This is a genomic window from Haloferax gibbonsii ATCC 33959 (assembly GCF_000336775.1).
GTDB lineage: Archaea > Halobacteriota > Halobacteria > Halobacteriales > Haloferacaceae > Haloferax > Haloferax gibbonsii.
The window spans coordinates 114,506-229,848 of record NZ_AOLJ01000018.1; the positions used below are offsets into that span (position 1 = coordinate 114,506).

Genomic DNA, 115,343 nt, shown 5'->3' on the forward strand with positions numbered 1-115,343 from the left:
CGCGTGGTGATGCGGGGGTTTGGGTGCATGGATACTCGTTCGGTGGGAGACGCCTGTATTCGGCACGGTGTCACTCGGTGCGAGGTGTGGGGGTCAGTCGGCCTATAGTAGCGTTTGCAACTGGTTACACATCCAATCGCGCGACAGCGTGCGATTGAGTGTGCATTGACTTGCAAACGCTACTATAGACAGTATGCGTGAGCTCGTCGACGCTGGTGCTGATTTTGTTGGTGCGGTGCTGCAGACAGGCCGCGGCTTGGTCCAGACGATAGAAAAGTTCACAGTCAGTAGACATGATCGGAGACTATGAACCGTCGCGCCTTCCTTGGAACTGCTTCTGCAGTCGGGATATCATCTCTTTCCGGGTGTGGCACCCTCGAAACGGTCGAAGAACCGTTCGTCACATACCAACTCGACGGGATCTTCACAGACAACGCGGTCGACGAAGCAATCGAGTTCACAGTGGAGATACTGGATGGAACGGACCCGATATACGACACCACCGTTTCACTCAGTACACTCGGCGCTGACGACGGCGACTCCTCCACGGTGATCGAAGCGCCGTGGATGGATGAGAACGCACGGTACGGGATTCGAGTTATTCCTCCCGAAGGTACGCAGACGCCTCGTGGCGACCTGCGCGTAACAGGAGGACGCCGAGCGCGACGAACCAAACGATCTGGGTGAGACCGAAGATGCCACCGCCGATCTCACCGAGCGCTGGAATCGCCGAGAGGATGCCTGCAGCCCCGACTACGAGTCCGAAATAGTTCACCAGACGGTGGAGCGCTCGTGTCCGGAGCGCGACCACACTCACGAGCAGCGTCCAGAGGCCGCCCACGATCTCGTTGCCACCGCCCAGCCCATCGATGACCGGGCTGAGTGCCAGCCAGACCGTCGTCGCCTGCGTCGGGTCGGTACTGTAGAGGTTGACGACGACGCCCGTCGCGAGGGTGGCGACCATCCCGCTGGCGATGACGAGCCCGGCCCAGATGAGTCCGAACGCGGTCGTCGCTCGCATCAACATCGGTGCACCGGCCGCGAGGCGCTCGTGGAGCGCCAGAACGAGTGCCACCAGCACGATGCCGAAGACCACGTAGATGAGCAGGTACATCGCGGACAGACTCGTCTCGTTCGCGACGAACAGTTCGACCTGTTGGAGCGCACCGGTGACGCTCGCGAAATCAAGGATGACGAGGAAGTACGCGATTCCGGCCACGTAGATGGCCGCCTCGATCAGCGCAGCGAGGCCGCCGACCGTCAGATAGTTCCAGCGGCCCACCGTAGGCGACTGCTCGATACCCTCTACTGCTTGACCCGTCGTTGCTACCATACGTTATCTGCCGCAGGGACATTACCGCCAGAGGAGATAGCCGTATCGAGTACGACTCTCTCCACCAGCCAGACGCCCCCGAGGTAGTGCGGAGGTACCCGTCGTCGTCGACCGTGGGTGAGCGCACGCGTCACCAGCGATGGCCTTCGATTGGGCAGCGGACTACCTGAGTGGATTTCGACCGAGCATCGTGGCGATGCCGGCGAGCAAACGCAGGAGTGGTCGCTGAACCAGCCACGGGACGCCCGCGAGACGCACGTCCGAACGGTAATGAGAAAGGACTGCCGCCACCGCGAACACATCCGGTTTCCCTCCCGCCACGGCCTCGTAGAGCGCCCGAATTGCGGCTTCGAACTCGCCTGGTGGGCGGAGCGTCGTCCGAACGACGAGGGTGTCGACGCCGCCGTTTCGGATACTGTGGGGCTCGCCGGGTGCGATGGTCAGCGATTCGCCGGGAAGCAGGACGTGAGGTTCACCGCGAGTCGTCACCTCTGCCTGACCCGCGATTACGGAAAGTCAAGGAGAAAGCCCCGTGCTTCAGCGCGGGGATGAATCCGACACCCCTTCCACATACGGTGTTCGACGTGTTGAACGGATGTTTTTAAGTAGTCCGTCAGGGTACTAACATCTATCCGAGGCGGCACGCCCGCCCTACTAATCGGACAATATCGGGATTCCCCGATTCCAAGCAGAAAGCACCCCTTTCTGTGCCGGAACACGGGGTGCAGAAAGCAAGTATCTCTGAATCCCTCACGGGATAGGAGTAACGGCTGATTGGCACAGCCAGTAGTTGTCCACACCGGGGGGCTACGAATCTTAAACATCCCAACCCAGCGGTGCGGTGCCGTGGGAATCCACGCCCTTCAGGGCGGGGAGGATGTCAAGGACACTTTAGAGCACCGTTATGCTGGTTCGACACCTCTAGAGGCGAATGGCTGGAGCAGCTGTTACCCCAGATCAGGAGCGGAGCGTCGAGTATCAGCGACCGTCCACAACCGAGACATCTGTCGGGCGAGCGAGCGTGATTGCTGGACTCGCACTCTTGCTGATGACTGTCCTCGCCGTCTTCGCGAACTTCGTCGTGTTAGACGGGCTCGTTACACGGGGGGACGCTACCGGAACGGCGACCGCTATCCTGGGTGCCGAAGGGACATTCCGACTCGGTATCGCGGCGCTCTTCGCGGTCGCCGTACTCGATTTGACCGTTGCGTGGGCGTTGTACACCGTATTCAAGCCGGTACACGCTGGCGTCGCGCTCCTCTCGGGATGGTTTAGAGCTGTCTTCGCTGGCATCTTCGTCGTTGCAATCAGTCAACTCATGAGCGTCCCGCAGCTACTGGGTGCAACCGGGACTGGATTCACCACGGAGCAACAGGCCACTCAGGCACTGCTGAGCATCGAGGCGTTCTACAACATCTGGGACGGCGCACTGATTCTGGTCGGCCTCCATCTGGTGTTGGTCGGTTATCTGCTGTACAAGTCTGCGGCTGTCCAGTTCTACACCTCGGGCTACGTGCCGAAGGTGTTAGGAATGCTCCTCATTCTCGCTGGCATCGGCTACGTGGTGGATAGTTTCGGACGGGTGCTGTTCGCTGGCTACACCTTCGAGGTTGCTGCGTTCACCTTCGTCGGTGAAGTGTTGCTGATTCTCTGGTTGCTCATCTATGGGCGCCGGATCAGGCTGGACGAGGATAGTGTGGACGACGAGCCGATATCCGTGACGACCTGAGACCGGGACTTACGGCGATTCGAGGAGAACGCCCACGACTGCGGTCGTGTAGAGGCCCTCACACCGTCGAGCGTTCGAGGATATCGAAGACGTCGACTGCTTTGTACTCCTGGTTGCGCTGTTTTCCGGTTGCTTCGACGATGAGACCGTCTGCTTCCAGCTCCTCGATTGCATTGTACGCCGTCTGTCGGCTGACGTCAAAGCGTGATTCGACCTCGTTCGCGGTGAAGTGTGACACCCTCCCCGGCGTAAACGCCGGGGCTTCCCACGCATGGGGAATGCCAGTTAGTCGTCGTCGATGCTCGACCCTGCCCGGTTCGGCGAACTCGCTGGCTCGGCACCCGTCGAGTCGCTCGTGCCGGAGAGGAGTGGCTCAACCTGATGGAATTCCCGGAGCATGCCAGCGATGGCGATGACAGAAATGAGTGCAAATGGGAATCCAGTGATGATTGCCGACGAGCGGAGCGCGTCGATACCGCCACCGACGATGAGGAGCGACGCGAGCCCTCCCATGAGGGCACCCCAGATGACGCGGTTGACAGTCGAGGGGTGCTGCTTCCCACCTGTCGTGAGCATCCCGAGGGCGAGTGTCGAAGAGTCTGCAGACGTGATGAAGAAGGTGACAACGAGGAACAGAAACACGGCCGAAAGCACGCCACCAAATGGCAACGAGCCGAACAACGGGAAGCCGGAGACGGCAACGCCGTGTTCAGCAACCATCTCGAGCATCGGTGCGATGTTCTGCCGTTCGAAGAAAATAGCACTCCCACCCATCGTGAGGAACCACGGCGTGGTCGCAACGGTTGAGCCCACGAGTGCTGTGGCGACGACTTGCCTGATCGTCCGCCCACGTGAGATCCGGGCCACGAAAAGCCCACCAAATGGTGCCCACGAGAATACCCATGCCCAGTAAAAGACAGTCCAGTTGCCGACCCACTCGCCAGATCCCGTCGCGTTGGTGTACAACGACATCTCGAGGAATCCAACGAAGTAGCGTCCCATCGCCTGGAGCCCAGTATTCATGATGTAGTTGGTTGGCCCCAAAAGGAACGTCATGGCCGTCAGGACGGCGAAGACGCCCATATTGAATCGTGAAATTCGGGCAATACCCTTCTTGACGCCGAGTGCAACCGAGGCGGTGAACGCAACCGTCAGCCCCGTAATTACCAGTACGGTCCCGGTATCACCGATCGAGACGCCGAAGTTGTACGTCAGCCCAGTGAGGAACTGCTCCCCGACGAATCCAAGCGTGGTTGCGATCCCACCAATCGTCGCGAACACCGCCAGTATATCGATTCCCTTCGCTAGAACGCCGTCAAGCTTGTCGACGCCGACGAATGGCGCGATAAGCGTCGACACTCGCATCGGAGCATCCTTCCGGAACGCGTAGTACGCAATCGGGAGTGCGACGATGAGGTACGGAACCCAGTACGAGATCCCCCAATGAAAGAGGGTGTACTGAATTGCCCCGACCGCCGCGGTCGCCGATTGGGATTCGCCCCCGATGAGTGGCGGCACCGTCTGGTAGTGACTCAACGCCTCTGCAGGGCCCCAGAAAACGATCCCTGCTGCAATGCCTGCCGAGAACATCATCGAAAAGTACGACAGCAACCCAAACTCGGGGTCTTCGTCTGGTTTGCCGAGTTTGATTCGTCCCCACGGACCAACCATCAGCCAGAGGCTGAACATGACCATCAGGAACATCGTTCCGATGTAAACCCACATATACTCCGTCCAGAGGAACGTATTGATCTGCCCCATGGCGTTTGCAGATGCAGTCGGGTTGGTGAAGAACACGACAATCGCGAGCAGCGATACCGAGAATCCAATCCCGAAGATGGTGAAGTCAAGTTCGTCGATGAACCGTTTTATTGGTGTGTTATTTTCTACCATTTGTCACGATGTCTTCCGTCATGGCGTCTCAAATTTCGGGTTGAATATGACTCCTGTTTAAGTCAACGCCGGTTCTCGACTGTGCCGGTCTTCCAACGATTCGAGGATATTGACTACGAATTTACAGTAACTCGCCGGAAGGCGTGTCAATCAGAGAATAAGATGGGAGTCTCGGCTGTCTATCACTCGGTGCGAGGTGTGGGGGTCAATTGGGTCATCCTGTCGGCGTCCGCTGTTCAATGGCAACGAGTGAGTCGTCGAGTGCTTCGAGAACGTCGCGAGTGCTTGGTTCGCTCCCCCAGGAGTACCGAGAGGTCGTGGTAGTGAGGCCGACTTTTGCACCGACGACGAGTGATGAGGGTGGTTCGCTCTCGCTGTATCCCTGCGTGTTGAACACGTCGTTGAACGCGTCGCTCCGGGCCCACGACAGCCACGTTGTTTCAGCGTTCTCCCCGAGGAGTGCCAGCACTCGGTCGTCGATCAGCCACTCGACCGCCTGCGTGGCGTTCGTGTTCGTGTCGTCGGGGAGGACGAGTAAGTCGGCGTTGTGGGGTGCGCTCACCGTCTCGATGTCTGGGGGCATCGAGAGGTCGACTTCTTCGGCGACGTACACCGGCGTCACGTCGAGACGCTCGTAGGTTGGCTTCTCAGTGTCTGAATCGTCCGTTTGGAGGGCCAAACACCCAGCGAGTGAACTGAGAGCCGCGATGCCGCACGCACGGAGGGCGGTCCGGCGGGTGCAGTAGGGCATAGCAGTGAGTTAGTCGAGGGGACTGAAAATGTGTTGGAGAGCTAACTATATTCGGTTGGTTCTCGCAGGTGACCGTAGTCGTCTCTCGTCTGGTGGACGAATCGTTCCGTGAGTTCAACAGCACGCCCTCGACTGACTCACACCAGATTGACGATAGGTTCTTGTCACTTGGCGAGAGCCACCACGTATGGACGGCAAACGAGTTCTCGTTACTGGCGGGGCCGGCTTCATCGGCTCGAATCTCGCAAATCATCTTGCGGAGGATAACGACGTCATTGCAATCGACGACCTCTATCTCGGGACGCCCGAGAATCTGGATGATGACGTCGAGTTCCACGACATGACGGTCCTCGACGACGACCTCCCGACCGAGGGCGTCGACGTGGTGTTCCATCTGGCGGCGCTGTCGTCGTACAAGATGCACGAGGAGAACCCGACGAAGGGTGCCCGTGTCAACATCGAAGGCTTCGTCAACACGGTCGAGCAGGCGCGAAAGGACGGCTGTGACACGGTCGTGTACGCGACCACGTCGTCGATCTATGGCTCGCGGACGGAACCGTCGCCCGAGGATATGCCGGTCGAATCGCGGACCGGGTACGAAGCGTCGAAGTTAGGCCGTGAGCGCTACGCGGAGTACTTCCACCATCACTACGACATGCAGCTCGCGGGCATGCGTTTCTTCTCGGTGTACCAGGGCTTCGGCGGTGCAGAAGAACACAAAGGCGAGTTCGCGAATACGGTCGCGCAGTTCACCGACAAAATCGCGAACGGCGAGTCGCCGGAGCTGTTCGGTGATGGGTCCCAAACGCGTGACTTCACGCACGTCGATGATATCGTTCGGGGGATCGAACTCGCGGCTGACGAGCGGCTCCAGGGCATCTACAACCTCGGGACTGCCGAGAGCTACTCGTTCAACGAGATGGTCGAGATGATTAATGAGGTCCTCGGGACGGATGTCGAGCCTGAGTATGTGGAGAACCCCTTCGAGGTGTACGTCCACGACACGAAAGCAGACTACTCGAAGATCCACGAGGCGACCGGGTGGGAACCCCAGGTGTCGTTCGAAGAGGGTGTCGAGCGGGTTTGTCAGCCGTATCTCGACGACTAACAGAGACTTTCGCGGGAGTGTGTTTTAGCGACGCAGTTCCACCAGCGCTTCGTCACACTGTGGGCAAATGAGTCGCTCGACGGTCACGGACGCACAACACGTCTCGTGAGTCACCTGCTCGTATTCGGTCGGTTCGTCACACCGAAGGCAGCGGTCAACCGTTGCGCGGACGCTCCGAAGGAGGGCGGCGATTTCGTCCGGCGGGCGTTCGCTCCACCCGGTATACCGTTCCGAGAGGACCGCTTTCGCCCGAAGGTCTGCGTCAAGCGCAAGCGGTGACGGCCACGCTGCGATAGGGTCGCTGTCATCGGAAAGCGTGTAGCGACCCTGCTGGCTGGTGAACGAACCGTCGGTCGACGGGAGTTCGAGGACGTCGCGTGCGAGCGAAGCCGATGGCGACTGCGGCGGGTCAACCGCGGCCAGCGACGCTTTGAACTCCGGGTCGAGAGCGAAGTCTCCATCCGAGGACTCGCGTAAAAGCCCCTGCGAGAGGAGCCACGCGTCGGTACTCTCGTCGCGTGACGTCAACAGCGGCTGCTTGCCGAACCACGCGAGGAGCCGTGACGGCAGGTAACGCTTTGTTAGTGCCGGCGTGCCCGGAACGAGGTACCCTCGAAAGTACACCGTCGCGAGCGCCCCAGTCAACGCCACAAGGGCCGCGACACCGGACAGCGGTATCAAGGCGACCGCGACGAGTACCGAGAGACCAACGTTCACTACCGTACAGGCCCAACATCGGTTCGATCCAGTGTACTCGTCTCGACGCAGTCGGTCACCGAGGCCGTGCGTGATGTGGGATAGAGACACGGATGTCACCGCTCCTACTCAGCACCAGTTTGTCCGGTCAACACAGACCTCTTCGGCGACGGCTTCACCGCATCCGGAGAGGGCGTCGGCCACGTCGCAGATGATACCGACGAAGCCGACACAGGTCAGACCAGCGATGGGGACTGCGATCCCGGTTAGCCCGCAGATGAACGCACCGGTTGCCGCACAGCCGACGCTACAGGTGAGACCGACGGCGAACCCACAAGCGTAACAGCCGTCGATGTCGACGTCGTCGTCGAGGAGGTCCCACGCGAGGTTCGTCAGGTCACTCCCCGTGGTGAAGCCGTCGTAAATCTCGTCGATAACGGCGTTCGTGTCGACGTTGTTGACGGCCCGCCGAGTCGCATCGGCATCGAGGTTAAGCTCGGTAGACGCCAAGCCATCAGTGTTGTTTGCGGCGGACACCGTCTGTTCACCAGCGCCGGCGTCGAATCGCTCGATACGAGTGGTGAATCCGTCTTTCGTCTTGTGCGTGTAATCAAGAACACTCAGAATGAGCGAATCTGACGTGGCGTCTTCGGCGAGTACGACGGCAGCTTCGGCATTAGGATTCGGGTGCTTGACCGGGTACTCGACGACGTACCGGTGAATCTTCTTGCCGTCCGGCGCATCGTCGGCGGCGATCTCGACTTCGCCGACGGTGACCGACTTGCCGCGAGACACCGTCCCGTCGCGGGACTTCGCCTTCGCTTCGAGGCGGTCGAACTCGGCGGTCTTCGCCAACCGGTTTGCCACTTTCCTCTCATCTTTGCCATCGAGAATGCTGATGTTCTCGGAAGCGACGACGTTCCCAGCGGCGACAGGGGACAACGCGAGCCCCGTTCCAACCGCGCCGGCGCGACGAACGAAACTGCGTCGGTTGAGTCCGCTTGTCTCCTGTTCGTTACTGTCGTGTTCGTTGTCGTTAGCGTGGGTCATCGTGTTACCCAATCGACACCATGGCCGGGGCACCCATTGCTTCATGGACCGTTGGAGAGTCGCATCCACTGCAGTAGCTGCGTACGGGGTGACACAGCGACACAGTAGTTGCACGAATACGTCACGCTCTGCGGAGACGGTGCAGTTCGGAACTGGTGACTGTAATCCAGATTTCAGTCAACAGAAATGTCATGTTCTGTAGGTCAAAACTCGTCGGTGATGCCGTCTCCAGCCACCGAAGAGATAATCGACCTCGTCACCCGCCGGTGGAACGTCTTAGAGTCGCTTTCGGATCGTGCATTATCCAAGCCGGAATTAGAGGCGACACTCGAGGTCTCTCGTTCGACGGTAGATCGGGCAATCGGTGAACTCGAAGCGGCGTCGATGGTCGTCCGCGACCCGTCGAGCGGCTACCAGTTGACGGAGTTCGGTCGGCCGGTGTATCGGCTGTGCAAACGGACTCGACGGTGCCTCGATGCCGTGACTGAAGCATACTCCCTCGGGTCGGCAGTTCCATCGGGCGCGAACGGCGAGCTACCGATGTACGACGGGGCGACACTCGTGTCCACGGAACCGCACGTTCCAGACAAGCCACTGCAGCACCTCCTGGACAGGATGCGCGAGGCGGAGTCACTGCGGGGGTACACCCCGGTCGTGTTACAGCAGTATGTCGAAGTATGCAACGAGCACGCCACGCGCCGAGAGGCCGACGTCGAACTAGTCGTGCCTCCACAGGCACATCAGTGCCTGCGGACGACGTATCCCGACGAGTACCAACGCGCGCTTCGGACCTCACGTGTTCGCCTCCACGAAACGGCGGCCTCGCTGCCGTTCGGACTGCTCGTTTTCGATGAGAGAGCGAATCGGACGTGCGCGCTTGTGTCGTACTCGAAGGCCGGAGCGACGGGCGTGCTGTTCAACGATACGACCTCGGCGATTGGTTGGGCGACGCAGACGTATCGCGAACTCAAGGCAGATTCGACCCCAGTCGACCAGCCGAAGGCGACGCACTGACATCCTCCCCGCACTAACCAACGGAGGGTTCTCCATACTTCTCCGTAACCGTGCGCTCATCCGTCAAACTCCGGTGAAAACAGCTCTTCGACGGAACAATCGAAATAGCGCGCGAGCTTGAACGCGAGTTTGAGCGACGGGTCGTACCGCGAGTGTTCGATGGCGTAGATGGTCTGTCGGCTGACGCCGACCGCAGTCGCCAGCTCCGCTTGAGTGATGCGTTCTTCCGCTCGCTTTACTCGGATGTCGTTTTCCATCGATGTCAGACGCGCTGTCGGAGTTCGGTCGCGCCGAGGACACAGAACACCGTCCCGAGACCTGCGACCGCGAGGAAGGTGACTGCGCTCGGGACCTGCTGGGTACTGAGAGCGTACGACGCGAACAGGCCGACTAGCGACGCGAGCATGACACCCCCGGTCGTACTGAGAGCACGGTCGATGTTTCGCACGTCGCGCTCGTCAACCACGTTGTCGGAGGGCGACTCACCTCGAACGACGTATCCGACGTTCGCGAAGACGGTGATGACCGCAGGAACGACCACTAACTCACCGACCGAGGGAGAAGTGTCCACACCGAAGAACGGCGGCACAACCGCCAGCAGGAGCGCCGGAACGACGAACAGCAAGAAACTGTACGTCGGCGGGAGCCACCGCGACATTTCACTGTCCCCCGCTTCCGAACTCGCTCGACAGGATTCCGGGCAGGTCGGTCAGCCAACTGATGACCGCACAGACGATCATCACGCCGACCGCGGCCATATAGCCCCACACCGTAACCGTGTCGAGCACGAAGTCGATTGCGACGAATCCCGAGAGGATGACAGCGCCGCTGATCGCCGCCGCAACGACGACGAGCAGCGCCGAATACGCACGCACCGGACTGTTTACCATACGAAAAAAGTGTATATTCAACAACATAAATGTAATGGCTACTTTCCATAATGACAAGAAGGTACGTCATCCAGTCGATGACGGTAGCGACCACAGCAGTGACTCTCACCGAGTTCGCAACCCCTGACAACGCAATGCGCGATTCGAACGGGCAGGAGCTGGGCGTCCCGATCGTTCGATTCGCTGTGGTGTCTTGACGTGTTGCTTCAGCTGCTCACCGCACCCCACGTCGGTCCGCAGAGTACGCGTACAGATAGGTACACACGAGAATCGCCGCGCCAAGGCCGACCATATTCTGGAGTAGGTCTGTGACCGTCACGACGAACATGAGCGAAAACACACCGTAACACCCGAGGCCGCCAAAGAGACACATGGTGAAGCGCTTTCGAACCCAGTACAGTTCGTGTTCGCGTTTCTGTGGGAGGCCATCGACCACCGGCCAGTACGACCCCGCGATGAAGCCGACCGCGATTGCACACACGAACAGCAACAACAGGAGATTTTCATTCCCAACCACTAGCTCACCCGGCGTCCAGTGGGTGACTGCACTCACGGCGAGGATCGACGCGCTCCCGACCGTTGGAGATGCGATGGAGGCAATCCCAGCACCCTGGCAGGCGGCCATGAATCGAGTCAGCGGGTCTGGACGAGTGGGACCGTACGATTCGACCGGCATCGTGAGCGAGTCCACTCGCGGCTCGTAGTTGGGTATTACGGCAGGATGGGCAACGTCGATTCTCATCACACTCGTTGTGATCTGTCTCAGTTGGGTCGGAGCCTCAAACTCGTTTCATTCACTCACACTACCCTTGTTCACAGGGAGGCTTTCTCGGGTGCTGCTGCTAGCTGTGGGGGCTGTCTCCGCGGTGGGTGTCGACAGCGTGGCGGCGTGCGGTCGACTATCGACCGTTGATCACACGCCCGTCAGCGCCACCCCATCACAACGTCCGTGATTGCAGTTCTCCCCGAGGAGGCCGTTGGTGTCGCCGCGAGTTCCGAGACCGCGTGTTCAGAGAAGATGACACGTTTGGTGCCGCGGCGTTTCACAATCTTCACACCCTCTTTACCGAGGTCGTCGAGAAAGTCCATGACGCGACTGACGGTTTGGGTGTGGGGCGTTCGGCCTTCCTTCGCGTGGAGGACGGTTCGGATGGTACTCGAGTCAAGTGCGAAGCCTGCGGGGACGCTCGTAGCGTACTCTCTGATGTCTTTGGCGATGAAGCGAGCGCGCTCTTGATTGGCGGTGAGGTTCGACAGCGCCTTCGAGGGAAGTCGGATGAGTTGTTGGAGTGGCGAGAGCTGTGTGTTGGGCTCGTCGTTGGGGGTGTCTTCGGATTCCACAGCGTAGAGTCGCTGTTGGAGATGCTTGCGGTGGTCCGTTGCGGCGTCGAGTTCGGCTTCGAGGGCTTCAACACGGGTTTCGTAGTGGGCGAGTTGGTCGCGTTGGGACGCGATTGTCTCAGCTTGGGCGTCGACAGTCGCTTCGAGTTGTTCGGTGTCAGCTTCGAGTTCGTCAACGCGGTCTTCGAGTTCGTCGATCCGGGCGGCGAGGTCTTCGATGGAGGGCTTGGTCATTCGTGGCCCTCCGTGCGGCGTGGCTGTGCGACGAGACCTTTTTGCGTGGGTGGTGTGTTCGGAGACATGCGGTTGAGTTCCCTTTGACCGCACCGGATCCGTGCTACAACACGGGTCCTTTCTGAGAGGACCAGTAATCCGGTGAGTCGTTAGATCACTCCACGCAATCGATCCACTTCAACCTGTTTACTAATAAGTAAACAAATGATATCTAATAGTGTATATTGTATTATACATCGGTTCGGTTAACACGATAGTGTTGATTGCTCCGGTATGCGCAAACGGGGGGAATGGATGAAGCCGACTGACGACCAGATTCTTGAGATTCTGGGTGATTCTGGTCTTGTACTCTCACCGAGCATAATCGCGTTCAATGCTGGATTTACTCGAACACACGTGAATAATCGGTTGTCAGAGTTCGCAGAAAAAGGGCTTGTGGACCGGGTTGAGAGAGGAAAATACGAGATTAGTGAAATCGGACGTGGCTATCTATCTGGTGATGTCGACGCATCCGAACTGTAGTACCTGAACGCTGCTCCTAGTCTTCTCGCGGATCACTCACGAATTCGAAGAGCCGAGTTGGTTCGTGGACCAATTTCACGTAGCCGCGAGCCTCGAGTACTTCGAGGCGATTATACACACTGTTTCGTGAGTACCCGGTCTCATCGACGAGATAGCCTTTCGTCGCAATTCCCCACGGACGATTGCCATCGCGTCCTCGTTTGAGCACGTCGAGAATCGCTTTGTCTGTCCCAGTAAGGTTTGAGGCGCTCATAGTCGCAACTAGACTGTGATATGGTATAAACCATGGCGTTGTAAATATGCAGTTTGACTGTGCATAATGCATAGTGTTAAGTGGCCCAAGAACAGAGTTGTAACTGAGAAGTACCGGGTTCGCCTTTCGCAGAAAGGCCACGTGCTAGAACACGTGACCGGGTGGCTTCTCAGTCCGAGTAAGCCAATGTCAACTACGAACACCGCGACACAAGAGCGTACCGTATCGCTAGCCGACCACCTAACTAACGCCCTCGCGCGCTCGTTCACCCTTGGTATCGACGCTGAGGGCTTTACACACCACTACTTCCGTCCTGCCGACGCCGTCGTCGTCTTTGAGGGCCGGACCCTCGATCACTACCAGCCACTCGATGGCCGGCCGCTTCGTGAGTGGAGGGCATTCGTCTCCCAGAAGCGTGGCTGGGCTTCGATGGGTCAGCTTGCACACCTCGGGCTCCAGGTGGATTCCGAGCGGAAGGAGACTCGCCGCGCATGAGTGCCCACGAAGAGCTGCAGATGCACCTTACCCAAGCGCTGACGCGGACGACTGAGCCAGAGGTGCAGGCGCACCTGCACGCCGCGTTAGAGTCCTGTCAGGAGTTACCGACGATGCTCGTGGCGTGTCCTGCGTGTGGAGTGGTGGGTCTCCCTGAGCGGATTGAGATACACGACTGTCGACGGGGGGGACTGAAGAATAGTGGGAAAGCCCACTATTTGGTTACCCAATGGAAGAGTGATGGGTGTAGCCGATGTTCCGCTGGTGGGACGTACTGGGCTGCCTCTACAACCCATGCTAGCATACCACATGGACGTACTTTGTTTTTACGGTCACGACGTCGCTCTTGACGTTCCTGGCTGAGTGATTGGTTTCGACACCCAGCTACTGCATTCCGGTACAGACAGGGCCAGCAATACCGAGACGGGAGCACTCGTGAGGAGATGGTATTCAGGGGGTACCGTTTCGAGTGTATCCACGGGCGAGTCGTCGGTTCAGGCGGTGACTTGGGGGTTTGCGGTGTTACCACCGACCGTCGATGGCACGCTTGGTCGGTTCGGTCGGCGGTATCTCTCCCGCGATGCTCGGGTTAACGGATCTGCGACTGAGTCAAGGGTGGTGAAGAAAGAGGTCGAGGTGTACTATGGAACTACCCAGTCATTCGTTCTTCACAGGAACCGGGAATTTGTAGTCGTACGCCATGAGCGTATTCGAACGCCGTAAGTCGTCGAGGAACGTCCGTGCATCGTAGTCACGAAGGCGAATGTACAAACCGGACCCATCCTCGATACCCTTCTGCCTGACCGCATAGTTGTCGTACCCCAGTCGGTCGACTTCTGACTGGAGGTGTTCGACGCACGACTCAGGAAAGCCGTGGGTCGCAAAGGAAACGCGCGGTGCGCCGCTGTCACGGATTGAGCAGTTCCCGTCTCCCCAGTACCAATGTAGGAGTGCTGTCTTGTCGAGGGGGAAGTCCTCCGGGACGATTTTTCGATTGTTCTTTTCGTCCCTGACTTCGTACCACTCCTCGTACATTCGTTGGAGACGTGGTTGCGGTCGTGACGTGACTATCCACGAAGTGTAGTCTTCGTCGGTAAACTGATTCAGCCGAGTGAACGAGTTCGGCTGGGACTCCGGGAAGAACCCATCGGGAAGCTTCTCAATCAGCCGACGTGCGTGTCCTTCCGTCGTCGTCGAGAGTTGGAAGAAACACGCACCATCGTATCGAGAGTGTAAGCACCCGTCACCGAGTAATTCTCCCTGGATAACCGACACCTGAGATGGACTCAGTCCGATATCAGTTGTTTTCGGGAGTGAGATGGGATCGGCACCCGCTTTTTCAAGGTGGAATCGGATTGTGACTGGGGAGGTGTCGTATCGGTCCGCAAGCGTCTGGAGGGAACTCCGACGCTCGTACGCTTCGACCAGCTCGTCCCTTCGGTTCGCCAACTGCGTGTACGCCGGACCACCATTTCGCATTGCGACATCGTGGTCCTGTAGACGGCGGTGAATCGTCGGTGCAGAGACATCGAAGACCTCCGCAATCTCACGGAGCGACTGTCCCGCTTCATAGCGCTCAATGAGTTCGTCAACTCGCTCGTCGAGCCACTCGTACCGCATCCGTCAGGCCCCCACCGAGGACGTTTGGCAGTCATAATTCTGTTCAACAGACTCTTGTCGATCTCTATCTGAGTTGCTCATGCTTCGTCTTGGGCGAAGCACGGGGCGGTGTCTCCAGCACCGTCCTCTCCTTTGAGGCGACCCGTGCTTCTCGAGAGATGCTACGGACGGTGGCTATTTAGAAGTTTTTCTTAGCAAAATGCTTGGCAAACAGTTGGGTTACATGCTTGGTAAATTGCTGAGTATTATGCGTACGGAGTCAGAACTGCGCGCCATACATGGTCAACGAACGCTACGAACCGAACGAACGGGAGGAAGTCGTCCTCGAGTTATTCAAGCAGGGTCGGCGTTCCGGTTCGCCGTGGGGTCGTGTTAATCCGCTGTATCTGCGTGAGCACTCGGATCTGGAGAAAGGTCAGGTCGAGTACGCACTTCGAAATCTGACGAATGCCGGCTGGATTACGCAATTGAATCGAGGCGGGCTGTATGAGTTGGTGGAAGATCCGCGAGAGTAAATCAAACAGACGGTTCTAATCTTCTACAAGAGGATACTCTTTTGACGACGACAGTTGACCCAATGGTATGACGCAACGGTCGAAAAGACGGATACTTCTCTGTTCAGATTATGTTCCACCAAGTGATGGTGGTGTCGAACAAGTAGTACAGAAGCTTGCAGTTCATCTCGTTGACGAAGGATTTGAGGTAGGGATATTCACGCTAGATGATGGTATCCGAGAATTTGATCTACAGAGTCGTCCTGAAATCTCGTTCTATACATCCTCAGCCATCGATTTGACGGATATCATTGGACTTCAAAGTATGTTCTCGGTTCCTGCATTGGCTAAGTTTAGACGTGTTATTCAGGAGTTTCAGCCAGATGTTGTGCATGCACACAATCGGTTCTTCTACACGTCAGTTCTAGCCGCTCTCCACTCACTATATTCAGACTACAAGTTAGTAACCACGCTCCACCTCGGTGATATTGGAATGATCTCTGGTGTTGGTGGCGCTGCAGCAAAAACCTTTGAGCAAACAATTAGTCGGTTCGTCATCTCGCAAAGCGACCAGGTAATCGGCGTTAGCGCTGCTGCAGAGTCAATTGCGCAGTCGTTGGGAGCAAAGCAGACAGCAGTCGTTCGTAATTCTGTTGATGTTGAGGACTTTTCGCCAACACCCACCAACGAAAAGTCTTTGTTGTATATTGGACGTCTGGTACGGAACAATGGTATTCAAGACTTGCTGACTGCTCTCCCAGGAATTCTTGATGCACACCCAGACGCTGTCGTGCATATAGTTGGTAGTGGCCCACTAGAGGAAGACGTTCGCGAATTTATTGAGTCGAATGGAATCTCTGATTCGGTTACCATCCACGGTTATGTCGAGGACATCTCTGAGATGTATAATCGTGCGAGCGTGTTCTGTAGACCTTCGTATTCCGAAGGTCTTCCATTGACTATGCTCGAGTCAATGGCATCTGGCGTACCTCCTGTTGTTACGGGAATTGCAGGAGTGCCAGAAGTTGTTGAAGACAACAAAACAGGTGTTCTCTTAAACCCAGGCGAACCGAAGGCTATTGAACAGAATATCAATGACTTATTTAACTGTCCAAAACGTCGAGAACGTCTCTCGAAAACTGCTCGTAAGTATGTTTCAGAGAACCTCACCTGGGAACAACGGACAAAAAGAGTGATGAATGTATACGATCTGGTATCTGGTAATGAATAGTCGAATATTGACTCCACGGTTACAATGTTCCATCTACTCAACGAGTGGTGTTAATGTATGAAAATCGCACATGTTTACGATGAACACTACCGTGTTAGTCCAGAGAAAGGGTCTGTCGCAAAAGTCATCTACAACTTAGCGACTACGCAGTCTCAGCTTGGTCATGACGTTACTGTAATTGAACGGAAGTGGTCGGGTCTTCCCAAGAATGAACAAAGAGAAGGAGTTAAATTTAAAAGGTTCTCTCTTTCCATTGGATCAGATACTGAGGGTGAAGAGATTCCATATAACCAAATAAAAAGCGCAATTGGCGTTTCAAAATTAGTGGCGGATCGGTTTGAACTTGCTCTAAAACTCAGAAGCCACTTTGGGAGAACAGATTATGATGTAATTCATTTCCACGTTCCATTCACAGCAAATATCCTTGTTCATATTTGTCCACAACTTCGAGATAAGATAGTTTATACAGCACACGTTGGTGAGGAAGATGTTAGATTCGGACTCTCTAAACAAGGACTCATTTCACGAGCTCTTGCAATGTTTTCGCCAGATCTTCATCTTATGAGACGAACCGCCGCCTCAAGTGTGTTAAATAAACGATTAGCAGCTCAGCTTCCTCTAGAGCAAATTGAAACGATCCCCAATGGCGTTGATATTTCAGAATACTCTCCAGAGAATTCTGACCTTGTTGATTTGAATGACCGATTTGGGATTGAATCACCATTTGCCCTCTTTGTTGGGACTCTTACACCTCGCAAAGGACCGGACGTTCTACTTGACGCTGTTTCAATCCTTGATCAGAAATATAACGTCAATCAGTTCAGCATTGTCATCGCTGGGAACCCAAATATCGAAGAGGACTTCTCAGCTCAGTTGAAGGAGCAAGCAGAAGCGCAAGATGTAACTGTTCACTTTCCAGGTTTCATTGAGTTAGAGGAATTAAAGGCGCTATACGCTAACTGCGAATTGTTTGCGTTACCCTCACATGAAGAGGGTTGGGGAATGGTGATCACAGAGGCCATGTCATCCGAGTCTCCTATTATCGCCACTAATGTCTCTGGAATACCTGAACAGGTAGTCGATGGGGAAAACGGCTTTCTTATTGAACCAGATAATAGCGAACAGCTCGCAGAGAAATTACAGGTGTTAATTGATGATCCAGACCTCCGAGAAGAAATGGGAAGTGTCAGCAGGTCATTCGCAGTAGAAAAATTCAGTTGGGAGTCTGTTTCAGAGAAGTACTTATCTATGTATAAATCAACCTCGCAATAATGAATTATAGTGTTCCACCAATTCTTCGCAAATAATGTCCCATGAAAGCTCTGATTCTACCTTTTCGTTGATTTTCCGCTCCATTTGTTGTTTTTTCTCTGGGTATTTAATCACATCTAGTATTGAACTTGCTAGTGCATCGGAATCATTTGGCGGAACCACATATCCTGTCTCACCGTTATCTACTACTTCTGGGAGCCCTCCTACATCTGTCACAACAACAGGAGTTCTGTACTCGTAAGCAATTGTTAAAACCCCACTCTGAGATCCACTCTTATAAGGCAAAACCACAACATCAGCTTGACGGAATAACTGTCCGACTTGGTTGTCTGGGATAAATTCGTCGTAGATTCTAACAGAGTCTAAAGAAACGACCTCATCTGAGAGGTATTTTTCAATGTCACCACCTCCAGCGATTGTTACGGTAGCTCGTGGACAATTCTCCATGATAGCTGGGATTGCTTCCCCAAAGACATCAATTCCCTTATAGTCTGCAATGAGTCCAAAGAACAAAATATTTAATTCATTTTTGTCTTTATCCTGTCTACTGTCAAATTGTCTATAATATCGGTATGTCCCATGGTCAAGAGCCTTGATTTTATCCTCAGGAATCTTTTTTGACATTAGTACAGACTTTAGATATTCACCGTGCACAATGATGGAGTCGGCCACTGATCGCATATGGTGTTTTGACCAAGTGTACAGCTGAGTGCGATCATAAAATGTAACATCGTTTGTTTCTTCTGGTTCATGGTCTGTGAAAACTAGTGAATAGGATGTCAAAAACGGAAGAACAGGATTTAGCCAAAAGAAACCCTGCGTGATGTGAATCACGTCGGGGTCAATAGTCTTAATTTCTTTTAATAATCTATAATACGTTAATGGACTCAGACTTCTTAATAATGTTTCTTTGTTAGAAGATATTCCTACAGTTGAGATACTAATATCCTCGTTAAAGTAGTTCTCGTCAACGTTTCGCTCAGCTACTAATGCATCAACTTCATTTCCCAATTTGAGTAGTGAATTTGCGATTTCAGCTGCATATAGCGGCGTACCAGATAGGTGTATCAACAACACATGCATACCTATTGCAGTCATTGTCTACTATAAAGAGGCTTCCGGACATTAGCCTCTATTTTGAAAACCGTTATACTGAGTGGGTTTAGTTACTCAAATATCGTTGATTATATTGCTGCCTGTTTCTTTATTAGGCTACTACAATGACTACAGACATGAACTCAAGGATAACTGCCCCTCATGTTGTCGCGGTGGTATTAAACTGGAATAACTATGAAGATACTCGCCGATGCTTAGAATCCTTGCTGGGACAGAATTATTCGAATCTAGATGTCATTCTCGTCGATAATTCATCAACGGATAACTCAGGAGAACGTCTAGAACGTGAGTTTGAGAATGTAACCATTAAATATTCTGACAGTAATCAGGGTTTTGCCGGGGGTATGAATTTCGGTATTCAAACTGCAATCAGTGATTCAGCCGACTATATATGGTTGCTGAATAATGACGTCCACCTCCCAAGAAATACACTAAAAAACCTAATACCATTACTTGAATCAGATTCAAATATTGGAATATTATCACCAACAATTCAAACAGACTCGGCAGATCTTTGGTTCTTACAGGGTGTAGTTGACTGGGACCTGTGTCGTGTTGACCATTCCCGACCTGATAGAGCAATTAATTCCTTACCGGACCTTCTTCCAAATCAATACATTCCAATGTGTGCTTCTTTGATCAGATCTGAAGTTTTTGAGGATGTTGGTCTTTTGCCAGAAGAATATTTCATGTACTTTGAGGATGTGGAATTCTGTACAGAGGTGAAAGAAGCAGGTTATGAATTATATACCTCAACAAACACCAAAATCACACATATTGGGTCTGCTAGTTCAGATGGAGATCTTAGTCCTCTACCAACGTACTACAACTTTCGAAATAGAATCCTCTTAGCTAGAAAATACTCTGATAAAGTGAGTTCCGCGTTTTGGCTTTATTATCTAGTCAGTATACTATATGGTATCACGCGAAGACTGTACAACAGGGAGTTTAAATCAGCCGCGCCATTGTTTCTCGGAGTAACGGATGGAGTTAAAAATTCAGAAGGTCGCGGACCGTATCCAAAATGAACTTATTACAACTCACACAAACAACGATCTACCCACCCGAACAAGGTGGTGAACACCGCTCACACGGCTTGACTCTCGCATTCCAGCAGGAAAACCATCAAACAATTCGATACTGCGTTGGTGGCCTATTGAGTAACCACTCAATGTCGGGGGTCACGCGAGAATTGGATATCAATAAGAGGTATACAGAGATACGCCCACTAAACCCGATATATGACTTGCCGAGTATCCCTGCAACTTTATTCGATGTTCCAGGAACATTGGCTAAACAGGTTCTTCTGTTTTATCAGGCTCCAGAATTAAAATCATTGATTAAATGGTCAGACATAATACTTGCCGAGGGGCCACATCTCTCATCAGCTATCAGCCATTTGACTAGCGACTCTCCTGTAATATATTCAAGCCACAATGTCGAGATAGATCGATGGAGAGACGTCTCAGATTCGTCTGTGGATGAATACTTCTTTGAGAGACTTGTGAAAAATGAGCGAGATGCGGTTGAAAATTGTGATGCAATTATTTGTGTGTCTGAAGCAGACAAGCAACGTTACAACGAACTTTTCTCACCTTCATCTCCAATCATCGTAATACCTAATGGAACATCAAGTGAAAATGTACATAGTGATTTTATTCAGAAGGGTACTGAGCGCTTTCGAGATTACTATGGAATTGACTCGGATGATCGTCTAGTAGTTTTTGTTGGAAGTGATTACGGACCGAATATTAGCGCGGTTGAATTCATAATTCAACTTTCGGAAAAGGCTAAAAATGAAAACGACCCTCTTCATTTTTTAGTTGCAGGAAATGTCTGTAGTCACTTTGATGAACAGCATTCGAATCTGACATTGGCTGGATTTGTTGAGGATATTGATGAACTGTATACGGCAGGGGATATAGCTTTGAACCCAATTACAGAGGGGGCAGGATCTAATATTAAGCTGATTGAATATCTATCAAACTCTGTACCAACCGTTACTACCCCATTTGGATCGAGAGGATTCGAATTGAGTGATGGTAATGAAGTATTCATTAGGAATCTTGACCAGTTTTATGAAACAATTCTTTCTCTTGAAGAGAAGCAGCTTCAGAAAATTAGTAAAAACGGTCGCAAAAAAGTCCGAGAGGTGTATACCTGGAAAAAATTATCTAGCTTACTACTTGAATCTCTGGATGATTTATAATGAGTCAGACTTTTTGTGAGTGTGTGGCAGGCGTGTCAATCCAAGTGGAATGTACAAATGTGGGAACCCCATTCATTTATATATACAGTGGGACAAATTGCTGACAACAATATTCGGATAATGATTCTATGAAACGAAACTGGACTAAAACAGTCGATGATTTCATATGGCGGAGAATCTGGAATCGACGTATAGGTATTTTTCTTTCATTTGTTTTTTTAATATTTGTTATTGGAACAATCAGTCTATACATTATTGGTCGCAGTTCACCAAACTTGGCAATCAATGGCTCATATACCGTTATCGGGTTATTGGTTGGACTCATATTCTCAATAGGCTATTCAATGCAAAGCCCGATATCTATTGACACCTTTGAAGAAAATAGCTCAAGTAGACTTCCAAAACTTACTGGCATACTCCTCTCAGGGATTGTTGTTGGAAGTACAGTTGGAGTTTCTCGCGACGTTCTTTTACTTACATTACTTCCACTCAGTTCCTTCCTTATTGTTCTCCAGATTAGAAATGGTAACTCTATCAGTTGGTCTCTCCTACAAATTGTATTCTTCTTTATCGTGAACCCCCTTTCACGATTCCTAAGCACAGGATACTTCTTCGGGAATGGAGATCTCCTGGTTCATACACCAAACATTCAGAGAGTCATGCAAACAGGAACAACAGGGCCTTATTTAGTGTTATATCAGCAGTATCCTGGTTACTTCTTCGAGATGGCATCTGTCGGTCATATTCTGGGCGTGACTGGATATTCAGCTCTTCAACTAACGGGTTCCACTATTTATGGTATTGGTGTTTTACTTGCATATGTATTAGAAACTAGATTATCTCAAAACCGACTATTTGGAATTTCAGTTGCGCTTGCGTTTTTATCTATCCGACAGTTCTATTGGTATGCAAACTATCACTTCCCCCAGGCATATGCTGTAATTTTAATACTACTATTCTTTACTGCTGCGAGAATCCAGAAAGAATTGGCTCTTCAGTCTAACTCCCAAATACAGTCTAAGCTATTTGGCTCTATGCTAGTAGCCATTTTGCTCTCTGTGATGTACATTCACCACCTTGGTGTTCTTGTTAGTCTCGTTCTTTTAGCGTTCCTCCTCATCACAGATCTGCTTACAGCTTGGTCAGCAGCTACCTACCGAAGTGCTACAGTTCTAGGATGGGGTTACGCAGCCTTGCTATTGATTATGGGGCTGTCAAGGTGGACAACTACCGGGTCAGGGTTTTTGTTTCCACTATCTGACTACGCTTTCCTACTACTCGGGATTGGCGGTGCGTCATTATTCTTTTCTGATGGTGGTTCCGCAGGTAGCGCCCTAACAGAAGTAGGTTCAGCAACACTCTCATCAGGTATTGTCGCAACAACGGTCTATCCTCCGTTTGTCTATTTTGTTGTACTCGTTAGCATATTAACACTATCGGGAGTTGTATTATTAATAAAATACAGGGATTTTTCCGATTCCCTCCCATATATACTGACTGGAATCATTATATCCCCATTTATCCTTCCAACACCTCTTTCACTCAAATCGATCGATCGATTAAGGCTGGTTCTCATACTTTCACTAATATTTTTTATAGGATGTGGCCTGTTCGGGCTTATTCAACTCAGCCGTTCGAAGAGTCGCTCGCTGCGCATTCCCGGCACACTACTGATTGTCTGTCTAATTGTGGCAGCACCACTGGCAAGTAGTACTGTTACCTTGATGGGACCAGTTCAATCACAGTCCCAATTTAGTGCTACAGAGTACAGCCAAATAGAGGCCACGACAGAATTTGTTGCTGACTCAAATGTTCATACTGATTGGCTCACTGGCGTTACAATGAACCACTTTCGTCAAGACGACTTTGACTATAGTGGAATAAATGTTAGTGAAAGCAATGTGTCATTTGCGTCAGGTTCGCTCGTATATCGAAACAGTTGGTCAGATTACCGTGTGTCGTACAGAGAATCAAACACAAAACTATTTAGCAGATTTGTCATTTCTCAAGAATATTTGGACAGTCTCAAACTAAAAAGTGACAAAATATACGCATCAGGAGGTGTGGGAGTACTACAGAACAGGTATAACAATTCGATATCAAATTGAATGAAAGGTTGAACCGGCACCTCTAGTTAAGGCATGAACAGGTCGAAGAGCTAGTTTCCTATGCTACTCTCAGACCGGCTCACAGAGAGTTTAGACACTGCGCTTGAATGGTGGCAGCGGGAGCGGGCGGCGACACCCGTTAGGGCGTTCACCGTCCGACTCCAATGCTGTCGGTCTTTCGCTCAGAGACAGAAGCGATTCTCCGGCTCCTCGGCGTAGAACGTTCGTTCCAGGCAATCTTTCAGTAGGTACACCGACTGGCTGACAGCGTCTCAGACCCGCCGAAGGCGCAGCCGAGGCGGGTCGCGGTCGACGAGATTGCTGTCAAATCAATTGCGAGCGGTCTTGGCTGTACGCTGCAATAGACCCCGACACAAAAGTGATTCTCGACGTCGTACTGTTCAAGTGTCATGGAACTAATCCGGCCGCTGCATCTCTCACGGAGTCTGTGAGAAACACGACTGTTCAGAGATAGTGTTTCTGGCAGATGCCTTCGGATATCGGACTGCTTTCTCTCGATTAAGGCTGAACGACCGAGTCGACTACACAGACCGAAACCTAATTGCGAAGTGGTTTCACACGTTCAAAACGAGAGTCGACCGTTTCCACAATTCATGGGTAGGCAGTCGGTTGAGCGTCCACCAATGACTTGCAGAGTTTGTTCAATATTATGATTTTTAATGACCGCATCAATCGCTCAACGGTCGAACGCCAGCTCAGGAGGTTAACTAGACAGTACCATCGAACCCAGATGGATATTATAACTGAAGGTCGTTAAAGAAATCTATTTTGAAAGTAACTGATTCTGTGTTAGTTTCAAACACAAATGCAGTAACCAATTGAGGAAACCATGCGATACTACTCAACGTACCCCAAATCTTGAAGACGTGACGTGACGCTATTATCTTGATTAAACCCTACCAAATGCTCACCAATTCTTTCTTGATCTATCGAATCGGACGAGATAAATGAATTTACGGCCGCGTCCAACTCCTCAATCAGATCTGAGTTAGATATATTAACGACCTCATCTGGATCCTCTTTGAGATCATATAACTCCGTTTCGTATTTACCATGAGAACCATACCGGCGGATGAACTTCCACCGTTCGTTTCTATATCCGACATATGTTTCACCTATCCGTGGAGCGTGATTAATAATAAACGGCTCATCGTCCTCAAACGAACCTCTCCACTGTGTTGGTGGTTCAGAATCGATTGCGTCCAAAAACATGATCGGAATATCTACATGTCGAATCAGCTTTTTCTGATCACTTCTAGTGGGTCCACGATACAGAAATGGAACCTTTACCACTTCATCATAGAGCTGAGCATGTCCCCAGACATCATGATCAAACCCTTCACCATGATCTCCCGTCATAATTGTATGCGCATCATTTGGAATAAAATCAAATAAACTTTCCAAAAAGTTGTCAAAGTAGTCAACACAGTGGTAATATAGATCTTTGTACGAATCTTGGTATTTTTCATCTGGTTTACGCGAATCAGACCACTCATGATTTAGCGTTTGTAAGCTTTTAATAGGTCCTGTTTGAAGGACACGCTTCAAACCTGGTAAGTATGGAGAATGAAGATCCATAAAATGCAACCACAAGAACCGTGGAGAGTCTGAATTTCTCCACCAAGTTCCCGCTCTGTTTAGGAGATCTGGAGCAGGGACCCGACTTTTCATGCTAAACAACCGAACTATATTCTCAACTATATTTCCGCTCTTAAACTCATCTGTAGGAGACAATCCATCATTCCAGAAGGTATCAAACTCATCTCTCCACTTCGAGAGGTAGGGATTAGATGCAACAAATCCTCCTGTATTATATCCTAGTTCACTTAGCACGGACGGGAGTGTGCGGCAACTGCCTTTAACTGCACCAGTCTCATCATACACTTCTGGATAGTATTGACTTGCAAAGATGGCAGGGAAAACACCATTAGTCGCTGCCCCCTGTGCAATCGCAAAGTCTTGAGATAATGTTGATGACTGTACTGAGTCCATCCGTGTTAATGTATCCGGGCGCCAGCAATCTACTGTAATAAGAACGATATCATCTCTAGTCATAGCCATGTAGTATTCTGCACGTCTAATAAATTCTGTCTATATTGATCTGTTGGAATCCGTCAACGATGGAGAGAGTACTCTCCGCATGGGTTTTTTGATAGATCTTTATATTGGTTCGGTCTAGTTAGTGTCCTCAACTGGTGTTTGTCCATCACGCGATTGATGTGGTCGGTAGATATAATAGTATTGCGCAAATTGTATGAGCTATTCGCAGATACTTCCGTGACTGCCCATCCACAAATCATGGAAGTGGTCGACCCCCATTTTGAGAGTATGAAACACCTTTCGATGAGATTTCGCTCAACGTAGTTAAGCCGGGCGCTCAAACCTAATGTTGTCCAAACAACTCGATATCGAGAATCAATTTTGTCTCAAAGCCCATTGCGGCGTACAACCAAGACCACTCGCCATGGTTTTGACAGCAGTCCATCGACCTGCAACCTGCTTCGGCTTCGCTTCAGGCAGGTTGCAGGCCGCTGTCAGCCCCGCCGTACCCAGTTCCAAACAGAGTTTGATGAGAGCATTCAACGCCGAGAAAGCGAAGAATCTGTTTTGTTTCTCTAAGTGAACAGCCGGTTGCGTGGGGCTGGACGGCGAACACCATGACGGGTGTCGCGTCCGCTCACACCGAGTTTCTAATAAATCCACCCCAAAGCACTCGCTGGGCAGGTCTGCGAGCGTCATTCCAATTAACTCAACGACCAGCTCGCTTCTCAAACCGGCGTAACTAGAGAGTCCCACTATTGGAATAGACCCATCATGGGGGTTGTATAGGTCAGGTCAGGTTTCTTTTTAGTGTTTGTTCGAACTCATCTGTCGCGTCCTCCCACGTGTAGCTCTTCACTTTTTTGTGCCCCTCTTGTTGTAGTCTTTTCCGTTGTTCCTCATTTTCTATTAACTCAGAGACTGCATTAATCAACGCACTACTGTCTCGAGGAGGGACTACAGATGCAGTTACTCCATCTTCAGCATAGTCTGGTACTCCACCGACGTTTGTAGCTACAACCGCACATTTACAAGCCATCGCTTCCAAAGGTGGCAGTTGACAACCCTCAACCCAACTTGGAATCACAAAGATATCCGAATTAGAGTATAGATGCCGCAACTCATCATCTGAAATGTTTGGATGCTGGTTAACATGCTCCGAATAGGATTCATTTTTCATTTTTTCACCATACGTGTGAATTTCAACGTCATACGAGTCCCCAATGGCCTGTATGAGTTCTTTTGCCTCCCTCTCGCCTTTCCAAGGAATATTTCTTGATGGGATTAGTATAGATGTTTTTGAGCTTTCGCCAGTACTATCTGGATAAAACAACGAATGATTCACGCTATTAGTAATAACTCCCGCTGTGTTCTGATCAAATTTTGTTTCTATTAGTTCTTCTAGCCAAGAGGATATCGTTATCTTCCTTAGCGGGAGTTGATAAGAACGATCTACTAACTCTTTTTGTTTTTTTGCCTTTGAATTTAGGGGCGTAACTTCGTACATCTCAATCGGATAAGATGATGCATCATCTGTCAACGAAGATACGACCTCCCACGTTTGGTCGCTATTCCAGGTATCCCATATCTCGTAATGCTGAATAAAATGCATTTTTGTGCCCTTACAATCATCAAAGGCAGCGACAGTATAGGCCGTTTGCCATGCCGTCGCGATCGTTATATCTGCATCTGGCACTCTATGTTGGAAAAATCTAATTATATCGGGGGATAATGTCGGAATTTGCCGTACATCAGCCTCAATATCGAACCAATCAACGCCATTGGGCGTTAACCACCGTCGAAGTGTTTTGGACGCCTGGTTTATTCGTGCACGTACTGACGTCCACGTTTCAGACATAGCTGACGGGACTGTGGGATATAATATCGTTACTGTGTGCCCGCGGCTGGTAAGTCTGTTTGCGTATTCGAAGACGACTCTATTGCCACCAGATAATCCTATCCCAGGTAATACAAAATTGATCTTCATCAATTCTCCCCAACGACATTATTATAATGTTTGAAAATTGACGATCGGAGTGACGGAGATAGTAGAATAGTCGCCATATAAAGAACTGTTCCAAGAGCAATAACCACCAGGAGTTCAATAATTGAATTCACAGTAACCAACCATCGGATTGGAACCAATAAAAATGTCATGCACAGTGCAGCGAGAACGCACCAAAGTAATTCCGCGTAGGGTATCTTTATCGAGATGATTTTTGACAAATACAGAAAGTGAAGTATTAGACCACTAAAAAGGGAGGCCACCATAGTTGCAATAGCAGCACCAGTAATTCCAAAGCTTGAAACTAATATTATATTTAGGATGAGGTTTAGAATCACACCAAATGCGGTCGCACGAGCTGCGAGGTCTGGTCTATCAAGCGCCTGGAGTGACCTCCCAAAGACAACTTGTGCGGCTTCCGTAACTTGGTCAAACATTAAGATAATGAGTGCGAGCCATGCTATCTCATATTCAACTCCGAAGACTAGACCTAGAATCTCCTTCGAGAACAACACAGTTCCAAAAAATGAAGGGATCACCAATATTAGTGATGGAGTGAGAACTTGTGGGATAACATCCTTAATTCGGTTCTTCGCACCTTCACCACTCCATTCACTAAACTGAGGGAAAACTGCAGTTGCGATCGAACGACTCAGAAGGATCACAACGGTTGTAATCCGCCATGCAACTTCATAAGCACCGACATGCGCTTGTGTGAGGAATAGCCCAATGATTGCTACATCCATCCAACTGTAAAAATACCCGCCTACTGACGAAATAGCATTGTATTTACCATAATTAAACAGCGAGCTAGCATGACCACGGGAGGGGTATTGAGGTATGACAGAGATTTTAAAACATCCCCAAGAAAATACTAAAAATAACCCCGCTAATAATCCATAAATTAATGCTCGCGCCCCGAGTCCTTGAGAGACTAGCATTCCACCGACACCCAACCAAGTTGCCTGACGTACTACTTCTAGAACCGCTGTTTCACCGACTCGAAGCTCACCTTTTAACACAACAATAGTAAGTTGTGATGCTTCCTGGAGGATAAGAGCGATTGCAAGGAGAGCAGCAACTTCAGCACCAAGATAATTGTTAATCCATGGTCGAAATACAAATATACCAGCTACAATGATCATAACTGGGGGTATCTTCAGAAGAATTGCGCTTGATAAATACCTACCTTGTGACTCACCTTCACTAATTCGTTTTTCAACTGCACCACGGAGACCAAAGTCAGCAGGAATCGCGACCATCCCGAGTAAAGCCTGAAAAAGAAAAAACACACCCATTGAAGACGGGCCTAGAACTCGAGCGAAATAAGCAATTCCAAGGAATTGTAGCGCTGACCCAGTAATACTTCCCGAGAATATCTTAAGACTTGAACGTAATAAATTCATATTTCTTCATCTCTTTCTGGATTTACCTTTCAACGTTATAAGCAAATTGATTAGGTGCCGGAATTTATTAGTGATGATCGAGATTTCCGTCACGCATAGAAGCTTTGCAGTCTCATGTGCCGAACATCAGCCGCCAGAGATAAGACTACAAGGGAAGATCTGAAAATAAATGGCTCACATCCACGACGTCGAAGTTCGCGACCTCCAAGTCAACGCCGACCAGCGCGGCCATTTGGTCGAAGTGTTCCGTAGCGACTGGGACGAATACGAAATCGACCCGGAGATGTCCTACTACTCGATGACGTACCCCGGAGTCGTGCGAGCTTGGCATCGCCATCTTGAGGGCCAGATCGACCACTTCGTCTGTCCGAAGGGTCGAATCACGGTGGGCATCTACGACGACCGCGAGGACTCGCCCACGCAGGGCGAACTCGACACGTTCGTCATCGGCGAACACAACCAGCAAGTCATCCGCATTCCCGGTGACTGCTGGCACGGATTCAAGGCCATCGGCGACGAGCCGTCGTTGCTCATCAACTACCCGACGAACCTCTACGACTACGAAGACCCTGACGAAGAGCGAATTCCTTATGACGACGACCGCATCCCATACGACTGGAACGCGGAAATCCACGGCTGACGCTACTCAGCGTATCCAAGATCAGACAACTGCTTTTGCACGTCGTCAGATAGCTCAACAGACGAACCGGTAGCGCGTTCTCGTGGGACGTAGTTCATCAGACGAGATTTAATCTCTGGGTCATCAATTTGCTCACCAGTTTCAAAGTCAATGAGAACCGAGCTATCTGTTGTTGGGACATAGATGAGATGCTCAGTCCCCTCAGTAACGCTAATTTGGTTTGGTCCGTAGGCGATCTCTTGAGAAAGTAACGCAGTCTCTCCAGTTGAAGATTCTTGCAACGGTTCTCCGTCAAACTCAACGTTTACCGTGGCATCCATCTCCGAGAGAATTGTCGGGACGATGTCTGTTGAACTCCGACGTGTCGTAGATCCAGAAATCGATTCAAGGTTGGTTATGATTGGAACTTCGAGAACTGGAGGGACAAGCGCATGACCATGACCTACACCGCTAATTCCACGAGAGTCCTCGAAATGTTCTTCTTCGAATGATTTGTATTCCCAGAACTCTTCGCCGTGGTCGCTTGTCACGACAAGAATTGTATCCTCAAGTTCAGCTAGTTCATCAAGAACACGCTCAACCTCTTCGTCGACGTAGCGAAGAAGCGTATCGTACAGTAGTCCTCTTGCTGAACGGTAGCGTTCGAATTCATCGTTCTGAATATCTCCAGAAGTGAAGCGCCAACGGTCGATCCCGTCAACCTCCGGTATCTCCTCGAAATACTCGGTTGGGGGGTCGTGTAAGGGCTCATGGAGATCTCCCAATTGTGCATAGCCAAACTTTGGGCCAGATGTGGTATTCCACCATTGCTGAATGTCTGAAAGAACATCTTCAGCATCTGCATCATGGCGTCGTTTTACAGATTTAAACCGACCCTCCATGGGGATTGCTGCGGTGCCGACCGCAGTAATAAATCGAGTTTCGTATCCCACCGAATCAAGCAACTCTGCAAGTGTAGGAACATCATCTTGAATACCGTTCGGTGGATTACTCAGGTCCTGGTTTCTGGAGGAGTCATCTGGGTATGCTGCACCATGGTTGTGTGGGTGAAGTCCTGTAAGAATAGAGGGAACAGAGCTGAATGTCCACGGTGCTGCAGCAATTGCTGGTGTGTAGGATGTTAGTGAGTCCAGAAATGGAGTTGTTTTGCGATGGTATCCAGACACTGAGAGTCTATCATCCCGAAGACAGTCAATCGTGATGACGAGGATGTTCTTTTTATCATCCACGTCAACCATCGAAGAACTGCCACCGCCTCGCAACTCGTACGCCATTCGACTTCGTAACTGTCGAACTTTTTCGAGACCAACGCTCCCAATCTCTTTAATCATTGAGAGCCCGTTTCTGGGGAAGATTTATAAGATTTTGCTACAGCTAATTTTACCAATTAGTTCGAGCAAGCGAACCATACTTGAGTCAGTATGATAACATCACAGACACAATCATGAAAGGCGTACTTCTCTCAGGAGGCACGGGCTCCCGTCTCCGACCCATTACCCACACCGGGCCGAAGCAACTTGTCCCGGTCGCGAATAAACCCGTCCTCGAATACGCGGTCGAGGACCTCAAAGAAGCGGGAATCACCGAAATCGGCGTCATTCTCGGCCACAAGGGCCGCGAAGAAATCCAGGACCTCCTTGGCGATGGTTCGGACTACGGCGTCGAAATTACCTACATCGTCCAGGGTAACCCCCTCGGCCTCGCCCACGCGGCGGGCTGTGCGAAGGACTTCGTCGGCGACGACGACTTCGTGATGTACCTCGGCGACAACATCCTCAAAGAGGGCGTCGTCGACCTCGTCGAGAGCTTCGAATCGGGCGACTTCGGTGCGGGCATCGCGCTCCAAGAAGTCGAGAACCCACAGCAGTTCGGGATTGCGGACGTCGACGACCAAGGCAACGTCACCCAACTCATCGAGAAGCCGGACGAGCCACCGACGAATCTCGCCCTCATCGGGATGTACGTCTTTTCGCCCGCGGTCTTCGACGCCATCGAGCAACTCGAACCCTCGTGGCGGGGCGAACTCGAAATCACGGACGCGATTCAGTCACTCCTTGAAGACGGCTACGCCATCGACTCGCACGTCGTCGAGGGCTGGTGGAAAGACACGGGTAAGCCCGAAGACATCCTCGAGGCGAACCAACTCGTCCTCGAAGACAAGTCGCTCAAAAAGCGGGGCACCGTCAGCGACGATGCAACCGTCGACGGCCGTATCGAACTCGCGGAGTCGGCGACCATCGAAGACGGCGCAGTCGTCCGTGGCCCGGTCTCCATCGCGGATGGCGCGGTCATCAAATCGGGCACCTACGTCGGCCCGTACACGTCCGTCGGTCCGAACTCGACGCTCGAAGGCGTCCACATCGAGAACTCGGTCGTCATCGGTGAGTCGAGCATCAACACCTCCGGCCGCATCGTCGACAGCCTCCTCGGCAAGGGCGCGAACATCGGCAGTGCGGACGACTTCCTCCCGGAGGGTCGTCGCCTCGTCGTTGGCGAGAACTCCCAACTGAAACTCTAACCATGCACATCATCACCCACGCCTGCACGCAGTGCGGAACCGTCGTCTCCGCGAACGAACTCGAATCGAACCGCGTGATGAAGTGCCCCGGACTGGGCTGTGAGAACGTCCTCCGCTTTACGGACCTCGACCAGGCCGACCAAGAGCACTTCCTCGACAACAAAGCCAGCTACGAACTGTAATCGCTGAACGCGGCTTCGAGCGCCGCGAGGTCGGCGTCCAACGTCGGCTGTGACCGCCCGAGTTCGCCTTCTACCTTCGACACATCGAGACACGAGCGTCGCGGCCTCGCCGCCGGGCGGTCGAGGTCGGCCATGACTGACGACTCGATGAGCGACGGATCGCCACCAATTACCTCACAGATTTCCGCACCGAAGTCGGAAGGCGTGACGGCCGACTGACTGGCGACGTGGTACGTCCCCGACACACCGGCATCGAGGAGTTCCAGCGTCGTCGTGGCGACGTTGCCGGCCCGACTGGGCGTCATCGTCTGGTCGGTGAACAGCGGGACCGTGTCACCGGCGGCGAGCGTCGAGGCGACCCACTGGGGGAAGCCGACGAGATCGCCCGTGTCACCACGTGCGCCGTAGACGAACGACAGACGGAGAACGAGCGCATCAGCAGTCACCTCACGGACAGCACGCTCGCCGGCGAGCTTCGAGCGGCCGTACTCCTGAATCGGCGCGGTCTCGGCATCCTCCTCGTAGAGCCCGTCTGTTTCGCCGTCGAAGACGTAGTCCGTCGAGTAGTGAACGAACGGAATCTCGCGGTCGTCACACACGGCGGCGAGGTCGCCCGGCGCGGTTCCGTTTACTGCAGCCGCCAACTCGGGATTCGATTCACAGCCGTCCACGTCAGTATAGGCGGCGCAGTTAATCACCAGATCAACGTCGTACTCATCAAGCAACTCTACAACCCGCTCAGTATCCGTGATATCGATTTGGTGGAGGGGACAGTCGAAGGCGGGTTCCTCGGAATGATAGCCGCCGACGACTGCGTGGTCCTGCTCGCGGAGCGTCCGGACGACGACACTCCCGAGCAAGCCGTTAGCGCCGGTGACGAATGCGTACATGTACTCGTTGTGTCGATGAAAATGTAAATATATGCTGCCTCTGTTGGTGGCATATGGACGTACTCGTTACTGGTGGTGCCGGATTCATCGGTTCGAATTTCGTGCGGTATCTGCTCGATACCGGCGACGATTCAGTCGTCACGCTCGACGCGCTCACCTACGCCGGGTCGCGTGACAACCTCGCCGGCTATCTCGACCACCCGAACCATCGGTTCGTCGAGGGTGACATCCGAGACCGCGAGCTTGTCGACGACCTCGTGGCCGATGCCGATGTCATCGTGAACTTTGCTGCGGAGTCGCACGTCGACCGCTCCATCGGTGGGGCCGAGCCGTTCGTCTCGACGAACGTCCAGGGGACTCAGACACTCCTCGATGCCGCCCTCGATGCGGATATCGACCGGTTCCTCCAGATTTCGACCGACGAGGTGTACGGCGAGATTCACGAAGGGAAGTTCACGGAAGACGACCCACTCGCGCCGCGAAATCCCTACTCGGCGACGAAAGCCGGTGCGGACCTGCTCGTTCAGAGCTACCGAGAAACCCACGACCTACCGACGCTCATCACGCGGACCTGCAACAACTTCGGTCCGCGACAGCACCCGGAAAAACTTATTCCGAAGTTCATCCAGCGCGCCGCGAACGGCGAGACGCTCCCGGTCTACGGCGACGGTTCGAACGTCCGCGAGTGGATCTACGTCGAAGACAACTGTGCAGCGCTCGATGTCGTCCTCCGAGAGGGCGATATCGGCGAGGTGTACAACATCGGCAGCGGCGTCGAACTGTCCAATCTCGAAACGACGGAGAAGATTATCGAAGCCGCCGGTGGGTCGGAAGACCAAATCGAGTTCGTCGAGGACCGCGCGGGCCACGACCAGCGCTACGCCATCGACGCGACGAAGACGAAGGCGCTCGGCTGGGAGCCCGAATGGAGCTTCGAAGACGGCCTCGAGGCCTGCGTCGACTACTACCTCGGCGACGACGAATAGATGGCCGACCAACGCACCCAGGCGGACGAGCAGGACACGTGGATTCCCGACGACGAGTGGGAAGCAATCGTCGCGAACGTCCCGCTGGTCTCCGTCGACCTCGTGATTCGCCACGAAGGCGGCGTCATCCTCGGCCTTCGTGAGAACGAGCCCGCACGCGGTGAGTGGTTCGTTCCCGGTGGGACGGTGCTGAAAAACGAGACACTGACGGATGCCGTCCACCGCGTCGCTGACGAAGAGTTAGGCGTCGATGTGACTATTGAGTCGCGACTGGGGACGTTCGAACACTTCTACGACACCTCGGAGGTCGAGGGCGTGGACTCGAAACACTACCTTGCGACTGCGTTCGAGGTAACACTCGACGACGACACCCTCGAGATGGACGCCCAACACAGCAGACTGGAGGTCTTCGAACCACCGTATGAAAACCTCCACCCGTACGTCGAGCGATACCTCCAGGCACTCGAGTAAGGACGGCAGAAGAAACGGGTCTTCAGTTTCAGTTCAGTTTCAGTGAACTACCCCACCCTACCGCTCGCCTGACGGCTCGCGCTTGAGGGTGGGGCTTCCTGTTTCAACGACGCGCTTTGCAGATACCGAGGTATCCACAGGGAGCGCAGTCTCCACAGGCGTTGATTCGGAGCGCCCCGCTCCTAACCGCTTCTTGACACCGCGAGAAAGAATGTTCCACGCCGCGTTCGCGTCTCTATCCGCCTCGAAACCGCACGCCGGACAGGAGTGTTCGCGCACCCACAGCGGCTTATCCGTCGAAACGCCACAAGACGCACACTCTTTGGTCGTTCCGCGCGGATTCACCGCGACGAAGTGCGTTCCTTCGCGTTCGCACTTGTATTCGAGCATCCGAAGGAACGTTCCCCACGCCGCACCTGCTCGGTTCCGTGAATTGCCCGGCAGTTCGACCAACCCCTTCGCGTCCAAGTCCTCAACGGCCACGAGGTCGTACTCCCGAGCATAGTACGCCGAGAGCTTGTGAAGGAAGTCACGGCGCTTGTTCTTCAACTCGGCGTGGCGTTCGGCCACGACCTTCCGCTGTTTCTCCCAATTCGCAGACCCGTGCTGTTTCCGCGAGAGGTCACGCTGTGCGCGTTCCAAGCGTTCGCGTTCGTCTGAGAGGTCGAGCGATTCGACGGCGGTGCCGTCGGTGTCGTGAGCGTACTTGAGAATCCCCACGTCGATGCCGACGCACCGCTCGGGATTCTTGGGTTTCGCAGGCGGGTCGTCAGGGGTTTCGACGCCGAGGATAGCGTACCACTCCCCGGTCGGTTCTTGCTTGACCGTGACGGTCTTGATTTCGGCGTCGTCGGGGAGGTCGCGGTGGAAGGTGAGCGGAATTTCTCCGAGTTTTGAGATCCACAGTTTTGTCTGACCGCTCGTGTTCTTGAGCTTGAAGCCGGATTGACTGTAGGTGAAACTGCGGTACTCATCCGGTGCCTTCCACTTGAGGGTGCCGACGCGGTAGCCGTTCTCTTTGCGACCGCGAAGCGTCGAGAGGTTGTCGTACAGCCGTTGTACGACCTTCTGTAGTACCTTCGAGTGAACTTGTTTCAGGTCGTTCCACCACTTTTTGAGACTCGGCAAGAGTTTCTGTTCGCTGTATGCCGAGGTGCCGTCGGTTCGGTTGAGACGGTGGAGAAAGTGGTTGTAGACCTGTCTACAGGTATCGACAGTCCACGCTAACTGTTGTTCGAGAGCGTCGGACGGTCGGAGTCGATACCTGTAGTTGTAGTTCATCTACGAGCGTTCTTCGATGAGTTCGTCAAGTTTCTCTTGGACGAACGATGAGAGGTTGAGGTGGTTCTCCTCGACCCACTCGGCTTGGTCGTCACGGATAGAGATGTTCTTGCGCGTTGCCATACCACACAATACACAAACTACACAAATATGAATTGCGATTGCGTGGGCCTGTGGGCCGAGCGCCGGACGTGTTTGAGAACCGTTCGGCGCTGTATCCCCTCTCTACTCACTCGCTTCACTCGTTCGTTGAGGAAGGGGCCTTAGCGCCTACTTTCAGGTAATCGAAGGGAACATCGCGAGAAAAGTGGTGCCGGGTTACTCCCCCAGCGACCCCAACAGGAACGACCCGAACACCATCTGCAACCCGATCACCACAGCCACGGTCGCCACAACGTCGGCAACCGCGATCGGCAGCGCACTGAACCCACTGGTCACCCACGTAACGGCCAGGTAGCCACCGTAGGCCAGCCCACCGAGGAACACGAGCGAGCCAATCGTCGCCCCTCGCTCGAGCGAAATCCGCTTCGTAAACCAGGTCGTAAACGGGTCAGAAGCCCCACGAACCGGGTCAGACGACACCGTCGAGAAGGCTCCGAACAGCATCAGTTGAAACCCAGCGAGCGTCAGCAGGCCACCACCAATCCCGGTGTGAATGCCGAACTGCGCACCACCGATCTCCAGACCACTCCACGCGAGCACCAGCGCCAACACACCAACCACAGACAGGCCGAACCCGGGTGCCGAAAACAGGTAGCCGGGCGCATTGACCAGCATAAACCGAACGTGTCGCCAGCCATCGGGGAAGCTCTCCAGATTGGCCTCACCCTCACGGGGATGGTACGTAATCGGCTTCTCTTCGATCTCGAGATCCTTCGCGCCGGCCTCCATAATCATCTCGCTGGCGAACTCCATGCCCGTCGACGAACACTCCATGGTCTCCCAGGCGTCTCGAGTAAAGACACGCATCCCACTATGCGCGTCACTCACGCCAGCGCCGTAAAACACGTTCAGGAATTTCGTCAACAATGGATTCCCGACGTGTTCGTGCAGCGGGGGCATCGAGCCGGGGAGAATCTCACCCTCCAGCCGCGAGCCCATGGCCATATCCGCATCACCGGACCGAACCATGTTCAACAGCTTGGGAAGCTCCTTGAAGTCGTAGGTACAGTCGGCGTCGCCCATGGCGATGTACTGGCCGCGGACGCGCTCGAAGGCGTACAGGTAGGCGTAGCCGTAGCCCTTGCCGTCGGGTTCGATGACGACCGCACCATTCTCTGCCGCAATCTCGGGCGTGCGGTCGTCCGAGCTGTCGGCGACGACGACCTCACCGTAAATCTGCATGTCCTCGAGGGCGGCTTTGACCCACTCGATACACTGGGCGATGCCGCCCTCTTCGTTGAGGGTGGGCATCACGACCGAGAGCGTGGGCGTGATCTCGCTGTCTGCGGACAGGAGCAACTCATCACCGCTGAGTTGGATATCCGATGCTGACGTACCGTGTTTGCCGTTACCCAGCTGTTTCGCATGCTGAGTGTCGTTGTGTGCGCTTGACGTTCCCATAGAGATTGACCACCTGTTTGTGAGCACCGCCGAATCACTGTGCAGTGTTCGGTGCACTCCACGAACGGTTTCTATTGTGTTGACTCGGAGAGGCTCGTAAAGAGTTTATCGTCTGAGCACTCTGTGTAGACAGAATATAATATTGATAATATATATGCGAAAACAATTTCGATGAATGAGTTTATGGGCGGGACGCGCCTGTATCGGCGTGTGTATCCCCTTGGCCACCTCGCATTCGGCTATCTCTCCGTCGTGGCCCTCGCTCGCGTGCGTGACTGGGAGTTCCGCTACCCCCACGGCCTGACGCTCGCCCTCCTCGCGATAGGGACGCAACTGCCGGACATTATCGACAAGCCGCTGGCCTACGCGGGCGTGCTCCCCAACGGCCGGTCGCTCGCGCATTCACTCCTCATCGTCGTCCCCGTCGTGTTCCTGGGCGTCCGGTATCTCTCGCGTCGAGGCTACGGAACTGAAGCGCGCGTGCTCGCGGTCGCAATCGGGTCGCACCTCCTCGGTGATTCGTATCTCCTTGTCGTCCGCCAGGAGTGGCGCGAACTCGGCTTTCTGTTGTGGCCCGTCGTCCCAGCCCTCCAGTACCCGAGCGACGACATCGCCCCGTGGGTGCGGATTCTCAACGCCGGCTTCGATAGCCCACACCTGCAGTTCCAGTATCTGCTCTTCGCGGGCGCAGTAGCCATCTGGCTCGTGAGCGTCTATCGACGACGCCAGCGGCGTCGACCGTCGACGTGACACCGTGGTAGTGTAACGTACATATGTTTGTTTTAACATCCGCAGAAAACGAAGACGGTGAACACACGTAACTTGAAGCAAGACGGCCCACTACAGCCACACGTACAGTCCGCAGCGAACAAGCCACGATTTCAAGCACTCTCAACCCTTCCATGACCGACGAGTCGACGACGATTGGCCGTTGTCCGGACTGCGAGATGGAACTCTACGAGTACCACGTGTTGATCGAGTTCGAGACGGAAGACGGCGGGACTGGCGTGTTCGCGGACTGTCCCGAGTGCGATGACGTCGTTCGACTGAATCGGTGACATCGCTCTGTCGGTGGGACTACTCGAACATCGACACGGCCGCAAAAAAGCTGAAGGTTGATCTAGCCGTTGTAGGTCCACTTCTGCAGGGTCGCAGAGTTAGACCCTGATTCGGAGGTCCAGACAACGCGGACAGTTTCGCCACCGGAGAGGGTATCTTTCACTTCGAGGGTTACTGGCGTACCCGCACTGACAGTAGTGGTCCAGGGAGTCGTGGTTTGAGTGCCGTTCAGCGCGTCACCAGCGACAGAGAGCCTTGCATTATCAATCGCGTCACCACTCTCGTGAGTGACGGTGAGATCGTACTGGCTGTTGTCGAAGTCGAAGCTGAAACTCGCCTGCGGGGCAGTGTCGCCGACTTGGTCACCGAGGCCGAGAACGAACGTCCCGATGACGGCCGCGAGGATGACGGTAATCGCGACCATCAGAATCACGCCAATAACCGGCGAAACAGCGGAGTCGTCTTTGAAGAGGTGTGTAAGTTGCATTGTGTATCTCCTGTACCCAAACAGACGGCGGTCGACGGTATCGATCGGCCGTGTCGCACGCAGCGAACAGATGAGGTATCTGTTGCGTACACGCGACCCCTGTGAGGGTGTACAACCAAACATATGTTGGGCATGCTAATAAAGATAGATTGAGTGACAGTCTCATAGCACGGAACAATCACAAACACAGACAATTCGAGAGGGAAACCCATCGAACCAACCCATCAGAACCGGTCCAACGAGCCACTATCGTTACGCTCATGCTGAATGTCCCGAATCGAGATAGTTATCTCTGAGCAACACGTTCGGGCTCTCATGCCGCTTGCGACGGAGCCAGCAGTCGCGCGGACGTACGTAACGCCGGTCGACGACGCGTGGGCGTACGTTCTGCAGTATCGCGAGACGATTGACTACGTCGCAGCCAACCCGGACAAGGGGTCGACCGCGGTCAGTACCACCCTCAATCTCCCACGGAGTCGCGTCCGCGAGTGGATGGACGGAAGCGTCCCGGACGTGGTCCGCGGGCTGAACACGGCCATCGAACGCGGCTGGGTCCCCGAGTCACTCCGCCAGCCGGCCGCCCGCGCGCTCAACCGACTCGTCGCCGCGGTGTTCGCAACGGGGAGCATCGCCCTCGAGAACTACCGACCGTCGTTCGTCGTCGACGACGCGACCCGCGACGCGGTCGCCGACGCGCTCACGACACTCGGTGCGGGCCACCGGACGATTCACACCAACGACGACCGACGCGCGACCGAACTCGTCCCGCGACGCGACGCCGCGGTGTTGGGTCGCGTGCTCGCCGCGGCCGGTGCGCCGGTCGGCCCGAAAGCCCAACTGGAGGCGCTTACGCTTCCCGGGTACCTCGATGACGCGCCGCTGTCGATACAAGTCGATTTCGTCGAACTCTATGTCGACAGTCGGGGGACCGAACTCGACGGGAAGGCGACGACGCCGCTGCTCGAACAGCGCAACGAGACGTTTCGGCGCGACCTCGCAGCGCTCGTCTCGCAAGTCACAGACGAACCCGTCTCGGTCGGCACCAACGGCGTGTATCTGTCGGCGACGGCCGCGCGTCGACTCGGCGTGCGGTGAGTCCGCTGGCCGAACACAGACTGTGGTGTCGACTGCTCAGATTGAAATCTATTCTTGTTGAGTGACTAAATTGACTCAGCTGAGGTCAGGTGAGTATCCAGAACTTCAGTAGCAGAATAAATTTCTCAGTAAATACGGAAGAGTGACAGACTATACCGCAACTAGTAGAAATATCCTCCAGTATTTGGAGGTGAGAAATCGACGATTCTCGATCAAAGATGTGTCGTGTGACGTATTATATCTAAATCATCACACAGACCATACATAGTTTAATTCGAACTGTCGACCCGGATGAGTGCGTCTGGATGACGCTCCCCTGGAGTTTCTATGCACACGATAATATTATCGGCTGCATACTGATCGACCGCGAACACGAACTGGACTGGGTGGCGTCCCAGTTCACGCGAGTGACCGCTATCGAGTCGATTCGTCTGGTGTGATGGCACTGTTCGAGACCGAACGGGAAGCGTCGCTGTCTCGGGTGGCGCATCGCTCGACGACTGGTATCGCAGGGAGTTGAGAACGGCGTCAATCGACGGTGCTAGTCCGACTGGTCGGTCACGCCGTCACACGCACAGAGTTGCAGCGCATTCCGAAGGTGGAAGTCCTTCTCGACGGGATCGTCTGTTTCGAGCGCTTTGTGCAGATGGACTTTCGTCTGCTCGACGAACGACGACGGTTCACTCATCGCCCCAAGTACGAAGTTCACCAGCAGGCGTTCGGAGGCCACGCACGGTCCGGTCCACGAGAGGTTCGGATTGTTGCAACATACCACTCATGTTGCCTAGCTAACTATATTTTCAAAAGTGTTTCTAGACGTTTTCTGTCCCTGTAGCCGTGTTTCAGTGGGTTTTCGATGCGAATATCGATAGCTAGGTCCACAAACAGTCAATCGACACCCCACTCACCACTCGGCGAGTCGGCCGTCGTCGTGGTGCCAGACGGGATTGTACCAGTTGACCTCGCCTTGGGAGCGCTCGCGGACGTACGCCTCGTCCACGTCGATACCCAGTCCCGGGTCGGTCGGCCGTTTGACGAAACCGTCGGCAAAGTCGAACTGGTGGGGGTCGTCGAGATACGCGAGACCGACGCTCTCGTCCGGGTCGTGGAGGCCGAGGTCCTGTTCCTGCATGACCGCGCTGTGAGAGGCGAAGCCAGCCTGGAGATTCGCGGCGAAGGCAACCGGGCTCAACGGACAGTGGGGGACGACAGACACGTCGAACGCCTCGGCCATCGTCATCACCTTCCGGAGTTCGGTGATGCCGCCAACGTGGGTGACGTCCGGTTGGAGCACCGACACCGACCCCTCGGTCAACAGCGGCTTGAAATCGTAGCGCGAGTAAAATCGCTCGCCGGTCGCAAGTGGCGTGGTTGTCTCCTCGGCGAGCGCGGCGAGCGCCTCGGAGTGTTCGGGGCCGACGGGCTGGTCGATGAACATCAGGCCGTAGGGTTCGAGCGCCTCGATCAACTGCGACGCCATCGACTTCGAGACGCGCCCGTGGAAGTCGACGCCGAGGTTGAGGTCGTCGCCGAGCGCCTCGCGGACGGCGGCGACGCGCTTACGGGCGGTTTCGACCGCGGCCGGCGGCTCCAGCGGGCCGAACTCGTTGGTCGCGTTCATCTTGAGCGCCGTGTACCCCTGGTCACGCCGCTGAATCGCCTCTTTCGCGACTTCCTCCGGCGTCTCGCCGCCGACCCACTGGTGGACAGGAATCCGGTCGCGGACGTGGCCGCCGAGGAGTTCGTACACCGGGGCGTCGTAGTGCTTGCCTTTGATGTCCCACAGCGCGTGGTCGATACCGGACAGCGCGCTCATGAGGACCGGCCCACCGCGATAGTACCCGCTTTGGTACAGCTTCCGCCAGTGGTACTCGGTGCGAAGCGGGTCTTCCCCCAGCAGGTACACCTCCACGAGTTCTTCGACCGCGGCACGGACCGTCCGGAGACGACCCTGCACGATGGGCTCACCCCAGCCGACGAGGCCGTCGCTCGTCTCCAGTTTGAGCAGCAACCACCGCGGGGGCACCGCGAACAGCTCGTAATCCGTGATGTGCATGGTCGCACAATCCGGAGTGGATACTTCAATGCGCGGGGGAACCACCGCGTGTTGACGACAGCGTCCGGGCCGTGAGCATGAGACTGGCGCTGTCGACGCGAGCGTGGTCAGTCGGCCCCGGCGGTCGCGTTTTCGAGCGGCTGCGAGAGCGCGTTCTCCGCGTCGTCGGTGAGTTCCCGCTGGTGAATTGTCTCGCCGGTCTGGGTGTCGAACAGGTGGACGTCAGTCGCCGGGGCGTGCGCGTGCAACTGCTCGCCTTCGCTGATGGGTTGTTGCCCGTCGACTTCGACGACGAACGTCTCGTCGTGAGACGCCGCGACCGACCGGACGTACACGTACGAGACGCTTCCCATCGGCTCGACGACGTCGACGACGACCTCGAAGCCGTTGTCTGTGGGCGCTTCGGAGAGCGTGTAGTCCTCCGGGCGCGCGCCGAGTGTCACTGCGGTCCGGTCGCCGACGTTCGCCCGCATGCGTTCCGAGAGATCGTATTCGAACCCGTCGGCGACGAGCGTGCCGTCGGCGACCTCGCCTTCAAAGAAGTTCATCGACGGCGACCCTATGAAGCCGGCGACGAACCGATTCGCGGGGCGGTAGAAACACGCCAGCGGCGTGCCGACCTGCTGGAGTTCGCCGTAGTTGAGGACGACGAGGCGGTCGCCCATCGTCATCGCCTCGGTCTGGTCGTGGGTGACGTACAGCGTCGTCACGCCGAGGTCGCTCTGGAGGCGGTTGATTTCGGTCCGCATCGTCGTCCGGAGTTTGGCGTCGAGGTTGGACAGCGGTTCGTCCATCAAGAACACGTTGGGGTCGCGGACGATGGCGCGGCCGAGCGCGACGCGCTGTTGCTGGCCGCCCGAGAGTTCGCCGGGCGTGTTGTCCAAAAGCGACTCGATGCCCATCATCTCGGCCGTCTCGGTCACCGTCGCTTCGATTTCGTCGGCCGAGAGTTCGGTCGACATCTTCAGCCCGAACGACATGTTCTCCTCGACGGTCATGTTCGGGTACAGCGCGTAGTTCTGGAACACCATCGCGATGTCGCGCGCGCGAGGGCCGAGCTGGTTGACGATTTGGTCGCCGATGTACACGTCGCCGTCGGTCTGCGTTTCGAGGCCGGCGACCATCCGCATCAGGGTGGACTTGCCGCTTCCCGACGGACCGACGAAGACGACGAACTCGCCGTCTTCGATGTCGAGCGATACGTCGTCGACGGCGACGACCGCGTCGCCGCCGTCTCCGAACTCCTTCGTTACGTCGTCTAGGGTGATACTGGCCATGTGTGTGTCTCCGTGTTCGTGATGCGGCTGTCTGCCCCCGCCGCGCGGGTATGGATGTTGGTGGTGGTGTGGGTATGGTTCGCGAGCGATGCGCGCTGTCGTGCCGACGGTCGTCGGCCGGGTGAGTGACTGGTCATTCCTTGATCACCACGCCAAAGCTCAGCCCGGCGGCGAGGTACTTGTTCACCGCGACGAGGAAGACGACGACCGGGAGAATCATCGCCATCGAGGCCGCGGCGAGCATCCCCCACTCGATGGACCGAGAGCCGATAAACGAGTAGACGAACAGCGTCACCGGGACCGCCTTGAAGTTCGTCAAGACGAGTCCGAACAGGAGCTCGATCCACGCGAAAATGAAGCTGATAATCGCGACCGAGAAGATGCCCGGTTTCGCCGCCGGAAGGACGACCTTGCGGAAGCCCTGGAACCGGGTCGCGCCGTCGACGCGGGCGGCCTCTTCGAGCGTCTCGGGGATGCCGTCGAAGAACGCCTTCATCACCCACACGACGAGCGAGAGGTTGATGCTGACGTACATGAACACCATCCCGATGCGGCTGTCGAAGAGGTTGAGTTCCCGGAAGATGACGAAAAACGGGATGACGACGGCGATGGGCGGGAGCATCCGCGAGGAGAGAATCCACACGAGCACGTCCCGCTCCATCGGGATGTCGTACCGCGAGAGGACGTACGCCGCGGGCACGCCGATGAGCAACACGAGCACGACCGACGCCGACACCATGACGACGCTGTTGGCGAACGCCGCGAGGAACGCGCCGTCCTGTGCGAGGCGGATGTAGTTGTACACCGTCGGCAGGAAGAGCCAGTCCGGCGGCAACGAATTCGCGCTCCCCGGCGGCTTCAGCGACATCGACGCCAGCCAGTACAGCGGGAACAACACGACGAACGACCACGCCAACAGGAGGCCGTGACGGGCGACTCCCACGAGCGTCTCTCGGGTGTCTTTGTCGAGTCGCTGCGACCCGGTGTCCACGGACGACTGGGACTGGTTCTCGGACGCCATCAGTCCCACACCCCCTCGAAGCCGACCTTGGCGATGACGATGTTCGCGATGGCGACCACGAAGACGAGGTAGACGACCGCGATTGCGGCCGCCACGCCCGGCGAGTTGTTGATGAACATCTGTTCGTAGATGTTGATGCTCACGAGTTGGGTGGCCGTCCCCGGGCCGCCCTGGGTCAGCCCGTAGACGACGCCGAACGTCCGAAAGAGGTCAATCATCCGGATGAGCGTGGCGACGAACACCACCGGCTTCATGTACGGGATGATGACGTGGAGGTACCGACGCCACAGCGGCGCGCCGTCGACCTTCGATGCCTCGATGAGCGTGTCGGGCACCGACGAGAGGCCGGCGTAGAAGATGATGAACATGAACGGCGTCCAGTTCCACGTGTCGAGGAGCACCACCGTCAACAGCGGAATCTCAGAGAGGAACGCCGGGGCCGCGAAGGGCGTCGTCGCCTCGATGAGATACGGGATGACCCCGATTTCGCTGTTCAGCATGATGCGGCCGATGGTTGCGAGCGAGACGGGCGCGACGGCCATCGGGACGATGAACAGCACCCGGTAGAACGATTGCAGTCGCTCGGACTCCACGCCGGCGACGAGCGCGGCCAGGCCGAACCCGAGGACGCTCTCGAGGGCGAGCGCGCTGACGACGACGGTCACCGTGATGATAAACGAGTGCAGCGCGCCGCCGCGGCCGAACGCCGTCGCGTAGTTACTCAGACCGACGAACTCGGCCGCGAAGACGTCGAACGTGGGTTCTTCGATGACGCTGAGGTAGAGGTCGTACGCGCCGGGGAAGAAGGTGATAAGCACCATCACCAGCACCATCGGCGCGACGAACCAGTACGGGAGGTAGTCGTTCCACAGCGCCCGGAGCCTCGCAAGACCCGTCTCGCTCGTCGTCGTCGTTTCGGTCTGCGTTTGCGTGCTCATGGCGTCACTCGCTGTAGATCTCCTCTGCGATTTCTGCGGCCGTCGTCATCGCCGCCTCGGCGGACTTCTGGCCCGCGAGCGCCCGCTGGAGTTCCTCGGAGTAGCGCTGTCCCCACTCGGGGTACTTCCGGTCGAACGGGTCCGGCGACGCCGACTGGAGCGATTCGAGGGTCACCTGCGCGAACTCCTCACCGACCTGCGAGCGGAACTCGTCGTTCTCCCAGACCGACTGGCGGACGGAGAAGGCGGCGTCGCTGTGGAGGTGCATCCACGTGTTGGTCGGTTCCGAGGTCGCCCAGAGCATGAACAGGAACGCCTGTTTCGAGTTCGCCGCGTTCTTCGACGTCGAAATCTGCCAGTTGTACGCGTTGGGTGCGAACTCGCCGTCGGCCGGCTTCGGGACCTTCGCGATGCCGACGGTGTCGGCGATCGACGACTCCGAGCCGGTCAGGCCGGGCCAAAACAGGTTCGCGTCGGCGACGATGTGACCCGCGCGACCCTCCTGCATCGTCGACAGCACGTCGGACCACGACTGCGTGGACGCGCCGTCGGGGCCGTAGTCCCGCAGGAGGTTCGTGTACCACGTCGCCGCGTCGATGACGCCCGACGAGTCGAGCCCGGAGTCGGTCGGGAACTCCGTCCAGAGCGAAGAGCCCATCTCGCGGAGGAGCATGTTCAGGATGAAGATGTTCATGCCGTAGCCCTTCTGTCCGCGGCCGACGGTACCGACGACGTCAGACTCGTTTTCGTGAATCGTCTGGGCGTTCTGTCGGAACCCTTCGAGCGTCTCTGCGACCTCAAGGTCGTGTTTCTCGTAGAGGTCGGTCCGGTAGAACTGGGTCTGGACTTCGACGGTGATGGGCAGGCCGGTCCAGTCGTCGCTGAAGCCGCCGCCGTGGGCTTGCCATCGCGACGCCTCGAAGAGGTCATCGGGCTGGTACCAGGCTTCGTCGTACAGGCTTTCGTCTTCGAAGTAGGGGTCGAGCGGCTGGAGCCAGCCTTCGTTTCGGTACTGGTTGACCACTTGGTCCATGAAGAAGACGTCAAACTGGCCAGCGCCGGTGCTGACGTCGGTCTGGCGCTTCGTCCGGAACTGGTTTTCGGGCAGGATGTTCCAGACGACGTCGATGCCGGTGAGTTCCTCGAACACGGGAATCGCCGGCTTGATGGCCGAGACCCACGGGTGCTGGACGGCACCGATGTTGATCTGCGAGCCCTCGAACTGCGCCCAGTCGATGTCGGCGTCGTACTCGCTGAGCGGGATGACGGGTTCGGACGACGACCCAGTCGAGGTGTCGCCGTCGGTGCCGCCCCCGATGTCAGTCGAGTCGCCGCCGTTCTGTGCCTGTTCGCCGCCGCGGGTACAGCCGGCGAGTCCGCCGAGGAGACCCGCGGCCGCCGCCGTCTTGATGAAACTTCGTCGGTTGTGGTCGTTCGTCATTGGTATCGGGTGTGTGGTGTGTGATGTGTGGTGTCTGGTTGGTCAGTCGCGCCGTGCCGCGTCACCGCGTGGGATAGATAATCTTCTTCAGCCCGCGGTTGTCCTCCATCTGGTCGAACGCCGTCTCGAGGCCGGCGAGACCGAACTCGTCGGTGACGAGCGTGTCCACGTCGATGCGGCCGTTCTGGAGCAGTCGCACCGCTCGCGCGAACGTGTCCGGCGTGAGCGAGTAGCTCGCAACGAGCTCGCGTTCCTCGAAAAACAGCTCGTACGGCGAGAGTTCGATCGTCGCGTCGGTCGGGGGGACGCCGAAGATGAGCGTCCGGCCACCCGGCCCGGTGAGCGACTGCGCCTGCGCGATGGTCTGGGGGAGGCCGACGGCCTCGACGGCGATGTCGACGTCGCCGACGAGGTTCGGAATCACCGTCGTCGGGTCCGTGACGGTCGGGTCGATGGTGTGGTCGGCACCGACCGCCTCGGCCACCGCTCGGCGTTCGTCGACCGGCTCGGAGACGACGATAGTCCCCGCGCCGCTCGCCCGGAGCGCCTGGACGAGAAGCAGGCCGATGAAGCCCGCGCCAACCACGACGACCGTCTCGCCGCTCGTCAGGTCGGCCTGGTCGACGCCGTTGATGACGCAGCCGAGGGGTTCGGCGAACGCGGCCGTCCGGTACTCGAGGTCGCCGATGGGTTCGACGTTGCCGACGGGGACGGCCGCATACTCCGCGAACGCGCCGTCAATGACGTGTTTCGCGGCACCGCCGAGTGAGGTGAGGTCGTGACAGAGGTTCTCCCGGCCGGCCTTGCAGGCGCGACATTCGTGGCACGGCACCGACGGGTTGATAGCAACCCGGTCGCCCACCTCGTAGGCATCAACGTCCGACCCGACAGCGACGACTTCGCCCGCGCTCTCGTGGCCGGGAACCATCGGGAGGTCAACGTCGAGGTTGCCGTGATACATGTGCAGGTCGGTTGTACAGACCCCACAGGCGTGTATCTCGACCAGCACCTCGTCGGCGTCGGGGCGCGGTCGCGCTGTGTCGGTGATCGCTACCGTGTGGGTATCCGTTAGTTGGGCAGATTTCATTGTTCGACCGTGACAATCCGTTCAAAAACTGATTGATAAAACCCCATGGCCGGAATCGAAACCGCTCGTTTAGAGAGCCATACTACCGAAAATCGGGCGATTCAAATTGTTCTGCAGAGCAAAACGAGGTAGCTATTGCCGGCCATTTGTTGTATAAGCTATAATAATTAACAATTGTGCGCGTGCTGGAGCGTGTGTGGTCTGGGTCGTCGTTCTGCTCTGAAAAACAAATTCTATATAGGTGTGATAGCTCGTAGCACTACAGAGATGACGGGGACAACGACGGTCGATGCGACGATGAACTCGTTTCGCATCCTCGAGCGACTGGTCGCGTCCGACGAGGCGCTCGGAGTCACCGAACTCGCGGCCGACGTCGGACTCTCGAAGGGCGTCGTACACACGCACCTCAACACGCTCTCGGAACTCGGCTACGTGACGAAGCGAGACCGCAAGTATCTCGCGTCGATGGGGCTGTTAGCCCTCGGAGAGGAGGTTCGGTCGCACCTCGGCGTGTTCGCCGCCGCGAGACAGCACGTCGATAACTTGGCGCGAGTCACCGGCGAGGTCTCGACGCTGTTCGTCGAGGAAGACGGCGTCGGCATCTGCGCGTACATGGCTCACGGGCCGAACGACTGGGAACCGGCGTACGCGTGTGGAACCCGCATCCCGCTCCACATCACGGCTCCCGGCAAGGCCATGCTCGCGTCGCTCGGTCGTGAGCGCGTCGACGATATCCTCGACGAACGTGGCCTCGATGCACAGACGGCTGAGACGATTACTGACCGAAACGTGCTTCGGGGCGAACTCCGAACGATTCGCGAGAACGGCATCTCGTTTTGCAGAGAAGAACAATCTGCGGGGGTTATTGGGGTAGGGACGTCGATTGCCCTGACTGAGCGCGCGCCAGCGGCGGCCATCGGCGTCTGCGGGCCGGCGAGTCGACTCACCGGTCGGTACCTCGAAGAGGACATCACCGGGCAGGTCATCAGCACCGCGAAATCGATTCAGGTCGAACTGACGCGGTGACTCGCGACGCTGTCGAGGGCGGCTTCGAAGCACTCGAGTGCCAGGTCGAGTTCCCGGTCGGTCACGTCGAGCGGCGGCAGGAATCGAAGCGACCGCTTACCGCAGCCGAGCGTGAGAAGCCCCTCGGATAGCGCGGCCTTGAGAACCGCGTCGCGACGGTCCTTGGTATCGAATTCGACGGCAGTCATCAGCCCGAGACCACGCACGTTGGTGAGACAGGGGGTCCGCTCGGCGAGCCGCGAGAGATCTGCACGGAGCTTCGTACCCTTCTCCGTGGCGTTCGCCATGAGGTCCTGTTCCTGAATGACGTCGAGCGTCAGCGTCCCCTGAATCGACGCGAGGATGTCGCCCGCACCCCACGTCGATGACAGTCGCGCTTCGGTGTCCGGGAACAGTTCTTCGTTCGCCACCGTCGCGCCGACGCGAAGCGCCTTCGCACTGGTGATGACGTCCGGTTCGAGGTCGTAGTGGTCCGAGGCCCACAGCTCGCCGGTCCGACCCACGCCGGACTGAATCTCGTCGGCGATGACGGGGATGTCGTGTTCGTCGCAGATGGCCTGCACCTCGCGCATGAATTCCTCGCTCGGGACGTGATAGCCACCTTCGCCCTGAACGGGTTCGAGGATGAGAAACGCGACCTGGTCGGCGGGGAGGTGACCGTGGGTGTCGTCGAGTTTGTCGCGCAGCGTCTCGAGACCCGCCATCGAGTACGGTACGTCGTGGATGCCGCTCACTTCGGGGAACGTGCGACGGTGGACGGACTTCGAGCGGTTGAGCGACAGCGCACCGAGCGTGCGGCCGTGGAACGCCCCGTCGAAGGTGATGCCGTACTTCGGAGTCTCACAGGCGTCGTAACAGATTTTGATGGCGTTTTCGACCGCCTCGGCCCCGGAGTTCGACAGGAACACCGTGTCGAGATCGTAGTGGTCGGTGAGGTCGGTCAGGCGGTCCATGAGGTGGGCCGGTCCGGGCAGCGACGCCGTCTCGGGCGACCCACCGGTGCTCACGTAGAAGTCCTGGCCCGCGATTTTCATCGGGTCGACGAGGTCGAGGTCGTCGAGGCGGGACTGCAGTTCGGGGTTGTTGTAGCCGAGCGGGGCGGCCGCGACGTGGCTCGTGAAGTCCAGCAACACGTTGCCGTCGGGGTCGGTACAGAACGGACCGACGGCGTCCTTGGTGATGTCCCACACGAACTCGTAGACGTACGTGCTCGTCGCGGCGGTTGAGTGGTGATACTCGACCCACTCTGAGGCCTTCGGTCCCGGGAGCGACGTGACGGTCGGCTCGACTGAGTCTCGATCCATACGAACACCCTGATGGACAATGTAACATAAATCTACCTAGAAAGATGAGTAACGACCTCAAAATCATCACTCAGCAACCAATCGTCTGATTCTCTGAGAGAGTAGTTTGGTAATAACGAACTATCTCGGCGCGTGCGAACGCGTCGCAGGTCGCGAATCGGCGGCGGTTCGCGCCGAGGGAGCCCCTCGTGAAGAAACTCGCCACGCGCCGGCGTCACAGGGCGTTTGGAATCGTCAAAGTCCGGGTCATCGGGACGGGTCGAACGTGGTCGTTTCGAGGTTCACCTCGATGATGTTCGCCGCCTGCATCACGAGTTCGGGGATTTCCGACCGAAAGCGGTCCCCGGAGAGTCGGCTCGTCGGCGCAGTAACGCTGACCGCCCCGCAGACGTCGCCGTCGACGCCGCGAATCGGCGCGCCGATAGAGCGCATGCCGCGAAGTTCCTCTTCGTCGTTGACCGCGTAGCCTCGCTCGCGAATCCGCTCGAGTTCGTCGAACAGCCGGTCGGTGTCGGAGATGGTGTTGTCGGTCTGCTCGACGAGTCCCTGGTCGTCGATGATGTCGCGGACGCGGTCGTCGTCGAAGTGACCGAGCATCGCTTTCCCGGTCGCCGTACAATGGAGGTACTGTGGGGCCTCGCGCATCCGCAGATGATAGTCCGTCGCGACCGCGTTGTCGCCGCGACTCTCGTAGATGGTCACCTCCTTGCCGCGGGAGACGACCGTCAGGTGGACGTACTCGTTGGTCGTGTCGGCGAGCTTGTCCACCTCGAGTTGGCCCGCGCGGTACAGCGGCGTCTCGTTGCGCACGGTTTCGCCCATCGTGACCAGTCGCAGGCCGAGGCGATAGCGGCCGTCGACCTTCGCCACGAATCCTTCTTCTTCGAGCGTCGCGAGGTAGGTGTGGACGGTCCCCTTCGAGGCGTCGAGTTCGTCGCAGACGTCGCTGAACGTCGGGTCGGGCCGTCGCTGTATCGCAGCCAGAATCTCGCTCGCCGTCTGTACGGATTTGATTCGACGCGGGCCGTCCGCGGGGCGACTGTCGTCCATACGAACCCGAACTCGGTGGGGTGCCATTAGTTCTGTTATATCAAACTGCGATTCGTCTGACAACGCCGTTTGTCTGCTATAGATGCAATCATGTTTGTCTTTCTCAAACATTACACGCCAAAATCTCCAAATAAAAATTTATATGGGACATTCATGATTGTTCGAGTGGTATGGATTGTCAACCATCTGGCCGCCGCCGGGACGCGCCCGCGGTGGGCCGGGTGCGAGCGCGCACGTATCGGCTTCCAACGACGGTCGGTGAACGCGGAACGACGGCACGCGCCGACCGCGCCGGCCCGGTCTCGGGCGGACACGTCGGCGGAACCCCGACGAGACGGTCGGGCGACAGACGGCGACCGACGGAGGTGCCACGATGGGCTTAGCGTTCGAGCCCCGCCTGTACGAGGAACTCGACGCCGACGAGCGACCCTCGCTGTTCGAAGCGTTGGTCCCCGTCTTCGGGATGCTCGTCTTCCTCGGCGTCGGCATCGTCGTCTACGGCCTCGACCCGCAGTTCCCGCTGTTTTGGGGCATCACCTTCACCGGACTGTTCAGTCGGTACTGGCTGGGCATCTCTTGGGCGGACCTCTACGACGGCATCACCGACAGCCTCCACATGGGGATTCAGGTCATCCTCATCATGTTCGTCGTCTACGCGCTCATCGCGACGTGGGTCGCCGCGGGGACGATTCCGAGCCTGATGTACTACGGCCTCGACCTGCTGACGCCGACGATATTCCTGCCCATCACGGCCGTGCTCGCGTCGATCGTCACGTTCGCAATCGGGTCGTCGTGGACGGCCGCCGGCACGCTCGGCGTCTCGTTTATCGGCATCGGTGCCGGATTGGGGATTCCAGCCCCGATGACCGCGGGGGCCATCCTCTCAGGAGCGTACATGGGTGACAAACAGTCGCCGCTTTCGGACACGACGAACCTCGCGGCCGCCGTCACGAACACCGACCTGTTCGACCACGTCAACGCCATGCGCGACAGTTCGCTCGTCGCGTTCGGCATCGCCGTCGTGTTGTACGCCGTCCTCGGCGTCCAGGCCTCCGGGAACATTCCGGTCGGGCGCATCGCCGAGATTCAGGGCGCGCTCACCGGGTCGTACGCGATATCGGTACTCACCTTCGCCCCGCTCATCATCACGTTCGGTCTCGCGCTCTACGGCGTTCCTGCGTTGCCGGCGCTCGGCGCGGGCGTGTTCGCGGGTGCAATTACCTCGGTCGTGATGCAGGGAACCGCGTTCGGAGCCGTGTGGTCCATCGCGCAGTCTGGAACCTCGCCGTCGACCGGGATGGAACTCGTCGACGGCCTGCTGGCAAGCGGGGGGATGATCGGCGGTGCGTGGGTGGTCACCATCGCCATCGCGGCGCTGTCGCTCGGCGGGATGCTCGAACGCGCCGGCATCCTCGCCGTGCTCGCACACCACCTCGGCCGACTGAGCCGCGGTGTCGCGAGCCTGACCGGCGTGACCGCCGTCTCCGCGGTGTCGATGAACGTCCTCGCCGCCGAGCAGTACATCAGCATCGTCGTCCCGGGCATCACGCTCCGGAACCTCTACGAAGAACAGGGACTCCAAAGCGAGAACCTCTCGCGGGCCATCGAATCGGCGGGGACGACCACGAGCGCGCTCATTCCGTGGAACAGTGGGGCGCTGTTCATGGCCGGTACGCTCGGCGTCGGGACCCTCGAGTACGCGCCGTACTACTTCTTCGGCCTGCTGTCGCCGCTCGTCTTGCTCCTCATGGGCGTGACCGGCTGGCAGATCACCTACCAGCCTGGCGCGGCCCCCGGCGACGCCGGCGACCGTCGCGGCTCGCCCTCGTCGACCGACGACTGACGAGGAAACGCGCCTACAGATTTTCGCCGGCGATGATCTCTTCGACCCGCTCGTGGTCGAACAGCTGTTCGTCGGCACCGAAGTCCGGATAGTCGTCGCCGTCCTCGTAGGTCGGCCAGTCGCCGAACTGGTCGGGGTAGAGCTGTTTGGCCGTCATCTCGGTCTGGAACAGGTTCATCAGCGGCCCCTGCCACCGGGTCCCCTGCGGGTAGACGCGGTCGTTCTGGACGGCGGCCAGTTCGCGGCCGACCGGGTCGTCCCGGAGGTTCTGCTTCAGCCCGTCGAAATCGACGGTTTCGGTGACCGTCCACAGCGTGAGAATCACGTCGGGGTCGGCCTCCAACAACGCCTCCATGTCGACTTCCTGGAACGGGCCCGTGAACTCCTCGTCGCCGAAGGCGTCGACCGCGCCGAGCGGCCGGGTATGAGCGTTCCAGTAGCCGGGCGCGTTCAGCCGAAGGAGGTAGATGCTCGACAGGTCCGTCGAAATCGAGAGGTACGCGGCGGTCGGGCGCTCGGACTCGGCCGGAAGCCCGTCTTCGACGGTTGTGAGCTGGTCGTCGCGGACAGACTGCAGCGCCTCGTAGCGCTCGCGCTCGCCGTACAGCGACGCGACGCGGTCGAACAGCTCCCAGAGGTCGTAGTACTCGTAGCCGTCGGCCCACTCCTCCGGGGGCGCGGCGTTGAAGTTGCTGTAGTAGTTGCCGAACCACGGGCCGATGTTGTCCGCGACCTCGTCGATGTCGGCTTGGTTCCAGTTGTCCTGCGTGGACACCCACGCGGGGTCGACGAGGTGGAGGTCGCTGTCGAGTTCGTACAGCCGCTCTTTCGTGAAGCCGTACTCGCCCGCGGCGTCAGCCCACTCGATTTCGAAGTCGTCGAAGCCGGCGGTGAAGTACTCCAGGCCCGCGACGGTGCCGTCCCACCAGAGGTTGTTGACGGTGTCGCCCTGCCCGAGCGCGCTCGCCATGTCCGGGAACCACGGGAAGTGGGTGAACACGTTCGTCGGCGGCTCGTCCAGCGTGACCGTCCCGACCGGCGACAGCTCGGCCGTGTAGCTCGATTCGGCCGCCTCGGTCGTCGTCTCGGCGGCGTCCGTCTCGGTTCCGGTCTCCGTGGCCGTCTCGGTCGCCGTCGTCGACGTCGTATCGCCCGACTGCCCGGCGCAGCCTGCGAGGAGGCCCCCACTGAGAAGTGCGCCACCGTACTTCACGTAGTCTCGCCGCGTCGGACCCGCGTTCTCGTCGGTCTCTTTCATACGGATTAGGCCCACCTAAACCGATATAGGTGCTTCGAAGTTTAGGCAGGACTAAAAATGAATGACACGACGGTCCGCGTTCGGGCCGTGGTGGTCACCTCACCGGCGGTCGGCGGCGAAGCCGCGCGTTAAGGTTCGGACACGCCGACGACCTGCTTGCCGATATTGTCGCCGGAGAACAGCCCGAGGAACGCGTCGGGCGCGTTCTCCAGCCCGTCGACGACGGTCTCGCGGTGTTCGAGGTCGCCCGAGGCGACCCACGAGCCGAGCTGTTCGCTCGCCTGGCCGAATCGCGTCGCGTAGTCGCCGACGAGCAGTCCCTGCACCTTCGCGCGCGGCGCGATGAGCTGTGGGAGCTTTCGCGGGCCGGTCGGGACGCCCTCGTCGTTGTAGTGGGCGATCTGCCCGCAGACGGCGACGCGGGCGTCGAGGTTCAGCTTCGTGAACACCGCGTCGGTGATGGGCCCGCCGACGTTATCGAAGTAGACGTCGACGCCGTCGGGCGCGGCGTCGTCGAGCGCCGCCCGGTAGTCGTCGACGTCCTTGTAGTTGATCGCGGCGTCGAAGCCGAGGTCGTCGGTGAGCCACGACACCTTCTCGTCGGAGCCGGCGAAGCCGACGACGCGACAGCCGTTGAACTTGGCAATCTGGCCGACGACGGAGCCGACTGCACCGGCCGCGCCGGACACGACGACCGTCTCGCCGGGCGAGGGGTCGCCCACTTCGAGGAGGCCGAAGTACGCCGTCCGGCCGGGCATCCCGAGCACGCCGAGATAGGCGGGGAGGTCCGCGACCGAGGGGTCGACGGGCGCGACCTCGCCGGCGTCGAGGACGGTGTAGTCGGCCCACGTGCCGTTTCCGGTCACGAGGTCGCCGGCGTCGTACGCGTCGCTCTCGCTTTCGACGACTTCGCCGACGACGCCGCCCTGCAACGGGTCGCCGACCGACCACGGCTCGGCGTACGACTCCGCGTCTCGCATCCGCCCGCGCATGTACGGGTCGACGGAGAGATATCGCACGCGAACGAGGAGTTCCCCGTGTCGCGGGTCCGGTATCTCGCCCTCGCGGAGTTCGAAACTGTCCATGTCCGGTTCGCCCTCGGGGCGCTCGGCAAACATCCACTCGCGGTTCGTCTCTCGCATACCCGAACACCGACCCGCGAGCGTTAGGACGGTGTTGTTTCCAGCAGCACCGTCCGGTTCGACGGGGGCACGTCAGGCGTCGGGGAGCTGTCTGTCGTTGTCTGCCCTCTCTCATCGTCGGACGACCCCGAATCACTCGCCTTGTTACTCCTGTAGAACCACCGACTCGATCGTGTTCAGGAGGGCAGAGATATCGACATCTTGGTACGGTGAAAAGCTGGCAGAATACAGATTCCGATCCGGGTCTTGAGCGATAAGTAGTGCTTCCGGATCGAAGAAGTAAATCTGTGCCCAGCACTCCTTATTTGGGATGTTCAGATCTAAGTTACCCCGCCGGAACACCAGTTCTCGGGCACCGTCTGTCAGTTCCTGTTCTGTGTACTCGGAGCGTGCGTCATCATCGGCGTACAAGAGCCTGGCTGAGGCACCGTCGTACATGCCGACGAACCGGAGTTTGTCTCCGAGGAGTTGGGTTACTGTTTCGACGAACCGGCAGCTTGTCTCACTCGTCGGGTCGGAGTCCTGCCACTCTACGTGTATGATGTCCGTACGGAGATGCTCCCACGCCGCTTCACCGAAGTCAGTCAGTCCGTAATACCGTCCAACAGTTCGCTCTTCTGGCGCGTGGAGTTTCACGATGTCCTCCTCGCGTAACTCCGAAATCGCCCTGGAGAGATGTGACCGTTGGAGCTCCGTGTTTTCGGCGAGCTCGGTCGGTGTCGCGAGGGTGGCCCTCGCCAACCCTTTCAACACGTGTTTTCGGTATTTGGAACTGAGGACGAACGAACGTGCCGCTTCGATCCTGTCTCGTTCCATTACCTCACACACAGAGAGCCGGCGTTATAGACCATTTGTTGAGGAACACACAGAAATGTACCATTCCGGTACCAGAACGAATATACTCTCGTACACGGACAGGAAAACAATGGACAGCATCAGTTCAGGTATCCCCGGGTTAGACACCGTTCTTCACGGAGGGTTTGCCAGGGGAAGAATGTATCTGGTGAGAGGCGAGCCAGGTGCCGGAAAATCTCTGCTTGGTGCACACTTCCTCGAAGCCGGTCTCGAAGCGGATGAGTCGGTTGTCTATATGCACGGTGAAGAATCGAAAGAGAACGTCTTGCTGAATGCGAAGCAAGTCGATATCGACATCTCTGGGGCGCATTTTCTCGACCTCGGTCCGGAAACTGAGTTTTTCACCGAAGACCAATCGTACGACCTCGTCGAGCCGGGTGATGTACAGTCCGAACGAATCACCGAAGACATCATGCAGGCGATCGAGGAGTACGATCCGTCACGCATACTCATCGATCCGATAACGCAGATCAAGTATATCGAGACAGACCAGTACCAGTACCGCAAACGTCTCCTGTCGCTCATGCGGTATCTCCGTGACCGAGAGACGACAGTCGTCGGGACGCTCACGACCAGAAGCGACGACAGCGGGAACTGGCCGGAGGACGCCGAGTCGCTGAGTGACGGACTCCTCGATCTCACAAATGGAACTGCTGGACGCCGATGCGAAGTGAAGAAACACCGTGGGCTCGGTCAGGAGGCAGGGACACACGGACTTGAGATCCGCGCGCAGGGTCTCGAAGTGTATCCGCGCGTCGTCCCTCAACAGCGGACGACGCCGTTCGATCCGAACGTCCTCACCTCGGGGAACGACAGTCTCGATGCACTGCTGGGGGGCGGTGTCCGAGAGGGCTCTGTGACGTTCATTAGCGGCCCGAGCGGCGTCGGGAAGACGACGACTGGAACACAGTTCTTACACGGCGTTGCCAGCCAAGGCAAAACCACCCTCGGATTCCTCTTCGAGGAGTCGACGGACCAGTTCAGCTACCGTGCTGAAAAACTCGGGACGCCTGTCAGAGACCTCGTCGATCGCGGACTGCTGGAGCTACACGATATCGAACCGCTCGTACGCTCGCCTGAAGAGTTCGCACAACTCGTGCTCGATGCCGTTGAACGACGGGATCCAGAGATCGTGCTGATCGATGGTATTGCGGGCTATAAGATGTCGATTCAGGGTGATGACATGCAACTCGTCCGGCGGCTTCACACACTCACGCGGACGTTGAAACAGCGAGATATTTCGGTCATCATCACAGACGAAGTTGGCAGAGTGACCGGGGTTGAGTCGCCGACGAGCGCAGGTGCCAGCTACCTAGCGGACAACGTCGTGTTTCTGTCGTACGTCGAGCAGGCAGGAGGGATGGAACGGATGATTGGCGTGCTGAAAAAGCGCCTCGGCGATTTCGATAACCAGTTTCACCGGTTCACGATCGAAGATGCACAGGGGTTGCAACTGCATGGGCCCTTCGAGACAGCCCCAGACATCACCCGCGGACTCTTCGACGAGTGAGTTGTCCCACGACTGTTTGGCGATCTTAACTGATGTTTGAGACGAGACACGACGAGACGACGGTTCAGTTGCTCGTGAGTGGTGAACAAGACCAATCAGCAATCCGTGACCTGCTGTTGTCGGAGTACGATGTCGTCGTCGACGACGAGATTCAACCCGCGTCGTGCTACCTGATTGAAGACCGTCTCCTCCCGAAGTACGGCTCTCAGCTATTAGCGCGAAAACAGGCCGAACATCCGACGTTTTGTCCAGTCGTTGTGATCAAGCGTCAGGATTCCTCGTTCAGCCTCGGGGGTACACAGCAGGTGTGGCAGCGGGAGCAAGCCGTCGTGGACGATATCGTCGCTGCACCGATCAACGAGCAGGTCCTCAACTATCGTCTCGAAAATCTCTGTATCCGACGTGTGCAATCTCGAAAGCTGACGAGCCAGTACGAACAAATCGAAGCGCGATACGAACGACTGTTCGAGTCCGCAGAGGAAGCCATCGTCGTCGTCGATGTCGAGTCGAACGAGATCGCCGAGTGCAACAGGGCCGCTTGCGAACTCTTCGGCTACTCCAAGTTCGAACTACAGCGACTCGACCCGTCGAGCGTCATCCAGTTCGAAGACGGCTGTGAGTTCACCGAGTTCACCGAACACCTCTCCCAACAGGATGCTGGCGTCACGAAAACACTCATCTGTACCACACAGTGGGGACAGAGCGTCCACGCCGAGGCCTCCGCAGCGGCGATCGAACACGCCGAACAACAGTCGGTACTGCTGTTGATTCGAGACATCTCCGAACGGGTCCGGCGACAAAAGCAGATCCGTGTACTCAATCGGGTATTGCGACACAACATCCGAAACAGCATAAACGTCGTCAACGGGTACGGCGAACTCATCTACGAATCGACGGCCGACGACGAAGTCAGTGCGTTCGCAGAGAAGGTCGTCGACCGCTCCAAAGAGTTGCTTGATCTCAGCGAGAAGTCCAGAACCGTCAGTAACGCGCTCCAGGCGGGAGATGAGTTACAGTCACTCGACGTCGTTGCGGTACTCGACCGAATTCGAGCAGCGCTCTCCGACGAGTATCCGTATGCCCGGATCGAGCTGACCGCCCCTGAGAGTGCGCAGGTCTTCGGAAACTCGTATCTGCAGACCGCGCTGTACGAACTCTGTGAGAACGCGATCGTCCACTCGACGCAGGACGCGCCGCTCGTCGACATCTCCGTAACTGAGGCACAACCAGCCGTAACGGTTCGGATCGAAGACCGTGGAACCGGTATCTCCGAACAGGAACTCGCGATGCTCGAAGGCGAAGAGACCGCGTTACGTCACGGGAGCGGGCTGGGTCTGTGGATGGTGAACTCCGTCGTCGACGGTATCGGCGGTGAGCTCGATATCAGCACCGACAGCACTCGGGGAAGTGTGGTGACAGTCTCGCTCCCGCAACCTACGGACTAAGCCGCGCTGTTCTCACGAACCACCTTCACCTTCGCCGATCCCAGCCCCTATCTGGCCCGGCCGACTACGCGACGGCGAACCATGCAGGTCGCAGTCATCGGCGCGAACGGCGGTATCGGACGGCGGCTCCTCCCCCGGCTCGCGGACGCCGGCCACGACCCCATCGGCGTCGTCCGGGACGAATCGCAGTTCGAGGCGGTCCGCGACCGCGGCGGCGAGCCGCGACTGGGCGACCTCGAAGGCGACTTCGAAGCGGCGCTCGAGGGGGCCGACGCGGTCGTGTTCACCGCCGGCTCCGGCGGGTCGACCGGCGCGGACAAGACGCTCATGGTCGACCTCTGGGGCGCTCGACGGGTGGTCGACGCCTGTGTCGACGCGGGTATCGACCGCTTCGTGATGATTAGCTCCATCGGCGCGGGCGACCCGCTCGCAGGCCCCGAGCCGCTGCGCCCGTACCTGGTCGCCAAGCGCTGCGCCGACGACTACCTCAAACAGTCGTCGCTCGATGCGACGATTCTCCGCCCCACGAGGCTTACCGACGCGGACGGCACCGAGGCCGTCTCGCTGACCGTCGAGAGTCTCGACGGCGACACGCCCGAGATTCCGCGGGCCGACGTGGCGCAGGCGGTCGTCGCCTGTCTTGACATCGACCGGACGGTCGGCGAGACGCTGCATCTCACGGGTGGCGAGACGCCCATCGAACGGGCGCTCCGCGGAGACGACTGAGTTGGGATTATCTGAATAGTGACACCCAACACAAGCAATAGGAGTGCAATAAATAAACAATAGTGAGATAGAGGAGTCAGTTTTTGCTGATACAAATAGAGTAACAAACCCGGAAATCCAATACTTCTATTGGGGATTCGAAGTAGATTCAGACAGATAGTGGCTACTATCTGCAGTTTAATATTTTGTACGCACAGTCTCGAGAATGGTACGCTAATATAAAAATGCACAAAAATAGCACAACTATATTGATTCTCCACCTAACTATATCAGAAGATACAGTCAAGAAACGTGGTCAGCGAGAAGTGGCAACCACGTAAGAGGACATCCCACAGTCTGTGCTGTGGGGAAGAGACGACAACTGTCCTCGGGAGTAAAATCGACGAGTGGTACGTGTTTCTCCCGGCTACCAGTTACCGGTCGGTGTCTTGTATTGACGATTGTACATCGATGTGCCTAGTTGTTGATGGTGTCGCCGACAGCAACGTTACGAGTCGCGAGCTGTTGGACGACGAAGAGCGTGATAATCACGCCAGCGCCCGCGTACTGAACTGTCGAGTTGGGGTACACCATCGTGAGGACACCAACCACGAAGAACGCCACTCGAGTGCCGAGTTGCGCCCATTTGCCGTAGCCAAAGCGGTAGTTGATTCCGTGGATGATGCTAATACCGCCCAGCAAGATGAGCAACCCGGTGAAGACGGCACCGCCGCTGAGTACCCCTGAGACGATGACAGGGTGGTAGATGAACGAGAACGGCAAGACGAACAGTGGGGCGGCGACTTTGATGGCTTCGTAGCACGTCTCGACGAAGTCGGCATTCGCGATACCGGCGGCGACCGCGGCACACGTCGCAATCGGTGGCGTGAGTCCCGAGAGAATCGCGCCGTAGAAGACGAAGAAGTGGGCAGCCAGGTCTGGGACGAGGAAGCGACTGACGAGCGTCGGGGCCACGAGGAGTGCCACAACGGTGTAGGCGGCAGTCGTCGGCATCCCCAACCCGAGGAGGATACAGATTACCATCGAGATCAAAACAGCGACGAGCATGATGCCACCCGAGATATCCATCATCGAGAGGGTGAGGATTCCGGGGACGCCCGTAGTCATGAGAATGTCAACAACGCCGTTGATCGCCGCGAGGATAATGGCGATGGGTGCCGTGATGATCGCACCGCGCCGGAAGCCAGCCACCGTGTCCGAGAGCGTCTCTCGAGTCGCGGCCGTCACCGAGCGCGACTCGTACGCCGCCTGGAAGACGGGGAATGTGATGCCGGTGATCAACATCGTGACCGCGGTGTACAGCGCGGACGTCATCACAGTTAGCTGAATGACGCCGAGCGTGTACACCAACACGCCGAATGGGATGATGAACTTGACCGTGTCGACGAGGGTGTCCCGACGAGTCCGGTCTTCCAGCTCGTCGAGGACGGCGTCGACGTCGATCGAGTCGAGCTGATTGCTCGCGATGTAGTGAACCGCGAGAATTATACACACCATCATGATCATCGCCGGAATGAGCCCCGCGGTGATGACGGTCACGTAGCTGATGCCGAGAAGCGAGGCCATGATGAACGCTCCCGCACCCATAACTGGTGGAAGAACCTGCCCAGTTGTGGATGCGACCGCCTCAATCCCCCCTGCTGTCGAGGGCTTGATGCCGTTTTCTTTCATCATCGGGATTGTGAACGACCCGGTCATCCCGGCGTTTGCGGTCTGTGAACCGTTGATCGAGCCGATAACTGCACTTGCGACGACAGCGGTCTGTGCAACGCCCGAGTCGATGTACTTCGACGTTCGGACGGCTCCACGGAAGATGAGGTCGAACGCACCGTAGCTCTCCAGCAGCCCCGCATAAAGCAAGAAGAGCGCGATCCACGCCGCGACTAACTGAGTCAGGAAGCCGTAGAAGCCGGTGATATCGAGTGCGAGCAAGAGGAGCAGTCGGCTGTAGCTCAACCCGCTGTGCCCGAGGATACCGGGAATCAGATCACCGAAGTAGCCGTACAGGAGCGCACCCACAAGGATGCTAAGGAACGTCAGCCCGAACGAACGCCACGAGAGGTAGACAATTGCTGCAAGGAATGCAGCTGCCAAGGCGTACTCGTGTGGAAACGCGTAGCCAACACGGTCGATGTACAGTTCCCTGAAGTGCAGGTTGACGTAGACGGTGATGGCAATGGTGATTACCAACGACCCAAGTAACAGGGCTGCGTCGAGATAGTCCCGATCAGCGATGACGTCTTCGAGTTCGTTGAGGATGTACACCCCGATTGCACCGGCAATGAACAGGACACCATACTGTGCCCGCGGCATCGACACGGTGTAGGCATAGAAGATAACGAGTGCCCACAACGCGAGAGCAGCGAGCGTTACCGTCCCACCCACCGCGTCTTCCAGGTCTGTTGATCTCAATCGCTGGATACGTCTTGCTACCATGGTTCACTCTCACAGTAGATTCAAACATATAAATTAGTTATGGTAGACTCAGTCATATGGCGACGTCTCGCATGACAGCAGACAAACGAATCCGCACCTGAGACGTCCGAGTACATCGGCTCTCGGTTTCCGGGGAGTGTGACTGAAGCCGTTGGGAGGCAATCTCAGCTGACGAAAACGGGAGTGGGGCAGGTTGCAGGCTGTCGGGCGGTCAGGAACTAGGCAACGATGACTGGACACTCGGCGTCAAGCAGGACGCCCTGTGTGACGCTCCCGAAGAGCACTTTCCCAACCGGAGAGCGACTGGCGGGCGCCATGGCAATCGCATCGGCGTCACAATCCGCTGCAGTCTGTACGACCGTCGCCGCTGGGTCGCCGTGAGCCGCCTCGAACGTCCAGTCAATTCCGTGCTCGTCCAGTTTCTCGCGGGCGACAGTTACGCTCGATGGCGGATCGTACTTTTCGAAGAGTTCCTCCGACGTCACGTGTCCACCGCTGTCGTCGATTGCATCGAACTCCTCGAACACGTTGAGGATCGTGACGGTGACGGCTGACTCGGCAGCGGGGAGGTCGGCAACTGCGTCGACGGCGGCTGCCGTCCGGTCTTCATTCCCGTCGACCGCAAGTAGCACGTGATACATGGGTTACTCGAGGAGTCGTTCTTCGAGGTCGCCCACAACATCCAGCGTCGTTGCCGAGCCACCGATGTCCGGGGTCCGCGGTGCGTCCGAATCTGCTAGCTGTGCACCGACGCCGTCCCAGAGCGTCTCGGCGAGGTCGTCCTCTTCGAGATGCTCGAACATCAACGACATCGACAACAGCATCCCGACCGGGTTCGCGATGCCTTCTCCCATGATATCGAAGGCGCTCCCGTGAACCGGTTCGAACATCGAGGGGAACTCCCCGCTTGGGTTGATGTTCGTCGACGGGGCCATCCCAAGACTCCCGGAGATGATGCCACCGATGTCGGTGAGGATATCGCCGAACAGGTTAGATGCGACGACGACGTCGAACTCGTTGGGACGACGAACGAAGTCCATACTCCCGGCGTCGACGAGGAGTCGTTCGACGGTGATGTCCGGGTATTCCTCGCTAACCTCCTCGACGATTTCGTCCCAGAACACCATCCCGTAAGCCTGTGCGTTCGACTTCGTGATGTTGGTTAGTTTTCCACTCCGCTCTGTCGCGGCCTCGAACGCGGCCCGGACGATCGCTTCGGTCCCCTCGCGTGTGTAGACCGCTGACTGGACTGCGACTTCGTTCCCGAATCCTTGGTGTTCGCGTCCACCGACGTCGGCGTACTCGCCTTCGGTGTTCTGCCGGTAGACAACGAGATCGATATCGCCGCCCTCGTAGCCACGAAGCGGGCTTTCGACCCCATCAAAGAGATACGAGGGGCGCTTGCAGATGTGCTGGTTGAATCCCTTGGTGATCGGGAGGCGAAGGTTACGGAGCGTAACGTGATCCGGCACGTCTGGGTGACCCACCGCACCGAGCAGAATCGCGTCAAACTCTTTGAGCGTCTCCAAACCGTCGTCGGGCATGAGCGCACCCTCTTCGAGATACCGCTCGCTTCCCCAGTCGAACCACGTCGTCTCGATCTCGACGTCGTGGGCCGCAGCAAGTTCGATGAGAAGTGGCTCGGTTGCCTCTGTCACTTCAATTCCGATACCGTCGCCTGGAATCACCGCTATGTCATACGACATCGGTCCGATTGATGCTCTATCTTGATAAAAATATTTGGGTGGCGACCAACCAAGGGGGTATCTCGCTCTCAGGCCGACTACCACAGGACCGACCCCCTGACGATAATTTGAGTACCAATCAAATATTGGAATTAACAACAAGGTTTATCATCGATGTACATGAACGTCAAGAGCGGATGTCTAAGCAAGCACACAGCGCACGGACTAGACGGAGTATTCTCAAAGCAGCCGCTGCGGGTGCCGGGACCGTTGCAATCACCGGCTGTCTCGGTGGCGACAGCGAATCCGACAGTGGGTCTGGCAGTGGATCCGGCGGCGATTCAGGGTCGGACGGCGGCTCGAGCGATGATTCGGGTTCGGACGGTGGCTCAGGTGGTAGCTCGTACCAACTACGGATGGGCGGCTCCTCACAGGGGAGTACGGCGTTCAACTCGATGCAAGCACTTGCTCGAGCACTCAACGAGCACAGCGACTCCCTCCGAATGACCGTCGAGCAGACCCAGGGGAACGTCGCCAACATGTATCAGTACGACCAAGGCAACATCCCTGCCGTCGCGACGGACAACAACACGATCAACAAGGCGGTCAACGAAACGGACCGATTCAACGATGAACCGGTCGACAACATCGGCTATCAGTCGTTCCGGTTCAACGGACTCGACATCTTCTGGGTTGCCGTTGAAGGCTCTGGAATCGAATCGACCGCAGACTTCGCGGGGAAGACCGTCTACCCGATTCAGCCGGGCTTCGGGACGCGGCTACTCACCGAAGAGGTGATGCGAGTCGCCGGAATGTGGGAGGAAGTCGACATCATCAACGTCAACACGAGCGACATCCCTGGTGCGATCGAAGAGGGTCGCGTTGACGCTGTTGCGGTATACGGGTCGAACCGCGTCGAACTGACTGGCTGGGCGAAGCAGATCGACGCTCGAAACGACGTCTATCTCGTCGATGTCGCCGACAATTTCAAACAGGCCATCGAAGAGGTCGGCGGCGCACGTTTAGCCGAAATCGAGCCTTACGGGTGGAATCAGGAGGTCACGAAGGTTACCGACTCGATCGTCAGCTGGAATCTTGACCTGCAGTGTCTGCTCAGTCCGGAAGTGCCAGCAGACGCCGCACACGAACTGGCTCGGATCAGTCACGAACACGGCGAGACTATCCGGGAGGCCGACCAGACGTACGCTGACCACTCTGACCCGGCAGATATGGCCACCGCAGTCATTCCAGAACATCCGGTCCACCCCGGCGTCGCTGAGTTCTACAAGGAACAAGACGTGTGGGACGACTCCTGGACCGTCGGCGACGAAGCGTAACGAAACCAAACTGACGGACGTTTCGTTTTTTAGGATAGTCACCGATTGTACTTCGTACTCAGTATGTTCGTATATAAAGTTCCGTATCATGGCACACACTCGATGCTGATTGGCGGCCAGTATGGGGTCTCACTTCGTTGCGTTCGAAGACGGATGGATGGACACGCGAACAACCGTAATGATTGTTGAGTGAATATGTGTGGGTGTGACTCACACGAACACTACGTGTGTACGGCGAGACACGCGCGCCAATCCGAAGTGAGACTCCGAGTGTTCTGTTCCACATTGTGAAACTTTATGTGTCATCGCTGAGAATCACGACTAACGGAAACACAAACCATGAAAACGACACACAAGCTGTTCAGGATTATCGAGGAACTACGAGACCGAAACGGGGCTCGAGTATCGGAACTGGCGACGGAGTTAGAGCTGCCCAAGAGCACGGTTCACCGGCATCTCAAGACACTCGAGGAACGAGAGTACGTGATGAAGACGGGAGATCTCTACTATATCGGCTCCCGGTTTCTTTACATCGGTATGGGTGTAAACAACCGACACGAGGCGTTCGCTCAGATCGAACCGAAAGTCAAAGCACTCGCCTCGGAAACTGACGAACGTGCTCAGTTCATGATCGAAGAACACGGTTACCTCGTGTACATCTATCGAGAAACCGGAGAACACGCCGTTCAGACGAACACGCAGCTCGGAAAGCGAATGCCAATCCACGCGACCTCCGGCGGAAAAGCGATTCTCGCTCAACTGACCGACGACCAAATCGCTCGCATTATCGAGCGTCATGGGCTCCCAAAAGTCACCGAGAACACCATCACGGACGAAGACGAGCTCTACGACGAACTCCGCGAGATCAGAGACGAGGGCGTCAGTTTCAACGATCAAGAGTATATTGAGGGTCTCCGGTCCGTCTCAGTTCCAGTTATCAAGCCGAACGGACAGCCGTTAGGTGCGATCGGTATCTCCGGTCCACAGAACCGGTTCAAAGGTGAATTCTACCGCGAAGAACTGCCAGACAAACTCCTGGGTGTCGTCAACGAGGTCGAGCTCAATATGAAATACCAGTAGACGACTGCCGTGCGGGTGAAGCGATGTTCGTGCTATACATTACAAAGATATCGTTGTAATCCCTTGCTACATAATCTATCATCGACGATCATATCCCACGAGATGGAACTTTATATAATACGTGTTGTTGCGTAGATAGATGCCGACCGGCTCGATGCTGGGTCACGATTGAGACATTCTCGTGCGGACCACGGCCCACGAAGGGGAAACACAGAATGTCGGGTCTACCCACGGGAAGTCCCGGGGCTTGACCCCGAGGCGGTTCACGTCGACGTGATGACCATCACACGAAGATCGTTTACATTTGTCCCGGTCGGCCCCGATCGAAGAAGTGCCTCAGCGGCCTCAAGGTGTGGATAGACGTCGTTTTGTGCGAGCCCAGCCTGTGCACTCTCCTGGTCGTCAAGTAGCTCGGCATCGACGAGTGCCCCAGCGGCGTCGGTATTGCCGTCAATGCCATCCGTATCAACCGCTCCAACGACGACGCCCGCCGCATCGAGTTCGAGTGCAGCACTCAACGCGAACTCTTGGTTTGGACCGCCATGTCCGTCGCCCGAAACGGTAACCGTCGCTTCTCCTCCAGAAAGGACGACCGCTGGTGGTTCGACCGGTCGTTTCGCGGCGAGTGCTTCCTCTGCGAGACCGACGTGTACTTTCGCGATTTCGCTCGCTTCGCCTCGGACATGTGATGACAAGATCATCGGCTCGTACCCGTGTTCGTGAGCGACTTCAGCGGCACTCTCCAACGCAGTTCCGTTATCTGCCAAGACGTGAACGTCCACACTAGCGAAAGCCGGGTGGTCTTCTGTAGGCGTTTCTGGGTGCCCCCCTTGGCAGCCATCTTTGAGGTGGCGCACAACCGGTTCAGGCGGTTCGATGGTGTAGCGGTCGAACACCGCTTGTGCGTCGCCATATGTCGTCGGATCCGGCGAGACGGGGCCGCTCGCGACTGCACCTAAATCGTTCCCGACAACATCGCTGAACACGAGCCCGATGACATCCGCTGGCGAGGCAGCGACCGCGAGACGGCCGCCCTTGATTGCTGAGAGATGTTTTCGAACCGTATTGATCTCTCCAATCGTCGCACCGGCCCTGAGAAGTGTCTCGGTGACTGCCTGTACGTCACTAAGAGTGAGTGTACCCGCTGGGGCAGGAAGGAGAGCGCTCCCCCCACCCGTCACGATACTGAGCACGAGATCGTCTGTCGTCGCGTCCGACGCGAGCTCCAACAGCTCGGCGGTCCCCGAAACGGCGGACCCATCTGGAATCGGGTGAGACCCCTCGACACAGCTGACCCTCGAGAGCGAAACAGGATCGTCTGTCACGACCAGTCCGTCGTCGATTCGGTCGGACAAGCACGTCTCGAGGGCCGCAGCGACGTGGCCAGCGGCGTTACCACCACCCAACACGAGCAGGCGGTCGTAGTCGTCGAGGTCGTACTCGCGCTCACCGACGTGTAACGTGTTGTCTACTACCGAAACAGTCCGCTCGATAACCGACTGCGGGTGTGCAGCGCGAATCCCCGCCTCAAGGCAGTCGAGTACGAGTTTGTGTTCGGATGTAGCTGCAAGGGCAGCCCGATTTGCAAACATCAGTGGATACTCTCAACCAAGAACTCAAAAATGTACTGGCGTTTCGTGTCTCGTGTTGATGGATAGCTGCGCGACGTTGTCGTGTCTACACAAGACTATTCTCCTCCGCTCGGAGATAGTAACTTCATCCATCAATATTGAAAATAAATAACAATACAAACACTAGTTTTCAGGTATGGGCCAGTCACCCAGGAGATCGTAGTTTTCACCATATATCTCGAGACACCCTCAATAAACTATGTATGTCTCACATTTAATCAGCCATCTCAGCTATTTTCACCGTTATGTATTTCCCTATAGTGTTTCATATCGACAGTCGTCCCAGATAATCGAGCAAAAATAGATTACACTAGTGTTGGAGTATTGTATTAGTCTGTGTCAATTGGCCCGAGACAATACCGTGCTCGAAGAACGGTAGTAATCGACAAAAAGCACAAAACTATCGTGTGGCTCGTCTGCTCAGCACAGCAGAACGACAAACGATTTCAGTCCACGCCGAGCAGGTAGCGAAACCGTGAGTACGACACCGGACACGGCGGGCACGCGACGCGAGATACTGGGCATCGTCGTCGGCTTCTTCCTGCTTTCGACGGCGGCGGCGGCCTACGAAATCGCCCCGGCGAGCGTGCTGCCGGTGATTCAAGAGTCTCTCGGGCTGAGCGCGAGCGCGGCAGGCTGGCTCGTGAGCATCATGTACGCGACGGCGGTCGTCACGAGCGTCCCCGTCGGCGTCGTCCTCGACCGGTTTTCGGTGCGCCGCGTGGTCGCGCTCGCGACCGTCGCCCTCGTCGTCGCCGGCGGCTGGGGCTGGTACGCGGCCACCGCCGGCGCGTACGGCTGGCTCCTCGTTTCGCGGGTGCTCGGCGGCCTCGCGTACGTCACGTTCTGGAACGCGGGCGCGAACGTCGTCGGCAGCGCGGTCCCCCCGGAACAGCGCGCGACCGCGGTCGGCGTGTTCACCGCGAGCGCGCCCGTCGGCTTCGCCCTCGGGCAGTTCGGAAGCCCGCTCATCGCGAACGTCGCCGGGTGGCCCGCGATTCTTCCGCTGTACGCCGCGGTCGCCGTCGTCGGCGTCGTGGTTTTCTTGCTCGCGACCCGCCGGCGCGTCCCCGGCGTCGACGCGCCCGCACCCGACCGGGCGGCGCTCCGCGAACTGTTCGGTAGCCGGGCGGTCTGGACCGTCTGCGCGCTCTGTTTTCTCGCCTACTCGCTGTACCTCTTCGTCAACACGTGGCTCCCGAGTTTCCTCGCCAGCGAGTTCCCGATTTCGCTGGCCGCGAGCGGCCTCCTGACCGCGCTGTTCCCCGCTATCGGCGCGGTCGCGCGGTCGACCAGCGGCGTGGTCACCGACCGCGTGTTCGGCGGTCGTCGTCGCCGGGTCATCGTCTCGTCGTTCGCCGTCGCCACGCCGGCGGTCGTCGCGTTCGCGTTCGTCTCGGAACTCGGCCTCGTCGTCGGCGCGGTCGTCGTCGTCGGCTTCGCCATCCAACTCGTGACGGGGCTCATCTTCTCGTACATCGCCGAACTCGTCGCCCCCGCGGTGCGGACCACGGCCGTCTCGCTCCTGACGAGCGTCGGTCTCCTCGGCGCGTTCGCCGCCCCCATCGCCGCCGGTGCGATTATCGACTACGCGGGATACGCACCGGCGTTCTTCGCCGCCGGAGGCGTCGCTATCGCCGGCGTGCTCTTGGCGCTTCGAGCGCCTGAACCGAGTCGGGCGTAGGCCCACCGCCGTGTCGGCTCTATTGAGCTGTGCCGCAGCTGATGATTTGTCCAACGACTCCTAACAGTGGTCGTCAATCCACTCACAGAACGAGTGGAAGTCTTCTGCACCGCACTGCTCCGCGATACTCCCGAGTGTTCCACGAGGAATCTCGCCGTGAAGCGGCACAGTCGGCCGTCGAACCTCGCCAGTGTCGGGATTGACGTACTCCAGCGTGAGGTGACTCCCAGTTCGTGACTTCGGTTCGTACCCGAATTTCAGCAGCACTTTCGCGACTTCCCGGCCTGTGAACGTCGTTCGGCCCACGTTACTCGTCCCACGGTGGGCGACCTTCGCTTCCGACTTCGTCTTGGTCGAGACCGAGTTCTGCGGCCAGCTCGTCTTCGTCGACAGACTCTCCCTTCCCGTGATAGGCATCGAGGGCGTCAGCGAGCATCCGCAGTGCCTCCGCGCGGTCGTCGCCAAAAGAAGCGACACCCGTCTCGATGTCCTTTGCGGTGACTCGTCCATCATCCTCGTGGATGAACTCGACACCGCCGTTTCGGTTGTCACGAGTCGTGCTGGCCATCTCTACCAGAATTGAGTCGTCGTCTACAAATAAGCGTTCGGACGGCTTGCATCGAACTCTGACCGCCACGACTAGCAGGTTCTACGGATTGCAACGGACCCGCTTCGTCGTGCGTCCTCCCCACAACTACCGCTCCCCTTCCCGGATCATTTATATATTAACTATTCAATTACTTTATATATCTGTGCGTCCGACGACCACGTATGGCTCGCGCAGTCAACCCCGTTCGAACCGACTACTCGAACATCCAGATGGGACTCATGGGGACGCTCATCGTCGCCGGAATCGCGGTGCTCATGATCCCGTTCACACCGTTCATCCTCCTCGGTCTGCTGTGGAGAGCGTTCCATTAGGCACGTCGCTCTCTCTCCAGCCCGCACGTCAGCACGTGTTTTTTCACCCCGTTTGACGCCCGAGTCCGAAACTCGCCGACGGATGTCGGCCGAAAAGAGTCGACGGCTCAGCTCCGAAGCGCGTCGACCGGGCGGTCGTTGGCGGCCTTCCACGCGGGGTAGACACCGCTCAGGACGCTCGCCACGACGGCGAATGCGAACCCGAACAGGAGGTACTGGGAGCTACTCCAGTTGAACACGGCCATCGCGTTACCCGTGAGTAACTGGAACATGGCCAGTCCGACGAGAAGCGACCCGAGCGCTCCGATCAATCCGCCGACGGCACCCATGAGGGCGGCCTCGGTCAGAATCATCCGGAGTACCTCACCACGGCGAATCCCGACGGCCCGGAGGACGCCGATTTCGCCGCGGCGTTCGACCGTGCTCATCAGCATCACGTTGAGGATGGCGACGCTCGCCACGACGAGCGAGATGGCACCGATAGCGAGCAGCGCGTAGTTGAGCGTGTTCAGGAACGTTTCGAGGCTGTCTAAGCTCCCGAACGTGCTCACGCGTAGCTCCTCGTCGTCTTCCCCGTTGAACTGGGCGTCGATCACGTCAGCGAGGGCCGCGGCCGCGTCGCTATTGCCGGCGACGACGGTCACGGTGTCGTACCCGTCCTGCTCAGAGAGCGCTGACATCGGCAACACGAGTTGGCCGCCACCGCCGCCGAAGCCACCCGACTCCTCGAGGAACCCGCTGATGCGGTATATCTGACCGTCGTACTCGACGGGGTCGCCGAGTTCGAGGTCAAGTGTCTCGGCGGTGCCGTTGCTGATGAGCGCCCCCGAAGCCAGCCGATTCGGTGCGTCGCCGTTCGTGAGGTTGTACAGCGCGGCGGCGTTCGTCACCCCCGTGACGCTCATCCGCGCCTCCTCGCCGTTTCGCGCGGTTAGCGCCGTCGAGTTCGACTTCTGTGGAACCACCTCCGCGTCACTCACGATGTCACGGAGCGTTTCGACCTGCGCTCGGGTGACGCCGTCGGTGGCGCTGTCCGCTCCCGAGGCGATCGTCACATCACCGCCGATAGAGCCGAGGTCGGAGGTGGCCTGCTGTTGGAGCGCTGCACCCGCCATCCCGAGCGACGCAATGGAAATCACGCCGATAACGATGCCGAGTGCCGCCAGCACCGTTCGCGTTCGGTTGCGGCCGAGGTTGCGCCACGCCATGAGCGCGCTCGGATACCGCCACAGGTAATCGGCGATACTCACGGCTGATCCACCTCTTGGATGACGCCGTCGACGATGCGGACGGTGGTGTCGGTGTAGTCGAGCATCTGGTCGTCGTGGGTGACCGCGACGATGGCGACGTTCTCGTCTTCCTTCAGCCGCGTCAGTTCTTCGAGAATCGTCTGACCGGTGTCCTGGTCGAGGTTCCCCGTGGGCTCGTCGGCCAAGAGGATGTCCGGTTCGTTGATGAGCGACCGCGCGACTGCGACACGCTGTTGTTGGCCGCCGGATAACTGGTCGGGCGTGTGGTCTAAGCGGTCGCCGAGACCGACGCGACGGAGCAACTCAACCGCGCGGTCGTGCCTGTCTACCGAGGTGTTCCACATCGAGGGGAGTTCGACGTTCTCGACCGCCGTCAGCATGGGAAGCAGGTGGAAGTCCTGGAACACGAACCCGATTCCCGTTCGGCGCTCTTCGGTGAGTTCGTCCTCGCTGAAGTCGGTCACGTCGCGGGCGTCGAGGTGGACGTGGCCCTCGGTGGGCGTGTCGAGCAGTCCGATCATGTTGAGCATAGTACTCTTGCCCGAACCCGAAGGGCCGATGACGGTGACCATCTCGCCGCGGTCGGCGCTGAAGTCCACGCCCTTGAGCGCCTCAACCGTTTCCACACCGCTCTGATAGCGCTTGATGACATCCTCGAGTTCGATGACGCTCATGACTGTTGTCGTCGCCAGTAGACACCAGCAGCACCGACCGCAACGGCGAGTGCGATACCGAGCGCCGCCACGGAGAACCCGCTGCTGCCACCACCGGAACTACTGCTCGCGGCCGCACCACCCCGCGCGGCCGACTCGCTCGACGCGAAGTCGACGTGGACCGTCCGGACGAACTGCTCACCACCCGCAGAGTAGCGGATTTCGACGGGGAGGCTGTCGACTGAGCCGTTTGAATCCGTCTCGGCAGTCAGTTCGAACGTGGCGAACTCGCTGGATTCGACGGTGCCGACGAAGTACTCGCCGTTCGGCGCAGCCGGGCTGACCCCGGCGGCGTCGCCGACGCTCATGAGCACGGAGTCGGCGTCACTGCTCCCGACGTTCGCGGCATCGCCGCTCAGCGTGACGGTCGAACCGCTCCGCGTCGCTTCGATACCGGTCAGTTCGATGTTCGACAACTCGCGGGGGTTGTAGTCGATGGTCGTTTCGGTCGTGTGGGCGTCACCACCGGCGGTGTACGCGGCGACGATGGTTACCGCACCCGTGGGAATGTCGGTCCCGCTGAGTGCGAACGTCTGCGACGTCTTCGGGTCGACGTCCGAGACGAGGGCGCGTTCAACGACCGTTCCGTCGACGACCGCCCGGAACTGAACGTCGGTGAGGCCGACGTTCCCGTACTCTGTGAGCGTCGTCTGAATGACCGACGACCCGTTCGACTCGGCCACCGTCGCGGTGAGACCGGTGTCGATATCAGCGGTCTCGGCGGTCACCGCCTTCTCGACGGTCGCTGTCCGCGTTGCTCCGGTCGCGGTTTTGTACTGGACCGTGCCGCGGAGCGTGTGCTCACCGGCTTCGGGAAATGTCACGTTGTACGTGTAGTCGGCCTTCGAACCGGGCGCGAGCGAGGCGCTCACGCGTTTCGGGTCCTCTACGTCGGCGTCGCCGCCGAGCGTGAGTTTGACGTTCGAAATCGTGTCGGTGTCACCGTTGGCAACGGTCACCCCGACGGAACGCTCGTCGCCCGCGACGGGGTCGAGGTGTTCGAACGAGATTGCGGCCTCGTCTGGTGGCTCGACATCTACGTACACCGGGTAGCTCACACGGGTGTATCCACCGCCTTGTCCCCTAACGGCCGCTTGGACGGTGAGCCGTTTTCTCCCCTCCTCGTCGAGGGTGACACTCATGGGAACGGTCATCTCACGCCCCGCGGTAAGCGACCCGAGATCTTCGGCCCGCGCGTACTCGGCCCCGCTCGGATCGCGGAGGTACACGTCGGTCACGTCGACAGACTCGTCGCCGACGTTGCTCAGGTTGACGGAGACGACGAACGGTTCGCCCGGTGCGGGGTCGCTAACGGACGCGTCGGCATGGATGGCGACTTCGGTCGCACCCGCCGTACTCGCGACGGCGCCGACCGACGACGTGAGCAACAACAACGCGAACACAGCGGAGAAGAACCGCTTCACCGACGCTCCACCCCGATTGCGCTCCGACGACGAGCGAGTCGCCGTCCGATCCGTTGATAGGTCAATACTCGAACGCGGCCATCGGTGTCTGGCTGTCGTTTCACGAGAGAGCAAGCGGCAGATAGGTGATTAAACACCGACACAGATTTTCTGGGTCGGAAAGTTTGACCGGGTCACAGATGTCCGACTGCCGTCTCGGCCCGAGAGTATATAGGGCGACGCACGTTTTCTGGGCCAGAAAATCGACGCACCGATAAACACCACTCACGATGATACCCCGTTGTGTGTGAGGAGTCTACACCGGAGGAAGTCTACCACCTCCTCGACGACAAATACGCACGGACCATCCTCACGTCGACAGACACGACAGCGAAGTCCGCCAAAGAGCTCAGTGAAGCGTGCGACGCGTCGCTCCCGACGATTTACCGGCGCACCGAGCGCCTGATCGACTGCGGACTTCTCGAAGAGCAGACCGAACTCGAAGGCGATGGGCACCACTACAGCGTCTACAAAGCACGGCTCAAGCGCCTCACGGTGGAATTAGAGAACGATGAACTCAAACTCACAATCGAAGAACGGGAGCCCGAAACGATGGCGGACCGCTTCACGCGAATCTGGGAGGAACTGTGATGCAACCGCTTCAGATTGACCTTCTTACGCTGCCGATACGCTACGTGACGCTGTTCGCCGCGTTCTTCGTCACAATCGTGATGGGCCTGTTTATCGTCTTCCAGGCCTACCACGGATACCGTCGGAACGCGAACCGACGAATGCTGTTTCTCGCGGTCGGCCTCGCGTTCGTCACCGTCATTCCACCGCTCATGTCACTCGCCACCGCCTCGTTTGGGCTCCACGTCGACATCTACATGTTTTATCTGCCGCTCGGGACCGCGATAAGCCAAATCGTCGGACTGTCGTTTATCATCTACTCACTTGCGCTTCGGAGCGGGTCCTAGCGTTCGGCCGAGTCCGAGGCGTTTCCGATTCGGCGTCTTTCGCGCGCTTCAGAACCCGTCCAGCACCGGAGGCGACTCGGTCGCCGTCGTTCTCGGTAGCGAACGTCACTCCGGAGTGGGGAGACCGTTCGTGGCAAGGACAAACTATCATAAATCAGAAATAGATTTTAGAAATATACGTTTTCGCTGTCAATTAGGCCCAGAAATACGCGAGTACGCTGATTAATTCAATATCTGGCCGGTCAGGCCAGATTATCGATACTCGAATAGCAGTCTAAGACAAATACTCCTCAAACACCGATAGATGGCCTGATACGTCTATTCATATGTACTGTCCGAACAGACCTAAAATGACATATCTTCAGATAATCTCTATTCCCCTCAATTATTGTATGTTTCTATCTCCGAACGAGAGACACAGACACCCCGCGAGGCCGCTCCCCCCCCCCCGCGGTCGAACTCGTCGTCGACCATCGCCAGCGCCCCGCCGGAGTTGAACAGCAGGCGGCTCACGATGGCGACCGTCAGAACGAGGCAGAACATCGGCTTGACGGCGATGCTCATCTGTCGTCATCATCCCGGCCGGCGGTCGCGAGCGTCGGTTCGGCGTCGAAGGTGCAAGCGGCTTTGTGGCCGCGGGTCGCGCTCGCCACGCCGTCGAGCGTCGCGGTCGACCGCGAGCCCGAGCGGTCGTTACGAATCGAGGTCGAAGTCGTTCTGGACGAGTTCGACGAGCCGTTCGACGGCCTGCTCGCCGTCGCTGCCGTCGGCGGTGATGACGATCTCTTCGTCCGGGCCGACGCCGAGCGAGAGGACGGCGATACTGCTTTTCGCGTCTACTTCCGTCTCCCCGCCTGCTTTCCGCACGGAGATATCCGTCTCGAACTTCGACGCCGTCTGGACGAACATCGACGCGGGGCGTGCGTGGAGACCGGTCTCGTGCTCTACGACTACTGTCGCTGATTTCGCTGCCATCCGTGCCACCATTTCCCACGCCGGTACTAAAGGCTTTACCGCTTCGCGAGCGTTTTTGCCGGCGGACGCGGACTAGTCGCGTGTGATGTTCGCAAGCGCAGCGTATCCAGCGGTAGCTACGAGGGACCGATGAGCGACCGTAGAATCTCGGGCGTCGGCGTGACACCGCTTCTCGGTGTCGGCACGGTCGTCCAGTACGATTCGACGGTCGACCTCGACGAGAGCGAGCGGTCGGCGGCCGGCCCCGAAGCTGAGCTTCGGCGGTTCGAGGCGGCACGGGAGACGGCGGCGGACGAGCTCGCTCGCGAACGGTCACGGACGGCCGAGCGCGTCGGCACCGAAGAAGCGGAAATCTTCGACGCGCACCAGCAGTTCCTCGCCGACCCACAGATCACCGACGGCGTCGAAACCGCGATCAGCGAAGACGGCCTCACCGCCGAGCGCGCCGTTTCGCAGGCGTTCGAGGACCCAATCGCCACGTTCGAGGCCGCAGACGGGATGTTCGCCGAGCGCGCGGACGACCTCCGCGACGTCCGCGACCGAGTGCTTCGCATCCTGCTCGACCGCGACCGGGTCGACCTCTCGGCGCTCCCCGAGGGAACGGTGCTCGTCGCGGAGCGACTCACCCCGAGCGATACCGCGCAGTTAGACCCCGACGCCGTCGCCGGGTTCGTCACGGTCGAGGGAGGACGAACCTCCCACGCCGCCATCATGGCCCGGTCGCTGGCGATTCCGGCGGTGGTCGGCGTCGGCACCGACGTGCTCGACCTTGCTGACGGCACGCGCCTCGTCGTCGACGGCACCACGGGCGACGTGACCGTCGACCCAGACGCCGACGCCATCGCCGCGGCGCGGGAATCGGGCGGTGCAACGGTGGAACACGACCCCGTCACGACGGCCGGCGGCCGACACGTCGAAGTCGCCGCGAACGTCGGGACGCCGCGGGAAGCGGTGGCGGCCGCCGAACGCGGTGCGGACGGCGTCGGGCTCTTTCGAACGGAGTTCCTCTTTCTCGACCGGGAGACGCCGCCGGACGAAGACGAGCAGTACGAGGCGCTCACCGAGGTGTGCGAGGCGTTCGCCGGGTCGCGCGTGGTCGTCCGAACGCTCGACATCGGGGGCGACAAGCCGATTCCGTACGTCGACTCCGACCCCGGCGACAACCCGTTTCTCGGCGTTCGCGGCATCCGGTTCGCGCCGGGCGAGCGACCCGAACTGTTCGAAGAACACGTCCGCGCGATTCTGCGTGCGGCCGCCGGGCCGGCGCAGCTCGCCGTGATGTTCCCGCTGGTGTCGACGGTGACGGAACTCGACGCGCTCCTCGACGAAGTGAGCGCAATCGCCGCGGAACTGGACGAGGCGGGCGTCGACTACGCGGTTCCCGAACTCGGCGCGATGGTCGAGACGCCGGCGTCGGTGTTTCTCGCCCGCGAGTTCGCCGACCGCCTCGACTTCCTCAGTATCGGGACGAACGACCTCACGCAGTACGTGATGGCCGCGGCCCGCGACGACGACCGCGTCGCCTCCTTACACGACCCGCTTCACCCGCCGGTGCTCCGCGCCATCGCGCGGACGGTCGAGGCCGCTCACGACGGCGACGCCTGGGTCGGCATGTGCGGCGAAATGGCCGGCGACCCCGCGCACACGGAACTGCTCGTCGGGCTCGGTTTCGACGAGTTGAGCATGAGCGCCGTGACGATTCCCGAGGTGAAAGCGGGCGTCCGGGCCGTCGATGACGAGTCGGCGGCGGCGCTCGCCGAGGCTGCCCTCCGCGCCGAGACCAACGAGGACGTTCGAGCGCTCTTAGACTAACAACTGGAGTGGAGTGGAGTAGAAGACTGGCCGCTCGCTCGCCGTGAAGCGCCGCTCCGCGGCGTCGTCTTCTCCGGTTCAGCCGTCGAAATCGACGCAGCGCTCGACGACGAGGTCGAGCAGGCCGTCGGCGTCGCGGCGCTTCGTCAATTCGGCGAACTCCTCGGCCTGAAAGAGTTTGGCGAGGTTCGAGAGGAACGACGAGTAGCCCTCGGTCTCTGTCACGAGGAGCAACACGACGACCTCGGCGTCGACGCGCTCGTCGGGGTTGTCCATGCTTCGGAAGGCTATCGACTCGCCCGCGGGCGGCAATCCGAGGAGCACTGCCTGTTCGGAGACGTGGTCGGGGTCGGCGTGGGGGATGGCGATGCCGAACCCCATCGTCGGGATGTCGAGCCCCGTCGGATAGTCGGCTTCCCGCGTCAGGAGGGCATCCGCGTAGCTCTCGTCGGCCCATCCCCGGTCGTAAGCGTACGCGCCGAGTTCCGTGAGGACCGCTTCGTCCGTCTCGCCAGTCAGTTCGAGGCTTTCAGTTCGCATCGATGAGTCGTACGCGGGTCTCCGAGAAAAGTGTTGGTACCGGTTCGCCGACGGTTCGGCGAAGCACGGTGGCTCGTCGCGGTCGAGTCGTGGACACCGACGGGTGGCTCGTGGCTCGCGCGGTCAGTCGTCGGAGCGGCCCTCTGCGGCCGTCACGTCGGCTGACGAGCCGAGTTTGTTGGGCAAGAGGCCGCCGCCCTTCCCGGTGTGACGACGTTCGACGGTCTCCCGCGCTTTCTCTTCTGACGCGCCGGCGACCATGTACATCCGCTGGGGCCACATCCGAAGTGCGACCCAGATACCGAGGACGATGACGAGCCCGACCGCGAGGGCGACCGGCGCCGGGATGAGGGCAAGGACGCCCGTCGCGGGCGACCCCGCGTCAGCGACGGGCGACGTGATGAGCCCGCGGCCAGCGAGGTCGAAGCCCGCGCTCCCCGCCGCCTGCGTCAGGAGGGGCGCCACCGCGGAAGAGATGTAGTGCAGCGGAATCAGCAGGATGGTCCCCGTGACGACCATCTTCACGATGTTGCCGTTCATGATGGGAACCATCAGCGCGAAGAAGAACGGGAACGTCGCCAGGTCGATTCCCCACAGGACGTCGTTTCCGGGGAGGATGATCGACATCACGATGGCGATCGGGACGATGAGCAGGCTGGACGCGATGACCGACTCGTGGCCGATGAGGATGGCCGAGTCGAGGCCAATCGCCATGTCGCGGTCTTCGAACCGCGAGGTCATGAAGTTCCGAATCGACTCCGAAAGCGGCGTCAGCCCCTCCATGAGGATGCCGACCATCATCGGCAGGATGTGCATCACCGCGGCGAACGAGATGCCGGCGGTGAGGATGGCGTACCAGCTCTCGGCGACGAAAAGCGCGTTACTGTAGGCGGCGATACCGATGACGAGACCGATAGCGAGGCCGACGAAGATGGGCTCGCCGAGGATACCGAACCGGTCTTGAATCGCGTCGGGGTCCGCTTCGATGTTTCCGAGGGGTGTCTTGTCCACCGCCCAGTGAATCGGAATCGCGGCGACGGCGTACGGTGCCGAGGTTCCGTGCGGGATGGAGATGCCGGGCGTGTCGAACGTCTCTTCGACGGCCGGCTGCGTCCAGTCCGCGGCGACGAGGACGAACAGCCCAAGCGTCAGCCCGACCGCCACCGAGTACAGCCAGTTGTTCGTGCTCATGTAGACCAGCCCGCCGATGAAGGCGAAGTGCCAGTAGTTCCAGATGTCCACGTTGAGCGTGTAGGTAAAGCCGATAGCGAAGAGGACGAGGTTCATCGCCACGAACAGCGGAATCATCCAGACGCCGAGTTCCGCGATACCGAAGGCGATGGCGGCGGCGGCGGGCCAGCCGACGTCGACCGCCGGCAGCGTGATGCCGGTCACCTCGACCATCTGTTGGGCCAGCGGGCTGATGTTCTCGCTGAACAGTCCGATGACGAGATTGATGCCGATGAAGCCGATACCGATGAGGATGGACGAGCGCGCCGCCTTCAACACGTCCACCCGGAACGCGAGCGCGATGAGGAAGATGATTATCGGAAGGAGGACGCTCACGCCCAACGATTGGATTACGCTGTTGATAGAATTCAACAGGGAACTCACACCACTCTGTAAGAGTACTTCTGGTACTGCCATGTTATTGACTCACAACCCTGTCTCAGGATGAGAGTGATCCCACATAAATATTGCTATCGTTCGTGAAAAATCCGCGTCGCCGACTCGTCGAACAGTCAGTCTTCGAGCGCCGCGGCGATGTCGTCGAGGACCTCGTCTTGGCCGATACCGGTCATGAACGCCGTCGTGTGGATGACCGGGATGTCGAACTTGTCTTGGTTGAGCTGCGTCGTGGTGACGATAAGGTCGAAGTTCCCCGACGAGACCTTGCCGGGGGCCTCCGTCGCCTTCGCCTTGGCGATGGTCCCGATGTCGAGGCCCCGCTCCGGGAGTTTCTCTTTCAGCGCTTCCTTGACGACCGTCGACGTCGCGACCGATGTGCCACACACTACGAGGATGTTTTTCGTTGTCATTGACGTGTATTGCACATCATCGATGACCACTAAAAAGATTGCGCCGGTCTGACGCGCTGCAGTCGCCGAACCAAGCGGGGCGTTCGCCGTCGCCGGCGTCTCAGGGGAAACTCGCGGCGATGTCGCGGAGGAGCGACTCCGGGTCCGACGCGAGCGACACGGCCGATGCGGCACCGGTCGCGTGACCGCCCTGTTCGAAGGCGAGGCGGACGTCCTCGGCGGTCGAGATGCCGCCGCCGACGAGGACGCGAGTGCGCGGGTTCTCCGCTTCGACCATCGACATGAAGGCGCGGACGCGGTCGGGGTGGGTCTGCGTGATCGCGCGGTCCGACGAGATGTCTTCGGGCATCTCGTATATCATCGAGTCGGGGTCGAACTCGGCGACCGCTCGGCCCATCTCGATGCTGTCGACGCAGACGACCGAGTCGAGGTCGAGGTCGCGGCAGCGCTCGATTTTCCACACGAGGTCGGACAGCGTGTCGCGGTTCTCCGCGTGGTTGATGACGACGCCGTCCGCCCCTGCGTCCGCGACGGTCTCAGGGAGGATTTTCCCCATCCCGCGACCGGGCTCGACGGCGTCCATCGCGGGCGCGGTGACGGCGAGGTCGGTGTGTTCGGTTATCAGCCGAATGTCCGGCAGTTGTGGCGTCAACACGAAGCGCGCGTCGGTCTCCGCTTCTATCGTTTCGAGCATGCGCGCGAACGCGAGCGCGTCCTCGCCGCTCGTATCCGGGTACACCTTGAAGTTGACCTGAAAGTGGGGGTACGGAAGGTTCATCAGTGGGTCCGGGAGGTGTTTCGGGAGGTCATAGTAACGTCTCGGCCTCTTCGATGGTCGCGCCCTCGTGGACGATGGCCGAGAGCGCGTCGATGATGGCGGCGGGGTCGTCTCGCTGCCAGACGTTGCGGCCGAACATCACGCCCTGCGAGCCGGCGTCGACGGCACCGTGGACCATCTCCAGTACCTCCCGGTCCGTCTCGACGGTGGGTCCGCCGGCGATGTACGTCGGCACCGGCGCGTTGTGTACGATACGCTCGAAGCCCGTGGGTGGGTACGGCGTCTTCAGGATGTCCGCGCCGAGTTCGAAGCCCAGGCGGTTGGCGTTGACGAGGTAGTCGGTGTCGAACTCGTCGTCTGCGCGCTGGCCCCAGAGGGTCGGCTCGACGATGAGCGGAATCCCCGCGTCGTCGCAGTCCTCGGCCGCGGCCGCGACGAACTCGGCGTTCTCCTTCAGCACGTCGGGGTCCTCCCGGCCGAAGACGAGCGCGACCTTCGCGGCGTCGGCCACGTCGGCGCAGTCTTCGACGCTGAACACCTGGGAGTGGATTTCGGCGTTTTCGATGTCGCCCGGCATCGTCGAGTCGTACAGGAGGTCGAGCGTGCCGATGGTGTGGACGTCGGCGGCGGCGATTCGGTCCTCGAAGCGCTTCAGGAATGGAACGCTCGCGAGGATACCGTCGGGGCCGGCGTCCAGCACCGTGTCGAGGAGCGCCGCGGGGTCCTCGAACCCCTCGAGGGACCCCCAATGGAGGCCGTGGTCGATAGCGACAGTCACCGATCGTCCGAGTGGTTGGTCCGTCATGGCTATTGTAGAATCGTCGTGGTAATCGTTCGCTCGCGCGGGCCGCACAGTTCGAAGAACATGACCTCTTCCCAGGTCCCGAGGTCGAGCTCCCCGTCGCGGAGGACGAGAAGGACCGGTCGCTTGATCATCGCGGAGATGAGGTGCGCGTGAGCGTTCGGCTGCTCACCTGCGGTGATGTGGTCGAGGTCGTGGTAGTAGCCCTCGTCCGGGGGGGCGATCTCCTTGAACTTGTCAATCATGTCGTCGAGGAGCTTCTCTTCGTACTCGTTAGTCGAGAGCGCCGCAGACGTGTGCGGCGTCGACACGTACACGAGTCCGTCGGTCACGCCGAGGTCCTCGATGGTCGCTTCCACCTCGGGAGTGACGCTCAGAATCTCGAACCTGCTGTGGCTCTCGATGGAGAAGCTCTCTGTCTGTATCTCCATACACCGTAGCTCAGGGAGTGAGCGTAAATAGTTTTTGCCGGCACTGCCCCGAACACCGCACAGCGGCCCTTAGACACCAGATACCTCGGTTCCACCTCGTCTGGCTCCGCCGTTCGAACGGCGTCGACGGTTCGACCCGCTGTCTCGCTGAATCGAACAGCTGTTCTACTCGATGGAACAAACTATTTAGGGTTGCCTCGACGACACGCAGTCATGACAGAGAACGCGCCCCACCGGGTCGAAACGAGTCGGAAGACGATTCGGGTGCTCGACGCGCTCCGAGAACACGGGTCGAGCAGCGTGACGTTCCTTGCTCGGGAACTCGAGATGAACAAGAGCACGGTCCACAACCACCTCAGCACGCTCGAAGCCGAGAAGTTCGTCGTCCGCGACGGGACCGATTACGAACTGAGCCTTCGGCTGCTCGGGTTCGGGGGGTACGTACAGCACCGCCACCCGCTGTATCAGGTGGCGAAGCGCGAGGTCCACCGGTTGGCGTCACAGACCGGCGAACTCGCGAATCTGATGGTCGAGGAGTACGGGCAGGGCGTGTATCTCGCCTCCGAACAGGGCGAGCGAGCGGTCGATTTAGACATCTACCCCGGCCTCAGGCGGCCGCTACACGCTATCGGACTCGGAAAGGCGATACTGGCGCACCTCTCTCCCGAGCGCGTCGACGACATCATCGACGAACACGGCCTTCCCGCGGAAACCGACCAGACGATCACCGACAGGGCGGAACTCGACGCACAGTTGGCGACGGTCCGCGACCGGGGCTACGCCGTCGACAACGAGGAACTTATCCGAGGACTCCGGTGCGTCGGCGCGCCCATCATCGCGAAAGACGGGACCGTTCTGGGTGCAATCAGCGTCTCGCAACCCGTCAGCCGCATGAATAACGAACGGTTCACCGACGAGGTTCCCGATATCGTCCAGAGCGCCGCCAACGTCATCGAACTCCACGCGAACCACTAGCTATTACAAACGTACCTTTGTAACGACTTTCGCGACGACTCCTGCAAGCCTCCGCCGGCCCTGTCGAGACTGTTCAGCACCCTTGGACTAGTGTTCTCAATTACAGAATAGAAGGAATCTCAACGATAGTTCGTGTTTGTCCGATTATCGTTCTTATTTCGGTATCAACGCTCGGAATGTCATCTCTCCCGAAACGAATGTCGATTGAACGTGCGCTCGTCCGGATTGTATGCTAACAGCCACCAAATGAACTCTGCTGCGGCCGGTCTGTCGAACCGCGCGCTCGCGCGGTCGACAAGGTCACTGCCTCGGAAGGATTTAATGGCGTCCTACGAGACCCCGTAGTATGGAGAGCCCGCAACTGGTCGGCGTTCATCTCGGTACCGCGAGCGTGCACGTCGATGTGTACAGCACCGACGGGGAACGACTCGCCGGTGGTGAGGCACCGGTCGCCGAGCAGACGACGCTCGCGTGGGAGCGTGCGCTCCATGAGGCGGCACCGGCGCTGCCGCAGACCGGTATCGGCTCGGTCGCAAGTACGTCGGGGACGGCCGTACTCGTCGATAAGTACGGCGAGCCGGTGTTTCCGCCGCAGATGTACTTCGATTCCGCGCCCGAACAGGCATCGAAGCTCCGCGACCTCGACCTGTCCGGCCTCTCGATTAACCAGAACATCGCGTTTTCTCCGACCAGCCCCCTTCCGAAGATTCTGAAGCTTCGCGAGGAACACCCCGAAAAGTTCCAGCGGGTGGAGTGGATTCTCAGCCCGACGACGTGGCTGTTGTATCGGCTCCGGTTCGACGCGTCGACGCCGTGGCACGATATCGAGACCGACTGGACGAACGCGTTGAAGTTCGGTGCCGACGTGACGACGCCACTCCCCACGTGGTTCGAGTCGCTGTTCGAGACGCTCGACCTGCCTCGATCGCTCTTTCCGGCGATTCGACCCCCGGGGTCGTTCATCGGCGTCGCCGACGGCCAGTTAGCCGAGCGGACCGGCTTCGACGGTATCAAACTCTTTCAGGGACTCACCGACGGCAACGCCTCGGTGCTGGCGAACGGCGGCGTCAAACCGGGGGAGTTCAGCATCACCTTCGGCGCGTCGAGCGTCGTCAAGTACGTCTCGGAGACCGTCTCGCCGCACCCGGCGCTGTATTATCACCGCCACCCCATCGACGGCTACCTTCCCGGTGCGTCGTTCGACACCGGCAACCTCCTTCGGTGGTTCTTCGACCGCATCCTCAACTGTACGCCGGAGCGCGGGCTCGAACTCGCCCGACAGGTCCCGAGCGGAGAGGGGTACGAGATGTTCCTCAAGGGCAACCGAAGCCCGTTTTTCGACGCCGACGTCGCGGGGTCGCTCCTCGGACTCAACTACGACAACTCCCTGTCGACCGAGGAAGTCCACGGCCGACTGGCCCGCGGGCTCATCACCGGTATCATCCTGACCGAGTGGACCTACATCTCGCTTGTCGAAGAACACTTCGACACCGACATCGACCGCGTGCTCGTCATCAACGACGGGACGCCGACGCTCGACGGCAACTACGACTGGTGGAACACGCTCCGCGCGTCGATATGGGACCGTCCGGTCGTCGAGATGGAGCCGCGGACGACCGCCGGCGCGGTCATGGCCCCCGCGCTCATCACGTCGATTTACAGCGACGTCGAGACGGCAGCGGAAAACCTCCTCCGGGAGCGCGACGTTATCGAACCAGACCCGTCGATCGGCGCGGACTTCGATACGCAAAAAGAGGCGTACTTCGACCGATGGCGGGACATCGCGGAGTTCTATCAACGGGAGTGACGCCGAGTGCGACCGTTCACTGGCTCTGGTCGCCTTGCATCGGTCCATCTCGTCTCGCCTTCGCTCGTTCCCTGTCGATCGTGGCAACTCCCAGCCTCATTCACGAGCCAGTCGCGTCGTGTGTTCGATGCACAACGAGGCGGCGGGTTCAAGATAGCGAGCGACTCTGCCTTCGGAGGGTGAGGGCGCCCACATCCTAAACGACGAATTTGACAGGTATAATAATATATCAAACAAAATATTGCGCCACCTCGACCGAATAGCGTCTGAAGCGCAAATACCATGCGAATTAGAGGATTTAGCGTCCGGTATGTCGCTTTGACGTTTCGTTAACCGCTGAGTGCGTTCTCGGATAGACGATCTTTTGAAATCGTCCTTGGAGCCACCTATTCAACTATTTAATGGTCCCCCTCGGAAAATTCGCTTGGTACTGACTACTATATTGAATGATTAATCACTACTCTGTTTTCTGATATTTATTATTGTGGGTACAGGGTGCGGACGGCGCACCCGTCGACTGCTACCCCCCGCGGTCGAACTCGTCGTCGACCATCGCCAGCGCCCCGCCGGAGTTGAACAGCAGGCGGCTCACGACCACCCACGTCGGCACCGCGAGGACGACCAGCGCGACCGTGCTCGCGACGGGCGACAGCGGCGGCAACAGCCCGCGGTAGAACCACACGATGGCGAACGTCAGGACGATGCGAAGCATCGGTTTGACGGCGATGCTCATCTGTCGTCGTCACCCCGGCCCTGGTCCCGTCCGCGACCGTCGGTCGCGAGCGTCGGTTCGGCGTCGAAGTTCTCGATGCTGAATCGTTCGTCGACGCCCTGTGCGGCGCTCGGGACGCCCGCGCCGGTCTCGAACTCGTCGACATGGATACAGGCGGCCTTGTGGCCGCCGGTCGCGCCCGCCACGTCGTCGAGCGTCGGGTCGATCGACGTGCACTCCTCGGTCGCCTCGGGACACCGCGGATTGAACGAACAGCCGGAGGGCGGGTCGAGCGGCGAGGGGACCTCGCCTTCGAGCACCTGCCGCTGCCGCGCCAGCTCCGGGACCGGCTGGGGAATCGCGCCCAACAGCGCCCGCGTGTAGGGGTGTTGGGGGTTCGAAAACAGCTCGTCGGCGTCCGCGAGTTCGACGATTTCGCCGAGGTACATCACGGCGACGCGGTCGCAGACGTGGCGAATCACGCTGAGGTCGTGGGCGATGAACAGAAGCGTCAGGTCGAACTCCTCCTGGAGGTCCTCGAGCAGGTTGAGTATCTGCGCTTGAATCGACACGTCGAGCGCGGAGACGGGTTCGTCGGCGACGATGAAGTCGGGGTCGACCGCGAGCGCGCGGGCGATGCCGACGCGCTGGCGCTGGCCGCCCGAGAACTCGTGGGGGTAGCGGTTGGAGTACTGCGGCGGCAGGCCGACCGTCTCCATGAGTTCGTCCACGCGGGCGTCGCGTTCGCCCTCGTAGAGGCCGTGAATCTCCATCGGCTGTTTGATTATCTGGCCGACGGTCTTCCGACGGTTGAGACTCGACGCGGGGTCCTGAAAGACGATTTGGATGCGCTTTCGCATCTCCGTCATCTCCCGGTCCGACAGCGCCGTCAGGTCGGTGCCGTCGTAGCTGACCGTCCCCTTCGTGGGTTCGTCCAGCCGGAGGACCGACCGCGCCGTCGTCGACTTGCCGGAGCCGGACTCGCCGACGAGTCCGAGCGTCTCGCCGCGCTCGATGTCGAACGAGACGCCGTTGACGGCTTTCACGGTCTCGTCGGCCCCGAGCAGGCGGTCGATGAAGCCGTCGTTCTGCGTGAAGTACTTGTGGAGCCCCGAGACGGACAACAGCGGGTCGTCGCTCATTGCGATTCACCTCCGTCGGTCGCGGGAGTCGCAGGACTGCCGCCGTCAGCTTGCACGCCTTCGGTTTCGAGAGCCGACTTCGAGAGGTTGTAGCCGCGCGCGTGGAGACACGCCGCTTCCCGGCCGGGTTCGACCTCCCGGAGTTCGGGGTCGTACGACTCGCACTCGGCGGTCGCGTGCGGACACCGAGGGTGGAACGAACAGCCAGACGGCAGGTCCGTGAGGTTCGGCACGTCGCCTTTGACGGGCGTCAGCCGGTCGGTGTCGTCGGTGAGCCGCGGAATCGACCGCATGAGGCCGCGGGTGTAGGGATGCCGCGGGTTCTCGAAGAGTGCGTCCACCCCGGCGCGCTCGACGACGCGGCCGCCGTAGGCGACGGCGACGCGGTCGCAGGTCCCGGCGACGACGCCGAGGTCGTGCGTGATGAGGATGATACTCATCCCGTACTTCTCCTGGAGTTTGTCGAGGACGTTGAATATCTGCGTCTCGATGGTCACGTCGAGCGCGGTGGTCGGCTCGTCGGCGATGAGCACGTCCGGCTCGCAGGAGATGGCCATCGCGAGCAGCGCGCGCTGGCGCATCCCGCCGGAGAACTGGTGCGGGTAGTTGTCCACGCGCGAGGTCGGCTCTGGGATGCCCACGTCGGCCATGAGTTCGATGGTCCGCTCGCGGGCCGCCGCGTCCGAGACGTCCTGGTGGGTCTTGATGACCCGGCTGATCTGGTCGCCGACGGTGAACACGGGGTTGAGACTCGTCATCGGGTCTTGGAACATCATCGCGATGTCGTTGCCCCGAATCGACCGCATCTCCGCCTCGCTTTTTTCGAGCAGGTCGTCGCCGCGGTAGCGGACGCTTCCCCCCTCGATGCGACCGGGGGCGTCGACGAGTTGGAGCATCGACAGCGCGGTCACGGACTTGCCGGAGCCCGATTCGCCGACGATGCCGAGCGTCTCGCCCTCGTAGAGGTCGAACGACGAGCCATCGACGGCCTTGACGGTCCCCTCGTCGGTGTAGAACCGCGTGACGAGGTCGCGGATTTCGAGTACCGGTTGTTCGTCCGGCTCAGCGCTCATCGCTCGCCTCCGTCGTTGCGGGGGTCGAGCGCGTCGCGCAGGCCGTCACCGAGCAGGTTGAACCCGAGGATGGTGACGACGATGACGAGCCCGGGGAACACCGAGTACCACCACTCCCCACTGTAGAGGTAGCCGCGGGCGTTCGACAGCATCAGCCCGAGGCTCGCGTTCGGCGGCTGGATGCCCAGCCCGAGGAACGACAGCGCGGCGCTGGCGAGGACGGCCGTCCCCATGTAGAGCGTCCCTTGGACCACGACGGTCGGCAGGGTGTTGACGGCGATGTCCTTCACGAGGATGTGTCGGTCGCTCGCGCCGAGCGACTTCGCGGCGTCGACGTAGTCTTCTTCCATCTCCTTGAGGACCGACCCGCGCATGACGCGCGCGAAACTCGGGATGTAGACGACGCCGATGACGGCGATGACCTTCACGATGTTCGGGAGCGTGAACGAGCCGTACTCCGTGCTTCCGACCCCGAGCACGCCGAGCACCGCGATGGCGAGGATGAGACTCGGGAAGGAAAACAGGATGTCCATGAAGCGCATGACGACCTCGTCGACCCAGGTGTTGCGGTAGTAGCCCGCAATCGCGCCGGCGCTCACGCCGAGCGCCATCGCGAAGCCGACGACGCCGAGCGAGACGGTCATCAGCGTCCGCAACCCGTAGATGATGCGCGAGAGGATGTCCCGGCCGTGGTGGTCGGTGCCGAGGTACGCCGTCGTCGTGCCGACGACCTCGCCGGCGTCGTTCTCGACGATCATCTGGGTGCCCATCGGCATCGGGTTGTGTTCGCCGTCCGGTGCCTCGAACTGCGTCGTCGGGTCGTGGGGGGCGAGAAACGGCGCGAACAGCGCGGTCAGGAGCATCGTGAGGATAATCGCAGTCCCCACGAGCGAGAGGGTGTTCTTGCGGAACTCCTTCCAGAACATCTCGAACTGACTGTGGTGCGTACCGGGGGCTTGCGCGGCCGGCACCGCCTCGTCCGTGTGGTCTGTCGTTGCCATGTTAGTTTCCATCGTGTCTGATGCGGGGGTCGAGGTAGGCGTACAGCACGTCCACCGCGAGGTTCGCGAAGACGAACACGCTCGCGATGAACAGGATGAGCGCCTGGATGATGCGGTAGTCGCGGCGGTCGATGGCCAGTATCAGGAGCTTGCCGATACCGGGGAGGTTGAACACCGTCTCGGTCAGAATCGCGCCGTTCATGAGTTGGCCGAGTCCGACGCCGATGACGGTCACGACGGGGATGAGCGCGTTCTTCGAGGCGTCCTTGAGGACGGTTTCGCGCGCGCCGATGCCCATCGCGCGGGCGGTCTTGACGTAGTCCTGACTGAGCGTGTCCAGCATCTCGGAGCGCATCATCCGGGCGATGAGCGCGGAGTAGGCCGTCCCGAGCGTGATGACCGGAAGGAACAACTGCTGGAGGTTCGCCACCGGGTCGACCCACGGCGGCGTCCAGCCGCCGGTCGCCCACGGGAACGAAAACTGCACCGCGAATATCATGATGAGGATGATACCCAGCCAGAAGTCGGGAATCGAGATGCCCGACAGTGCGGCGATGCGCGCGGCGTGGTCCGCGGGCTTGTCCTTCCGGACGGCGCTGATGATGCCCGCCGGGATGGCGATGAGGACCGCCGTAATCATGCTGAGAATCGACAGCTCGACCGTCAGCGGGATGCGCTCGACGATGATGTCGGTGACGGGCGTCCCCTGCTTGACCGTCCACGACACGCCGAAGTCGCCCTGTATCGCGTCGAACACCCACATGCCGTACTGGACGTACAGCGGGCGGTTGAGCCCCATCTCCAGTCGAATCTGCCTGACGAGCTCCTCGCTGCTGAGCGGGCCGAGCATCACCCGCACCGGACCGCCCGGCGCGAGGTGGACGAGCGCGAAGACGACGACGCTCACCCCGAGGAGGACGGGAACGCTCAACAGCAGGCGCTTGAGGACGAACCGGAACATGCTCACGGCCGAGTCACCTCCCGGGTCGCCGTCTGCGGTCGACGAGTCTGGCGCGAACGCGTGTGCATCGGCTCCTCACTCACCCTTCGAGACGAAGCGGTAGTTGTCCTGGAACGTGCCCACGTCGTAGTCGTTGACGGCGTTGCGCCACGCTTCGAGCTTGTTCACGTAGGCGATGTCTATCTGGATGCCGTGTTCGACGAGGTACTCCTCCAGTTCCCAGACGATTTCCTTCTGTTCTTGTTCGTCTGTCGAGGCCTGTGCCTCGCGGAGCTTCGAGACGTACCACTCGTGACCGTTCGAGAAGTCGCCCTCGGCGTCCTCGGGCGCGGCGGGGCCGCTCGGCGCGTAGATGTCTTCGAGGTCGTCCGAGGGGTGGTGCCAGTTGTTGTGGTTGTGGTTGTTGTCGGCGTAGCCGGCGTCGAGCCACGACGTGGCGACCGGAATCGACTGCGCCCAGTCTTCCATCGCGGCGTGCCACGTGTCCGTGCTGTACACCTGATTGAGGAGCGTGGACTTGTCGACGGCGGTGACGCTGGCTTCGATGCCGATTTTCGACAGTTGGTTCTGGATGACGACGGCCTCGTCTTTGAACCACGAGCCCTTGGTGGCGATGATGTCCATCTCGAAGCCGTCGGGGTTGCCCGCGAGTTCGAGTTCCTTCTTGGCCTTCTCGGGGTCGTACATCTGCATCTCCTTGAGCTTCGGCGAAGTCCAGTCGCTGTCGGGGTACCACGGTCCCTTCTGGACCGCGCCCTGTCCGTAGAAAATCTCGTCGAGGATCTCCTCGCGGTCGATGCCGAACAGCACCGCGCGGCGGTTGTGCCGGTTGCTCATCGGGTTGCCCTCCGACTCCATGAGGTTCACGTACAGCACCTGGGTGAAGTTGCCGGGGACGGACTCGGTCGTGATGTCGGGTTGGCCGCTGAGGCTCTCGAAGTCCTTCGGGGGAACCTTGTCCGTCAGGTCGAGTTGGCCGGACCGGAGGTTCGCGAGGCGCGTGGAGTCCTCGCCGATGAAGTCGAACTTGAACTCGTCGACGGCGGGCGCACCCTCCTTCCAGTAGTCTTCGTTCTTTTCGAGGAGGACGTGACTCCCGCTTTTCCACTCGACGAATTTGAACGCGCCGGTGCCCGCGCCGGCGGGGTCCTTCGTGAGGTCGGTCGCGAGGCCGCTCGGCCCCTTCCCGTCCGCGGTGTCGCCGCGGGACCCCTCGGGAACGATACCCTCCAGGCCGCGCGTGAGCCACCAGTTGAGCGTCCCGAACGGCTGGGAGAGGTTGAGCCGGAGCGTCCGGTCACCGACGATTTCGGTGTCCTCGACGAACGGCAGGCGGCTCTTGACCGGCGACTTGTTGTCGGGGTTGAGAATCCAGTCGACGGAGTACTTGAAGTCCTCGACGGTGACCTCGTCGCCGTTGTGGAAGGTGATACCCTCGCGCAGCGTGTACTCGAAGGCCGTCCCACCGTCGACCGGGTCGGGAACCTCGGTCACGAGGCCGGGCTGGAGTTCGGAGTCGGGCGTCAGTTCGATGACCTCGTCGTAGATGAGGCCGCCGATGGTGCTGGTCGCGGTGTCCGTCCAGAGCGCGGGGTCGAAGTTCCACGGCTCCGCGGCGAGCGCGACGTTGACGCGGACGGTCTCTCCCGAGTTGCCCGACGAACCGCTGTCGGTGCTCCCGCCGCTCGTCTCGGTTCCGTCGGAACCGCCGGAATCGCCGCCGGTACAGCCCGCAAACGCGGTCGCGCCGACCGCGCTCGCGGCCGCAATAAATTGCCGTCTGTCCATGTTTATCTCGGTAATGTTGTCGTCTGACATTGTTTCTCGGAGCTACGTACACACCCTTGTAGCGGTACGCGTGATACCTTAGCTCATGAAACACCGTTATTTATATCTTTGGCAACCCCTCACAAACTTGGTACTATCTCGCAATGGGGTTCCGGGCGCGTTCGTTGTGCTACCGCTTCCCAAACAGTTTAACGGGGTGGTTGCAATGTCGGCTTCATGGCGTACGCCAGCACGCTCTCCCTGCGAGAGTTACGACAGGACCTTCACGCCCACCCCGAGTCCGGGTGGAAGGAGTTCCGCACGACAGCCCTCATCGCCGCCGCGCTCGACGACCGCGAGTTCACACTCCACCTCGGCTCGGACGCAGTCGCCGAAGACGAGCGACTCGGCGTCCCCGACGACGACGCGGTCGCGGCCGCAATCGAACGCGCACGCGAGGAAGGCGCACCCGAGGCCTACCTAGAACGGATGGGCGGTATCACGGGGCTCGTCGCCGAGAAGACCTTCGGCGACGGGCCGACCGTCGGCGTCCGCGTCGACATGGACGCCCTCGAACGCACCGAGTCGAGCGACGAGGCGCACCGCCCCGCGAAACTGGGCTTCGCGAGCACGCACCCCAACGAGATGCACGCGTGCGGCCACGACGGTCACACCGCCATCGGCCTCGGCATCGCCCGCGACATCGACGACGACGGCGGGTTCGACGGTACGCTTCGGCTGTTCTTCCAGCCGGCGGAGGAGGGCGGCCGCGGCGGCAAGCCGATGAGCGAGACCGACCTGCTCGCGGACATCGATTACTTCCTCGCGCTCCACCTCGGTCTCGGCAACCCCACGGGGACCGTCATCGCCGCCTACGAGAACCCGCTTTCGAACGCGAAACTCGACGCGACCTTCGAGGGCGCGCCGAGCCACGCGGGCAACGCGCCCAACGAGGGGCGCAACGCGCTCCACGCGGCGACCGCAGCGGTCCAGAATCTCTACGGGATTCCGCGCCACGCCGACGGTGCGACCCGCATCAACGTCGGGAAGTTCGAGTCCCCCAACCCGCAGAACATCATCGCAGAAGAGGCGCGTCTCCGCGTCGAGGTCCGCGGCAGGACCGCCGAACTCAACGACTACATGCTGGAAAAGGCCCGCCGCGTGCTCGACCACGCCGCGGGCATGCACGACGTGTCGGTCGAGACGGGACTGTACGGGAAGACGTCGACGTTCACGGCCGACGACGAGATGGTCGAGGCCGTCCTCGCGTCGGCGGCCGACCTCGACGACGTGACCGAGACGGTCCCGCGACTCGACATCGGCGGCAGCGAGGACGCCTCCTACCTCATCCGGCGCGTGCAGGACCACGGCGGGAAGGCGACCTACGTCGGTATCGGCGCGAGCAACGAGTTCGGCCACCACACCTCGCGGTTCGACATCGACGAAGACGCCCTCGACGTCGGCGTCGACGTGGTGTGTCAGACGATTCGAACGCTCTAACGCGGCGACTCGACCCGGCTGTCCGACCCCGACCAGCCGCGCGTCCCGGCCGTCGTCGCCGCCGCCGACCCGTAGAATCTGCCACGAACGCACACAATTATTAGCTATCGTTTGCGAGTTGAGTCGCACATGCAGGCCTCCCAGCAGCGACTCCGCGAGGACATCGAAGCGAACGCCCGCTTCGGCGACATCGACGCGCCGGCGGGACGCGGCCGAACCGTCCTGACCGGAAGCGACGCCGACCGACGCGCTCGCGAATATTTCGTCGAGCGGCTGCGCGACGCCGGCCTCTCGGTCCGCATCGACGCCGTGGGCAACGTCGCCGGGCGGTGGGTCCCCGAGGGAGCCGACCCCGACGCGGCCCCCGTCGCCGCCGGGAGTCACCTCGATTCGGTCCCCGAGGGTGGCATCTTCGACGGCCCGCTCGGCGTCTACGCGGCGCTCGAAGCGGTCCGAACGCTCCAAGAACGAGACGCCGACGTGAGCCTCGACCGCCCAATCGACGTCGTCTCGTTCACCGAAGAGGAGGGCGCGCGCTTCTCGCACGGCCTGCTCGGGTCGTCGGTGGCAACGGGGGCGCGAGACGCCCACGACGCGCTCGCGTTCCGCGACGCCGACGGCACGACGCTCGCAGCGCACCTCGACGCCATCGGCTTCCGCGGAACCGACACCATCGCGGCCGCGGAGTGGGACGCGTGGGCCGAACTCCACATCGAACAGGGGACGCTCCTGGAGTCCGCGGGGGCGTCGGTCGGCGTCGTCGACGCCATCACCGGTATCACGACCTGCGCGGCCGACATCGTCGGCGAGGCAGACCACGCCGGCGCGACGCCGATGGACGAGCGCCGCGACGCGCTGGTCGCCGCCAGCGAGTTCGTCGTCGACTTCCGGGCCGCGGCCGACGACGTGGCGCAGAACCAGAGCGCCACCGCCGTGGGAACCGTCGGCCAGTTCGACGTGACCCCGAACGCGCGCAACATCGTCCCCGGTGAGGTCACGCTGCAGATGGACATCCGCGACGTGAACTACCGGGCGATGAACGCCATCGCGGAGCGAGCGGACGCCGCGCTCGCGCGCCTCGAAACCACCCACCCGGTCGAGACGAGCTTCGACCGCTACCGCGACCAGCGCCCGAGTCGGATGGCCGACGACTGCGTCGACGCCGCATTCGCCGCCGCCGCGGCCGAGGATATCGACGCCCAACGGATGCATTCCGCGGCGATGCACGATACTGCAAATGTTGCCACCGTCACCGATGCCGTGCTCCTGTTCGCACCGTCGGCGGACGGCCTCTCGCACAACCCGCGCGAATGGACCGACTGGGCCGACTGTGCGACCGCAGCGTCGGTTCTCGCGGGGACGCTCGCTCGCCTCGCCGCCGCGTGAGTCGTTGCCTGAGCCGTCGCCGACGACCCACCCCTCTCTGCCACTCCGTCTTCGCGTTCCGATAGTTTAGCGCTCTACTCGCGTCTTTGCCGCCGTTTCGTCCCGACCGCATCGCCAATCTCGCTATGTGACACGCACCCGGCATGCTCACCCAACGGCGTCGTCTCGGTCGCGTTCCGGGAGCGTCGGACGCGCTCCGCCGGAGATGTCGGATTCCCGCTTGGAGTGGTCTCGGGTCGCTCGGGTTCTCGTCCAGCGAGCCACGGACCACGATAGCCGAAATCACTCGTGGACAACTCTGTACCGCTGCTTTGCCGTCAAATACAACGACTATCGGAGTCGCAGGCGACGTATCTCTCGGTACCGAAGTCAACAAGCGGAAACACCGGGAGTACGACGATTCTACGCATCTGACAGGCAGGGATCGCGGGCAGTGGCCGTCGCCTCCGGTGTGTCTCGGGGGATGCGCACATCCGCGCTCGCGCTGGGCGAGGGGGTGGACGACTCCGGCTTCGAGTCGGGGTTGACAATTATCGAGCGAAACCGCCTTCGAGCCCCTGTCTCGACACCGATTTTGCCCAACACGTTTCGATTGCAAGATATTCGGAACAGCTATGACACCCGATAGACGTTCTCGTAGCATGCCCGAGAACCCCAACACCGATGCGCCGTCGCGGACCCTCAGCACGGTGGACACGGCGGTCAGCGTCGTCAGGGCGCTCGAGGAGTTGAACGGGGCGCGCGTCGCCGAGTTGGTCGATTACCTCGACCTCTCGAAGTCCACGGTGTACAACCACCTCGCGACCCTGCGGAAGAACAACCTCGTCGCCAAGGACGGCGACAGCTACCATCTCAGCCTCCAGTTCCTGCTTCTGGGCGAGTACGTGCGCAACCAGCAGATACTCTACCAAGTCGGCAAGGAGGAAGTCGAGGCGCTCGCGGAGAAGACCGGCGAGTACGCCCACCTCTCGACCGAACAGCACGGCCTGCGAATCAGCCTGCTCAAGGTTCGCGGCGAGCGCGCGGTCGGCAGCCAGTACCAGCGCTCGAAGATTCAGCGCCCGGACAACCTCCACGCGTCGTCGACCGGGAAGGCCATCCTCGCGTTCCTCCCGCGCAGTCGGGTGGCGGAAATCGTCGACCAACACGGCCTGCCGGCGAAGACCGAGGCGACGATCACCGACCGCGACGCGCTGTTCGACGAGCTCGACGCCATCCGCGAGCGGGGGTACGCCTGCAACGACGAGGAGGAAATCGAAGGCCTCCGCGCCGTCGGCGCACCGATTCGAGACCGAAACGGCACCGTCCTCGGCGCGCTGAGCGTCTCCGGGCCGACGAGCCGAATCAAGGGCGAGCAGTTCCGCGACACCATCCCCGAGATGGTCACGAGCACTGCCAACATCATCGAAGTGAACATGAACATGGCGGCGCGGAGTTCGAACGCCGGGCGCTTCGACTGAACCGCCCGCCCCCCGACAGCCATGACACAGATATGCCCGTAATCTTTTGCGACATCTCATCCGGGTTCGGATGCGGTGTCCGGTCGAGCAGTTCGGCGTTCTGACCGTTCTCCCGACCGTTTCACCGGGGCCGTCCCGCAGCCGTCGTCGGCCGCTCGAAGCCAGCGAGCGCTGGCCCGTCAGTCCCGTCTCTCGTGGGTGAACGGTGTCTCTCCGATGTCGATACGCTCCAAGGTGATCGTCCGTATCTCCATGTCTTCGAAGACAGCACCCCACCCGCCAACGACGGCCGTTTCGTCGCCCGTGTCGAGTGTGAGGTTCTTGTACGCCCCAAGGTCGGACAGCGCCAGCCGTGACGGCGGTCGCTCGTCTCCGTAGAACGAGATGTCGGCGACGCTCCCTTCGACAGCCGTCTCTCCGCCATCCGCAAGGTCGACGCCTTCGACGGTGACCCCGAGTTCGAACCCGCGTTCCCAAAGCGGGACGATATCCCGAATGAACTCCTCGATGGTGACGTAGGTGTACTGGTCTTCGGCGTCGAGGTAGACGGTCGGGTACAGGTTCCACAGACAGGTGAGGAAGAACCAGTGAAAGACAAACGGCAGGATGCGGTCGTAGACGAGGACGCCGTAGTCTTCGTCGGAGCGCGTGTTCGGTCCGAAACACGTCCGGTTTCGGTCGATAACGACGAGGTACGGTCCCGGAATGGTACACACACGAAGTTCCGAGAGCACCCCACTCGGGTCGAACGCCGCGGGTGGTTCATCGTCCTGGTCGATGTAGACGGCCGCACGGACGACGACACCTCGGTCGCGGGCCTCTCGAAGCGCCGGAGAAAGCGACTGGAGTTGTTCGAACGACCCGGCGACCTCCACGACGGTTTCTGCGTCGTCGATGAGGTCCTGTGCGTTCTCGACTGCTGTCTCGACACGCTTGGTGACGCCGACTCTCGCGTCCATCCGCTCGGGAGTTCGGTACCGCTCGCGGACCGCTTCGGCGGCATCGTGGAGGAGTTCACCCCTGGACTCTAGGTCCGCCATCGCCGCCTCCGGGTCACACGGTTGCACGTACAGTTTCTCTCGTTCGATCGTTTCGACGTACCCCTTCGATTCGAGGCTCCGGAGAACGTCGTACACTTGCGAGACGGGGACGGCGCTCTCACGACCCACCTCGATAGCAGGCGAGACGCCCATCTCGAGGAGTGTGAGATAGGCGTCGGCTTGGTACGACGTGAGGTCCGCGTACTCGAGTGCGTTCGTCAGCGTTTCGCGGTCCATACCCGCACCCACACAATCGTTCACCATGAATACTTCGTTGATGTCCGGCCCTGGTTCCGGGAGCCGTTTGCGTTCGACCAGTACGTGGTAAACCGCCTGTGCGGGGGAGTTCGACCGCTTCGAAACGACTGCCGTCGCTCGCGAACGATTCACCGTGCGGGTTCCATCAGAGATGGTTACTTTCTTGTCAGCAATTCGGGTGTCGTTGGTGGGCGATATACTACCCTCGGGAGGCCGTCTGAGACACCGCCACCGAGATCACGACTCACCCAGAGCCAGTCGAATATGTGGTGCCTGTCTCGAGGCACGATTCAACTGCTGAATGGCTGTCCGAGTCTCCGTTGGGGAACGTCGCGAACGGCGGGCACACCAAGTCATTACGGGCCTAAGTCTGTAATAGATATCCCGGCTACGACCCAGATATACTCTAGGATATGATAGCTGAGCCGGCGACACGGCTTCGTGCCCCTACCGAGGAGCGAACCAATTCGGACGCCATTCCCAGATACGCCGTTAGAAGCCGTCAATCAGGCGTTTGGAATGTCGGCGTACTTATTTTTCAGCGCCCTATACAGAAAATTTGCTTGTGTCTGCTTCCTTAGTATTCTAGTCTATCCGAATCAGAAACACGGGCATCATGCCCTTTAAAGCCGGTTTCAAGGGCATAATCTCTTTCAGTAAACTTACGCTACTCTGAGTTGTTTTCTCAATCTTTCACTGAAATGTCCTGATATTCTGAATATGTGTGTTTCATGTGGCCGAATGCCAGACGATGGGTTCCCGTAGGATACCGAACGACGGCCCGAAAGGTCGTCCATGAGAGCCTCACGAAACGCGGGCGACGGCTCAACAGGAGGCAGTTCCGTGTCTGTTCTCGCCGCGGCGTCGAGAGGGGGACACGTAGTGGCGGCGCTCTCTCCACGAAGAACCGCCAGGAAAAATATCGCCGCCGAAAACCTCGCTCGGAACGGGTTACACAGTCCGCGACGAGGCCGGTCAGTCGGACTTCGGTTCGACGGTAATCGTGACAGCTTGCTCGCCGACACGAAGGGTGTACTCACCCGGAATCGCCAACACCCTGCCGGTTTCGTCGACGCGCCCGATCGATGCCGCATCGATGGGGACCGACACCGTCTCTGTGGCTCCGGGGTCGAGCGAGACACGCTCGAACCCACAGAGTTCCCGGACCGGGGTTACGCGCGTTCCAGCCTGGTCGGTGACGTACACCTGTACGACGGTCGAACCGCGTCGGTCCCCGACGTTCTCCACGGGGAGTTCGACTGTCGTGGTCCCGTGGGGTGACATCCGCTCGTTCGTCACGGTCATCGAGCCGAACTCGAACTCGGTGTAACTCAGCCCGTGACCGAATTCGAAGAGTGGGTCGTACGACGGGAGATGTTCGTCGGGACCGATCGGTGTCGGGTGCGGGAAGTGATTGAACCGGGTGGGAAGGTGACTCGCGGACCGAGGGAACGAAATCGGTAATCGCCCGCCGGGGTCGCACGCCCCGAAGAGCGTCTCCGCGACGGCTTGGCCACCCATTGTCCCCGGGTAGTACGCCAGCAACAGCGAGGGGAGATTCGCTGCCATCCACTCCACGGCCAGCGGTCGACCGGTGACGAGGACGCCAACGACAGGAGTCCCCGTCTCGTGCAACGCGGTTACGAGCTCGCGCTGCGCATCGGGGAGTTCGAGCGTGGTTCGGTTCGGAAACTCGTCGGGGGCGGTACCGCTCTCCGCGGTCGGCCCAAACTCGTGGATATACCAGTTCTCTCCGACGGCGACCACCGCGACGTCCGCATCCTTCGCCGCTTCGACTGCGGCGTCGATATCGTCTGGGTCGGTTACCGTCGCCCCCCGCTCGTAGGTCACCGTCCCATCGCACACGGATTCGATTCCGTCTTTGATTGTGATGACGTCGGTGCCCGCTTCGTCGGGGACGCTCCAGCCACCGAGTTGGTGAACGGGGGTGTCTGCGTTCGGTCCAGCGACGAGAACGTCGGCACCGGGGTCCAACGGGAGCGTGTCGTCGTTCTGAAGCAGCGTCATCGACTTCCGCGCGGTCGCTAACGCGTCGGCTCGATGCGCATCGGCACCGACGACGTCTCGCGCTTCGTTCGCATCGACGAACGCGTCTTCGAAGAGCCCGAGCCGGAATTTGAGGTCGAGGACGCGCCTGACGCTCTCGTCGAGAGCGTGCTCTGCAACCGCCCCCGCTTCGACGAGCGACACGAGATGGTCCGCGTGCGCGACCGCATCGACTGATGCGACATCGAGTCCAGCGTTGCGAGTCATCCGGACCGACTCGCGGTGGTCGCTCGCGACGTGGTGGTCCTCGTGAAGCATCCGGACCCCGTTCCAATCAGAGACGACGGTTCCATCGAATCCGAGTTTCCCTCGCAGAAGGTCCGTGAGATAGTCGCGTGAGGCGTGTGCGGGCTTCCCGTCGATTGCGTTGTAGCAGGGCATAACGGACGCGACGCCCTCGTCAATCGCGTCGAGGAACGACGGTAAGAAGACGTTTCGAAGGAGGTACGAGGACACTTCGACGGGGGCAGTGTCTTCCCCCCGTGCGGGCTCGCTATAGGCCGGGAAGTGCTTCGCGGTTGCCGCCACGGAGTTGGGGTCGTCGAGGCCGTCGCCTTGGTACCCGCGTACCATCGCACCCGCCATCCGTCCGCACAGAAATGGACTCTCGCCGAACGTCTCGAAGGTGCGGCCCCACCGCGGCTCTCGAGCAACGTCGCACGTGGGCGAATAGTTCTGCTGTGCCCCCGACTTCCGGACTTCGGTTGCAGTGACCGCTGCCGCCCTCTCGACGCCGTCTTCGTCCCACGTTGCCGCCATCCCGAGTCCGTTCGGGAACGCCGTTCCTTCGGCGACGTACGCGTGACCGTGGACGGCATCCACGTTGAACAACAGCGGGATACCGAGTCGAGTCTTCGACAGCGCGACTTCTTGAAGATGGTTGACCGTCTCTACGATGTCGTCTATTCGAGAGTCGAGCGCTCCTGCCCACCCGAACGACGCAACAGCACCGACTGCGGATTCGACGATTTCGTCTTCGACGTCTTCGACCGATTTGAACCCATCAAGTTGTCCCGCCCACGTGCCGACGAGTTGCCCGACTTTCTCTTCGACCGTCATTCGGTCGAGAAGGTCCTCGATGCGCTTCTCGGTCGGGAGAGTCTCATCTCTGTAAGGGGGATGCTTGCTTTCTGACTGCATACGGCGAAGAGAAGGCCGCTACTACTTATACATTTGCCAACGCGTGACGAGCGTCGCTCAGACGGCCGTGTTTCGCGACGAGAGCGCGACTGTGCCGTGTTCTCCGACGCCGACGTGTCCGGTGTGGCCCTCTTGGGAGAACTGTCACAACAGCCATCTGCTACACCTAACCAAATGTTTATTAACAATGACTGTGGTTTGTTATCAGTACGCCATGTCAGACAGTACTGACCGCTTTAGCGACTTGATTAGCCGGCGCCGTTTCGTCGAACTAACCGGTGCAACCGGAATCGCAGCCCTTGCGGGGTGTAGTGGTGGTTCTACCGGAGGTGGAACGACCGACGACGGTGGGTCGAACGGGGACACGACCGGGTCCAACGGGAACGATGCAGGCGGTGACGATTCCGAGACGAGTGGGACGACTGTCCTCGACAAGAAGATGGTCGGTGCCACGAACAACGGTGTGCCGACGAACCTCCACCTGAACCCGGAAGCGACACAGAACTACGACCCACGAGCGGGGAACTTCGTCTTCGAACGGTTCGCCGCCTACAACTTCTCGACCGGCGAGTTCGAGTTAGCCGCGCTCGACTCGTGGTCCATCGAGGGCCAGACGGTGACACTCACGCTCCGGGACGACCTGTTGTGGGATACCGGCGAGGACGTGACCGCGCGTGACGTCCTGACGCAGTTCCGCCTGATGAAGAAGATGAACACGTCGCTTTGGGACTTCACCGAGAGCGTCGAACGGGGCGACGACGACAAGACCGTCGTTCTCAACCTGAAGCGACCGTCCAACCCGGAGGTCATCAAACACACGCTCGCCAACGGCTCACTCCGACTGTTCGCGTACCATCCGACCTTCGAACAGTTCCTCGATAAAGAAGCCGAGGAGCTCCAGCAGTTCAAATACGAGGGAGACGTGGTCGCGAGCGGCCCCTTCTCGGTCGCGTCGAAGTCGAAGCAGTCGTGGGAACTCACGAGGAATCCCGAATACTACGGCGCTGAAAACATCAACTTCGCGGGCATCTCGCTTCTCTCGCGGGCGGACAACACCGCACTCCAACAGGGCCTGATGGGCCGCGAACTCGACTTCGTCACGAGCCTCTTCGCGCCGCCGAAGATCGTCGGCAACTTCCCCGACTCCGTCGAAGAGGTCACCATCTCTGCGAAGTGGGGGTACGGCGTCCTGTTCAATCACGACGACCCCGACTTCGGGAAGCGAAACGTCCGGCAGGCCGTCGCTCACATCGTCAACCGCCAGCAGGTCGTTGATAACGCAGGGCCGCGAACGAAAGCGCCCGCACCGAAGGTGACTGGCATCGCCCCGGGTGACCAGGAATCGTGGCTCGGTGACGCGTACGACTCCTTCGAGGGGTACGGCATGGCGGCGTCGCAGACGGACAAAGCCGCCGCGCTCCTCCGCGAGGCCGGCTACTCGAAGGAAGACGGCACGTGGACGCACAGCAGCGGTCGAACCCTCGGTGGGACGTACTACACCCCCGCTGGCTGGACGGACTGGACCACGGCGACGAACACTGTCGTCGACCAGTTGAACGCGTTCGGCTTCGACTTCGAAATCAGCCAGAAGCCGACGGGGGATTTCTTCGGCGGCTACATCGAATCCAACTTCAAGATCGGCGCGTTCTACTGGCTGCCCGGTGGCGCCCGGTCGTCGTTCCCGTACTTCCCGCTCCGCTGGCAGCTCACGAACCCGGACATCGACGGCGGCCACAACTTCCCGGAGGGCGAACAGACTGTCCCCGGGATGGACGGCGGCGAGATGACTATCGACCCACTCTCGGTGGCACAGGAGATTTCGACCACGCAGGACCGAGCCACGACGGAGAAACTCATCAAGCGTGTCGCGTGGCACCACAACCAGAACCTTCCAATACTGGGGCTGGTCGCGAAGCTCGAACAGTCGTGGCTCACCACCGACGAGTGGGACATCCCGGCGGAAGGGAGCGACGACCGAGCGATCAAGTGGCCAAGCGAGTGGCTCCCGCGCAAGGGACAGCTCATGGCCGAGCGATAATCGAAGTGGAGCAACGTAACCATGAGTAACTACTACGTCCGTCGGACGGCCAGGGTGTTCGCGACCATCTTCGCGGTCGCGACGCTCACGTTCGGGCTGATTCGCCTCCTTCCGGGCGGACCCTTCACGCAGTTGCGCGCGCAACTGCTTCGGCAGGGCGTTCCGGCATCCGAGGTCGACGCCCGGATTTCGAACCTCCAGAACATCGACCCCAACGCGCCGCTCTGGCGGCAGTACCTGGACTACATGGGCGCCGTCGCGCAGGGGAACTTCGGCGAGTCGATCTCGCTGGGCGAACCGGTGGCGCAGGTCATCGCCGAAGCGGTGCCGTGGACGGTGTTCGTCGTCCTGGTGTCGACGATTCTCATGTTCGCCGTCGGTATCTTCCTCGGGTCGTTACAGGCCTACTGGGAAGGTTCGCGGTTCGACAAGGCGTTCAGTGGCCTCTCGATCGGCCTCATGTCCGTCCCCTTCTACGTCGTCGCCGTCATCTCGCTGTACGTCTTCGCGTACCAGTGGGGATGGTTGCCGACGGCGGGGACAGTCGGGACCAACGTCGACAAAGAACTGAGCGTCCCGTTCGTGCTCAGCGCGCTCGAACACAGTCTCTTGCCCATCTTCTCGTACACGCTGGGCGGGATCGGCGGGCAGGCGTTGGCCATGCGCGGGAACAGCATCCAGGTGCTCGGTAACGACTACGTCCGGGTCGCGAGACTCCGCGGGCTCCCCGACCGCCGAATCGCGACTCGGTACGTCGCGAGGAACGCCATCCTTCCGATGTACACCGGGTTCCTGTTGCTCCTCGGATTCCGCCTGTCGGGGACCGTCATTCTGGAGCAGATATTCTCGTACACCGGACTCGGCTACTACATGTTCGCCGCGCTGAAGGCGAACGACTACCCGCTCATGATGGCGACGTTCCTCATCATCACCGTCGCGCTCATCGTCGGCGTCTATATCGCCGACCTGACCTACAGCAAGATCGACCCGCGAATCAGTGCCGGAGGTTCTGATGAAGCGTACTGAGAGAGAAGAGTCCAGCGCGGCGGAGTCCAGCGCAGTGGTTACCGACGGTGCCGGCGTCGACTGGCGAGGGTCGGCCTCGTCGTCGGTGACGGTGACTCGTGCGGAGCGACTTCGAGAGTTCTACGAGGAAACCGTCCTGAAACCGATGCTCGTCGCGTGGTCGGACAGCAGAACCCGACTCGGACTGCTCATCATCGGGTTCTACGTGTCGTTGGCGCTCGTGGCCGTCCTCGGTCTCTGGCGAGCGCCTTCGACGAGTCAGGCCCCTCGGTACCTGACGCTGTTCGAGAACATGCAGTACCCGCTCGGGACGACTGCGTCGGGGACGGACCTCGCCGCACTCATCATCCACTCGACTCCAGACATCTTGCTGATGGTCACCTCGGGTGGGCTCTGGGCGACCGGTATCGCCGTCCTCGTCGGGACCGTCGCTGGGTACAAGGGCGGTTCGGTCGGACGCGCGTTGATGTCGATATCGGACTTCGTCATGGCCATCCCCGGGCTCCCGCTGGTGATGATTCTCGCGATTACGTTCAATCCCAAGAACCCGATCCTGCTCGGAATCGTCATCAACATCAACTACTGGGCTGGCCTCGGCCGGTCGATCCATTCACAGGTGCTGACGATTCGAGAGAACAACTACGTCGAAGCCTCCCGGACGATGGGCGTGAGCACGCCGCGAATCATCCTGAAGGACGTGATTCCGAACATCATGCCGTACGTGACGGTCAACTTCGTGTTCGCCGCCCGGTACGTCGTGTTCGCATCGATCGGACTGTTCTTCCTCGGCGTGTTGCCGTACTCCGACCAGAACTGGGGCGTCACCCTGAACTTCGCGTACAATGGTGGTGCCCTGTTCTCTTGGAGTGCCGCACACTGGCTTCTCGTCCCGATGGCCGCGATTATCGGCCTCTCGGTCGGCCTCATCCTCCTCGGTCAGGGGATGGACCGCGTGTTCAACCCGCGTGTCCGCACTCGGCTGACGGGGGAGTCTGAGTCGACCGCTTCGGCCGACGAGAAAGACACCGGCATGACGGAGGTACTGTAGATGACTGCCAAACAGCGCGAAACGACGACAACTATGACGACAGACGACCCAATCATCGAGATCAACGACGCGGCCGTCACGTACGACGGCGGCGAGACGTTCGTGTTGGACCACGTGAGCATGTCTATCGAACGTGGCGAGATTCTCGGCATCGTGGGCGAGAGCGGAAGCGGCAAGTCGATGTTCGCCGACTCGATGCTGGACGCCATCCCCGACCCCGGACGACTGTCCGGTGAGATACGCTACCACCGCGACGATGGGACCACAGTCGACGTGCTCGAACTCTCCGACGACGAACTTCGGGAGTTCCGGTGGGAGGAGGTGTCGATGGTCTTCCAGGGCGCGATGAGTTCGTTCAACCCGACGATGAAGATCGGCGGGCACTTCAGAGAGACGCTGAAGGCCCACGACGCCGACGTCACGTCTGGAATGGAGTTCGCCCGTGAACTCCTCTCTGACCTGTACCTCGACCCGGAGCGCGTGCTGACGTCGTACCCGCACGAACTCTCCGGCGGGATGCAACAGCGGGCACTCATCGCCCTGTCGCTCGTTCTCGAACCCGAGGTGCTGGTGATGGACGAACCGACCGCCGCACTCGACCTCCTGATGCAGCGGTCGATTCTGACGCTCCTCGAGGACTTACAGGAGAAGTACGACCTGACGATGGTGTTCATCACCCACGACCTGCCGCTGGTCGCCGAACTCGCCGACCGGATGGCCGTCATGTACGCCTTCCAACTCATCGAGGTCGGCGACCGTGAGCAACTCATCGCGAATAGCGGGCATCCATACACGCGAGCGTTGCTCAATGCGACGCCCGACATCGAAGCATCGCTCGAAGAGATGCGACCGATCGAGGGACAGAGTCCGGCACCCATCAACGTTCCACAGGGGTGCGCCTTCGCACCGCGATGTCCACTCGCCACCGAAGAGTGCCGAGTTGAAGACCCGGTGTTCACGCAACTCGACGACGGCCACGCCGTCGCCTGTCACCACGCGGAAGACGCACGAGACGAGATTGCGCTGCACTTCGACCGTTCCGAGGAGACCGTTCCGGTCTCGGGAGGTGGTGGGTCGTGAGCCGTGCCGACGAATCGTCGACCGGGTCCGACCAGCACGACGAACCACTCATCTCACTCGAAAACCTCGAAGTCCACTTCGAAACAGAGCAAGGACTGTTCGACCTCTTCGAGGAGCCAGACGTGGTCAAAGCGGTCGACGGCGTCTCGCTCGACATCGAGGAGAACGACGTCCTCGCACTCGTCGGGGAAAGCGGGTGCGGAAAGACCACCCTCGGCAAGACGACCATCGGACTCCAGCGGCCGACGGGCGGGACGGTGACGTACAGGGGACAGGACATCTGGGCCGCCAAAGACGGCAACGGAGAGATACCGTTCGACGAGATTCGGTCGTCGCTCCAGATTATCCATCAGGACCCCGGGAGTTCGCTCAACCCCAATCGACGGATTCTGAACATCCTCGCAGAGCCGATTAAGCTCACTCCCCCAGCGGTCGGGGCCAGCGAACGCCGCGAGCGGATTCACGCGCTTCTCGAGCGCGTCGGTATGAACCCCGCAGCGGACTTCGCAGACCGGTACCCACACCAGCTCAGCGGCGGAGAGAAACAGCGCGTGGCGCTCGCTCGCGCGCTCTTGATGAATCCCGACGTGATCCTCGCAGACGAGGCCATCAGCGCACTCGACGTCTCCTTACGGGTCGAAATGATGGACCTGATGCTCGATTTGCAGTCGGAGTTCGACACCTCGTTCGTGTTCGTCTCGCACGACCTCTCGAACGCGCGGTACTTCGCAGAACACGGGGACGGTCGAATCGGGGTGATGTATCTCGGAAACCTGGTCGAAGTCGGGCCGGCAGACCAACTCATCGGCGACCCCAGTCACCCGTACACGAACGTCCTCCGCTGGGCGACGCCGAACTTGTCCCGACAGTCGGGTGAGGCTGGTGAGCCGCCGATGCGGAAGATAGACATCCCGGATCCGGTCAACCCACCGAGCGGGTGCCGGTTCCACACACGCTGTCCCGAAGCACGTGAGGCGTGCCGAGAGGTGGCCCCACAACTCCAACAGTCCGGTGAGGCCGCTGGCCATCGCGTCGCCTGCTTCAGAGACGACCCGAACCACACCTATTGGGATAGCGACCCGCTGACGGAGGACGATGACTGATGTGAATGGGTGGTTGTCGCTTCCGCCTCACTCGCTGGTCGCCGGTGCGAACCCGCCCTTCCATCTCGACCGGAACCTGACCGGTATCGGTCGAATCGGGAGCTTGATAATCGGTGCAATATACGATACCGTATGACACGGCTAGAGACGGTTGTCGACGTGATCTGCGACCAACGTGACCGGTTCCCGCTGTTCGTCGCAATCGGCATCGTGATGGGGCTCCTGCTCGGGTTTTCGTTGTTGTATCTCGAACCGGGGACTGCCGCGTACGCGATCGCGCTCGTCGACGTTGGCCTCGTTGCGGTCACGGTGGTCGGGTTTGGCGGCGGCTTTTGGCTCTGTACGAAGCGCTCCGTAGAGGACTGACGCGGTACTGGCGACGGCGCTGAGCACTCGGTGGGGACGAATGGCTGGTCTCACGAGAAACGAATCACTGCGCGACACCCGACCGCCGCTGAATGCGTCAAACCAGCAAAGGACCCAACCGCTCCCTGGAGACACCAGTCAGGAGTTCTCCGCGCACTCCAGGAAGCGGTTATTTATGTAAAGAAAGGAGACATAGACACACCATAGCAAATTTATTACATTTGACTATCGGTCTGCTGACTGCGGAGCGACTCAGCTGAGATAACAGCAAGGTGGGCGATCACCTCGTCAATTATGTTCAGATGTGATGAGTATGTATTGATTTTATTATACAATAGTACTGGATGGGACGCTTCTTGCGCCAAATTGGCCGGACACCGCGAAACCGTCCTGAGTACGTTGCCATACTCCCGTCAGAGGCCCACAGTCACCCGTACGACGCCTCGTTCGTCGTCGGCCACCGGTATCGGACTCAGTCCCGACACCCTGACCGACTCGATTCGACCACGTGAGCAAAAACCTCGTGAAGTGTCGGTTTTACACGCGTATAGGCTGTTTTAACCGAGTCTTTTCCTCCCTCAAGTGGAATTCACACGGGCTTCGGTAATGAGCCATATTTTGAACAATACTCTATGTCTCAAATCACCTCGACAGTTGGCTGCCGAGCACGGTCGAAGATATTGTATTCTAGAGAATGAGTCCCCAAGTGAAATCTGAATTTAATACTAACTATACATATATTTCATCCGCGGTCGGAACGGACGTGCCACCGCCGCGCTATCGAGCGCATTGCTCAGTTCGGTGGGTGTCGGTGAGTCTGGCTCGTATCGGACCGCGACTCCGCCACCGCGTGAGTCGGACCGTCAGCCCAGTCGCGCTTCCAGCGACTCGACGAGCGAGTCGTTGCCGATGTAGACCGGAACGCGGTCGTGGATGCCGTCGGGCGTCCCCGAGAGGAGCGACGCCTCGCCGTCGGAGGACCGCCCGCCCGCACACTCGATGATGTAGCCGATGGGAAAGCCCTCGAACTGCTGTCGGAGTTTCCCGCTCGGTGCGTCGGTCTGTGCGGGGTACGCGAAGACGCCGCCGTAGTGGAGAATCTGGTTCACGTCGCCGATCATCGAGCCGCCGTAGCGGAGCTTCATGCCCTCGGTGCGCTCGGTCTCGCTGGCGAACGCCTCGAACTCGTCGAACCAGTGGTTGACGCGGCCGCCGAAACTGAAGATGGCGGGGTCGTCGGGCAGCGTCAACTCCTCGCGGAGCGGGCGCTTGATGCCCGATTCGAGGATGTACTCGCTGACGACGCCGTCGCGGGCGGCCACGAGCGTCGTCACCGGGCCGTAGAGGATGTAGCCAGCGGCGAGCAGATTCTCGCCGCCCGTGGGGAGCGGTTCGTCGTAGACGCTGTAGAGCGTCCCCATCACGTTGTTCGGCTTCAGGTTCGTCGACCCGTCGAGCGGGTCGAGCGCGACGGACACGCCCTCGCCGATGTCGATGACGTCGGCGCGCTCCTCGCTGGCGTACTCGCCGACGCCGTCGAGGGGACGAAGCCGCTTCAACAGCAGTTCGTCGGCGTAGGTGTCGGCTTCCAGTTGGCGCTCGCCGCTCGGGTTCGTGCCCTCCTCGTAGACGCGCCGGCCGGGCAGGCCCGCCCGAATCGACGGCGCGGCCGCACAGAGCGTCTCGACGACGGCGTCGACCACGTCGTCCTCCCGACTCGATTCGTCTGTCATGCGTTCGATACACCCTGCGGAGTCGCGGATGCGTCGAAGCGGTTCGACGGGACGCCGACGGGCGGCGCGCGGACGGGCGTCGGGGTGGTCGTCATTACCTACAGATTCCGTGGACGGAGTATAGTTCTGTCCCCGAGCGTAAGCGTTGCACCGCGCCGACGACGGGGTTTGCGGCGGGTTTTCGACTCGGGCGCTGTTGAAATCCTCCGCTGGTGGAGGTTGTTGGACTCGTGCTGAATACAGGGCGCGAGTCGGCTATGAGTTCAGCACTCGATATGGGCAGCTCAAATCGCTACGTACAGTTTTTCTACTCAGCGGTTATCTCTCGGGGCTTGGCAGAACTAAACTACGTATTGCATTTTGTTCCACCAAGGGGTACCCAGAAGACATATTATATCAACTAAGAAGAAATAATTATGTCAACAGGTGGGGTGCCTGGGTTCATTACAACTCTCCCTCTCGTGGCACTGATTGGTCTCTTCGGTAGTTCAGCAGCAATCGCCTACTGTATTCGAGTACTCGCTGCCCGATACGAGACACCGGCACCGCTTTCAACGGGAAGTCTCACGCTCATCAGTGTACTAGGACAGTTAGCGGTTCTATTCACCGCAGGAACTGTCCTCGCCGGAATTGGTGGAATTCCTGCGAGCCCTTCCTTCTTCGGCCCCGCAGTCCCAGTACTCCTGTTTGGCTATGGACTCCCTCTCGTAGTCATCGCAGTTCTCATCGGGAAATTGATCGAGTGGCGCAGTCAAGATGAACCGTCACGTCGATTTATACATGGTTCGAGCACCGTATTCGCAGTCATCCACCTGCTAACGGTGCCTACCGTTTGGGCAATGTTTGTTCTAATTGAATTACTGATTCGCAGTTACTGATCACAGTTCTGTTATCAATTTCCGTGGCGTCTGTGAGACAGATACGTTCGAACAGATTACTGCGCGGCGAACAGTCGTTCGAACACGACCGTCGGGAACCGCGGTTCGAGTCGGCTCGGCGGCCGGCCCTTTCGGTCGACGCGCTCGGCCGTGACCCGACGGGTGATGCCGTCTTCGGCGAGTTCGTAGAGGATTCGCTTGACCGTCGCCGCCGAGAGGTCGACCGACTTGGCGATGTGCTGGCTCGTCGCCCGCACCGACTGCTGTTGGTCGGGGCGCAACGCGAGGAGTTCGTGAAGCACCTGCTGGCGGTTCTCCGGGAGCGCGAACACGCGGCCGAGCGAGACGCACGGGCGCGGCACCGCGGCGATTCCCGCGGCGGTGTCGGCGGCGGTGATGCTCTGGTGTCTGTTCCGAGTCGCCTCGTCGGCCGCGCCGAACAGCGCCGCGAGCGCGTCGTGGGCGTCGCCGTCGGCCCACTCGGCGATGTCGCGCGCGAGTCGGTGGTCGAGCGTCCGCTGGGACCCGGCCGACGACGCCCGGGTCATCAGCACGTCGATGAGCACCTGACTCTGGTACGGTTCGAACTGAATCTCGCCGGCCGTGTAGTCGGTCAGCACCGTCTCGTCGGGCGACGAACGCCCGATGGCCAACCAACTGACCTTGCTCGGCAGTCCGGCACAGAGCTCGACGAACGCCTCGCCGTCGAGCGTTCCCGGCTCTTCGAGGTGGTCGACGGCGACGATGGCTCCCGTCTGCGGGCCGTCGAGCGTCTCCTTGAGCCGCGACTGGAGCGCCTCCGTCTTGATGCCCTGCTTCGGCACCGACTCGTCGACGAGCGCGTCGAGCACGGCGTGATAGAACGCGAACGCGCTCGTCGTCTCGCGCGCGTCGACGTAGACGAACCGCGGCGCGAACGTCGCCTGCACGCGAGTCGTCGTGTGAATGGCGGCGTTGTTGACGCTCGACACGCGGACGAGGCGGTCGAAAAGCGCCGTCACCACCGCCGACTTCCCCGACCCTTTGGGGCCGTAGACGTAGGCGTTCGGCGGGAGGTGGCCGTCGAACACCGGGTCGAGGTAGTCGAGCAGTCGCTCCAACACCGGCCCGCAGTTCACCGGGTCGTCGATGTGCGCGACCGGCGAGAGCGAATCGTAGTCGACGAGGAGGCGAGGCTCACCGTCACGGCGCTGTCGACGTTTGATCCTCGCTTCGATGTCCATGTCGTGGATGATAGTTCCGAAATGGGAGGTATATCAGTTCTGACTGCTCACGGCAGCGGCACCGCGCCGGCCGTGGTGAAGACGCCCGCGATGGCGAGCAGGCCGAGGACGAACGTGGTCGTCACGATGGAGGCCGCGGGCGGGTCGAAGTGGGTGCTGCCGTGGGCGTAGAAGACGCGCTCGTACACCTCGCCGAGGACGCCGCCGAGGACGCCGAAGCCCGCGCCGAGCACGAGCGCCACGGGGACGCTCGCGCCGTCGAGCATGGCCATGCTGGCGATGAACGTCGCCGGGAGGCTCATGTGGTGGGTGACCGGAATCTTCTCGACGCCGAGATTCAAGAACAGCAGGCTCGTCGCGGAGATGCCGAACGGGATGAACAGGCTCCCCGTGCGCGCGAAGATGTACGCGCTGAGGATGCCGACGGCCATTCCGACGGCGGCGACGCCGCTCCACTTGTACTGGTGCGGGAGCCACGGCTCGACCGCGAGACGGTACGAACCGCCGGTGGCGGTCCCGCCGTCGGTCATCGCCTCGCGTTTTGTGCCCGTCTCGAACGGCGACACGTCGAGGAAGCCCTTGCCGCGGGGGGTTCCGACGAGTTCGTAGCCGAAGACGGCGCGGGCGAGCAGCGCGGTCAGGACGACGCCGACCGCGGGCGGGTCGAGCGGGAGCGCGAGGCCAGCAGAGGTCTGACGAATCGCCATCCCGATGACGCCGAAGACGCCGCCCACCGCGAGGATGTCCGGCCGGGTGCCGAGCGCGTACGCGATGTCCTTCGCGGGGTGGTAGTCGCCGTCGGCGGGCGCGGGCATACCGTCGTTCTTCGCGGCGTAGGCCGCGGCGGCGACGCCGCCCGCGAAGGCGACGTGAGGGCCGAAGACGGGGCCGAACGCCAGCGGGCCGACGATGCCGGCACCGTAGCCGCCCGCGGCGTCCGCGACGAGGCCCCCGCCCCCGACGAACTCCGTGGAGACGACGTTGCCGGCCTCGCCGACGAGCACCATGATACCGGTGAAGATGAACGCCGGCAGCGCCCCGAGAGACGCGCCGAACATCCCGCCCGCGAACGAGGCGATGACGAGCACGAGGATGTCGACGGCTTCGAGGCCGAAGACGATGGCCATCTCACTCGTCCCCCTCGGTTTCGTCTTCGCGCGCCCAGTCGAGCGAGCGGTCGACCGCGTCGTGCCAGCGGTCGTACAGCTTGTCGACGCGCTCGGCGTCGGCCTCGGGCGAGAACTCGCGGTCGACCTGCCAGTTGTCGCGGAGTTCGTCCACCGTGTCCCAGTAGCCGACGGCGAGGCCGGCGGCGTACGCCGACCCGAGGGCGGTCGTCTCGTCGACCTCCGGCCGGGCGATGTCCGTCTGGATGATGTCGGACTGGAGCTGACAGAGGANTCGGTCGACCTGCCAGTTGTCGCGGAGTTCGTCCACCGTGTCCCAGTAGCCGACGGCGAGGCCGGCGGCGTACGCCGACCCGAGGGCGGTCGTCTCGTCGACCTCCGGCCGGGCGATGTCCGTCTGGATGATGTCGGACTGGAGCTGACAGAGGAAGTTGTTCTTGACCGCGCCGCCGTCGACGCGGAGCGCGTTCAGTTCGACGCCCGAGTCGGCCTCCATGGCCTCGGCCACGTCGCGGGTCTGGTAGGCGATGGATTCGAGCGTCGCGCGGACGAGATGCTCCTTCCGCGTGCCGCGGGTCATGCCGACGATGGTGCCGCGGGCGCGACCGTCCCAGTGGGGCGCGCCGAGGCCCGTGAACGCCGGGACCATGTAGACGCCGTCGGTGGACTTGACCGAGCGCGCGAGTTCCGCCGTCTGGGCGGCGTTGTTGATGAGGTCGACGTCTTCGAGCCACTCGATTGCCGCGCCGGTGATGAAGATAGAGCCTTCGAGGGCGTACTGCACGGGCTCGCCGGAGAGTTGGAACCCGATGGTCGTCAGGAGGCCGTGGTCGGACGAGACCGCCTCGGTCCCGGTGTTCATGAGGTAGAACGAGCCGGTGCCGTAGGTGTTCTTCGCGTCGCCCTCGTCGAAGCAGGTCTGGCCGAACAGCGCGGCCTGCTGGTCGCCGAGCGCGCCCGCGACGGGGATTTCCGCGCCGAGGAAGCCGTCGGCGTCCGTGTGGCCGTAGAGGTCTTCGTCCGAGGACGGCCGGACCTCCGGGACCATCTCTTTGGGCACGTCGAACTCGGCGAGGAGGTCGTCGTCCCAGTCGAGCGCCTCGATGTCGTAGAGCATCGTCCGCGAGGCGTTCGACACGTCAGTGATGTGGTTGCCCGTCAGGTTGTAGATGAGCCACGCGTCGATGGTACCCATCAGGAGTTCGCCCTCCTCGGCCCGACTGCGGAGGTCGTCGCCGCGCGAACTCTGGAGCTTCAGCGGCTCCGCGTTGTCGAGAATCCACTCGACTTTCGTCGCCGAGAAGTAGGCGTCCGCTTCGAGGCCGGTCTGCTCGCGAATCCACTCGACTTTGTCTTCGGCCTGGAGTTCCTCGACGCGGTCGGTCGTCCGGCGGTCCTGCCAGACGAGCGCGTTGTGGACCGGCTTGCCCGTCTCGCGGTCCCAGACGATGGTCGTCTCGCGCTGGTTCGTGATGCCCAGCGCTTCGAGTTGCTCCGCGTCGAGGCCGGCGTCGGCCAGCCCGTCCGCGATGACCTGCTTCGTGTTCTCCCAGATTTCGAGGGGGTCGTGTTCGACCCATCCCGGATTCGGGTAAATCTGCTCGTGTTTCTCGTAGGCGTTGCCGACGACCTGCCCGCTGTGATCGAAGATCATGAAGCGCGTTCCGGTCGTCCCCTGGTCGATCGAACCGACGTATGTGTCTACCATGTGTGTTCCGTGCCCTGCCCAATTCGTTATTGCTGGTGCGGGCTTACCAGTAAACAATATATTGAATCGTTATAAATATACCTCTCAGACTGATTTTCGTCGGTGACACACGGGAACCAACTGTCGTTCGAATGGGTGTTTCGAGAGCCCACCCACACAATAGAGGCGCTTTCATCCGCGTATTCCCGGAGTAACCAGTTCCCGTCCGAAAGCACCCGACGCTCGGCGACGAACGTATTCTTCACCGAGAACAATCACAGAATCATTATGTTTACTAGCCATCCGCAGTGGGTAGTGTCGATTCGGTTCAGCCGTGCGAGCGAACGTGTTCGGGGTAATCGACTCGGTGGTCTCCCGCGAGGGACGATACGCATGGCAGACACCACCCTCGACGTGCGCGACCTCCCCCCGGTAGAGCGCCATCCGAAGATTCACGCCGCCTTCGACGACCTCGACGCCGGCGAGTCGCTGACGATTCTCAACGACCACGACCCCAAGCCGCTGTTCTACGAGATGCAGGCGGAAGTCGACGCCTTCGACGCCGACAACTACACCGTCGAACAGCGCGCCCCCGACGAGTTCGCGGCGACGTTCCCGAAGCAGTAGCGTCGCGGCCGCGGGTCGTGACCGCGGTTCCGGCCCGCCTCCCGCGTTTCTCCACCTCGACGAATATGTTCGGAGTCACCGGTAGGACTCCTCGCCGCGCTAGGTCGCGTATGAGCGCCATTCCCGCCGACATCGACACGGCTCGACAGCCACCGATGACGATTCCGCTCCGGCACTTCGTCGTCGCGCTCGGCCTCCTCGCGGCCGCGGTGGGCCTCCGGGTCGGCCTCGCCGTCGGCGTCGCTCCCGGTGCCGCCCGCCTCGCGCACGTCCACCTCCTCGTCGCGGGGTGGGTGTGCGTCACCATCATGGGCGCGATGACGCAGTTCGTCCCGGTCTGGTCCGGCGTCGACCTCTACTCTCGACGACTCGCGACCACCCAACTGTGGGCCGTCGGCGTCGGTCTCGTCGGCCTCGCGGGGTGCTTTCTCCTCGGCGCGTTCGCGTGGCTCCCGGTCTTCGGTGCCGCCGCCCTCCTCGGCTTCTGGACGTTCGCCTACAACATGGCGCGCACGCTCTCTCGACTCGACGGCTTCGACGTGACCGAGCGCCACTTCGGCCTCGCAATCGGCTTTCTCGTGGCCGTCACCGGGCTCGGGTTCCTGCTCGCGGTCGACTTCACGCGGCCGCTTTTCGCCGGCG

The 115,343-nt window shown here is 59.5% G+C and carries 107 protein-coding genes and 3 pseudogenes (1 of these 110 cut by a window edge); 46 read left to right on the forward strand and 64 right to left on the reverse strand.

Annotated elements, in window-relative coordinates:
* Window positions 1-598 precede the first annotated feature (598 nt).
* Entirely contained in the window at window positions 599-1,333 is a 735-nt protein-coding gene (locus C454_RS11685) for a DUF4386 family protein (RefSeq protein WP_152421542.1), read from the reverse strand.
* Between the two features lie 117 nt (window positions 1,334-1,450).
* On the opposite strand from C454_RS11685, the gene C454_RS21370 reads away from it, so the two are divergent.
* Window positions 1,451-1,885, forward strand: a complete 435-nt coding sequence (locus C454_RS21370; RefSeq protein ID WP_239639937.1) for a hypothetical protein — start codon at window positions 1,451-1,453, stop codon at window positions 1,883-1,885.
* 379 nt (window positions 1,886-2,264) lie between these two features.
* On the forward strand, window positions 2,265-3,062 hold the full coding sequence (locus C454_RS11695; protein ID WP_004975831.1) for a DUF4386 domain-containing protein: 798 nt from the start codon (window positions 2,265-2,267) through the stop codon (window positions 3,060-3,062).
* 58 nt (window positions 3,063-3,120) lie between these two features.
* Here the strand turns inward: C454_RS11695 and C454_RS11700 are convergent.
* The 3 genes and pseudogenes from C454_RS11700 to C454_RS11710 all read right to left on the reverse strand — a co-directional run.
* A pseudogene (locus C454_RS11700) lies at window positions 3,121-3,294 on the reverse strand (helix-turn-helix domain-containing protein); the annotation flags it as partial.
* 53 nt (window positions 3,295-3,347) lie between these two features.
* Entirely contained in the window at window positions 3,348-4,955 is a 1,608-nt protein-coding gene (locus C454_RS11705; RefSeq protein WP_004975836.1) for a BCCT family transporter, read from the reverse strand.
* 214 nt (window positions 4,956-5,169) lie between these two features.
* On the reverse strand, window positions 5,170-5,706 hold the full coding sequence (locus C454_RS11710; RefSeq protein WP_049905131.1) for a hypothetical protein: 537 nt from the start codon (window positions 5,704-5,706) through the stop codon (window positions 5,170-5,172).
* Window positions 5,707-5,893: 187 nt separating this feature from the next.
* Here C454_RS11710 and C454_RS11715 point away from each other — a divergent pair, with 187 nt between their 5' ends.
* A complete protein-coding gene (locus C454_RS11715) occupies window positions 5,894-6,814 on the forward strand; it encodes an NAD-dependent epimerase/dehydratase family protein (protein WP_004975843.1) in 921 nt (306 codons plus the stop codon).
* A 24-nt stretch (window positions 6,815-6,838) separates the two neighbouring features.
* Here the strand turns inward: C454_RS11715 and C454_RS11720 are convergent, their stop codons facing one another.
* Together C454_RS11720 and C454_RS11725 are read right to left on the reverse strand one after the other, a co-directional pair.
* Complete coding sequence (locus C454_RS11720) at window positions 6,839-7,531, reverse strand: hypothetical protein (protein WP_004975845.1); 693 nt, start codon at window positions 7,529-7,531, stop codon at window positions 6,839-6,841.
* Window positions 7,532-7,639: 108 nt separating this feature from the next.
* A complete protein-coding gene (locus tag C454_RS11725) occupies window positions 7,640-8,560 on the reverse strand; it encodes a halocin C8-like domain-containing protein (RefSeq protein ID WP_004975848.1) in 921 nt (306 codons plus the stop codon).
* A gap of 219 nt (window positions 8,561-8,779) precedes the next feature.
* On the opposite strand from C454_RS11725, the gene C454_RS11730 reads away from it, so the two are divergent.
* Entirely contained in the window at window positions 8,780-9,574 is a 795-nt protein-coding gene (locus tag C454_RS11730) for a helix-turn-helix transcriptional regulator (protein ID WP_004975850.1), read from the forward strand.
* A 56-nt stretch (window positions 9,575-9,630) separates the two neighbouring features.
* Here the strand turns inward: C454_RS11730 and C454_RS11735 are convergent, their stop codons facing one another.
* From C454_RS11735 to C454_RS11755, 5 genes are all read right to left on the reverse strand, one after another.
* The gene (locus C454_RS11735) at window positions 9,631-9,831 is read right to left on the reverse strand and encodes a helix-turn-helix transcriptional regulator (RefSeq protein ID WP_004975852.1); all 201 of its coding nucleotides are present in this window, start codon (window positions 9,829-9,831) and stop codon (window positions 9,631-9,633) included.
* A 5-nt stretch (window positions 9,832-9,836) separates the two neighbouring features.
* Window positions 9,837-10,232, reverse strand: a complete 396-nt coding sequence (locus tag C454_RS11740) for a hypothetical protein (protein ID WP_004975855.1) — start codon at window positions 10,230-10,232, stop codon at window positions 9,837-9,839.
* A 1-nt stretch (window position 10,233) separates the two neighbouring features.
* Entirely contained in the window at window positions 10,234-10,464 is a 231-nt protein-coding gene (locus C454_RS11745) for a hypothetical protein (RefSeq protein WP_049905132.1), read from the reverse strand.
* A gap of 214 nt (window positions 10,465-10,678) precedes the next feature.
* Window positions 10,679-11,206, reverse strand: a complete 528-nt coding sequence (locus tag C454_RS11750; RefSeq protein ID WP_239639939.1) for a hypothetical protein — start codon at window positions 11,204-11,206, stop codon at window positions 10,679-10,681.
* Window positions 11,207-11,388: 182 nt separating this feature from the next.
* Window positions 11,389-12,039, reverse strand: coding sequence for a hypothetical protein (locus C454_RS11755; protein ID WP_004975861.1), 651 nt, complete (start codon window positions 12,037-12,039; stop codon window positions 11,389-11,391).
* A 294-nt stretch (window positions 12,040-12,333) separates the two neighbouring features.
* Here C454_RS11755 and C454_RS20955 point away from each other — a divergent pair, with 294 nt between their 5' ends.
* Together C454_RS20955 and C454_RS11760 are read left to right on the forward strand one after the other, a co-directional pair.
* The gene (locus C454_RS20955; RefSeq protein WP_004975863.1) at window positions 12,334-12,561 is read left to right on the forward strand and encodes a hypothetical protein; all 228 of its coding nucleotides are present in this window, start codon (window positions 12,334-12,336) and stop codon (window positions 12,559-12,561) included.
* A gap of 439 nt (window positions 12,562-13,000) precedes the next feature.
* Window positions 13,001-13,309 (forward strand): hypothetical protein, encoded by a 309-nt coding sequence (locus C454_RS11760; RefSeq protein WP_004975870.1) that lies wholly within the window; start codon window positions 13,001-13,003, stop codon window positions 13,307-13,309.
* 657 nt (window positions 13,310-13,966) lie between these two features.
* Here the strand turns inward: C454_RS11760 and C454_RS11765 are convergent.
* Window positions 13,967-14,929, reverse strand: coding sequence for a helix-turn-helix domain-containing protein (locus C454_RS11765; RefSeq protein ID WP_004975872.1), 963 nt, complete (start codon window positions 14,927-14,929; stop codon window positions 13,967-13,969).
* Window positions 14,930-15,207: 278 nt separating this feature from the next.
* Here C454_RS11765 and C454_RS11770 point away from each other — a divergent pair, with 278 nt between their 5' ends.
* The 3 genes from C454_RS11770 to C454_RS19895 all read left to right on the forward strand — a co-directional run bounded on the left by C454_RS11770 (window position 15,208) and on the right by C454_RS19895 (window position 17,926).
* The gene (locus tag C454_RS11770; RefSeq protein ID WP_049905133.1) at window positions 15,208-15,444 is read left to right on the forward strand and encodes a hypothetical protein; all 237 of its coding nucleotides are present in this window, start codon (window positions 15,208-15,210) and stop codon (window positions 15,442-15,444) included.
* A gap of 67 nt (window positions 15,445-15,511) precedes the next feature.
* The gene (locus tag C454_RS19890; protein WP_081605224.1) at window positions 15,512-16,654 is read left to right on the forward strand and encodes a glycosyltransferase family 4 protein; all 1,143 of its coding nucleotides are present in this window, start codon (window positions 15,512-15,514) and stop codon (window positions 16,652-16,654) included.
* Window positions 16,655-16,711: 57 nt separating this feature from the next.
* Window positions 16,712-17,926, forward strand: coding sequence for a glycosyltransferase family 4 protein (locus C454_RS19895; protein ID WP_081605225.1), 1,215 nt, complete (start codon window positions 16,712-16,714; stop codon window positions 17,924-17,926).
* Here C454_RS19895 and C454_RS19900 read toward each other — a convergent pair.
* Window positions 17,912-19,024, reverse strand: a complete 1,113-nt coding sequence (locus C454_RS19900; protein ID WP_081605226.1) for a glycosyltransferase family 4 protein — start codon at window positions 19,022-19,024, stop codon at window positions 17,912-17,914. The genes C454_RS19895 and C454_RS19900 overlap by 15 nt on opposite strands.
* Before the next feature lie 122 nt (window positions 19,025-19,146).
* Between C454_RS19900 and C454_RS19905 the strand changes: the two genes are divergently transcribed.
* The 4 genes and pseudogenes from C454_RS19905 to C454_RS11775 all read left to right on the forward strand — a co-directional run bounded on the left by C454_RS19905 (window position 19,147) and on the right by C454_RS11775 (window position 24,091).
* Window positions 19,147-20,070, forward strand: coding sequence for a glycosyltransferase family 2 protein (locus C454_RS19905; RefSeq protein ID WP_081605227.1), 924 nt, complete (start codon window positions 19,147-19,149; stop codon window positions 20,068-20,070).
* Between the two features lie 143 nt (window positions 20,071-20,213).
* A complete protein-coding gene (locus C454_RS19910) occupies window positions 20,214-21,251 on the forward strand; it encodes a glycosyltransferase family 4 protein (protein WP_160163082.1) in 1,038 nt (345 codons plus the stop codon).
* Window positions 21,252-21,379: 128 nt separating this feature from the next.
* Window positions 21,380-23,359: a hypothetical protein gene (locus C454_RS20375; RefSeq protein WP_204365852.1), complete on the forward strand. Its 1,980-nt coding sequence runs from the start codon at window positions 21,380-21,382 to the stop codon at window positions 23,357-23,359.
* A 60-nt stretch (window positions 23,360-23,419) separates the two neighbouring features.
* Window positions 23,420-24,091, forward strand: a pseudogene (locus tag C454_RS11775) (IS6 family transposase).
* 126 nt (window positions 24,092-24,217) lie between these two features.
* On the opposite strand, the gene C454_RS19915 reads toward C454_RS11775, so the two are convergent.
* The 4 genes and pseudogenes from C454_RS19915 to C454_RS11790 form a co-directional block, all read right to left on the reverse strand.
* Window positions 24,218-25,435, reverse strand: a complete 1,218-nt coding sequence (locus tag C454_RS19915) for a sulfatase-like hydrolase/transferase (protein ID WP_160163083.1) — start codon at window positions 25,433-25,435, stop codon at window positions 24,218-24,220.
* A gap of 120 nt (window positions 25,436-25,555) precedes the next feature.
* A pseudogene (locus C454_RS19920) lies at window positions 25,556-26,119 on the reverse strand (IS6 family transposase).
* Between the two features lie 91 nt (window positions 26,120-26,210).
* On the reverse strand, window positions 26,211-27,116 hold the full coding sequence (locus tag C454_RS11785) for a glycosyltransferase family 4 protein (RefSeq protein ID WP_160163084.1): 906 nt from the start codon (window positions 27,114-27,116) through the stop codon (window positions 26,211-26,213).
* 290 nt (window positions 27,117-27,406) lie between these two features.
* Window positions 27,407-28,831, reverse strand: coding sequence for an oligosaccharide flippase family protein (locus tag C454_RS11790; RefSeq protein WP_004975883.1), 1,425 nt, complete (start codon window positions 28,829-28,831; stop codon window positions 27,407-27,409).
* A gap of 169 nt (window positions 28,832-29,000) precedes the next feature.
* Between C454_RS11790 and C454_RS11795 the strand changes: the two genes are divergently transcribed.
* Window positions 29,001-29,471, forward strand: coding sequence for a dTDP-4-dehydrorhamnose 3,5-epimerase family protein (locus C454_RS11795; RefSeq protein WP_004975884.1), 471 nt, complete (start codon window positions 29,001-29,003; stop codon window positions 29,469-29,471).
* A gap of 2 nt (window positions 29,472-29,473) precedes the next feature.
* Here the strand turns inward: C454_RS11795 and C454_RS19925 are convergent, their stop codons facing one another.
* Complete coding sequence (locus tag C454_RS19925) at window positions 29,474-30,709, reverse strand: sulfatase-like hydrolase/transferase (RefSeq protein ID WP_229722461.1); 1,236 nt, start codon at window positions 30,707-30,709, stop codon at window positions 29,474-29,476.
* Between the two features lie 206 nt (window positions 30,710-30,915).
* Between C454_RS19925 and C454_RS11805 the strand changes: the two genes are divergently transcribed.
* Window positions 30,916-31,989, forward strand: coding sequence for a glucose-1-phosphate thymidylyltransferase (locus C454_RS11805; RefSeq protein WP_004975889.1), 1,074 nt, complete (start codon window positions 30,916-30,918; stop codon window positions 31,987-31,989).
* A 2-nt stretch (window positions 31,990-31,991) separates the two neighbouring features.
* A complete protein-coding gene (locus tag C454_RS11810) occupies window positions 31,992-32,171 on the forward strand; it encodes a hypothetical protein (protein ID WP_004041942.1) in 180 nt (59 codons plus the stop codon).
* Here the strand turns inward: C454_RS11810 and rfbD are convergent.
* Window positions 32,159-33,061, reverse strand: coding sequence for a dTDP-4-dehydrorhamnose reductase (rfbD, locus tag C454_RS11815; protein ID WP_049905135.1), 903 nt, complete (start codon window positions 33,059-33,061; stop codon window positions 32,159-32,161). The two genes, C454_RS11810 and rfbD, sit on opposite strands and share 13 nt — an antisense overlap.
* 53 nt (window positions 33,062-33,114) lie before the next feature.
* Here rfbD and rfbB point away from each other — a divergent pair, with 53 nt between their 5' ends.
* Window positions 33,115-34,047, forward strand: coding sequence for a dTDP-glucose 4,6-dehydratase (gene rfbB, locus C454_RS11820; protein WP_042662305.1), 933 nt, complete (start codon window positions 33,115-33,117; stop codon window positions 34,045-34,047).
* The gene (locus C454_RS11825; protein WP_004975896.1) at window positions 34,048-34,518 is read left to right on the forward strand and encodes a GDP-mannose mannosyl hydrolase; all 471 of its coding nucleotides are present in this window, start codon (window positions 34,048-34,050) and stop codon (window positions 34,516-34,518) included.
* 57 nt (window positions 34,519-34,575) lie between these two features.
* Here C454_RS11825 and C454_RS11830 read toward each other — a convergent pair whose 3' ends face one another.
* From C454_RS11830 to C454_RS11835, 3 genes are all read right to left on the reverse strand, one after another.
* Window positions 34,576-35,799, reverse strand: a complete 1,224-nt coding sequence (locus C454_RS11830) for an RNA-guided endonuclease InsQ/TnpB family protein (protein WP_004975900.1) — start codon at window positions 35,797-35,799, stop codon at window positions 34,576-34,578.
* Window positions 35,800-35,922 carry a hypothetical protein gene (locus C454_RS21120; protein WP_004975901.1) on the reverse strand — a complete coding sequence of 41 codons (123 nt, stop codon included), beginning with the start codon at window positions 35,920-35,922 and terminating at the stop codon, window positions 35,800-35,802.
* Window positions 35,923-36,117: 195 nt separating this feature from the next.
* Entirely contained in the window at window positions 36,118-37,362 is a 1,245-nt protein-coding gene (locus C454_RS11835; protein ID WP_004975903.1) for a glycosyltransferase family 2 protein, read from the reverse strand.
* Window positions 37,363-37,572: 210 nt separating this feature from the next.
* Here C454_RS11835 and C454_RS11840 point away from each other — a divergent pair, with 210 nt between their 5' ends.
* Both C454_RS11840 and C454_RS20765 read left to right on the forward strand, forming a co-directional pair.
* Window positions 37,573-38,112 carry a metal-dependent hydrolase gene (locus C454_RS11840; protein WP_049905155.1) on the forward strand — a complete coding sequence of 180 codons (540 nt, stop codon included), beginning with the start codon at window positions 37,573-37,575 and terminating at the stop codon, window positions 38,110-38,112.
* Window positions 38,113-38,264: 152 nt separating this feature from the next.
* Window positions 38,265-38,420, forward strand: coding sequence for a DUF7837 family putative zinc-binding protein (locus C454_RS20765; RefSeq protein WP_004975909.1), 156 nt, complete (start codon window positions 38,265-38,267; stop codon window positions 38,418-38,420).
* A gap of 62 nt (window positions 38,421-38,482) precedes the next feature.
* Here the strand turns inward: C454_RS20765 and C454_RS11845 are convergent, their stop codons facing one another.
* A complete protein-coding gene (locus C454_RS11845; RefSeq protein ID WP_049905136.1) occupies window positions 38,483-38,908 on the reverse strand; it encodes a type IV pilin in 426 nt (141 codons plus the stop codon).
* A gap of 315 nt (window positions 38,909-39,223) precedes the next feature.
* Between C454_RS11845 and C454_RS11850 the strand changes: the two genes are divergently transcribed.
* Window positions 39,224-40,003: a hypothetical protein gene (locus tag C454_RS11850; protein WP_004975914.1), complete on the forward strand. Its 780-nt coding sequence runs from the start codon at window positions 39,224-39,226 to the stop codon at window positions 40,001-40,003.
* A gap of 541 nt (window positions 40,004-40,544) precedes the next feature.
* On the opposite strand, the gene C454_RS20380 is transcribed toward C454_RS11850, so the two are convergent.
* From C454_RS20380 to C454_RS11880, 7 genes are all read right to left on the reverse strand, one after another.
* Window positions 40,545-40,778, reverse strand: coding sequence for a hypothetical protein (locus tag C454_RS20380; RefSeq protein ID WP_147302754.1), 234 nt, complete (start codon window positions 40,776-40,778; stop codon window positions 40,545-40,547).
* Window positions 40,779-40,907: 129 nt separating this feature from the next.
* A complete protein-coding gene (gene dgoD, locus C454_RS11855) occupies window positions 40,908-42,059 on the reverse strand; it encodes a galactonate dehydratase (RefSeq protein ID WP_004975918.1) in 1,152 nt (383 codons plus the stop codon).
* A 107-nt stretch (window positions 42,060-42,166) separates the two neighbouring features.
* Window positions 42,167-43,336 (reverse strand): ABC transporter ATP-binding protein, encoded by a 1,170-nt coding sequence (locus C454_RS11860; RefSeq protein ID WP_004975921.1) that lies wholly within the window; start codon window positions 43,334-43,336, stop codon window positions 42,167-42,169.
* A gap of 133 nt (window positions 43,337-43,469) precedes the next feature.
* The gene (locus C454_RS11865) at window positions 43,470-44,357 is read right to left on the reverse strand and encodes a carbohydrate ABC transporter permease (RefSeq protein WP_004975923.1); all 888 of its coding nucleotides are present in this window, start codon (window positions 44,355-44,357) and stop codon (window positions 43,470-43,472) included.
* Window positions 44,357-45,295, reverse strand: coding sequence for a carbohydrate ABC transporter permease (locus C454_RS11870; protein WP_004975924.1), 939 nt, complete (start codon window positions 45,293-45,295; stop codon window positions 44,357-44,359). The genes C454_RS11865 and C454_RS11870 overlap by 1 nt, the downstream gene beginning before the upstream one ends.
* Before the next feature lie 4 nt (window positions 45,296-45,299).
* Window positions 45,300-46,736, reverse strand: coding sequence for an extracellular solute-binding protein (locus C454_RS11875; RefSeq protein WP_004975926.1), 1,437 nt, complete (start codon window positions 46,734-46,736; stop codon window positions 45,300-45,302).
* Window positions 46,737-46,797: 61 nt separating this feature from the next.
* Window positions 46,798-47,823: an alcohol dehydrogenase catalytic domain-containing protein gene (locus C454_RS11880; protein ID WP_049905137.1), complete on the reverse strand. Its 1,026-nt coding sequence runs from the start codon at window positions 47,821-47,823 to the stop codon at window positions 46,798-46,800.
* Window positions 47,824-48,090: 267 nt separating this feature from the next.
* Between C454_RS11880 and C454_RS11885 the strand changes: the two genes are divergently transcribed.
* The gene (locus C454_RS11885; protein ID WP_004975931.1) at window positions 48,091-48,849 is read left to right on the forward strand and encodes an IclR family transcriptional regulator; all 759 of its coding nucleotides are present in this window, start codon (window positions 48,091-48,093) and stop codon (window positions 48,847-48,849) included.
* Here C454_RS11885 and C454_RS11890 read toward each other — a convergent pair.
* On the reverse strand, window positions 48,828-50,153 hold the full coding sequence (locus tag C454_RS11890; RefSeq protein ID WP_004975933.1) for a class-III pyridoxal-phosphate-dependent aminotransferase: 1,326 nt from the start codon (window positions 50,151-50,153) through the stop codon (window positions 48,828-48,830). The two genes, C454_RS11885 and C454_RS11890, sit on opposite strands and share 22 nt — an antisense overlap.
* Before the next feature lie 246 nt (window positions 50,154-50,399).
* Complete coding sequence (locus C454_RS11895) at window positions 50,400-51,203, reverse strand: IclR family transcriptional regulator (protein ID WP_004975934.1); 804 nt, start codon at window positions 51,201-51,203, stop codon at window positions 50,400-50,402.
* A 373-nt stretch (window positions 51,204-51,576) separates the two neighbouring features.
* Here C454_RS11895 and arcD point away from each other — a divergent pair, with 373 nt between their 5' ends.
* Window positions 51,577-53,046 (forward strand): arginine/ornithine antiporter ArcD, encoded by a 1,470-nt coding sequence (gene arcD / locus C454_RS11900; protein WP_004975937.1) that lies wholly within the window; start codon window positions 51,577-51,579, stop codon window positions 53,044-53,046.
* A gap of 13 nt (window positions 53,047-53,059) precedes the next feature.
* On the opposite strand, the gene C454_RS11905 is transcribed toward arcD, so the two are convergent.
* The 3 genes from C454_RS11905 to C454_RS11915 form a co-directional block, all read right to left on the reverse strand.
* Complete coding sequence (locus C454_RS11905) at window positions 53,060-54,304, reverse strand: ABC transporter substrate-binding protein (RefSeq protein ID WP_004975939.1); 1,245 nt, start codon at window positions 54,302-54,304, stop codon at window positions 53,060-53,062.
* A gap of 128 nt (window positions 54,305-54,432) precedes the next feature.
* Window positions 54,433-55,446, reverse strand: coding sequence for an NADP-dependent oxidoreductase (locus C454_RS11910; protein ID WP_004975942.1), 1,014 nt, complete (start codon window positions 55,444-55,446; stop codon window positions 54,433-54,435).
* 144 nt (window positions 55,447-55,590) lie between these two features.
* The gene (locus tag C454_RS11915) at window positions 55,591-56,262 is read right to left on the reverse strand and encodes a winged helix-turn-helix domain-containing protein (protein WP_049905138.1); all 672 of its coding nucleotides are present in this window, start codon (window positions 56,260-56,262) and stop codon (window positions 55,591-55,593) included.
* 109 nt (window positions 56,263-56,371) lie between these two features.
* On the opposite strand from C454_RS11915, the gene C454_RS11920 reads away from it, so the two are divergent.
* From C454_RS11920 to C454_RS11930, 3 genes are all read left to right on the forward strand, one after another.
* A complete protein-coding gene (locus C454_RS11920) occupies window positions 56,372-57,811 on the forward strand; it encodes an ATPase domain-containing protein (RefSeq protein WP_081605234.1) in 1,440 nt (479 codons plus the stop codon).
* A gap of 32 nt (window positions 57,812-57,843) precedes the next feature.
* Window positions 57,844-59,256: a PAS domain S-box protein gene (locus tag C454_RS11925; protein ID WP_004975946.1), complete on the forward strand. Its 1,413-nt coding sequence runs from the start codon at window positions 57,844-57,846 to the stop codon at window positions 59,254-59,256.
* Between the two features lie 81 nt (window positions 59,257-59,337).
* Window positions 59,338-59,982, forward strand: coding sequence for an SDR family oxidoreductase (locus C454_RS11930; protein WP_004975949.1), 645 nt, complete (start codon window positions 59,338-59,340; stop codon window positions 59,980-59,982).
* 456 nt (window positions 59,983-60,438) lie between these two features.
* Here C454_RS11930 and C454_RS11935 read toward each other — a convergent pair whose 3' ends face one another.
* The 3 genes from C454_RS11935 to C454_RS11945 all read right to left on the reverse strand — a co-directional run bounded on the left by C454_RS11935 (window position 60,439) and on the right by C454_RS11945 (window position 64,124).
* The gene (locus C454_RS11935; protein ID WP_081605230.1) at window positions 60,439-62,418 is read right to left on the reverse strand and encodes a TRAP transporter permease; all 1,980 of its coding nucleotides are present in this window, start codon (window positions 62,416-62,418) and stop codon (window positions 60,439-60,441) included.
* Window positions 62,419-62,636: 218 nt separating this feature from the next.
* Window positions 62,637-63,059: a universal stress protein gene (locus tag C454_RS11940; RefSeq protein ID WP_004975953.1), complete on the reverse strand. Its 423-nt coding sequence runs from the start codon at window positions 63,057-63,059 to the stop codon at window positions 62,637-62,639.
* A gap of 3 nt (window positions 63,060-63,062) precedes the next feature.
* Window positions 63,063-64,124 (reverse strand): isocitrate/isopropylmalate dehydrogenase family protein, encoded by a 1,062-nt coding sequence (locus tag C454_RS11945; RefSeq protein ID WP_049905139.1) that lies wholly within the window; start codon window positions 64,122-64,124, stop codon window positions 63,063-63,065.
* A gap of 254 nt (window positions 64,125-64,378) precedes the next feature.
* Between C454_RS11945 and C454_RS11950 the strand changes: the two genes are divergently transcribed.
* Window positions 64,379-65,440, forward strand: coding sequence for a TAXI family TRAP transporter solute-binding subunit (locus tag C454_RS11950; RefSeq protein ID WP_049905157.1), 1,062 nt, complete (start codon window positions 64,379-64,381; stop codon window positions 65,438-65,440).
* A gap of 339 nt (window positions 65,441-65,779) precedes the next feature.
* A complete protein-coding gene (locus C454_RS11955; RefSeq protein ID WP_004975960.1) occupies window positions 65,780-66,520 on the forward strand; it encodes an IclR family transcriptional regulator in 741 nt (246 codons plus the stop codon).
* Between the two features lie 263 nt (window positions 66,521-66,783).
* Here C454_RS11955 and C454_RS11960 read toward each other — a convergent pair whose 3' ends face one another.
* On the reverse strand, window positions 66,784-68,112 hold the full coding sequence (locus tag C454_RS11960; protein ID WP_004975963.1) for a glycerate kinase type-2 family protein: 1,329 nt from the start codon (window positions 68,110-68,112) through the stop codon (window positions 66,784-66,786).
* Window positions 68,113-68,626: 514 nt separating this feature from the next.
* Between C454_RS11960 and C454_RS11965 the strand changes: the two genes are divergently transcribed.
* A complete protein-coding gene (locus tag C454_RS11965) occupies window positions 68,627-69,835 on the forward strand; it encodes an MFS transporter (RefSeq protein WP_004975966.1) in 1,209 nt (402 codons plus the stop codon).
* Window positions 69,836-69,895: 60 nt separating this feature from the next.
* Here the strand turns inward: C454_RS11965 and C454_RS19930 are convergent, their stop codons facing one another.
* Together C454_RS19930 and C454_RS19935 are read right to left on the reverse strand one after the other, a co-directional pair.
* Window positions 69,896-70,141 carry a type II toxin-antitoxin system HicA family toxin gene (locus C454_RS19930; RefSeq protein WP_004975968.1) on the reverse strand — a complete coding sequence of 82 codons (246 nt, stop codon included), beginning with the start codon at window positions 70,139-70,141 and terminating at the stop codon, window positions 69,896-69,898.
* A gap of 1 nt (window position 70,142) precedes the next feature.
* Entirely contained in the window at window positions 70,143-70,403 is a 261-nt protein-coding gene (locus C454_RS19935) for a type II toxin-antitoxin system HicB family antitoxin (protein ID WP_004975970.1), read from the reverse strand.
* Window positions 70,404-70,606: 203 nt separating this feature from the next.
* Between C454_RS19935 and C454_RS20770 the strand changes: the two genes are divergently transcribed.
* Window positions 70,607-70,756, forward strand: a complete 150-nt coding sequence (locus C454_RS20770; RefSeq protein WP_004975973.1) for a DUF7535 family protein — start codon at window positions 70,607-70,609, stop codon at window positions 70,754-70,756.
* 107 nt (window positions 70,757-70,863) lie between these two features.
* Here C454_RS20770 and C454_RS11975 read toward each other — a convergent pair whose 3' ends face one another.
* From C454_RS11975 to C454_RS11985, 3 genes are read right to left on the reverse strand one after another with little or no spacing between them, the layout of a single operon-like run.
* A complete protein-coding gene (locus tag C454_RS11975; protein ID WP_004975975.1) occupies window positions 70,864-72,006 on the reverse strand; it encodes an ABC transporter permease in 1,143 nt (380 codons plus the stop codon).
* Window positions 72,003-72,680, reverse strand: a complete 678-nt coding sequence (locus C454_RS11980) for an ABC transporter ATP-binding protein (protein WP_004975976.1) — start codon at window positions 72,678-72,680, stop codon at window positions 72,003-72,005. The genes C454_RS11975 and C454_RS11980 overlap by 4 nt, the downstream gene beginning before the upstream one ends.
* Complete coding sequence (locus C454_RS11985) at window positions 72,677-74,143, reverse strand: COG1361 family protein (RefSeq protein ID WP_004975977.1); 1,467 nt, start codon at window positions 74,141-74,143, stop codon at window positions 72,677-72,679. The genes C454_RS11980 and C454_RS11985 overlap by 4 nt, the downstream gene beginning before the upstream one ends.
* A gap of 282 nt (window positions 74,144-74,425) precedes the next feature.
* Here C454_RS11985 and C454_RS11990 point away from each other — a divergent pair, with 282 nt between their 5' ends.
* A complete protein-coding gene (locus C454_RS11990) occupies window positions 74,426-74,773 on the forward strand; it encodes a helix-turn-helix transcriptional regulator (RefSeq protein WP_004975978.1) in 348 nt (115 codons plus the stop codon).
* Entirely contained in the window at window positions 74,773-75,099 is a 327-nt protein-coding gene (locus C454_RS11995) for a DUF7521 family protein (protein ID WP_004975981.1), read from the forward strand. The genes C454_RS11990 and C454_RS11995 overlap by 1 nt, the downstream gene beginning before the upstream one ends.
* 381 nt (window positions 75,100-75,480) lie before the next feature.
* Here the strand turns inward: C454_RS11995 and C454_RS12000 are convergent, their stop codons facing one another.
* Window positions 75,481-75,663 (reverse strand): hypothetical protein, encoded by a 183-nt coding sequence (locus C454_RS12000; RefSeq protein WP_004975987.1) that lies wholly within the window; start codon window positions 75,661-75,663, stop codon window positions 75,481-75,483.
* Window positions 75,664-75,792: 129 nt separating this feature from the next.
* Window positions 75,793-76,074, reverse strand: coding sequence for an HPr family phosphocarrier protein (locus C454_RS12005; protein ID WP_081605232.1), 282 nt, complete (start codon window positions 76,072-76,074; stop codon window positions 75,793-75,795).
* A gap of 129 nt (window positions 76,075-76,203) precedes the next feature.
* Between C454_RS12005 and ptsP the strand changes: the two genes are divergently transcribed.
* On the forward strand, window positions 76,204-77,886 hold the full coding sequence (ptsP, locus tag C454_RS12010) for a phosphoenolpyruvate--protein phosphotransferase (protein ID WP_004975992.1): 1,683 nt from the start codon (window positions 76,204-76,206) through the stop codon (window positions 77,884-77,886).
* A 78-nt stretch (window positions 77,887-77,964) separates the two neighbouring features.
* Here ptsP and C454_RS12015 read toward each other — a convergent pair whose 3' ends face one another.
* The 6 genes from C454_RS12015 to C454_RS12040 form a co-directional block, all read right to left on the reverse strand.
* On the reverse strand, window positions 77,965-78,426 hold the full coding sequence (locus C454_RS12015; RefSeq protein ID WP_004975995.1) for a PTS sugar transporter subunit IIA: 462 nt from the start codon (window positions 78,424-78,426) through the stop codon (window positions 77,965-77,967).
* Window positions 78,427-78,549: 123 nt separating this feature from the next.
* Entirely contained in the window at window positions 78,550-79,992 is a 1,443-nt protein-coding gene (locus tag C454_RS12020; protein WP_049905142.1) for a PTS galactitol transporter subunit IIC, read from the reverse strand.
* A gap of 176 nt (window positions 79,993-80,168) precedes the next feature.
* The gene (locus tag C454_RS12025; protein WP_004976001.1) at window positions 80,169-80,465 is read right to left on the reverse strand and encodes a PTS sugar transporter subunit IIB; all 297 of its coding nucleotides are present in this window, start codon (window positions 80,463-80,465) and stop codon (window positions 80,169-80,171) included.
* Window positions 80,466-80,565: 100 nt separating this feature from the next.
* Complete coding sequence (locus tag C454_RS12030; protein WP_004976006.1) at window positions 80,566-81,243, reverse strand: triose-phosphate isomerase; 678 nt, start codon at window positions 81,241-81,243, stop codon at window positions 80,566-80,568.
* A 28-nt stretch (window positions 81,244-81,271) separates the two neighbouring features.
* Window positions 81,272-82,048 (reverse strand): class I fructose-bisphosphate aldolase, encoded by a 777-nt coding sequence (locus C454_RS12035; RefSeq protein WP_004976008.1) that lies wholly within the window; start codon window positions 82,046-82,048, stop codon window positions 81,272-81,274.
* Between the two features lie 2 nt (window positions 82,049-82,050).
* Window positions 82,051-82,476 (reverse strand): secondary thiamine-phosphate synthase enzyme YjbQ, encoded by a 426-nt coding sequence (locus tag C454_RS12040; protein ID WP_004967184.1) that lies wholly within the window; start codon window positions 82,474-82,476, stop codon window positions 82,051-82,053.
* A gap of 213 nt (window positions 82,477-82,689) precedes the next feature.
* Here C454_RS12040 and C454_RS12045 point away from each other — a divergent pair, with 213 nt between their 5' ends.
* A complete protein-coding gene (locus C454_RS12045; RefSeq protein ID WP_004976010.1) occupies window positions 82,690-83,451 on the forward strand; it encodes an IclR family transcriptional regulator in 762 nt (253 codons plus the stop codon).
* Window positions 83,452-83,797: 346 nt separating this feature from the next.
* Window positions 83,798-85,258 carry an FGGY family carbohydrate kinase gene (locus tag C454_RS12050; protein WP_004976013.1) on the forward strand — a complete coding sequence of 487 codons (1,461 nt, stop codon included), beginning with the start codon at window positions 83,798-83,800 and terminating at the stop codon, window positions 85,256-85,258.
* Between the two features lie 520 nt (window positions 85,259-85,778).
* On the opposite strand, the gene C454_RS12055 is transcribed toward C454_RS12050, so the two are convergent.
* The 6 genes from C454_RS12055 to C454_RS12080 form a co-directional block, all read right to left on the reverse strand.
* Window positions 85,779-85,991 (reverse strand): hypothetical protein, encoded by a 213-nt coding sequence (locus tag C454_RS12055; protein ID WP_004976015.1) that lies wholly within the window; start codon window positions 85,989-85,991, stop codon window positions 85,779-85,781.
* Window positions 85,988-87,112, reverse strand: a complete 1,125-nt coding sequence (locus C454_RS12060; RefSeq protein ID WP_004976018.1) for an ABC transporter ATP-binding protein — start codon at window positions 87,110-87,112, stop codon at window positions 85,988-85,990. Before C454_RS12060 ends, C454_RS12055 begins: the two co-directional genes overlap by 4 nt.
* On the reverse strand, window positions 87,109-88,185 hold the full coding sequence (locus tag C454_RS12065; protein WP_004976023.1) for an ABC transporter ATP-binding protein: 1,077 nt from the start codon (window positions 88,183-88,185) through the stop codon (window positions 87,109-87,111). Before C454_RS12065 ends, C454_RS12060 begins: the two co-directional genes overlap by 4 nt.
* Window positions 88,182-89,186, reverse strand: coding sequence for an ABC transporter permease (locus tag C454_RS12070; protein ID WP_004976026.1), 1,005 nt, complete (start codon window positions 89,184-89,186; stop codon window positions 88,182-88,184). The genes C454_RS12065 and C454_RS12070 overlap by 4 nt, the downstream gene beginning before the upstream one ends.
* A gap of 1 nt (window position 89,187) precedes the next feature.
* Complete coding sequence (locus tag C454_RS12075; RefSeq protein WP_004976027.1) at window positions 89,188-90,147, reverse strand: ABC transporter permease; 960 nt, start codon at window positions 90,145-90,147, stop codon at window positions 89,188-89,190.
* 75 nt (window positions 90,148-90,222) lie between these two features.
* Window positions 90,223-91,965, reverse strand: coding sequence for an ABC transporter substrate-binding protein (locus C454_RS12080; RefSeq protein WP_004976029.1), 1,743 nt, complete (start codon window positions 91,963-91,965; stop codon window positions 90,223-90,225).
* Window positions 91,966-92,151: 186 nt separating this feature from the next.
* Here C454_RS12080 and C454_RS12085 point away from each other — a divergent pair, with 186 nt between their 5' ends.
* The 3 genes from C454_RS12085 (at window position 92,152) to C454_RS12095 (ending at window position 96,260) form a co-directional block, all read left to right on the forward strand.
* A complete protein-coding gene (locus tag C454_RS12085) occupies window positions 92,152-93,414 on the forward strand; it encodes an amidohydrolase (protein WP_004976031.1) in 1,263 nt (420 codons plus the stop codon).
* A 129-nt stretch (window positions 93,415-93,543) separates the two neighbouring features.
* Window positions 93,544-94,800, forward strand: a complete 1,257-nt coding sequence (locus C454_RS12090) for a hydantoinase/carbamoylase family amidase (RefSeq protein WP_004976033.1) — start codon at window positions 93,544-93,546, stop codon at window positions 94,798-94,800.
* Between the two features lie 641 nt (window positions 94,801-95,441).
* Window positions 95,442-96,260, forward strand: a complete 819-nt coding sequence (locus tag C454_RS12095) for an IclR family transcriptional regulator (RefSeq protein ID WP_004976035.1) — start codon at window positions 95,442-95,444, stop codon at window positions 96,258-96,260.
* A 179-nt stretch (window positions 96,261-96,439) separates the two neighbouring features.
* On the opposite strand, the gene C454_RS12100 is transcribed toward C454_RS12095, so the two are convergent.
* Window positions 96,440-97,537 (reverse strand): TrmB family transcriptional regulator, encoded by a 1,098-nt coding sequence (locus C454_RS12100; RefSeq protein WP_004976039.1) that lies wholly within the window; start codon window positions 97,535-97,537, stop codon window positions 96,440-96,442.
* A 996-nt stretch (window positions 97,538-98,533) separates the two neighbouring features.
* Window positions 98,534-100,684 carry a glycoside hydrolase family 3 N-terminal domain-containing protein gene (locus tag C454_RS12105; protein ID WP_004976041.1) on the reverse strand — a complete coding sequence of 717 codons (2,151 nt, stop codon included), beginning with the start codon at window positions 100,682-100,684 and terminating at the stop codon, window positions 98,534-98,536.
* A 520-nt stretch (window positions 100,685-101,204) separates the two neighbouring features.
* On the opposite strand from C454_RS12105, the gene C454_RS12110 reads away from it, so the two are divergent.
* The 6 genes from C454_RS12110 to C454_RS12135 all read left to right on the forward strand — a co-directional run bounded on the left by C454_RS12110 (window position 101,205) and on the right by C454_RS12135 (window position 107,426).
* Window positions 101,205-102,803, forward strand: coding sequence for an ABC transporter substrate-binding protein (locus tag C454_RS12110; RefSeq protein WP_004976043.1), 1,599 nt, complete (start codon window positions 101,205-101,207; stop codon window positions 102,801-102,803).
* 21 nt (window positions 102,804-102,824) lie between these two features.
* Window positions 102,825-103,829, forward strand: a complete 1,005-nt coding sequence (locus C454_RS12115) for an ABC transporter permease (RefSeq protein WP_004976045.1) — start codon at window positions 102,825-102,827, stop codon at window positions 103,827-103,829.
* Window positions 103,816-104,877, forward strand: coding sequence for an ABC transporter permease (locus C454_RS12120; protein ID WP_394324755.1), 1,062 nt, complete (start codon window positions 103,816-103,818; stop codon window positions 104,875-104,877). Before C454_RS12115 ends, C454_RS12120 begins: the two co-directional genes overlap by 14 nt.
* Window positions 104,878-104,910: 33 nt before the next feature.
* A complete protein-coding gene (locus C454_RS12125; RefSeq protein WP_004976050.1) occupies window positions 104,911-105,957 on the forward strand; it encodes an ABC transporter ATP-binding protein in 1,047 nt (348 codons plus the stop codon).
* Window positions 105,954-107,060 (forward strand): oligopeptide/dipeptide ABC transporter ATP-binding protein, encoded by a 1,107-nt coding sequence (locus tag C454_RS12130; protein ID WP_004976052.1) that lies wholly within the window; start codon window positions 105,954-105,956, stop codon window positions 107,058-107,060. Before C454_RS12125 ends, C454_RS12130 begins: the two co-directional genes overlap by 4 nt.
* Before the next feature lie 132 nt (window positions 107,061-107,192).
* Window positions 107,193-107,426: a hypothetical protein gene (locus C454_RS12135; RefSeq protein WP_004976054.1), complete on the forward strand. Its 234-nt coding sequence runs from the start codon at window positions 107,193-107,195 to the stop codon at window positions 107,424-107,426.
* Window positions 107,427-108,289: 863 nt separating this feature from the next.
* Here C454_RS12135 and C454_RS12140 read toward each other — a convergent pair.
* From C454_RS12140 to glpK, 4 genes are all read right to left on the reverse strand, one after another.
* On the reverse strand, window positions 108,290-109,159 hold the full coding sequence (locus tag C454_RS12140) for a class 1 fructose-bisphosphatase (RefSeq protein ID WP_004976056.1): 870 nt from the start codon (window positions 109,157-109,159) through the stop codon (window positions 108,290-108,292).
* A gap of 934 nt (window positions 109,160-110,093) precedes the next feature.
* Window positions 110,094-111,260, reverse strand: coding sequence for a Cdc6/Cdc18 family protein (locus C454_RS12145; protein ID WP_004976059.1), 1,167 nt, complete (start codon window positions 111,258-111,260; stop codon window positions 110,094-110,096).
* 47 nt (window positions 111,261-111,307) lie between these two features.
* Window positions 111,308-112,387: a hypothetical protein gene (locus tag C454_RS12150; protein WP_004976060.1), complete on the reverse strand. Its 1,080-nt coding sequence runs from the start codon at window positions 112,385-112,387 to the stop codon at window positions 111,308-111,310.
* A 1-nt stretch (window position 112,388) separates the two neighbouring features.
* The gene (gene glpK / locus C454_RS12155; RefSeq protein ID WP_004976061.1) at window positions 112,389-114,095 is read right to left on the reverse strand and encodes a glycerol kinase GlpK; all 1,707 of its coding nucleotides are present in this window, start codon (window positions 114,093-114,095) and stop codon (window positions 112,389-112,391) included.
* A gap of 372 nt (window positions 114,096-114,467) precedes the next feature.
* Between glpK and C454_RS12160 the strand changes: the two genes are divergently transcribed.
* Both C454_RS12160 and C454_RS12165 read left to right on the forward strand, forming a co-directional pair.
* Window positions 114,468-114,701, forward strand: coding sequence for a DUF2249 domain-containing protein (locus C454_RS12160; protein WP_004976062.1), 234 nt, complete (start codon window positions 114,468-114,470; stop codon window positions 114,699-114,701).
* Between the two features lie 110 nt (window positions 114,702-114,811).
* Window positions 114,812-115,343, forward strand: partial view of a hypothetical protein gene (locus C454_RS12165; RefSeq protein WP_004976063.1) — the beginning only. It continues 809 nt past the right edge of the window; 532 of the gene's 1,341 nt are visible here — the first part of the coding sequence; the start codon lies at window positions 114,812-114,814; the stop codon falls past the right edge of the window.

Coding starts and splice junctions, on each gene's coding strand:
- C454_RS11885 (WP_004975931.1), top strand. CDS start 48,091: ATGACGGGGACAACGACGGTCGATGCGACGATGAACTCGTTTCGCATC.
- C454_RS11920 (WP_081605234.1), top strand. CDS start 56,372: ATGGACAGCATCAGTTCAGGTATCCCCGGGTTAGACACCGTTCTTCAC.
- C454_RS11705 (WP_004975836.1), bottom strand. CDS start 4,955: ATGGTAGAAAATAACACACCAATAAAACGGTTCATCGACGAACTTGAC.
- C454_RS12035 (WP_004976008.1), bottom strand. CDS start 82,048: ATGACGGACCAACCACTCGGACGATCGGTGACTGTCGCTATCGACCAC.
- C454_RS19910 (WP_160163082.1), top strand. CDS start 20,214: ATGTCGGGGGTCACGCGAGAATTGGATATCAATAAGAGGTATACAGAG.
- C454_RS12040 (WP_004967184.1), bottom strand. CDS start 82,476: ATGGAGATACAGACAGAGAGCTTCTCCATCGAGAGCCACAGCAGGTTC.
- C454_RS11755 (WP_004975861.1), bottom strand. CDS start 12,039: ATGACCAAGCCCTCCATCGAAGACCTCGCCGCCCGGATCGACGAACTC.
- C454_RS12125 (WP_004976050.1), top strand. CDS start 104,911: ATGACGACAGACGACCCAATCATCGAGATCAACGACGCGGCCGTCACG.
- C454_RS12025 (WP_004976001.1), bottom strand. CDS start 80,465: ATGACAACGAAAAACATCCTCGTAGTGTGTGGCACATCGGTCGCGACG.
- C454_RS11845 (WP_049905136.1), bottom strand. CDS start 38,908: ATGCAACTTACACACCTCTTCAAAGACGACTCCGCTGTTTCGCCGGTT.
- C454_RS12085 (WP_004976031.1), top strand. CDS start 92,152: ATGGCGTACGCCAGCACGCTCTCCCTGCGAGAGTTACGACAGGACCTT.
- C454_RS12090 (WP_004976033.1), top strand. CDS start 93,544: ATGCAGGCCTCCCAGCAGCGACTCCGCGAGGACATCGAAGCGAACGCC.
- C454_RS12100 (WP_004976039.1), bottom strand. CDS start 97,537: ATGGACCGCGAAACGCTGACGAACGCACTCGAGTACGCGGACCTCACG.
- rfbB (WP_042662305.1), top strand. CDS start 33,115: ATGGACGTACTCGTTACTGGTGGTGCCGGATTCATCGGTTCGAATTTC.
- C454_RS12115 (WP_004976045.1), top strand. CDS start 102,825: ATGAGTAACTACTACGTCCGTCGGACGGCCAGGGTGTTCGCGACCATC.
- C454_RS11790 (WP_004975883.1), bottom strand. CDS start 28,831: ATGAATTTATTACGTTCAAGTCTTAAGATATTCTCGGGAAGTATTACT.
- C454_RS11825 (WP_004975896.1), top strand. CDS start 34,048: ATGGCCGACCAACGCACCCAGGCGGACGAGCAGGACACGTGGATTCCC.
- C454_RS11725 (WP_004975848.1), bottom strand. CDS start 8,560: ATGACCCACGCTAACGACAACGAACACGACAGTAACGAACAGGAGACA.
- arcD (WP_004975937.1), top strand. CDS start 51,577: ATGGGCTTAGCGTTCGAGCCCCGCCTGTACGAGGAACTCGACGCCGAC.
- C454_RS11750 (WP_239639939.1), bottom strand. CDS start 11,206: ATGAGAATCGACGTTGCCCATCCTGCCGTAATACCCAACTACGAGCCG.
- C454_RS11935 (WP_081605230.1), bottom strand. CDS start 62,418: ATGGTAGCAAGACGTATCCAGCGATTGAGATCAACAGACCTGGAAGAC.
- C454_RS11865 (WP_004975923.1), bottom strand. CDS start 44,357: ATGGCGTCCGAGAACCAGTCCCAGTCGTCCGTGGACACCGGGTCGCAG.
- C454_RS11895 (WP_004975934.1), bottom strand. CDS start 51,203: ATGGACGACAGTCGCCCCGCGGACGGCCCGCGTCGAATCAAATCCGTA.
- C454_RS11955 (WP_004975960.1), top strand. CDS start 65,780: ATGAAAACGACACACAAGCTGTTCAGGATTATCGAGGAACTACGAGAC.
- C454_RS19935 (WP_004975970.1), bottom strand. CDS start 70,403: ATGGCCAGCACGACTCGTGACAACCGAAACGGCGGTGTCGAGTTCATC.
- dgoD (WP_004975918.1), bottom strand. CDS start 42,059: ATGCACATCACGGATTACGAGCTGTTCGCGGTGCCCCCGCGGTGGTTG.
- C454_RS19915 (WP_160163083.1), bottom strand. CDS start 25,435: ATGACTAGAGATGATATCGTTCTTATTACAGTAGATTGCTGGCGCCCG.
- C454_RS12110 (WP_004976043.1), top strand. CDS start 101,205: ATGGTCGGTGCCACGAACAACGGTGTGCCGACGAACCTCCACCTGAAC.
- ptsP (WP_004975992.1), top strand. CDS start 76,204: ATGAGCGACCGTAGAATCTCGGGCGTCGGCGTGACACCGCTTCTCGGT.
- C454_RS20955 (WP_004975863.1), top strand. CDS start 12,334: ATGAAGCCGACTGACGACCAGATTCTTGAGATTCTGGGTGATTCTGGT.
- C454_RS11980 (WP_004975976.1), bottom strand. CDS start 72,680: ATGAGCGTCATCGAACTCGAGGATGTCATCAAGCGCTATCAGAGCGGT.
- C454_RS11685 (WP_152421542.1), bottom strand. CDS start 1,333: ATGGTAGCAACGACGGGTCAAGCAGTAGAGGGTATCGAGCAGTCGCCT.
- C454_RS19900 (WP_081605226.1), bottom strand. CDS start 19,024: ATGACTGCAATAGGTATGCATGTGTTGTTGATACACCTATCTGGTACG.
- C454_RS11930 (WP_004975949.1), top strand. CDS start 59,338: ATGCAGGTCGCAGTCATCGGCGCGAACGGCGGTATCGGACGGCGGCTC.
- C454_RS11770 (WP_049905133.1), top strand. CDS start 15,208: ATGGTCAACGAACGCTACGAACCGAACGAACGGGAGGAAGTCGTCCTC.
- C454_RS12015 (WP_004975995.1), bottom strand. CDS start 78,426: ATGCGAACTGAAAGCCTCGAACTGACTGGCGAGACGGACGAAGCGGTC.
- C454_RS11910 (WP_004975942.1), bottom strand. CDS start 55,446: ATGCGAGAGACGAACCGCGAGTGGATGTTTGCCGAGCGCCCCGAGGGC.
- C454_RS12160 (WP_004976062.1), top strand. CDS start 114,468: ATGGCAGACACCACCCTCGACGTGCGCGACCTCCCCCCGGTAGAGCGC.
- C454_RS11915 (WP_049905138.1), bottom strand. CDS start 56,262: ATGGAACGAGACAGGATCGAAGCGGCACGTTCGTTCGTCCTCAGTTCC.
- C454_RS11760 (WP_004975870.1), top strand. CDS start 13,001: ATGTCAACTACGAACACCGCGACACAAGAGCGTACCGTATCGCTAGCC.
- C454_RS12005 (WP_081605232.1), bottom strand. CDS start 76,074: ATGGCAGCGAAATCAGCGACAGTAGTCGTAGAGCACGAGACCGGTCTC.
- C454_RS11945 (WP_049905139.1), bottom strand. CDS start 64,124: ATGTCGTATGACATAGCGGTGATTCCAGGCGACGGTATCGGAATTGAA.
- C454_RS11925 (WP_004975946.1), top strand. CDS start 57,844: ATGTTTGAGACGAGACACGACGAGACGACGGTTCAGTTGCTCGTGAGT.
- C454_RS12050 (WP_004976013.1), top strand. CDS start 83,798: ATGGAGAGCCCGCAACTGGTCGGCGTTCATCTCGGTACCGCGAGCGTG.
- C454_RS21120 (WP_004975901.1), bottom strand. CDS start 35,922: ATGGCAACGCGCAAGAACATCTCTATCCGTGACGACCAAGCCGAGTGG.
- C454_RS11695 (WP_004975831.1), top strand. CDS start 2,265: ATGGCTGGAGCAGCTGTTACCCCAGATCAGGAGCGGAGCGTCGAGTAT.
- C454_RS11830 (WP_004975900.1), bottom strand. CDS start 35,799: ATGAACTACAACTACAGGTATCGACTCCGACCGTCCGACGCTCTCGAA.
- C454_RS11905 (WP_004975939.1), bottom strand. CDS start 54,304: ATGAAAGAGACCGACGAGAACGCGGGTCCGACGCGGCGAGACTACGTG.
- C454_RS11795 (WP_004975884.1), top strand. CDS start 29,001: ATGGCTCACATCCACGACGTCGAAGTTCGCGACCTCCAAGTCAACGCC.
- C454_RS12000 (WP_004975987.1), bottom strand. CDS start 75,663: ATGAGCATCGCCGTCAAGCCGATGTTCTGCCTCGTTCTGACGGTCGCC.
- C454_RS19925 (WP_229722461.1), bottom strand. CDS start 30,709: ATGGTTGACGTGGATGATAAAAAGAACATCCTCGTCATCACGATTGAC.
- C454_RS19890 (WP_081605224.1), top strand. CDS start 15,512: ATGACGCAACGGTCGAAAAGACGGATACTTCTCTGTTCAGATTATGTT.
- C454_RS11890 (WP_004975933.1), bottom strand. CDS start 50,153: ATGGATCGAGACTCAGTCGAGCCGACCGTCACGTCGCTCCCGGGACCG.
- C454_RS12030 (WP_004976006.1), bottom strand. CDS start 81,243: ATGAACCTTCCGTACCCCCACTTTCAGGTCAACTTCAAGGTGTACCCG.
- C454_RS11710 (WP_049905131.1), bottom strand. CDS start 5,706: ATGCCCTACTGCACCCGCCGGACCGCCCTCCGTGCGTGCGGCATCGCG.
- C454_RS11850 (WP_004975914.1), top strand. CDS start 39,224: ATGCCGCTTGCGACGGAGCCAGCAGTCGCGCGGACGTACGTAACGCCG.
- C454_RS12060 (WP_004976018.1), bottom strand. CDS start 87,112: ATGAGCGACGACCCGCTGTTGTCCGTCTCGGGGCTCCACAAGTACTTC.
- C454_RS20765 (WP_004975909.1), top strand. CDS start 38,265: ATGACCGACGAGTCGACGACGATTGGCCGTTGTCCGGACTGCGAGATG.
- C454_RS12095 (WP_004976035.1), top strand. CDS start 95,442: ATGCCCGAGAACCCCAACACCGATGCGCCGTCGCGGACCCTCAGCACG.
- C454_RS11745 (WP_049905132.1), bottom strand. CDS start 10,464: ATGGTAAACAGTCCGGTGCGTGCGTATTCGGCGCTGCTCGTCGTCGTT.
- C454_RS11715 (WP_004975843.1), top strand. CDS start 5,894: ATGGACGGCAAACGAGTTCTCGTTACTGGCGGGGCCGGCTTCATCGGC.
- C454_RS12075 (WP_004976027.1), bottom strand. CDS start 90,147: ATGTTCCGGTTCGTCCTCAAGCGCCTGCTGTTGAGCGTTCCCGTCCTC.
- C454_RS11805 (WP_004975889.1), top strand. CDS start 30,916: ATGAAAGGCGTACTTCTCTCAGGAGGCACGGGCTCCCGTCTCCGACCC.
- C454_RS11860 (WP_004975921.1), bottom strand. CDS start 43,336: ATGGCCAGTATCACCCTAGACGACGTAACGAAGGAGTTCGGAGACGGC.
- C454_RS11835 (WP_004975903.1), bottom strand. CDS start 37,362: ATGGGAACGTCAAGCGCACACAACGACACTCAGCATGCGAAACAGCTG.
- rfbD (WP_049905135.1), bottom strand. CDS start 33,061: ATGTACGCATTCGTCACCGGCGCTAACGGCTTGCTCGGGAGTGTCGTC.
- C454_RS11875 (WP_004975926.1), bottom strand. CDS start 46,736: ATGACGAACGACCACAACCGACGAAGTTTCATCAAGACGGCGGCGGCC.
- C454_RS19905 (WP_081605227.1), top strand. CDS start 19,147: ATGACTACAGACATGAACTCAAGGATAACTGCCCCTCATGTTGTCGCG.
- C454_RS12070 (WP_004976026.1), bottom strand. CDS start 89,186: ATGGCAACGACAGACCACACGGACGAGGCGGTGCCGGCCGCGCAAGCC.
- C454_RS11810 (WP_004041942.1), top strand. CDS start 31,992: ATGCACATCATCACCCACGCCTGCACGCAGTGCGGAACCGTCGTCTCC.
- C454_RS12140 (WP_004976056.1), bottom strand. CDS start 109,159: ATGACAGACGAATCGAGTCGGGAGGACGACGTGGTCGACGCCGTCGTC.
- C454_RS12120 (WP_394324755.1), top strand. CDS start 103,816: ATGAAGCGTACTGAGAGAGAAGAGTCCAGCGCGGCGGAGTCCAGCGCA.
- C454_RS12150 (WP_004976060.1), bottom strand. CDS start 112,387: ATGGCCATCGTCTTCGGCCTCGAAGCCGTCGACATCCTCGTGCTCGTC.
- C454_RS11880 (WP_049905137.1), bottom strand. CDS start 47,823: ATGAAATCTGCCCAACTAACGGATACCCACACGGTAGCGATCACCGAC.
- C454_RS11765 (WP_004975872.1), bottom strand. CDS start 14,929: ATGCGGTACGAGTGGCTCGACGAGCGAGTTGACGAACTCATTGAGCGC.
- C454_RS12105 (WP_004976041.1), bottom strand. CDS start 100,684: ATGACGGTCGAAGAGAAAGTCGGGCAACTCGTCGGCACGTGGGCGGGA.
- C454_RS20375 (WP_204365852.1), top strand. CDS start 21,380: ATGAAACGAAACTGGACTAAAACAGTCGATGATTTCATATGGCGGAGA.
- C454_RS12045 (WP_004976010.1), top strand. CDS start 82,690: ATGACAGAGAACGCGCCCCACCGGGTCGAAACGAGTCGGAAGACGATT.
- C454_RS11940 (WP_004975953.1), bottom strand. CDS start 63,059: ATGTATCACGTGCTACTTGCGGTCGACGGGAATGAAGACCGGACGGCA.
- C454_RS12145 (WP_004976059.1), bottom strand. CDS start 111,260: ATGGACATCGAAGCGAGGATCAAACGTCGACAGCGCCGTGACGGTGAG.
- C454_RS11995 (WP_004975981.1), top strand. CDS start 74,773: ATGCAACCGCTTCAGATTGACCTTCTTACGCTGCCGATACGCTACGTG.
- C454_RS11960 (WP_004975963.1), bottom strand. CDS start 68,112: ATGTTTGCAAATCGGGCTGCCCTTGCAGCTACATCCGAACACAAACTC.
- C454_RS20770 (WP_004975973.1), top strand. CDS start 70,607: ATGGCTCGCGCAGTCAACCCCGTTCGAACCGACTACTCGAACATCCAG.
- C454_RS12055 (WP_004976015.1), bottom strand. CDS start 85,991: ATGAGCATCGCCGTCAAACCGATGCTTCGCATCGTCCTGACGTTCGCC.
- C454_RS11870 (WP_004975924.1), bottom strand. CDS start 45,295: ATGAGCACGCAAACGCAGACCGAAACGACGACGACGAGCGAGACGGGT.
- C454_RS11735 (WP_004975852.1), bottom strand. CDS start 9,831: ATGGAAAACGACATCCGAGTAAAGCGAGCGGAAGAACGCATCACTCAA.
- C454_RS11730 (WP_004975850.1), top strand. CDS start 8,780: ATGCCGTCTCCAGCCACCGAAGAGATAATCGACCTCGTCACCCGCCGG.
- C454_RS12065 (WP_004976023.1), bottom strand. CDS start 88,185: ATGAGCGCTGAGCCGGACGAACAACCGGTACTCGAAATCCGCGACCTC.
- C454_RS12135 (WP_004976054.1), top strand. CDS start 107,193: ATGACACGGCTAGAGACGGTTGTCGACGTGATCTGCGACCAACGTGAC.
- C454_RS11740 (WP_004975855.1), bottom strand. CDS start 10,232: ATGTCGCGGTGGCTCCCGCCGACGTACAGTTTCTTGCTGTTCGTCGTT.
- C454_RS12080 (WP_004976029.1), bottom strand. CDS start 91,965: ATGTCAGACGACAACATTACCGAGATAAACATGGACAGACGGCAATTT.
- C454_RS19895 (WP_081605225.1), top strand. CDS start 16,712: ATGAAAATCGCACATGTTTACGATGAACACTACCGTGTTAGTCCAGAG.